We start from the raw sequence: 115,343 nt of genomic DNA, 5'->3' as shown, positions 1-115,343 counted from the left end.
AATTCAACTTCGATAGCTCTGTTCGCCACTCGAATAACTATCAGAATGGTGCCCCCTTGTTATCCCTGTCGGCCGGAAACAATATTACAATTAACCAAAGAATTTTCGATGCATCGGACGCTCAGGGCGGTCAGTCTTACTACGACACGTTGAATATTGAGCTGACAGCAGGGACTGCTGATGGAAGCCAAGGACTTATTGATATTAATGCCGATATATATACTGCGGGTGGAAATTTTGAAGCCGAAGGAAAAATCTTTAATAGCGCTGATGGGCTAATTAATACCGATTACGGTAAAGAAACTGTTAATAGTAGCAGTACAACAGGCGGACACATCATTCTGAATATGTCTGACAGTGTCACCTTAGGTGGATTGATTACGGAATCCGGGGAGAGTTGTGGAGGTAGCTATTGTGGTAATCTCGATATCACTAGTGGGGGAACAATTCAAGGCTCTGCGCAATTAACGATTAATGGAAGCACCACTCTGAATTCTGGTGTTGCCAACATTACGTTGAACAACGCGAATAATCAATTTGGTGAAGCTGTTAGCATAGAGTCAGCAGGTACCGTCACGCTGAGAGATGGTAGCGGAGAAGTTTTTGAGCTTGATGATTCGAATATTACGGGCGCATTGACATTGACTGCCTCAAGCGGTATCAGAAGTGTGGGAGATATTATTGTTGGAGGCGAGGCAAGATTCAATGCAGGCTCCCAAAATGTAGAGTTAAACTCAAACGGTAATGATTTTTCGAGCGTGGTATTCTCCACAACCGGGGCTGTCAGTGTAAGAGATGTAAATGATATTGCATTGGAATCCAGCGGAACACTTGGCTCTTTGATCGTCAATGCGGCGGGTGCCATTACGAATCCGACTGCTTTGCAATCTCTCCGTGTAAGTGGGTTAACTGAATTATCCGCTGGTGCGGCGAGTGACATTACACTGGATAGTGCAAGTAATAACTTCAATAACGTATTGGTTACGCGTGCACGAAATGTATCTTTGAGAGATTCTAATGCCATCACACTGGGACAGGATGGACGGAACTTCAGCTTTAGTAATAACCTGACAGTGAACGCAGGCGGCAATATAACGCAGGCAGGTAATGCATTGGAAGTCTCGGGTCTAACATCCTTGCAGGGAGCTGTTATCACGCTTAATAATCAACAGAATGATTTCAATACGCTGACAATTTCGTCAGCCCAATCCGCAAATATTGAAGATCGTAATAATATAAATCTTGGCAATATCACATTAACTGGTACTGGCAACAATAGCTTATATATTAATGCTGACAACATCGTGCAATTAGCCGGCACAGTATTGGAAAATCAAAACGGTGGTGGTGTCGAGCTTTATGCTGATGGATACATTACCGTAGAAAATATAGATACTAGTGGTCGAGCAGGAACCGATTCTGCTGGAGGTGCCGGCGGGCGAGTTCTGTTAAACGCGACAAGACTGAATGTAGGAACAATTGATACGTCAGGTGGGGACGCCCAATCCGCTCTACCTGATACCGTTTTTGATGGTGGTCTTGCTGGCACCATCGAACTGTTATCACAAGGCTCCGGTTCAAGAGAAATCGTTCTTTCCGGAGATTTAATTGCCGAAGGTGGCGCTGGTGTAAACGGCGGCACATCGCAAGCACAAGCTACAATTAACGTGAGGCTTCAGGACAGCGGCAACATTCGACTTCAACATGCTTCTTTTTTCACTTCCGATATCAATATTAGCGGTAACGGTGGCAGCGACACCCTGTACGGCTTTAACTTGCCCGGCACGTGGACTATCACTGAGCAAAACGCAGGCAATATTACAGGCACTTCTGGTGGAACGTTAAGGTTTAGCGGAATTGAACAAATCCGTGGCGGCAATGAAGCAGACACATTCAACATTAATCACAACATTGCTAATGGTATCTATGGTGGTGGCGGCAATGATATTTTTAATCTCAATGCTATCCAATTAACGGGCAATTTATTCGGCGAGGCGGGCGATGATGAATTCATTGTGACTACCATGCCTTCAGGGAATGTTCAAATAAATGGCGGGGATGTTGATACGGAGAATGACACGCTTGCCGGCCCCAATGCCAGTAACCAGTGGCGCTTTACTGGCGCGGCTAGCGGCACCTTGAATGAGCGCGTTTCATTTTCTTCTATTGAGGATATTGTTGGCGGTGATCTGGATGACACGTTCAGTGATGTCGATAATTATTCAACTGATCATTCAATTAATGCCGGTGATGGTAATGACACAGTCTTAGTTGATAATGAAGTTACGCTTAATTTTTCTGCCGATATTGGCGGAATTTTCAATGGTGTTATTAATGCGGAAATTATTCGAAGTGAGAGTGCCGACGGCGGTACCTTAACCGTAAACTCTACAGCCAATATGGTTATAGATTGGTTTATCCAAAACATTGCCGGCACAACTGATACAGATAATGAAGGTCGTATCAGGTATGTGAATAACGGAACGACTCGTAGTATTGATTTCACCAACTTCGCCCACCTCATCGGCGGCGATGGCAACGATATTTTTAACTTCTCAGGCAACAGCACCATCACCGGCTCAATCAATGGTGGAGATGGTTCTAACCGTGTAGACATCAGCGGTGCAGCCCGTGCGCATCAAGTCGGTTTCGGTAGCAGTGGCGGCGATGCCAGTATTCATCTCACCAACATTCAGCGCGTAGTGGGAAATGATTATGAAGGTACGCGATTAATCATCGCCTCAGGCAACAACACCTGGAACATAACTGACTTTGATGCAGGCGGCACGGTAGCCAACGGCGTCAACGACGGTCTAATCATCAACGCGAATCTTAATGTGGAGTTTGTTAATTTTCACAGCTTGGTGGGCGGTTCTGGCGAGGATCATTTCAATTTCGCATCGGAAAATCCAGGTAGTATAACGGGCAGCGTCAATGGTGGCGGTGGAACGAATAATTCCATCACCGGGCGCAACGCAAGCAATGTTTGGACAATAGATGCTGTTAATGGGGTGAGTATCGAGGCGGGCCTTGATGAGTATTTGACAGCTTCTTCAAATATTCAGCACCTCCAGGGTGGCTCAGGGCAGGATATATTTGAGATCAATGCCGAACTTTCCTCTATCCGGGGCGGAGAGGGTAATGATCGATTTGAATTAGGTACAGCTGGTCGTGTTGCTATCCTTGATGGTCAACTTGGCGAGGATACCCTCGTCGGGCGCAACGCGAATAACCTATGGAATATCAATGATCGCGACCTTGCTATAAATGGCGGTGCTAATTATGTTAATGAATTCCTGGGTATGGAGATTCTGCAAGGCGGTACGGCGGCAGATGAATTTATTATTAACACCAATTTTGCCGGCACGCTAATTGGCGGTGCTGGTGATGATACCTTCCGCTTTTATAATAATGGTTCCGTTGCCTTGCTTGACGGAGGAACTCACGTTGCCGGCGATATTATTGATTTAACCAATGCCAGTAATAATCTCAGTGTCGCACTTGATGCGACGACAGAGGCTGACATTAACGCGGTTAATATCGAACAAGCAGATGCTAACAGCAATGCCAGCCATACATTGATTGCGCTCAGTTCTCGCGCGAATAACTGGAGCATTGAGGGTCAAAACCAGGGGATCCTGAACAACGCTTTTCGTTTTTCAGGCTTCGCCAATTTAATGGGCGGCGCCTTGACTGATGTTTTTGTATTCGCTAACAACAATGCGAGTATCACAGGCGTGATTAATGGTGGTAACGGCACGGGTGTTGATGTACTGGATTTGGTCGCTCGGACCGATGATAGCGTCGTACAGGTGTTGGAAAGCGGAGATTCCGCAATAACTGGCCGTACTAATATTGTTGGTATCGAAGAGGTTGCGGCCAATCAAAACGCTACCAATACGCTATTTGCCAGCAACCGGGAGAATCTCTGGCAAATATCCGGACCCAATACGGGCACACTGAATCGCACCGATACCGAAGTGGGTCTTGAGTTCACTAACTTCCACAATGTGGTAGGCGGCGCCCTGGATGACAGGTTCAGTTTTATCGGTAGCGGTAGTCTGGATGGCACTGTTGATGGAGGCGCGCATATTAATGGCGATTCCGTCGATAAAAGCCAGGCAGTAGATGCGGATGTACGGCTTGCTGACGTCAGTGGCGCTGGTTCGGGCTTTATCCGCATTGAAGAATATATAGGCAATGACACTACCAGTACCTTGTATGGTGGCGATGTCGCCAATATCTGGAATCTGCGTGCGGGCGTCAATCAAATTACCATCGGCGATCCGGATGCGCCAGGCATTGTGTTTATCGGTTTTGCCAATCTGCAAGGTGGGTCAAGGCGCGATACTTTTAATATCAACGAAGGCACATTAACCGGTTCAATTCGTGGTGGTGGGGATAACGATATTTTCTCCGTCGGTGGTGGCACGGTACAGGGTGGAATCTTCGGTGATGCCGGGGAAGATACACTGACAGCAACCATCGGTGCTGGGGCTGTGGGCGGCATTAACTTTAATGGTGGCGACGGCGTTGATCAGTTAATTGTTACCGGCGGTAATGAAAATTACAACGCTCTACACAATACCACCGATGTAGGTGGTGAACTCATTTATACCGATGCGGCGGGCAACAATTACACGGTTTCTTTCGAGCAGGTAGGGCAGATTAACGATAACCTTCGGGCAGCGTTGCTGATGGTAAACGGAACATCAGCGGATGATATCTTCACGTTGACAAATAACCGCTACCGGCTGAATGGCCTGACGGAGATTAATTACACCAATAAAAATAATCTGACCATCGCCGCATCCAGCGCGGATCAAATTAATCTTGAAGGTACCGTCAACGTTGCTAATACCTTGACGTTACGAAATGCCAGGGTGACGGCCAATGCGTCGGGTTTGATTAATGCCAATAGCTTGCGGCTTGATGGCACGGCGCAAGTCGGTAGTGCAGACAATCGTTTAATTACCAATGTAAATAGTTTATTCGTTACTGCGGCCACTGGTGGTGTTTATTTGCAGGAGCAGAATGCACTTGATGTGGCAGAGTTGAGCTCCAGCAGCCTGGTTGACCTGCGCTTGGGCGGAAACCTCACGAGCAGTACACCACTGATTTTCTCGCGCGATTTTATTGTTAACACCACCGGCGGTGATATTTTATTGTCAGGTAATAATCAACTGACCGGCAATCTTTCCTTTGCTTCTAATGGGTTGGTTGAATTGCGTAATGCATCGGCAACCAACCTGGCTAACATACAAGCGCAAAATTTAACTGTCGATTCTAACGGTACAATTACTGGTACAGGCGCTCTGGTGGTGAGCAGTCTCGCGCAATTCACCACAGCTAATAATTTGACGCTAACCAATGTGAACAATAATTTTAATTCTGTGCGAATAAATGCAGCAAGCTCAGCAGATGTCCGTGATAGCAGTGGATTGTCCATAGAGGGCGCTAATGCTACTGGCACTGTTAATTTGACTGCGCAGGGCATCTCGTTAAATAACGTTAATGTGAATACATTAAATATTAATGCCGCAGAAGAAGTTTTGTTAGGCACAGCGATTACAACGACAGCGAACATGTCGATCAACAGCGAGGGCCTGGTGACTCAGCAAAGTAATTTGCTGAGCGAAACGGGCAATATCACTATCAACGCCAGGCAATTCACCATGAACAATGGTGCGCAACTTACAACCACCGTAGGTGATATTAATGTGAACACCGGCGGTGATTTTATCGCACGTACGATCAATGCTGCTGGCGATGTGAATCTTGATGTGGGTGGTAATACGCAATTCAATGATGTAATTCGTTCCAGTGGAGCCGTCAATTTAATTGGTGAGGGTAGTATTAATCTTGCAAACACTGTCACGGGAGCAACCGGCGTCTCGCTTCAGTCGCGTAACGGCGGCATTCAACAGCAGGGTCAGCTGGTCGTGCAAGAAGGTGATTTGTCCTTGATCGCGGCAGGCGATATCACTATGAACTCTAATGCGGTTGCGACGGCCAATCGTGGCAATATTAGCTATACGGGTTCATCCATTGTGGCAACCTCATTTATCGCTGAAACCGGTACGGTTACGCTCGCGGCAACCCGTGGTGCTATCACTGACAACAACGGTAACAATACCAATGTAACTGCTAATCGATTGGTTGCCGACGCTATAACGGGCATCGGTGCAGATAACCGTTTAGAGACTATGGTCAGCGAATTGTCACTAAGTAATAACACCGGGTTAGTTGATCTGGAAAATGGCAAATCCGTGACAATCAATCGCCTGCATTCCAATGGTGACGTCGTGCTGAATAACCTGGCCGGTGATATCACTTTGGATAACACCTCCGGTACCTTGTACGACCGTAGCCAAACCGATGCCCGCCTGGCGGGAGGCACAGCAAATGCCAATTACGAAATCGGAACGCTCACAATCAACGTAGCCAACGGCAATTTGCTGGGCAGTATTGATCCCGGTCCGAATATCCAAAACCCGGACATTGTCGCCCGCACGGCTGTGCTCACCACTCCAGCTGGCAGTATCGGCAGCCCGGATCGTATGCTGGTTCTCTATGTGAAGGACTATTTATTTATCGGTGGTGCGCGAAGCTGGGGACCACTGTGGGGCTTCGATACCCGTCCGACCACCGTAGATAACCAGGCCACTATTCAAGGTAGCTTGTCTGACCTGCTTGCCTCGGGCAACGAACAGTTAGTGGAAGTAGAAACCTTGGATGAAGTTGACCCAGCGGTATTTACCAATGTGCGTAATTATTTCTACGACGATATTGCTATTCTGCTGCCGCGCGATCAGCAGTATTTTGATGATGAGGAGGAGTAAGGCTTTCTTTGTTACCATCGGATTAAGCTATCATAACCGTTGTAACTAACTGAACCCGAATTTTTTTGCCAGCGCCAGATGGCGCTGGTTTTTATAAATCATAGAAGGACACTATCTGTCATGACAAAACTATCTCCCACTTTTGGCAGTCTCACTCACCTCCCTAGTCCTTCCAAGACCTTGCTTAATAAGCAAGCCATGAAAGATTACGTTTACTTTTCCGATAATACGAAAGGTCAAACGGGAAAGGCCGTAAAAATAAAAATTGACTTGTTTCCTCGTTTTGCAGCTTTGGTTGATCCTAAGACTCACAAGGGTCAGACGATTATTCGTCAAATCGAAAACCTGCGTATGATAAATGGAGCAAGCGCTGGTGTTTACTCCAATGCGAACTGTGCTTTTCGGTACATGCTTCAGGTTCCCGGCCTTAAAGTTTTTTACACCGTTTTGGACGGTATGGGGCAGAGTGGAAAAGAGATTTTTATTGGAGACCTCAAACTGGATTACAAAGAAGGTAATGATAAAGCGGGTCTTTATGTCTATAACGCATTTTCCAATCAATACAAAAAGTGCCAGCAGACAGATCTGAATGGTAAGTCGGTCTACTTAAACGGCCAGTGTAAAGATTTCCAGGCCGCTTTAGAAAATGCCAGATCCAGAGTGGCTTTAGCTAAGGATAAGTTAGCTTTGTTTTATTCGCCGGGACACTGCATTAATGAGTTAGGTGTGTGGGAGTCTCGGGAGACTGCACAAAAAACTCGTGACGCTGCTTGCAAACTGTATGACGTGATCAAGTTTAACTATGATAAAAAGGTTGAGTGGATCGCCGAAGAAGGTGGGGCTGAGATTTTATCAAGAGCACTTGATAGCTTCAGTGGAAACTTGTCGGGACATAAATTCCGCTTGATTGACCCACTCACGAACACGCCAGCGTTATTGCAAAAGTTAACGTCTAAAAATTCAAAGCCGACAATTGATGAGATTGCTCCGGTGGCATACACCGGAGCTAACCGTGCAACTAATATATACATGGAGTCACAGAAGCAATCGATTATCAGTGCTTTAAAGGCACTCCGAGTAAAAGGGTATGCCGAAGATCCGCACCAGTCTACGATAGCTAGCCTAACGGAAAATTCCGATATTCTTCCAGTGAGGAAAAATCAACAAGCAATGAACAACGCTGCGGCTTTGAATAACAAAGTTAGTCATTCAAAGAGCGTTAGAGTTACACCCGATAAAGCCGCATTAACTTTCATTGCAGCATTGAAAAGAGTGTGATATGAAATTTCAACACAATGTTGTAGGTCCTGATTTTAGCAAGGCGGATATCGTTAATTTCTTTTTTAGCGAAGCTGAAGTCTCACTTGTGATTCCACAAGATCCAGCCTCTACAGGCCTCGGATACCTGGCTTCACAAGATCAAACAGTTCTCCCTGACAAGCCTGATAATCACTGGGTCACACATCCTTTTGGTTTTCGTATCTTCGACTTGGTTAGTAAATCCTGGTCGTATATAGATCAGGATATAGAAGACGATGTGGCGATTACGCACTTCCAGCTTAATTTAATCGAAGTGCCTGAAACCATGCGCGAAGAAATAAATCCTCTCAGCAAGCGGGGGTTTGTCGAGTGGTTATTCAAATTCTTTCGCATGATTGCTGTTGAGGGAGACACTTCATTGCTTGGCACAGATGTTGAGCTGGAAAATATGAAGGCCAATATGATGCCTCTGTCCATTGGGGAAATAGAGCTGTACCCTGCTGGCATTTTGAATTGGCCAATGCTAACGATCAAATCGCCCTATGATGACGATGATGAAGCAAATGCGGCTCGGGACCCGGGTTATTTTATTTATATTCCGTTAACTGAAAGTTTGTTTCTCTACATTGATCATTCAGTTTCAATTTTGTCCAGCGAGAGCAGCCCTATTACTTTGTCGAAATCTGAAATGCTCAAATTAAAGCGCGATATTTTAATGGAAATACTCGCTAGTATAAGGGTGACATATTCGCCTAAGATTCTATCGTTGATCGAAGAGTGTAATTCTTAAATAGCAAAGTCAGAGAATTTTAAACTTTCCCGCGCACCAATAAAAAAGCCGCTATCAAAAAATGATAGCGGCCTTTTCATACATCAACTAAACCAAACTAACGTTTCGCATATGCCGGTGCTTTCCCACGATGCTCTGAGTGAGCACGCTTGGGTGTGTCTGTGCCTTGTTTCTTGGGAGCAGAAGAACCTGGGTTCGTTGCCCGTTTTTGTTGAGAGTTGGCTGATCCTGGTTTACGTGGCCCATGAGAGCTCTTCGCTCCGCTTCCGCCGTTACGATTGCTATTACCTCTGCCGCCACCGTTTCCACCACCGCTATTGCCACGACCAATTGTCATGTTGCGGCCCAGCTTGATCGGTTCTGCTTTGATACTTGGATCAGGCTCGAAGCCCGACAGGACCACTTTCTCAATATCCCGTTTGATTAGCTTTTCAATATCGCGCAGGAATTTTTGTTCGTCCACACACACCAGTGAAATGGCTTCGCCTTCACATTCAGCGCGGCCGGTGCGGCCGATGCGGTGTACGTAGTCTTCCGGTACGTTGGGTAATTCATAGTTAACGACATGCGGCAACTGATCAATATCGATACCGCGGGCGGCGATGTCAGTGGCTACTAAAACGCGAATAGCGTTGCGTTTAAAATCTTCGAGTGCTTTGGTGCGCGCACCCTGGCTTTTATTGCCGTGGATCGCGGCGGCGCTGATGCCGTCTTCAATTAATTGTTCGGTCAGTCGGTTGGCGCCGTGTTTGGTGCGGGTAAATACCAATACCTGTTGCCACTGACCGGAGCCGATGAGGAACGACAGCAGCTCGCGCTTGCGGTGGCGATCCACCGGATGCACGCGCTGGGTAACACGTTCAGAAGCGGTATTGCGACGCGCCACTTCGATCAGGGTTGGGTGGTTCAACAGCTTGTCGGCCAGTGCTTTGATCTCGTCAGAGAAGGTGGCAGAGAACAACAGGTTCTGGCGTTTTTGCGGCAGGAGCGCGAGCACTTTTTTGATGTCGTGAATAAAGCCCATGTCCAGCATGCGGTCCGCTTCATCGAGCACCAGTACTTCCAGCTCATTTAATTTCACCGCGTTTTGCTGGACCAGGTCCAGTAAACGTCCGGGTGTGGCCACCAGAATGTCCACGCCGCCGCGCAATTTCATCATCTGCGGATTGATAGAGACACCACCAAATACAACCGTGGAGCGCAAGGGCACGTATTTGCCGTAGGTGCGCACACTTTCAAATACTTGCGCCGCCAATTCACGGGTGGGCGTGAGGATCAGCGCGCGTACCGGGCGGCGGCCATTAACGGGTTTGGTAGTTTGGCTGAGTTTTTCCAGCAGCGGCAAGGTGAAGCCGGCGGTTTTGCCGGTGCCAGTTTGCGCCGCTGCGAGAATGTCCCCACCGTTTAATACGGCAGGAATGGCTTGTAATTGAATGGGTGTCGGGGTGCTGTAGCCTTCATCAGCAATAGCACGCAGCAGTTCGGCCCGTAAGCCGAGGGATTCGAAAGACATAAGGTTTATTCCTGTCGCTCTGCCCACCAAACAGCATTTGGCACGGTCCGGGAGAGCTGGAAGTGTCGCGGCAGATGATCTGAAAGATGGCAAGCTGCAGCGAAAAGGGAGGCGACGCCGACCGAAGTGCGTCGAGCCGCGCATACTACGCACAATCTGACACAAACGCCAGCACTATATTGCGGGCGAGGCGGTGACGCTCCCTGTCGCCTATCCCTTATTCCACCGCTGGTTCCGGGTCCGCTGGCTTACGCGATTTGGCCAGGTGCAGGATAAACAGGCAGATCGTACTCAGGATCAAAAAGCCACTGGTCACCGGCACCAGGGTGCCGTTGTACATCTGGCCGATGGCGGTGCCGATGATCATGGACATGATCGAAGAACTGGCGCCGATGATGGCTGATGCGATACCGGCAACATGGCCCATAGGCTCCATTGCCATGGCATTAATGTTGCCGAATACCAGCCCGAAACAGAAAAACACTACTGCCGCGTAAATTAAAAACATCCACAAATTAACGGGTATCAGCATTTGTACTGCCAGGAAGATCGCGGAGCTGATAATCAATCCGCGTACGGCGCGACTGCACAAGTAATCCATTCCCCATTTTTCCACAAAGCGCGCATTCACCAGCGAAGCCACGCCAAACAAGAGTGCAAGCACACCGAAGTACACTGTGAATAATTTGCCGGTGTTAAACAACTCCTGGAAAATTTGTTGGGAAGAGTTGAGGTAACCAATAAAACTGCCGAAGAACAGGCCCATGCACAAGGTGTAACACATGGTGTGATAGTTGCTGACGACCTCTTTAAACCCGTCTAAAAAGCCGGTGGTGGAGAAGGCAATGCGGTGTTCTTTGGGTAAGGTTTCTTCGAGACGGAAAAAAATCCATAAACCGATAATCGTCGCATACACAATATACAGGACGAAAATATAACGCCATGAGCTAACCAGCAACACGGCTTGCCCAAGGCTGGGCGCAAGTGCGGGGACCATAATAAAAATCAACATCACCAGCGACATGATGCGAGCCATTTCATTGCCGGTATATTTATCGCGCACAATGGAAATTGCCGAAACGTAGGGTCCGGCAACGCCGAGGCCCTGAATAAAACGCCCGAGCAACAGGGTGTTGATATCCTGCGCAAAGAAGCAGACCAGGCTACCCACCAGAAACAAACAGATGCCGGCGTACAGGATCCTTTTGCGTCCGGTAGCGTCAGACAGCGGGCCACACACTAACTGGCCTAACGCCATTCCCAAAAATAATGCGCTGATGACGTACTGCGCCTGGTTAGGGTGAGCGAGAGAAATATCCCGGCTGATGAATCCAAGGGCGGGTAATAACGCGTCTATAGAGATAGCCACAATCGACATCAACAACGCGATCAACAATGTAAATTCCCGTGCGGAAATACGGGACGAGGTAGGGTGAGTGGAGTAATCAGACATATAAAACTTCCGTTATAAAAGAATCTACCTGACAGGCCGCAGCCTGGCCGACATCATACCCAAACTGACCGTCAGTGGCTGTCAGTAAGTGTTAACCCTTAGTCGATTGATAAGCACTGAAATCGACGATCTGATGAAAAAATGTTGGGTCATTGAGTTTACGTAAGCGAGGGACCTTCCCAAATATGGGATAAAACTGATGTTGGTTCTCCCATAAACGGGATTCCATCAAACCTTAAAAAGCATTTTCCAGAGATATCAAGATGTTACGAATTGACAATAACGCTGCTGTGGGGAAAACCTGCCAGTCTCTTATATTCACTGATTCACCGCTTACCATACACATTCAAGGTTGAATAACATGCAATTACACGACACCAACAAGATAGACCAACAAAGCCAACAGGTGAACACCTATCTGCCGGCGCTAACCGGTATTCGATTCTTCGCGATCCTGCATATTTTTTGCTTCCACCTGTGGACGCTTTATGACATGGATAAAGAACCCGGTGTTGAGAATCTTCTGCGGGGTATGGGGAATCTCCCGAAGGGATTCTTGACGTATCTGTCAAACGGTTGGATGTCCACCAGTTTCTTCTTTCTACTATCCGGTTTTATTCTGGCTTATTTGTATTGGGGTAAAGATGGTCAGTTAACCGTTCCGCGAAAAACCTTTTGGGTGATGCGTGCTACAAGAATTTATCCGATCCATGTGGTGTTGATTTTATTGTCATTGGGTGCGGCGGGTTATCACCTTGCTAACGGCGTTAGTCCTCTCATGCTAGTAGCCAGTGCGGTGGCAACACTGACCTTGGTGCAAGCGTGGTATCCGGAGTTTGTACCCATGTGGTCATGGCCGACATGGACAATTTCGGCATTGGTTTTTCTCTATGCCGTCATGCCGTTTCTTTTACCGCCGCTGGCGAAGTTGTCACACCGCAAAGCTGTCTTGTGGTTGTGCGCGCTTCCGGTTATTTCTCTGCTGCCTACGGTTATTTATGCGTTCTACTTTCCGCCTGGCGCTGAGCCACAACAATTCTGGCAAATCTTTATTGGCTCCACACCGCTCTTTTGGCTGGCGCACTTTGTTGCTGGCATATTGCTCACCAAGGTATTTTCATTGTCTCGCTTTAATCCCGTGAATACTAACGGAAGTTCTCCCTGGTTTGCCTGGGGCGATGTGGCATTGGTTGCTGTAATCGCTATCGCTTGTATACCCGATATTCAGGAGCCGTTTAAATTTTTCTTACGTCACGGTCTGATGATGCCGCTGTATATGGTCATTATTGTTGACCTCGCCCGAGGCAAGGGGCTGGCGGCACGGCTATTTTCCGGTCGTATTATGAGCTTCCTGGGTGAGACAGGCTTTTCCATCTTTATCTGGCAAAACCTGGTGATGATGGTGTGTTGGGGCATCGTGATGATGAATCCGGATGCGGGGGATAATCAATTTTGGGGTGCGCTTATCAGCATTATTGTGCTTGGTATCTTTAGCACCTACGTATTGGAGAAGCCTGTCGCTACATGGTTGCGTCGGAAAATAATAAAAACTAACGAATGAACGTGTATGAAGCAGCCGCAATTATCCGTCGCAGACTTTGCAACATCCGGTTCTTAAAGGAACCACGGTTTCAACTGACACTGTGCGATGAAGGATGCGGCATCAGCAACATCGATAATATGTTTGTCCCGTTTTACAGCACCAAAAAACACGGCACCGGTATTGGGCTTGTGCTATGCAGACAAATTATCGAAGCGCATGACGGCCGCATTACTATCACGAATCAAACAAACGCGCCGGGTTGTTGCGTGCGCGTTGAATTGCCTTGTTGTTGACTACATTACCCCACGCACATGCTGTTTGACCTTGTTGAAATAAAATTGCTTAAGCGCTTCATGCAGCGCGGATGAAAGCGGTGATAGCGCGCTGACCGTCACATTTTCTTTCACCTGTTCCGGCCTGCTCGCACCGGTAATCACCGTGCTCACAGCGGGGTGATCGAGAATCCAACGCATCGCCAGTTGCACTAGCGTCATATCCTGCGGCGCCATTGTTTTTAACTCATCCGCTAAATCAACCGCTGTGGTAAATGGAATACCGGAAAAGGTTTCCCCCACACTGAACGCCGCGCCGTCTTTGTTGTAGTTGCGATGATCGGTTTCGGCGAAGGTCTGGCTTTTTTTCATCTTGCCGGACAAGACGCCACTGGCCAGTGGCAAACGCACGATGATGCCCACATTATTTTCTTGCGCTATGGGAAAAAGTTCGGTTGCCTGATCCTGGCGAAATAAATTGAAGATAGTTTGAATCGACGTGAGCTTTGGATGCTTAACGGCAAACAACGCTTCGTCCATGGTTTCCACACTGACGCCGAAATGCTTGATCAACCCTTCCTGCTGAAAATCCTCCATCCATGCCAGTAAATCACCGGCTTTCAAAACGTCGGTAGGCACACAATGCAACTGCGCCAGATCCAGCGCTTCAACACCGAGCCGCTTAACCGAACCCGCGAGGTTCGCTTTTACTTTGGCTTTGGTGTAGTCATTGGGAAATAGCTGGCCATCGCGGCCGACTTTGGTGGCGATAAAACGCGCGGCGGGATTTTCACGGGTGTAGTTGCCGATGCGTTGCTCACTTAAACCGGCGCCGTAGACGTCGGCGGTGTCCCAGAAGTTGATCTGGTTTTCATCGGCGGCGCGCAGAATCTGGTTTGCGCGATTGTCATCCACCGGACCAAAGTCGCCGCCGAGTTGCCAGCAGCCGATGCCGATTTCGGATACGTCGTAGCCACTTTTGCCGAGTTTTCTGTAGTTCATTGTTTGTCTCCTCTTGTTAGCGCTCGGGTGGGGAGTCTACAGGTTTGGGTGGTTAATGAGTGTTAAGTTGGTGTTTTGGTTGGGGGGGGCGGAATCAGGTAAAGGGGTGCGAGACACGCCGTGAACCCGTCCGTGGGGGCTCATCACCGACATCCCTGTCGGTGATGGTCTCGCACCCCTTTACCTGATTCCTCACGTCACCATTGTGCTGCTATTCAACTTTTTTTGAGGAAAAAGCGCGCCTTTAGGACGTCCCTTCATGGCTTCAAGTATCGGCAGGTATGTTGTTTGATCAAATTCTACCGGGGCGCTTAAGTTTGTACTCTTTCAGTCTTTCCAACATCTAAGGCGATTTTCCTGAAAGCCGATTTAGAGAATTTCCCTGTTTTCGTTTTTAAAAAGAACACAAATGCTGAATATGGCACAGCGGGGATTGGGCAGAAGCCCTTGAGACCATCACCGACATGGATGTCGGTGATGAGCCCCCACGGATGGGTTCACGGCGAGTCTCAAGGGCTTCTGCCCAATCCCCGCCCCCTTATTACCTCCCAAAAACCTCGCCAAAGTTTTGACTACAAATTCCGCACAACATCATAACTCATTGTAAAAAAAGAACTTTTTATCTTGGCACCACCTTTGCAAACACCCTCTATAACCCAACCCACCCGCGCATTTTTTGACGCGACATCCAAAACAGAGGAGTGGCCCATGGTCCCGGGCGTGCAATCTGCAACCAAGGTCGTATCCCTGCTGCCAGAAAATAAAGGCGAACAAGGGCAAGACCTCAAAAAAGCCTTCGAGCTATTCAACCAGATGTCCCAGGAACTGGTTGACTCCTACCAATTGCTCGAAAACCGCGTTGCCGAACTCAACCAGGAACTCAACAGCGTCGCCGACCAGCGCCTGCAAGAACTCGCCGAAAAAGAACAAATCGCCAATCGCCTCGAAAACCTGCTCAATTTCCTCCCTGGCGGCGTCGTTGTACTCGACTCCACCGGCAGGGTATCCGAATGCAATCCCGCCGCCATCGACCTCCTGGGTGAACCCCTGCAAGGTGAACTGTGGCGTGAAGTCATCGCACGCAGCTTTGCGCCGCGCCAGGACGATGGGCATGAAGTCTCTACGCGCGACGGCCGCCGCATCAGCATCTCCACGCGCAACCTGGGCGTCGACGGCCAGATTATTCTGCTGACCGACCAAACCGAAACCCGTCGCTTGCAAGGTGAATTAAGTCGCCACGAACGTTTATCCGCGCTGGGCAAGATGATGTCCGCGTTGGCGCATCAGATTCGCACGCCCTTGTCGGCGGCCATGTTGTACGCCGGGCATTTGTGTAACGGCAAACTGGATGAAGAGCGGCGCCAGCAATTTTCAGAAAAGATTTTTAATCGCCTCAACAACATCGAGCGTCAGGTGCAGGACATGCTGTTGTTCGTGAAAGGCGAATTGCCGCTGAACGATGTGATCAGTGTGTCGGAATTACATCTGGCGCTGGCGGAGGCGATGGAGGTGCCCTTGATGACGTCTGAATCGCACTGCGAGTGGATCAATAACTGCCGCGAGCAATACATTCAATGTAACCGCGAAGCGCTGATTGGTGCCTTGTTAAATCTGGTGAATAACGCGATTCAGGCGGTGGATCAAAAAGCGCAGTTGCGTATTGAATTCAGTTTATACAACACGCAAACCGACGCGCCGCCGCAATTATTGATTCGCGTACTGGATACCGGGCCGGGCATTCCGCAACATTTGTTGAGTTCTGTCGGCGATTTATTTGTGACCACCAAAGCCCAGGGAACGGGTTTGGGGTTGGCGGTGGTGAATGCGGTGGCGCGTGCGCATCGCGGAAAATTTTATTTGCAATCCAAAGTCGGGCAGGGCACTTGCGCGTCTTTGGTTATGCCTTTGGCTGAATTACATTAATCGGAGATCTCCCCATGGCACTGGCCGCACAACAACAGACTTTTGCTGACGCCATCAAAGTCCTGGTGGTTGAAGACGATAACAACCTGCGCGAGGCGTTATGCGATACCTTGCAACTGGCGGATTACGATGTGTTACTCGCCAGCAGCGGCGAAGAAGCGCTGCAACAATTGGCGCGTGTGGACGACGTGCGCATGATCGTCTCCGACGTCAACATGGGTGGCATGAGTGGCCATGAATTATTGCGCGAAGTAAAACAGCACCATCCGCAAATTCCGATGATGTTGATCACCGCTTACGCCAGCATCAGTGAATCTGTTGAAGCGATGAAACAAGGCGCGGTGGATTACCTGGTCAAGCCATTCGCACCGCAAATCCTGGTAGAAACCGTAGCGCGCCACGTGGGTGTTGCGCAGTTTGCCGGTGATGAGCCGGTGGCCCAGGCCGCGTCCAGTAAACAATTATTGCTGCTCGCGCAACGCGTCGCACAATCAGATTCCACCGTATTGATCGTGGGCGAATCCGGCACCGGTAAAGAAGTTCTGGCCCGTTATATCCACAATCATTCACCGCGCAGCAAACAACCCTTTATTGCCATTAACTGTGCAGCCATTCCGGAAAATATGCTCGAAGCCATGTTGTTCGGTCACGAGAAAGGCGCCTACACCGGCGCGCACAGCAGTGCGCCGGGTAAATTTGAACAAGCCAATGGCGGCACATTGTTGCTTGATGAAATTTCCGAGATGGATATCGGCTTGCAGGCAAAATTATTACGCGTGTTGCAGGAGCGTGAAGTGGAGCGCTTGGGCGGGCGTAAAACCATCAAACTGGATGTGCGCGTTATTGCCACCTCCAACCGCGATATGCGCAGCGAAGTCGCCGCTGGAAAATTCCGCGAGGACTTGTATTACCGTTTAAGTGTTCTGCCGTTGCAGTGGGCACCGCTGCGGAATCGGGTGGAAGATATTATTCCGCTGGCAGAAAAAATCCTGCACAAACACGCACAAAAACAAAATCGCGGGCGCGTTAGTTTAGCGGCATCGGCACAACAGGCGCTATTGGGTTACCGGTGGCCGGGTAATGTGCGCGAGTTGGATAACGTCATGCAGCGCGCATTGATTTTACAAATCGGCACCGCGATTCAGGCCGAGGACCTGGGATTGGAAAGTACCGGTTTGTATAACACGACCATGAACAGCCCAGTCGCTGATACCTTCAGCAGACCTGCACAATCACACTCCCAGGATAGCTATAACCAGGACACCTCATCGTTAAACCCCTTTGCCCGCCAAGCGGAACCTGTGGGGCAGCCGAGCATGTCAGGTGGTATGTCAGCCATGAATCATCTTCACGTGAATAATGTTGATCCACAGCATTTGATGTTGATTGATCCCAACCCGCACAAAAGCCCGGCGTTGGGTAATGACCTGAAACGCCACGAGTTTGAAATCATCATGAACGCGTTACGTATGGAGCGCGGCAGCCGAAAAAATACCGCCGAACGTCTCGGCATCAGCGCGCGTACCCTGCGTTACAAAATTGCGCGGCTGCGGGAAGAAGGCTTTGAAATAACGGAATAGAGGGAAAGGGGGAAGAGGAAAGAAAGGCAGTGGGCGGTAATGAGTTTAATATTGATAATCATTATTGTTGCTGGTAACCTTCTGTCGCATTAATTTTCCTCAGTTCTGCTGCCTGGTTAAGGATTTTCCCCCATGTCTTATTCCAAATCTTCTGGTGTGTGCCTGTTGCTCTGTGGCGCGGCTTTGGCTGTGCCGAGCCTGGCTGATCTTCCGACCGAAGTGATGATTGTTACCTCCAGCCGCGTTGAAAAGCCCTTGAGTACCATCCCGAATACCGTGACGGTTATCGGTCAGGTGGAACTGGAGCAACAACTGTCGGTACAACATGATTTGTCGACGGTGCTGGGCAATTTGATTCCGGGCTTTTCGCCGAGTCGCCAGAAGATGACCAGCGCCGGGGAGACGCTGCGCGGACGCAAGCCGCTGTACATGATCGACGGCGTACCGCAATCCAATCCCTTGCGCGACGGTGGCCGCGATGGCCATACCATTGACCCGGCAGTGCTGGAGCGGGTTGAAGTCTTGCACGGCGCCAATGCGATTCACGGGCTCGGCGCCTCCGGCGGCATCATCAACCTGATTACCAAAAAGCCGGGCAGCGGGCTGGATCAAAGCATCCGGCTGAGCACCGGGTTCCAGACAGAAGATCTGGGAGACAGTGCCGATTACGGCGTGACTTACAGTGTCTCCAACAGCTTTGGGCAATCCGACATACTGGCCAGCCTGAGCTATCGCAGCAACGGCCTGGCCTATGACGCCAACGGCGACATCATCGGCGCCGACAACACCCAGGGCGATACCATGGATTCTGATTCCCTGAACGGCTTTATCAAAGCCGGTTACAACTGGGATGATCAGCGTATCGAATTGATGGTGAATACCTTCGATATCGAAAGTAATAACGAGTGGATTTCCGTCCCGGGTGATGTGTCTGAAGGCATCCCCAGCAGCGCTGTCAAAGGCGATATTGAAGGCGAGGGCGCGCGCAATAACGTGACGGCTATCAGCCTTAATTACACCAATGATGATTTCCTCGGCCACAGCTTGCGCATTCAAGGTTTTCGTCAGGATTTTGAAGCAACCTACGGCGCGGAAGCGGTCCCGTTGGCCACCTTTCAGGACCCGGCTTATGGCCCTGACCTGATTGACCAGTCGCAAAATAATTCTGAAAAACTGGGTATGAAAATTACCCTCGCCAAAGATGATGTCGCCGGCCTGCCGGTGAGTCTGGTTTACGGTATGGATTTGCTGGAGGATAAAACCTGGCAAGCCCTGATTCAGACCAATCGTGCCTGGGTGCCGGAGACAAGCTACCTCAACTACGCCCCATACGCGCAGGCAGAATTCACCGGCATTGAAAACCTGGTGATCACCACCGGCGTGCGCTATGAAAAATCCAAACTGGAAGTGGACGACTTTACCACGCTCGCTTCTTACGGCAGTCAATTTGTTGAAGGCGGCAAACCGGAATTTTCCGAAACCTTATTCAACCTCGGCAGCACCTATCAATTAACCAATGAATGGCGGGTATTCGGCAACTACGCCGAAGCTTTTTCCATGCCGGATGTGGGCCGTGTATTGCGCGGCATCAATCAACCCAACCAGAGCGTCGACAGCTTTCTGGATTTAACGCCGATCCTCACCGAGAGCAATGAGTTCGGGATTGAATATTCCAGTGCCGATGTGAAAGCGCAATTGAGTTATTACACATCGGAATCCGATTTCGGTGAACGTTTGCAACGCGGCGCGGACGGTGTTTACACCGTGAATCGTGAGAAAACTGAGATTGAGGGCTGGGAATTGAGCACCCAATGGGCCGTCACTGATCTCGATTTGTTGGGACTGCGCTACGCCCAGGCCGAAGGCCGTTATGATTCGGATGACGACGGTCGCGTGGATTCCGATCTGGACGGTACCAACATTGCACCGGATCGTTTGAATATCAGCTGGGATCGCGCCTGGTCCGACGCATTCAACTCACGCCTGCAAGTCAATTATTTGTTTGATCGCTCCGTAAAAAACAGCAGCGGTACAACCATCAATGAGTTCGAAGGTTACACCACGGTTGACCTGAGTACCGACCTTGCCGCGTGGGGCGGCACGATCAGCTTTGCGGTGCAGAATCTTACCAATGAAGATTATTTCACCTACTACTCCCAAAGCAGCCCCAACGACATCCGTAACTTCAAAGGGCTGGGGCGCAGTTTTAATCTCGGTTACCAAAAAAGTTTTTAACAACCTATCCGGTTCCGAATAATGCCCAGCAGCCGTTCCCGCCGTTCCCAAGGTGCCAGCACGCTCGAGCGCTGGCACCTGTGGTGCGGATTAGTCGTAATGGTATTTCTGCTACTGGCCGCCGCGAGTGGCATCATCCTGGTGTATAAAAAACCGCTGATTCACCTCGTGATGGTGCCACAGGCTGAACTACCCGCAGACTACGACATAACGCAAATGGCGGTACAACTGGATGTCATTGCCACACGTATCGCACCAGCACAACGGGATTTAATCAAGGCGCCCAATCCGGAAGAACCCTACTGGACGCTAACCGGCATCGACAAACAGCAAATCCAATTGCTCGCGATAGACACCCTCGAACCCTATCAACACAATCTCTGGTTGCTTGATATTTTTGCGTTCATGCGCATCCTGCACACAGAATTATTTACCGGCGTTATCGGGGAGGGAATCTTGTTGGTCAGCGGGGTCGCGGGTTTATTTTTGTGTATCAGCGGAATTATCTTGTGGTGGCGCACCAAACGCAGCTTTCGCTGGCGCTGGGTATTTCCCAGACACATCAGCGCGCGGTATTTGATGCATTACCACCGCCACAGCGGAGCCTTGGCATCGATCATACTCGTGGTGATATTGCTCACAGGCTCGATCATGTTATGGCAAAAACTGGTCAGTCCATTACTATCCCCGGCGCCGTCCACCCTACTGCCGAATCACCTGGAACAGGTCATACCTTCAAACTCAGCAGACGCGGCTCCGTCACAATTTTTACTGGCCGCCCATGAATTTATTCCCGACGGCTGGCCCACCTACATACGCCTACCCGCCGTCAATGCCCCGGATGCCAGCATCCGTTTTCGCCTGCCGAACGAATGGCACCCCAACGGCCGGACCTCAGTAAAAATTAATTCCGCTAACGGCGACATCACCCTCAGCGCCCGCTCCGACGAAGTCAGCCCCGCGCGGCGGTTAGTCAATCAACTCTACCCGCTGCACTCGGCCTATGGCATGAACGCTGTTTATGTATTTTTGGTGTTTTTAGGTGGGATAACGCTGATTTGGCTCAGTCTGACTGGCGGCATCAGCTACTTCAAAAAGAGATCAACACGCTGATTTATTTTTAATCTTTTTTCCATCTAAGAAGGGTAGACCTTGGCACGATACAAGTTTGCCGTTTAATGTGCTTCGTAGTTCGTTTGTCATTAGGCCCTTTGTTTCGAAAACGCATGAATACATCCCTGTAGCTCCCCCAAGTCGTCCCTGACTTGAGGGTTTCGAAACAAAGGGCCTAACGCCAAACTCGCATAGTGCCAGCATCATTTTTCCAGCGTCTGTCCTTTTTCTACTTCTTAACTTCAAACTCAAACTCACAAGTCTCCCGCCGCAACCGCAACTCCTCCATCCGTAACTCCAACTTGCGGCGGTACTCCATATTCTGGCGAATTTTCTGCGCCTTCTTGTTCGCCGCCGCCGCGCTATGGATAAATTCAGTCAGGGCGTTTTCAATCAAAAAGCTATCGTTGGCAATCAGGTTTTGTTCCATGGTGGAGTCCTATGAAAGCTGTGATGCCTGAATCCTAAAGCGCTTTAATGACAAACCTGTGAAAGAAAACCGGGCCACAATAAATCCCACAGCGGCAAGGCATTGCCGGGGCGGCAAAGATTGGCCTGCTTTGTGCAATAACCCACCCAGAAACCGGTAACGCCAATTTCTTGTCGCTACCCCGTGTTAACGACTCAAAGAGACTCTCGCCATGACTGATCGTGTCGATATCAACCGTCTACTGGTGGAAATGCGTGCGATGAAATCGCAGACCCAGGCGTTTCAGCGCCCGGCAGGTCTGGCCCCGCGCGATGTGGGTGAAGTGCACAATACCGGTCCCCTGACTGTCGATGGCGGCAACAAGATACCCAGCTTTGGCGAAGTCATGTCCCAGGCGGTCAACAAGGTTAACGATGTACAGAAAGCCGCCAGCGCCATGGCCACTGCCTATGAGCGCGGCGTGGAAGGGGTGGATATCACTGACGTCATGATCGCCTCGCAAAAAGCCTCGGTGTCGTTCCAGGCGATGGTGCAGGTACGCAACAAGTTGGTGGATGCCTACCGCGACATCATGAATATGCCTATCTAACAATAACCACGATTATTTATCCGTATTTCCAAACCTGTTTTGTATCCAACACGACCTCAGGATTAACGCATTATGGCCTCTACAACCGATAACGCAGACGCGAATAATATGCCGGCGCGTAGCGAGAAGCCGCGCTTGGGCGGTGACTTTGCCGAGGGTTTCAGCAACCTGAGTTTGCTGCGCCAGGCGGGTTTGATGGTGGGGCTTGCGGCTAGCGTGGCTATTGGTTTTGCGGTGGTGTTGTGGAGCCAGGGGGAAGAGTATCGCCCGTTATACGGTAGCCTCAATAACCTGGATGCGGCGAACGTGGTTCAGGTGCTGGACCAAAACCAGATCAAATACAAACTGGATATCAATACCGGCGCCGTACTGGTCGCTGCCGATGATATTCATATGGCCCGCCTGAAGCTGGCGGAGCTGGGCATTCCCGGCAAAGACAATACCGGTTTTGAATTGCTGGATCAGGAACAGCCCCTGGGTACCAGCCAGTTTATGGAAAACACCCGCTATCATCGCGGCCTTGAAGGCGAACTGGCCCGCACCATCACCAGTATTACCAGCATCCGCAAGGCGCGGGTGCATCTTGCCATTCCCAAGCGCTCGGTATTTGTCCGCGACGTGCGTAAACCCACGGCCTCAGTATTTGTGGAAATCTTTGCCGGACGTACCGTCGAGCCGGCCCAGGTCAGGGCAATTACCAATCTGGTAGCTTCCAGTATTCCGGAACTCAACAAAGCAGACGTCACCGTGGTGGATCAACACGGTAACCTGCTGTCGACCGGGGATGAGAACGATGAACTCCTGCTGGCCGGCAAGCAGCACACCTATACCCAATCCGTTGAACAGAGCCTGATCAAGCGCGTCAACAGCATCCTGCTGCCGGTCGTCGGCAGCGGTAACTTCCGTGCGGAGGTCAGCGCAGATATTGACTTTACCGCCGTCGAGCAGGCCGCCGAGACATTTAACCCCGACCTGCCCGCGGTGCGCAGCGAACAAACGATGAACGAACAACGGATAGGGGGCGATATCGCTGGCGGTATCCCCGGCGCCCTTACCAACCAGCCGCCGGGTACAACTACCCAGGTACCAGAGCAACTGGACCCGGTCACCGGTCAACCGATTCAGCCTGAGCCGCCGCGCAACAGTCGTGAGCAGGCCACGCGCAATTACGAGCTGGATCGCACCATCAGTTATACCCGCCATCAGATGGGCACGGTCAAACGCCTTACCGTAGCCGTGGTGGTGGACGATAAAATTGTTAAGGACGCCGAGGGCAATGAGACTCGTGTACCCTGGACAGATAACGAACTCGAACGACTGTCTATACTGGTACGTGACGCCGTCGGTTTTTCGGCGGTGCGGGGGGACAGCGTCAATGTCTTGAACTCACCCTTTATGGGGGCAGATAGTAATCTGCTGTTTGATGGCGCGGCTGACGAGGCACCCTGGTGGGAAACCTGGATTCTGCCCAACATCAAATACTTGAGTGGCGTGCTGATTGTGCTGCTGTTGGTCTTCGGCTTGCTGTTGCCGGTATTTCGCAGCCTGACCCGTTCAGGTCAGCAACTCACCGAGCAGGAAGAGGCGCGCCAATTGGCCGCGCTGGAAGCTGCCGGCCTGGGTTACGATGGCATGTCTGACGAAACCGTGACACTGACCGGTGGCAGCGCCTTGATGTTGCCCGGCCCGGAACAAGGTTATGAGCAGCAGCTCAACGCGATCAAAGGTTTGATTGCCGATGATCCGGGGCGTGTTGCCCAAGTGGTCAAGAAGTGGATTAACAAAGACGAGTAATGAGCGATGAGCACACCGCCGGCATCGGACAATAAACTACCCGAAAGAGCCAAACCCAAACTGCGTTCGGTGGATCAGGCTGCCATCCTGTTGATGTCACTGGGCGAAGCCGACGCCGCCGAAGTGCTCAAACACCTGGGGCCGAAAGAAGTGCAACGCATCGGCGCGGCCATGACACAATTGTCCAACGTGCAACAGCAGGATGTGCAGGGCGTGATGTCGGAATTTCTCGACGAAGTGCGCACGCTCACCGGTCTGGGTGTGGGTGCCGACAGTTACATCCGCAATATGCTGGTAACCGCGCTGGGCGAAGACAAGGCCAATGGTTTGATCGACCGCATTCTCCTCGGCGGCAACACCACCGGACTCGATACGCTCAAGTGGATGGATGCTCGCTCGGTGGCAGACATTATCCGCAACGAACACCCACAGATTCAGGCCATTGTTATTGCTTACCTCGATGCCGATCAATCTGCCGAAATCCTCAGCTTCCTGCCGGAAAAGGTGCGCATCGACATCATGATGCGCGTGGCGTCCCTGGATACGGTTCAGCCCAGCGCCTTGCAGGAACTCAATGATATCCTCGAAAAACAATTCTCCGGCAACGCCAGCTCGCAAACCAAAGCCATGGGCGGTTATAAGGTGGCGGCGGAAATCATGAACAATCTGGACGGCTCCATCGAAGCCGACCTTATGGATTCCATCCGCGAAATCGACGAGGACATGGGCAACCAGATCCAGGATCTGATGTTTGTGTTCGACAATCTCAAAGATGTGGATGATCGCGGTATCCAGGCGCTGTTGCGCGAGGTTTCATCCGATGTGCTGATCGTGGCCTTGAAAGGTGCCGACACCGACCTGCAGGAAAAAATCTTCAAGAACATGTCCAAGCGCGCCGCCGAACTGCTGCGCGACGATCTGGAAGCCAAGCCACCGGTACGCCTCACTGAAGTGGAGTCGGCACAAAAAGAAATCCTCACTATTGCGCGGCGCATGGCTGACTCCGGCGAAATTGTCCTGGGTGGCAGTGGCGAGCAAATGATTTAACGCGGGCGGATTGACCTGAATGGAAAAAAAACTGCCTAACCGCATTGCTGCCGAAGATGTGGATGAATATCGCACCTGGCGCGTCCCCCTGATTAATGACAACGGCTCGGTGTTGCCTTCAGCGGAAAAAGAAGCGCGGGAACGCAAGGCGCAGGAGATGAAGCGCAAGGGCGAATCCATTGAAGATGTGGACATGCCCGCGGCCAAGCCCAAACAGGGTATGACCGCGCAAGAAATGCAGGAGATTATCGAGGCGGCCGAAAAAGACGGCTTTGCCCAAGGGCACAAAGAAGGCTTTGATAAAGGCATGGCCGAAGGCTACGAAGCCGGCCAGCAAAAAGGGCTGATGGAGATGCGCCAGCAATTGGTGGCGGAGCAGCAGCGCTTTCAAAAGCTGGCGCAGGCGCTCCTGGACCCTGTCGCTGAACAGGACAACGACCTGGAAAAATTATTGCTCGACGTTATCTGTACCCTGAGCGAAAGCGTTGTGCAGCGAGAATTGATGACCGACTCCAGCCACATCGTCAGCCTCGTCAAGACAGCGGTGGATGCATTACCGGTGGGCAGCAAAAACCTGCGGGTTTGCCTTAACCCGGATGACCTTGCTGCGGTGGAAACCTACGCCGAGGAACAACAACTCAATTGGCAATTTATTGGTGATCAACAGCTCGCCCCCGGCGGTTGCCGTATCGAAACCAGCGAAAGCCGCGTGGACTTCTCGGTTGAAAAACGTCTGAAAACCCTGCTCACCCAATTTGTGAACAAACAGCTGACCGACGGCAGTGGCGAGTCCGAGGACGATTTCTCCCTCGCCGATGATGTCGATGGCAACAGCCTGGCCAGCGGCGCTGATGGTCTGAATCATGGCTGACTCCCGTTTATCCATTGTTGAGCGTTTACGCGGCTATGCGCCGGGCAAGGCCTGCGTGATAGAGCCGGAGGCCGAAGGCCGCATTACCCGCTCGGTCGGCCTTACCCTGGAAGCCGTAGGCCTTAATGTCTCGGTGGGCCGCCAGTGCGAAGTGATCGCGGCGGATAACCGCCGGATCGAAGCGGAGGTGGTCGGCTTCGCGGGCGACAAGGTTTTTCTGATGCCGATCAAGCGGGTCGAAGGCCTGCAACCGGGCGCGCGGGTGATCCCTATCGCGACCCGGCAGGGCATGCGTATCGGCCCGCAACTCCTGGGCCGCGTCCTCAACGGGATCGGCCAGCCGCTGGACGGCAAGGGTCCGCTTATCGGCGACGAATACCTCGACTTTACCCCCCATGAAATCAACCCCCTCAAACGCCATCCCATCAGCGAACCGCTGGACGTTGGCATTCGCGCAATCAATGCGCTGATTACCGTAGGGCGCGGGCAGCGTCTGGGCTTGTTTGCCGGTAGCGGCGTGGGCAAGAGTGTGCTGATGGGGATGATGACCAAATTCACGACGGCCGACGTGGTGGTGGTAGGGCTGGTGGGCGAGCGGGGTCGCGAAGTTAAGGAATTTATCGATCACATTCTGGGCGAAGAAGGTTTGCGTCGCGCGGTGGTGGTGGCGTCCCCGGCGGACGATGCACCGCTGATGCGTTTGCGGGCCTCACAGTTATCCAGCCGTATCGCTGAGTATTACCGCGACCAGGGCAAGAATGTCTTGCTGCTGATGGATTCACTGACGCGCTTTGCCCAGGCGCAGCGCGAAATCGCCCTGGCAATTGGCGAACCGCCCGCGACCAAGGGTTATCCGCCGTCGGTCTTCGCGAAGATTCCGCAACTGGTCGAGCGCGCCGGTAATGCGGCGGAAGGTGAGGGCTCGATCACCGCGTTTTACACGGTGTTAACCGAGGGTGACGATTTGCAGGATCCCATCGCCGATGCCGCACGGGCCATTCTCGATGGCCACGTGGTCCTGTCGCGCAAGCTGGCGGAAGAGGGGACTTATCCGGCGATTGATGTGGAGTCTTCCATCAGTCGCGCCATGCAAAACATCGTGAGCGAAGAACACCTGAAGATGATGCAGCGCTTCAAGCAATTGTCGGCGCGCTATCAACAAAACCGCGACCTGATTGCCATCGGCGCCTACACGCCCGGCGCCGATCCGGAGACGGATCAGGCGATTGAACGTTTCCCCCATCTGCGGGCCTTTATTCAACAGGGGCTCAAACAACCGGTGCACATGGCGGAATGTGTTGCCAACCTCAAAGCCCTGTTAAAACCCGGCGGTACCGGTAAACCGACCAGTCCACTGGCGGCCCAGCATCGCGTGCAGGGCTGATGCGCGGCGTAAATTAATAGGAAGCCAAACGTGGCGGAATCCCGTTCAAAACGTATGCAGGTGGTATTGATGTTGGCGGAACGTCATGAACAGGCGGCGGCGCAGCGTCTGGGCAGTTTTCGCGAACAGGTCAATGCCGAGCAGGAACAATTGCAGCAGTTGGAAGAGTACGCTGCGCATTACCTGGACACCTACGGCTCACTCAAAACCGGTCTGCATGCGCAAGACTTAATCAGCTACAGCAGTTTTATCCAGCGCTTGGGTGATGCAAAAAAAGAACAGCAGGCCAAGGTTGCACGCATGATGCAAACCCTTGATCAACTGCAACAGGAGTGGCGGACTAAACATCGGCGCCGGGAATCCATCCAGGATTTGATTGCGCGCCTGCGCTATGAGGAGAATGACGTACTGGAAAAGCGTTTGCAAAAAGAACTGGATGATTTATCCGCACAACAGTTTCAACAGCAATCCTGATTTTACGTGGGTAAAATGCCGTGTAATACGTTGTTATTCCTCTGTGGGGCTTTTTACGGTAAACCTTGCATAATTAAATGATTAATCCGCCGAACTTTTTTATTGCTTTGCGCACTATACAGTCGTCGTTTATAGGCTATCCTTAGGATCGTGTAGTGCGACGTCGGGATGTCGTCAATACCTATAAATCGTATATTTCCCCGTCGTAACACGTTTTAGCAGTACGCCAGCGCAGAGGCGCTGATGCGCAATAATGATTATTGAAATAATGATGTACTGATAAAGAGGTAGAAAATGGCGATCACTTCCACAGTGTCAGCGGATGGTAATCAAGTCACTATTTATATCCAGGGGCGCTTCGATTTCAGCTCGCATCAGGAATTTCGTGCGGCTTATGAAAAATTACCCAAAACTCCCACCCATTTCCGTGTTGATTTACAAGGCACGTCTTATCTGGACAGCTCTGCTCTGGGCATGTTGTTGTTGCTGCGCGACTTTGCCGGGGGCGATAAAGCCAATATCGAAATCATCAACTGCTCGGCCGATGTGAAAAAAATCCTTACCATCTCCAACTTCGAGCAATTATTCACGATTCATTGATGAAATAATTTTCCGCCGTTACCGGTCCCTCGAATGGAAGCCTGTCTATGAGCGAAAGCCGCAGCTTAATGATTCTTGTGGCGGATGATACCGAAACAGACCGGTTGATTCTGGAGACGATTGTACGCAAGGAAGGCCATCGCGTGATCAGTGCAAAAGATGGCCTCGAAGCCGTGGCTGCCTACGCGCAGGAGCGGCCGGATATTGTGTTGCTCGATGCATTGATGCCTGGACTGGATGGCTTCGGTGCAGCGCGTCAGATCAAGGAATTGGCTGGCGAATCCCTGGTGCCGATTATCTTCCTGACCTCGCTTACAGACACTGAATCCCTGGTGAAATGCCTGGACGCCGGTGGCGATGATTTTCTTTCCAAACCCTACAACCGCGTTATCCTCAAAGCCAAGATCAAATCCTTTAACCGCATGCGTGAAATGCACGCAACCATGCTCGCCCAGCGCGACCAGATTGCGCGCCACAACGATCAGTTTTTACAGGAACAGGCGGTCGCCAAGCAGGTATTCGACAATGTGGCCCACAGCGGCTGTCTCAATGCCAGCAACGTGCGCTATTACCTGTCTTCGCTGGCGATCTTTAACGGCGATGTAATGGTGGCAGCCATGCGTCCTTCCGGCAGCATGATGGTATTGCTCGGGGATTTCACCGGTCACGGTTTACCCGCTGCTATCGGCGCTATGCCTTTGGCCTCGACCTTTTATGGCATGGTCCATAAAGGTTTTTCCATGACCGATATCCTGCGCGAGATCAACGGCAAATTAAAATCGATTTTGCCGGTGGGCTTTTTTTGTTGCGCCACCATGATCGACATGAATTTTGAAAAGCGACGCATGAAGGTATGGAACGGCGGGCTTCCGGAATGTTTTATTTACCGCAAGGATGATCTGGGTATTGTGCCGGTGCGCTCGACCCATTTGCCGCTGGGTGTATTGCCCAATAAAAGTTTCAAAGACGACTGCGAGCATTACGAACTGGCAGTGGGCGACCGCTTTTTTATGTGGTCCGATGGGATTCACGAAGCGCGTAATGCAGACGGTGAAATGTTTGGTGAAGAGCGCCTGCAAGCGGTATTTGCCCGCAACCGTGCACCGGAAAAAGCCTTTGATGAAATCCTGTCAAGCGTGCAGGAATTTATTGGTGGCGGTGAAAAAAATGATGATCTGTCGCTGTTGGAAATCATCATGGAAGAACCGCATAAAGTGGACAGTGCTGCGCGCGAAACTATCTTCCGCCGTTATTCCAGCCTCGCTGAGTGGGACATGTCGTTCGAGATCAAACCCACCAGTTTTCATTCTTTCGATCCTTTGCCCCTGTTGTTGAACGTGTTGATGGAAGTTCCCGGCTTGCGCAACTACAGCGGCACTTTGTACACCATTATGGCCGAGTTATATTCCAATGCGCTGGAACACGGTGTACTGCAGCTGGATTCAGCCATGAAAGATACGCCGGAAGGTTTCGCACGTTACTATCAACTGCGTGAAGAGCGGCTGCACAGTGTGACCTCGGGTTACATTCGTATATTCCTGCAGCATTCAACATCGCCGGAGGGCGGTCGTCTGACCTTGCGCGTGGAAGACAGTGGCGAAGGTTTTGATATGAGCAACTGTTTGCCGGAGGGTTTGTCCAATACCCAATACAGTGGCCGGGGGCTCGCGCTGGTAGAAAAAATGTGTGACTCTGTGCGTTACTTGGGGAAAGGCAACCAGGTTGAGGCCGTATTTTCCTGGGTGAATGACGATTAAGTTGAGGCGCAGCCTTTCGGCGTTTAGATTTGAGCGCGTTTTATTAACCTGTGCTTTGTTGACCCGTATATGCTTTGACCAGTATGTGTGTTGACTAGTATGTGTTTTTAATAGGAGCTTCCATGAGCACAACCCCGCATCTCGACCGCGAGATCCTGACGACGCTGAAAGATGTCATGGAAGGCGACTTTATGTTGCTGGTGGAAACCTTCATCAACGATTCCAGTGAACGGATTCGCAACCTCCACCAGTTGGTTCCCCAGGGCGATCCCGAAACGATTCGGCGTGCGGCCCACAGTTTTAAGGGCAGCAGCAGTAACATTGGTGCATCCCGTCTGGCGGAGCTATGCAGCCAGTTGGAGACCCAGGCGCTGGCTGGCAATCTTGAGGTTGCCCCGCAACAATTAACCGACATAGAAGTCGAATTTACCCGCGTTACCACCTTGCTTCAGGAGTTTAATTCGGTCGGCTAACGTCGACCGATAGCTTGCCCCTTCCGATCTTTCTGCGTTTGGCACCCCTCTTGCAATACTTCTCCCGACCAAGGTGATTTACCGCTAAAGCGGCAAGCTATTGCCGGTTGGTAAAGTGCGTGTATTTATTTGCGGAGCGTCTAATCAAGAGCGGCAAGTTAAGCCGGTAGAAGTCAGCCCGTTAGTAGGAGCGGTGTATCCATGAATTCTTTTTCCAGTGGCAATGCGTCGGTATTAGGCAGCGTATTGATGACTAGCAATAAAACCAGTGCCGGTCAGAAGCCGAACGAAACGCGTGATAGCGGAGCCGAGTTTCACGCCGCGATGCAGGACGTCGCGCGGACCAAACCTGCCGCCCGGCCCGAACCAGCCGCGCGGCAGCGTCAAGCGGATCGAGCCGAACCACGTCCGGCACCGGCCAGCCACGTTAAGACAGCCCCGACTCGCGGTGAGGAGCATAAGCCGGTAGATAAAACCGCAAAGCCGGATGTAAAGCAACCGGCTGATGAAGTGACTCAAACCACTGCTGGATTGGCTGGCGATGCGGCAGACGGCGCGTCTCGGGAAACCGGCGAAGAGGCAAGCGCGCTTTTGGCTGAAGCGGGCCTGATGGGGCTCAGTGAAACCACAAAAGCAGCACCAGACAATTCCATACCGCTGACACCGGAGCTGACTCCAGAGAACGCTGAGTTGGCCCCCGATTTATTGGTGACCCCCCTGGCGCCGGAAATGTCCGGCGCTACGGTGGAGGACGCTGCCGTCGGCGGCATAACCTTGCCGCCCCTGAACGGCACCCCTGCCGCTACAACTGACGCGAGCGCGCGTTTGCGTAATCTGGTGGGCGAGGGCAGTAAAACGGCCAATCTGGCTGTGGGGGAATCTATCGACGGATTAAAAACCGCTGTGGCAGAGACCTCAGACGGTGAAGGCGGCTTGCTGGAACTGGATGGTGAAACCTCGCTGGAGGATTTCAAACTGCCCTTTAGCCGCTTATTGGCGGCGCAGGGTGTGGCGGGCAAAGAAGCCCAGACGGTAGAACAAAACCTGGCCAAGCTGTTAAACCCTTCAGCAGCGCCGGCGATTGATGCTGCTACCCGCCCCGCTGAGGCTCAGGCGCAAGCCCCGAGTCAGCGGGGTTTCATCGTCCAGACCGGCGTACCCATGGCGCTGGGACAACCGCGTTGGGGGCAGGCGGTCGGCGAGCGAGTCCTGTGGCTGGCTGCGCAGAATGTCAGCTCCGCAGAGTTGCGTCTTGATCCGCCGGAACTGGGGCCGATGCAGGTGCGGGTCAGCATCCACCAGGACCAGGCCAGCGTCAGTTTTTCCAGCCCTCATCCACTGGTGCGTGAAGCGCTGGATCAAAGTGCTACGCGCTTGCGTGAGATGTTCAATGAACAGGGCTTAAACCTGACCCAGATGGACGTTTCGGATCAGTCTTTCGCGCGCCAGAACGCGCGGGATGAAACCGCATCCAGCGGTTCTGGTCATGGCACAGACGCTGAGATGGAAGAAGAGGAAAATCTGGTGGGAATAACCACAAATGCCGCCCGCGTGCGCCTGGTTGATCACTACGCCTGATAACACCTTCATCACGCCGGCCCTGCGTTTGGCGGGGCCATTTTCCCGCCTGCAATAACACCTGTATCGTCCTCACAATCTTTGGCTCAGCTGCTAAGCTTCATAGGCAAAACTCTGGCATGGGTATTGCTCAACCTCCTTTAGCAGTAAAAGTGACGGGCTTTTGACATGGCAAAAGATACAAAAAACGCGCAGCAACCAGCTGCCGCCGATGCGGCAGATCCCCAGGTTGTGGCGAAACAAAAACGCAAAAAACTTATCCTTATTATTGGTGCGGTGTTGTTGCTGGTGGGTATTTCGGTCGGTGTTACCCTGACGTTATTGAGCGTCTTTTCCGATGCGCCAGCGGCAGACGCTGAAGCGGCGAGTGAAGCAGAGCCCACCAAGCAGCCGGCGATTTATTATCCCCTGAGTCCGGCATTTGTCGTTAACTTTGAAGACCGCGGTCGCAGCCGCTTTTTGCAAGCTGAATTGACACTTTTGTTGCGTGATCCCGACGTACCCAAAGCATTGGATATGCACATGCCCGCCATTCGTAACGCGCTGGTGATGTTGCTCAGCGGTCAGAGTTTTGAAACCTTGCAAACGGCCGAAGGTAAAGAGGCCTTGCGCGAACAGGCACTGGTAAAAATCCAGGAAGTCTTGCAGCAGGAAATAGGTAAACCGGGTATCGAACAGGTGTTGTTCGTCAACTTTGTGATGCAATAAAAACGTCAGAGGCAAGAGATCGTGCAGGATTTATTATCACAAGACGAAATCGACGCGCTGCTCCACGGCGTTGACGACGGCGATATCAATACCGATTCCGATGACGAGCCGGGGTCGGTACGCGCCTATGACCTGACCAGTCAGGACCGTATCGTGCGTGGGCGCATGCCTACGCTGGAGATGATCAACGAACGTTTTGCGCGTTATACCCGCATCAGCATGTTCAATATGTTACGCCGCACCGCCGACGTCTCCGTGGGCGGTATTCAGATTCAGAAATTCGGCGAGTATGTGCACACACTGTATGTGCCCACCAGCCTGAACATGATCAAGTTTCGCCCGTTGCGCGGCACCGCGCTGGTTATTCTCGATGCGCGCCTGGTCTTCAAACTGGTGGATAATTTTTTTGGTGGCGATGGTCGCCACGCCAAGATCGAAGGCCGTGAATTTACCCCCACAGAATTACGTGTTGTACAGATGGTACTCAACCAGGCATTTGTCGATCTGGCCGAAGCCTGGAAAGCGGTGATGCCGATTAATTTCGAGTACATCAATTCCGAGGTTAATCCATCACTGGCCAATATTGTCAGCCCCAGCGAAGTCGTGGTGGTCAGCACCTTTCATGTCGAATTGGATGGTGGCGGTGGTGAAATTCACATCACCATGCCGTATTCCATGATCGAACCCATCCGCGAAGTACTGGATGCCGGTTTGCAGAGCGACAGCGACGAGCAGGATGAGCGCTGGATTAAAGCTTTAAAAGAAGACGTGCTGACCGCCAAGGTTGATCTGGAGTGCGATATCGTTCGGCGTGAGATCACCCTGCGCGATATTGTTAACTTAAAGGCCGGCGACATCATTCCCATCGAATTCCCCGATCATCATGTGGTTACCGCGAATGGTGTGCCGATATTCCGCACTCAACTCGGTCAGCATCGCGGTAACCTCGCGTTGAAAATTTTTGAATTTATTGATCGCAGCAGCGCACAAAATATTTCTGGTACTGAAGGAGCCTCCCGTGGCAAAAGATGATATTGATCAAGACGCAATGGCCGATGATTGGGCCGCTGCCATGCAAGAACAGGCAGATGCCGAAGCGGCTGTCAGCGCCGTGGAGCTTGACGAATTTGACACGGAAGCGAAAAACGGCCCCAGTCCGGAATTGGAATTGATTCTGGATATTCCGGTGTCCATTTCTATGGAAGTTGGCCGCACCTCCATTACCATTCGCAATTTATTGCAACTGAACCAGGGCTCGGTGATTGAGCTGGATCGTCTGGCCGGCGAACCGCTGGACGTGCTGGTTAACGGCACATTGATTGCGCACGGTGAAGTGGTGGTGGTTAATGAAAAATTTGGTATCCGCATGACCGATGTGATCAGTCCATCTGAACGTATCAAAAAATTGCGCTGACACAGAGCGACCCAGGGTGATAATGAATCCGATTGCTGGAAAAAATTTACGCGCCCGCCGGGGTGCTTTGCTCGTAGCCGGTTTGTTGGTGTGCACTGTACCGGCGTTTGCTGACAGCGAACCGACAGCACCTGACGTTAATCAAACCACACCGCAGGAAGCGGCTGCGCCTGTTGTGCTGCCTTCAACAGAAACGTCCTCTGCAGCACCGTCTTCAACAGCATTGTCTTCTACAACAGCGCCTTCAACACAAACGGCTCCGGTCGTGGAAAAAAAAGCGGGGCAGGGTGCTACGCGCATCAGTAGCAGCACGCACCTCGCCAATGTAGCCATGGGCCTGGTGTTTATTGTTGCGCTTATCCTGGTACTCGGCTGGTTTTTACGTCGTTTCAACCAGGGCGGCCTGTTCAACAATTCTTCCATCAAAATTATCGCGAGCTTGCCGCTGGGTACGCGCGAGCGTTTGGCCGTGGTTGATGTCGGGGGGCAACAATTATTGTTAGGTATTACCGCCACGCAAATTAATACGCTGCATGTTTTCAATGAGCCGATCCTTGCACCGGGCGACACCTCACCGGCTGCGTCGGATTTCGGTAAAAAACTGATGACGCTGTTGCAACAAAAGAATGACAAAACCTCAGCGGATTCCGCGGATAAAACCGCCTTGTAAGCGGCTGTGCTGCCTTTAACACTCTCGTTCCGGGAACGACACCATGCTGTATAAATTCATCATGCCTTGCCTGCGTTTACTGTTTATTGCCTGTGTATTGTTGGCAGTCAATGTGCACGCGCAAACCGCTGCGCCGCTGGAGCCGGCACCACCGTCCGACAGCCAGGTAGGTGGCGCATTGCCGGCAATTCCCGGTTTGCCTGCGTTAACGGTCACAACCAACGCTGACGGTACCCAGGAATATACAGTGACCTTGCAGATCCTGGCGATCATGACAATGCTGACTTTCCTGCCGGCATTGTTGATGATGATGACGTCATTCACGCGCATCATTATTGTATTTTCGATCCTGCGCCAGGCGCTGGGTTTGCAGCAGTCGCCATCGAACCAAGTATTGATAGGGCTGGCATTGTTCCTGACGTTTTTTATCATGCAGCCAGTGTTTAACCAGGTTAACGAAACCGCTTTGCAGCCCTACATCAATCAACAAATCAATGCGCAACAAGCCCTGGCGAATACCGCTGCGCCTTTTCATGCGTTTATGATGGGGCAAACCCGCGAATCCGATATTGCGCTCTTTGTCGGTATTGCCGGCAATCCGCCCATCGCTACGCCGGAGGAAACTCCTTTCAGCATTCTGGTGCCGGCGTTTATTGTCAGTGAATTAAAAACCGCGTTCCAGATCGGTTTTATTATTTTTATTCCCTTTCTGGTGATTGATATCGTGGTATCCAGCGTCTTAATGGCCATGGGGATGATGATGTTGTCGCCACTGATTATCTCCTTGCCGTTCAAGATTATGTTGTTCGTATTGGTGGACGGTTGGGCCATGATTGTCGGCACACTCGCCGCCAGTTTCGGTGTATAGAGGGCGCCCTGATGACTCCCGAAGTGGTCATGGATTTATTTGCCGATGCGTTTTATCTCACCATGCTGATGGTTGTTGTGATCGTCGGCCCCAGCCTGATTGTCGGTTTGGTGGTTAGTATGTTCCAGGCCGCCACGCAAATTAACGAACAAACCCTGAGTTTTCTGCCGCGTTTGATCATGACCATTGCGACCATCATGATGGTCGGTCCCTGGTTGTTAACAGAATTTATGGATTTATTTGATCGGTTGTTTACCAACATTCCTTTTCTGATTGGTTAACACCATCATGAATGAACTTGTCGTCAGCGAAACCCAATTGATGCAATTTATCGGTCAGTATCTCTGGCCGATGATTCGCATCAGCGGTTTTTATTTTATGGTACCGGTGATCGGCGCACGTACAGTGCCGGCCCGGGTGCGCATAATACTGACGTTATTCACAACGCTGCTGATTGTGCCCTTGTTACCACCTGCGCCTGTTGTGCCGTTAATATCGGTCGAAGCCATGGTGATGCTGGTGAAGGAACTGCTCGTGGGTGTTGCCCTGGGGTTTATGTTGCAAGTGGTGATGCACGTTTTCGTGCTGGCCGGTCAATATATTGCCTTGAAGATGGGTTTGGGGTTTGCGGCGATGAATGACCCCTCCAGCGGTGTCAGCGTCACGGTGTTATCGCAGTTTTATTTATTGTTATCGACGCTATTGTTTTTAAGCATCAATGGCCACGCTATTGTTATTCAATTACTGGTGGACAGTTTTACGACCATGCCCATGAGTGGTTCCGGTCTAACCGCTGACAGTTTTGTCCTGATTGTGAGTATGGGTTCCTGGATGTTCAGCGCTGCGCTGGTGATTGCCTTACCATTATTTACCTCGCTGTTGATTGTAAATATTTCCTTTGGCGTGATGAGCCGCTCGGCGCCGCAAATGAATATCTTTGCAGTGGGTTTCCCCATTACCTTGTTGTTTGGTCTGTTGTTGATCTGGTTCAGTCTTGCCAATTTCTTGCCGGTGTTTGAGTCACTGATAGAAGAGGGCATAGCGATGGTACAAACCCTGGTGGGAGTACCTTAATGGCTGAAGAAGACGACAATGGCCAGGAAAAAACGGAAGAGGCCTCCTCGCGAAAACTTGAAAAGGCGCGCGAAGAAGGCCAGATTCCCCGATCCCGCGACCTCACTACCACGGCAATTTTATTGCTGGGCACCATTGGCTTGATGGTGTTCGGCCAATACATGGGCGGCAAGCTCATGGAGGTTACACGCTACAACTTTACCATTCCCCGCGAGGCGATCTTTGATCCACAGACGATGATCGCCTATCTGTCAGCATCCATGTTCGATGGCTTGCTGAGTCTCTTGCCATTGTTTGGCATGCTATTAGTCGCATCGATAGTCGGCCCCATTGCATTGGGCGGCTGGTTATTCAGCGGCAAAGCCATGGCTCCGAAGTTCAGTCGTATGGACCCGATTGCCGGGACCAAGCGCATGTTTTCCATGAAAGCGTTGGTTGAATTAGCCAAGGCGTTGGGGAAAGTTACGGTTATTCTCGGTGCGACAATTTTGATACTGTTGGCGTTTGAGCAAGCCATGTTTCGCCTCGCTGACGAAACCGTCAATAACGCCATTATTCACTCGCTCAAAATCAGTGGTTATGCGGCGATTATTTTATCGGCATCGACCATTTTAATTGCCGCTGTTGATGTGCCGTTCCAGATCTGGGATCACAGTAAAAAATTAAAGATGTCGCGGCAGGAATTAAAAGATGAAGTAAAAGATACGGAAGGAAAACCGGAAGTAAAAGGCCGTATTCGTCAACTGCAACGGGAGATGGCCCAGCGCCGAATGATGTCCAATGTGCCCGATGCGGACGTGATCATCACCAACCCGACCCACTACGCCGTTGCACTGAAATACGACCCGGAAAAAATGGCTACACCCATCATGCTCGCCAAAGGCGGCGATCATGTTGCCTTGAAAATTCGTGAAATTGCCAAAGCCCACAAAATAGAAATTATCGAATCCCCCGTACTCGCCCGCGCGATTTATCACACCACCGACATCGACCAGGAAATTCCCGCCGCGTTATACATGGCCGTGGCCCAGGTGCTCGCCTACGTCTTCCAGCTACGCAACTTCCGCCGCGGAAAAGGCGAGAAACCCACATACCCGCGTAATATCAAAATTCCCAAGAATATGCAGTTTGATTAACCCATTCGAACTATTCTCGTAGGTCGGATTAGCACAGCGTAATCCGACACCCATCCCCGAAACATTATCCTCAATACATTTCCCTGAAATCATCCCTTAAATCATTTGCTTACCTTCATCCTCAATCCCTATCAGTACCAGTCCATCCACCAAATGCCAACCAGTTGACATTTTTAAAATCTTGGCGCGTTTTCTCGCTTATTATCACGCCGTCGCCGCTATAAGCCACTAAGGTTGTAATCACCTTCCGCGATTTTCACAATCATCAGGAAATGTCTCCACGCGACTCGGTGCACTTGGCATCAGCAAGCGTGGAGTCTCACCAGTTCGGCTTGCCGACACTGTTCATGTATCAGCAATACAAGGTAATTGTCCGATGGATGGCATACTTTCGGGTTTTCCCTTTTCCCGTAAGAAGGATATCGCCGCACCCGACAGCAAAAAAAATTCTGACATTGACAGGAGTGATTCAATGCGTCTCACCAAGAACGAACCTTCCCCTGCGTTTAACAATGATCTCGATAACAATGATCCGGTTCCTGCGTATAACGGCATAGGCTCGCCGGATACCGGAAGTCGTGTAACAGAATTGTCACGCGCGAAGGCTGCGCCGACGGCAGTGATTGGCCCGAAGATTATGTTCAAGGGCGAACTGACCGGCGAGGAAGATTTACTGATCCAGGGTAAGGTAGAAGGCAGTATTGATCTTAAAGGTAATCACTTGACCATCGGCAGCCAGGGCGTGATTAAAGCGAACGTGGCGGCCAGAACCATTACCGTTGAGGGCAGTGTGGAAGGCGATATCGTCGCGGCAGAGCACATCGCTATCAAGAGCGCCAGCCGGGTTAAAGGCAACCTTAAAGCGGAGCGCGTCACCTTGGAAGACGGTGCGAAATTCCGTGGTTCTATCGACATGGATATGGATGGGGATAGCAAAGTGGAAACCAGGCCGGAATCCAAAAGTAGCTATGGTTCCTCTATATTGCCGAAAGATGACAAAGTCGACGATATTGGCTAGATAAATTTGCTGTAATGCATTGCCGAGGCCGTGTTGGTTTTCCAGCACGGCTGTTTCGTTTTTATGGGCTTTATAAAAAGGTATACGCTGACGGTGGCACAGGGTTTTATCGATAACGCAGCACACGACCAAGCGGTGGAGATCATCCACCGTTCACCGGGTATCACCGCTATCTATAATGAACTTAAAGCCTCAACCCACAATAGCGTGCTTGATCTCGGCTCAGCTTCCGCTGCCAGTTTCCAGTTTTTTTCCCGCCTGAGTTGCCATATCCATTTTGAAAGCCTGGATAATTTTTTTGCGGAATGCGGCGAAGCCTGGGTATCCGGTGAAGCCTTGCGCGCTGGATTGGATGACTATCTCTCGGCATTTACCGACACCAAGCAGTTTGACGTGATCCTTGCCTGGGATATTTTTAACTACCTTGATCGCGACACCCTGCAATGGCTGATCGCGCGCCTTAATCGTCACTGTCGCCCCAACACCCTGCTGCACAGCATTAAATATGTCGGTCGCAACCTGCCGGCGGTACCGCGTCAGTTTCAAATACTTGATCAGTACCAGACACGCATGCAATGCGCCGGTGTGCTGTGCTCCCGACCTTTTGCGGGGATGGATACTGCCACGGTACTGAAAAGCATGCGCAACTACACCATGGAATATACCTACATGCAGCAGGAAGGTATGGCGCAGGACATTACCGAGCAAGTGCTGCGCTATCAACCGGAAGGGAAAAATACGAATCGCCAGGTGGCCTCCGCCGAATTGCACAGTCTGCCGCATGCGACGCTGGCACACCGCTCCTATGTTCTTGAGCTGGTGTGCGAACACCTACAAAAAACGCCAGCGGCGACCGTGTTGGACCTGGGCGGCAAAGCGACGCGCAACGGGGATTTTTTCTTGCGTTATGCGGAAAATTTTTATGTCGAAGACCTTCTGCCATCCTTGCATAAATCGCCCACCGAAACAGAACCGCCGTTGATTCGCCAGCATGCCCTGCGGTTTGATCCGGCGATTAAGTTTGATGTGATTCTGGCGTGGGATGTCTTTAACTTTTGTAATGCCGAGCAGTTATCAGCCGTGTATGAGAAATTGCGTGCGCATATGCATGACAACACGCTGGTATTTGCTTTTTTTTACACCGGTGCGGAAGTGCCAGAGCGATCTCAAAAATGTTACGTGCAGGATGATAAGACCATCGCGTTATTACCGACCCCCAAAAAGCCCGCCGCTGAGAATGAGTTTACCGCTGTCAGTTTACTGAGGATCTTCCGCGACTTTTCCCTGGCTAACACCTGCATCATGAAGCCAGGCATGCAGCGCGGAATTTATGAGTACCTTTTTCAGTCGCGCATCCACCGCCCGTAATCTGTCATAGGTTATTTATCAGGTCTGGGCGGGCAGTGGTATTCCGCCTGAATCTGATTATTGTCCATGGAGTAGAGGTGCACATCAAAACCCCATAGACGGTGCAAGTGACGCAGCACTTCATTCACTGAATCTGCCAGGGGTTTGCGTTCGTGCATGGTGTGATGCAGTGTCAATGAGCGGTCGCCGCGCACGTTCACGTTGTAAATCTGGATGTTGGGTTCGCGGTTGCCAAGATTGTATTGCCCCGCCAACATCTCACGCAGCTTACGAAAGCCGCTTTCATCATGAATCGCAGCGACCTCAATATTTTCTTCATGATCATCATCAATGATGCTGAATAATTTTAAATCGCGCATGACCTTGGGTGACAGGAATTGCAGGATAAAACTCTCGTCTTTAAAGTTGCGCATGGCAAAGTGCAAGGTTTCATTCCAGTCTTTGCCCGCGATATCCGGAAACCAGTCGCGGTCTTCAGCGGTAGGGTTTTCACAGATGCGACGAATATCCATCATCATGCTGAAGCCGAGCGTGTAAGGGTTAATCCCGCTGAAGTAGGGGTGGTCGTAGGGCAGCTGGGCAATCACACTGGTGTGGGATTGCAAAAATTCCAGCATAAAACCATCGGTCACCATACCGCGTGCGTAGAGTTCGTTCAGCAGCGTGTAGTGCCAAAAACAGGCCCAGCCTTCGTTCATCACCTGGGTCTGGCGTTGCGGGTAAAAATACTGGGCGATCTTACGCACAATACGAATGATTTCGCGTTGCCAGGATTCCAGTAGTGGTGAATTCTTTTCCAGGAAATAAAGAATATTCTCCTGGGGCTCCGGCGGAAAACGGCGTGCGGTTTTTGGATCTTCGGCGTGTTCCGTTTTAGGGATAGTCCGCCATAAGTCATTCACTTGTTTCTGTAAATATTCTTCCCGCTCCGCCTGACGTTGCTCTTCTTCCTGGGCAGAGATGGGGTAGGGGCGTTTGTAACGATCCACACCGTAATTCATCAGGGCGTGGCAGGAATCAATAATTTCTTCTACCTGGTCAATGCCATAGCGCTCCTCGCATTTACTGATGTAGTTTTTGGCAAACACCAGATAATCAATAATCGAATCGGCATCGGTCCAGGTTTTAAATAAATAGTTACCTTTAAAGAACGAGTTGTGGCCGTAGCAGGCGTGCGCAATGACCAAAGCCTGCATAGCCATGGTGTTTTCTTCCATCAAGTAGGCAATGCAGGGGTTGGAGTTAATAACGATCTCATACGCCAGCCCCATTTGCCCGCGCTTATAAGAATGTTCGGTGCTGAGAAATTGCTTGCCATAGGACCAATGGTGGTAGCCAATCGGCATACCCACAGCGGCGTAGGCATCCATCATCTGTTCGGAGCTGATGACTTCAATCTGATTGGGATAGGTATCGAGCCGGAATTCTTTAGCCAGTTCGCCCAAGGCCCGATCACAATCACGTATCAGGTCAAAGTTCCATTCCGAGCTAGTAAACAGCGGTTGAGTCATGCGACCCTCTTATGGAAGAGTTCACGGAATACCGGATAAATATCAGCGGCGCTGACAATATGTTGCATGGCGAATTGTTCCGGGCAAGCGGCCTGTACTTCTTCGTAGGTGTGCCACAAGGATTGATGATTGCGCGGCGTAATTTCAATATAGGAATAATACTGGCAATGCGGTAACACACTGTTGATCATCAATTCCTTGCAATTGGCCGAATCATCTTCCCAGTTATCTCCATCGGACGCCTGGGCACCGTATATATTCCACTCCGAAGGCGAGTAACGCGCTTCGATAATACTGTGCATCAAGCGCAGTGAACTGGACACTACGGTACCGCCGGTTTCGCGGGAGTGGAAGAATTCATCTTCATCCACTTCCTTGGCAATGGTGTGGTGACGAATAAAAACCACTTCCGTTTTTTCGTAGTTGCGCTGCAAAAATAAATACAACAGGATAAAAAACCGTTTGGCGATATCCTTTGTGGCTTGGTCCATAGAACCGGACACATCCATGATGCAAAACATCACCGCTTTGGAGCGCGGAATCGGTTGCTTGATATGCAGGTTGTATTTCAGATCAAAGGTGTCGAGCCAGGGCGTGGCCGCAATCGCTTTGCGTAACTTGGCCATTTCATCCAGCAAGGCTTCGTAACCGGGGCCGGTGCGTTCTCCGGGGTGTAAAGCCTCCAGCACAGCTTCCAGTTCTTCCAGGCGTTTACGTTTTTTTCCGGTCAAGGCGATACGACGCATATTGGCGGAGCGCAATGAGCGAACGATATTGATCTTGCCGGGACTGCCTTCGTTAGCAATACCTGCGCGAACCTGTTTGAACTCTTCCACGCCGGTCAGTTGCCGTTTGATCAAGTTGGGTAGTTCCAGACCGTCAAACATAAAATTCAGGAACTCTTCCTGGGAAATGGTGAATGAAAAATCATCTTCACCTTCGCCGGAGTCGCTGGCTTTGCTACCGCCTTCACCGCCGCCGCCTTCAGGGCGCGGAATACGATCACCTTCAGAAAAGTGCTTATTACCGGGCAGTACGCGGGTATTGCGACCGCCGTTACCATGGTAGATAACCGGTTCACCGATGTCTTTGGTAGGAATGCTGATCTTGCCGCCGCGATCAATGTCGGTGATGGAACGCTCGCCAACGGCATCGGAAACGGCTTTGTGAATCTGGGCGCGGTAGCGCCGCAAAAAGCGTTGGCGATTTACGGCACTTTTGTTTTTGGTGTTCAGGCGACGATCAATAATATAGCTCATAGCTTACCTGTCAGGCTGTCGCAAAACGGTCTGGCAGATGCGTCACATCTGCCAAGATTTTAACAATAACGTGGGTAGGATTTCTGCCTCTCCTCCTGAGTTGATTGTTCGCTATTGTGATTTCCTGACCCGCAAATACCACTCGGACAACAGCCGTACTTGTTTTTCGGTATAACCCCGCTCAATCATCCGTTGCACGAAATCCTGATGCTTTTTCTTGTCCTGGGCAGATGCCTTGGCATTGAAAGAAATAACCGGCAACAGATCTTCGGTGTTGGAGAACATCTTCTTCTCAATGACCGTGCGCAGTTTTTCGTAGCTGCGCCAATCCGGGTTCCGTCCGGCATTATTGGCTTTGGCCCGTAACACAAAGTTGACAATTTCGTTACGGAAATCTTTGGGATTGCTTATGCCTGCCGGCTTTTCAATCTTCTCGAGCTCTTCATTCAAGGCAGCGCGATTTAATATCTCGCCGGTTTCGTGATCACGGTATTCCTGATCCTGAATCCAGAAGTCGGCATAAGTCACATAGCGGTCAAATATATTCTGGCCGTACTCGGCATAGGATTCGAGATACGCCGTCTGGATTTCCTTGCCGATGAAGTCCACATATTTGGGTGCAATGTATTCTTTGAGGACGTTGAGATATTTTTCCTGCACTTCTTTAGGAAATTGTTCCTGTTCAATCTGTTGTTCCAGCACGTACATCAGGTGCACCGGATTGGCTGCAATTTCAGTGGGATCAAAGTTAAAAACGCGTGACAAAATCTTGAAAGCGAAGCGAGTCGATAAGCCGTTCATACCCTCGTCCACACCGGCAGCATCTTTATATTCCTGCAAGGATTTGGCTTTTGGGTCGGTATCTTTCAGATTCTCGCCATCATAGACGCGCATCTTGGAGAAGATGTTGGAGTTTTCCGGCTCTTTCAAGCGGGACAGGACTGAGAACTGTGCCAGCATGCGCAAGGTATCCGGTGCACAAGGTGCTCTGGACAGTGAACTGTTTTGGAGCAATTTTTCGTAAATCTGCATCTCTTCAGTAACGCGCAGGCAATAAGGCACCTTGACGATATAAACCCGGTCAATGAAGGCTTCGTTGTTTTTGTTGTTGCGGAAATTCTGCCATTCCGATTCGTTGGAGTGCGCCAGGATGATGCCATCGAAGGGGATGGCACCTAAACCTTCGGTACTATTGAAATTACCTTCCTGGGTCGCGGTCAGCAAGGGGTGGAGTACCTTGATCGGCGCCTTGAACATCTCCACGAATTCCATCAGGCCCTGGTTGGCGCGACATAAACCACCGGAGAAGCTATAAGCATCCGGGTCGTTTTGGGGAAATTCTTCCAATTTGCGAATATCGACCTTACCCACCAGCGAGGAAATATCTTGGTTGTTTTCATCACCCGGTTCGGTCTTGGTGATAGCGATCTGATTGAGGGTAGAGGGGTAAAGTTTGACGACCCGGAACTGGGTAATATCGCCGTGGAATTCCTGCAAGCGCTTGGCCGCCCAAGGCGACATGATCGTTTTGATATAGCGGCGCGGAATACCGTAGTCTTCCTCAAGGATATGGCCATCCTCTTCCGGGCTGAACAAGCCTAACGGTGACTCAAAAACCGGTGAACCTTTGATGCAGTAGATCGGCATCTTTTCCATCAGGGTTTTAAGCATTTCGGCCAATGAAGACTTACCGCCGCCAACCGGGCCGAGCAAGTAGAGAATCTGTTTCTTTTCTTCCAGGCCTTGCGCCGCGTGACGGAAGAAGGAGACTATCTGCTGGATGCATTCCTCCATGCCGTAAAATTCACCGAAGGCCTTGTATCGCTTGATAATTTTATTGGAAAAGATGCGGCTCAGGCGTGGGTCTTGCGCGGTGTCAACGAACTCAGGTTCGCCAATCGCCATCAGCATGCGCTCGGCGGCACTGGCATAAACGCTCGGGTCCGTTTTACAAAGTTCGAGGTACTCCTTGATCGATAATTCTTCCTGCTGGGTGCTGTCATAGCGCTCGCGGTAATGATTAAACAGGCTCATAACATACCTCTGGTTAGCGATGGGGTTCGCAACTGCTCAGGGTAGATCCCTCCAGCGGACGGCAATCGCAGCTCTTGAGACAACAACTCAAAGCTCTGGTTTAAGCATAGTCGTAAAAATCCTGCCGGGATGTAAATATAAAAAAAATTGCCGGCTCAATGTCAATCTTTCTCCTTAGTACCAAGAGCGTCAAGTTTTCTTTTCATAAAAACTACTTTCAAAAACTGCGCCAATTCTGCGTGCCGGTAATGTGCTGCCTACCAGACTGAAGGCCATGCGGGTTGATGTCAGATTGGACCTGTCGATCTATGGCCGGCATCAGCTTTACTGATATGACCTTTGATCCACAATATCGCGACGTTCATCCGCTGAGGTTGGTCGGGTGCGGGTAAAACAGTAAACCTGGTCGACATTTTCCGGCAAAATCCCGGAGCGGCCTGGCACGGCGTCGGAATTGCTATGATAGTATGCCGAGGGCTTGCCGGAAGCCGGTGCCCAGGTTATTACGTGGTTCAGCTGGAGCCGTAGTAGCACAACAACAATGTATAAAAATCTCTTACTTTTCTTTGCACTATGCCGTCATGAAAGGAAGTTTTTTCAGTCTTCACGATCTTATCCTCACCCTGACTATTGTCGAATGTCTGTGTATGGCGGTACTGGTGCGCGTATTGCCTGACAAACACGGGCAATCGCGAATGATCATCGGATGTTTTTTCCTAGCCGTTGCGCTGGTACTGGCATCAACCATGATCGTCTGGAATAACGCTTTTGCAGACCTCGCTGTCAATAAAACACCTGTGATGATTGTGATCTACGTCGCCTGCTTATTGTTACAGGGGCCCTTACTGTATTTCTATATCAAGTCGTTGCGCAGCAAAGGACACCACTGGAGCCGCCCGGATTTTTTGCACCTTCTGCCTGTGATAGGCGGCAGTATTATTGCCATTTTCTACGGCATCGACACAGCGGACTGGCGTGGCCTTACTACCCCCGATGAAGGTAAGCAGTACGCCGTTTCTTTTTTGTGGGCACTGGTAAAATTCTCTCCCTTCGTTTACGTCATCGCCAGCGCGCGTTTACGCTATCGCATCCATCAACATCTGCGGCGGGGTTTTTCTTCCGTCTCCGAAGTTGAACTGCGCTTGGGCGATATTATTTTATTGGGCTTTCTAGTGCATTGGGTCTGGACGCTGGGCACTTATTATGTGGCGGATTGGGTGCATTGGAGCGTGAGCAATGTGCTCGGCATCATCAATAACTATCTGGTGATCATTTTAATTAATGGCCTGTTTATCAGCGGCTTGCTCAACGCCGAAAAACTATTACACCCCGAACCCATCGTGGCCGAAAAACCCTCGCGCATTAAGAACCGCGAACACAAAATTGCCATCATCGAAAAAGCGATTCACGTAGATCGCATTTACCTGGAATCGAATTTAAATATCGATCGCTTTGCGGCACGGCTCGGACTGCGGGTACGCGACGTATCGGCTATTATCAAGACCCATTACGGCACGAATTTTTTTGAATTTATCAATAGCTATCGTATTGAGGAAGTGAAGCGGTTGTTATTGATGGACGAGCATAAGACGGAAAACATTCTGGATATTATCCACCTCGCCGGCTTTAACAGCCTCTCAACCTTCCACCGCTTTTTCAAGCGCCTGGTCGGTGTTACACCAACAGAATATCGCCGCCAGGGCGGAGTAATTCACACCGAATTGGAAACTGCGCCGAAGGTGTAGCGTATAGCCTTTTCGTTTTACACGACCACATTGAAATTCGCACGATGCGAGTTTGGCGTTAGGGCGTTTGGTTTCGAAACCCTCAAGTCAGGGACGACTTGAGGGAGCTACAAGGATGTATTTATGCGTTTTCGAAACCAAACGCCCTAACGACAAACGAATTTAGAACCAATATCCAGCTTAATTACAGTTATACGACCCACCCAAACCATTCACCGCTTCATACATGGCCGTCAACAAAGAATTCGCGCCATTCGTATCCTGCGACAACTCCCACGTCATGATGCCGCCAGCCTGTGAGCGAGCCAGCTGTGCTTTTTGACGAATTGTCGGAATGCCATTCCAATAATCCGAACCATTGCTGTCACGGCAGGCATTGGCAGCGTTGGCACCAACCAGCGTGTTGTAAGCCGACCAACTGGGGCGGGCGTAGTAAGGAACGCCCAGTACGGCTTTTTCTTTTGGCAAGCCACGGCCCAACCAATAATTCAGTGAGCTGACCGCATAAGAATAGGGCGAGTGGGTTGAACCATTGCCGCCGTCGTAAGCCATCAGGTTAAGGAAGTCGATGTAATTAAAGACTTCAGCCTTCACGCCGCCGCCGGTATACCCGGAAGCCACCACTGCTGCGGTCAACAATTTGCCGCGTGCACGCAGGGCGTTGCTCAGTTGTCCCATCAACAGCGCGTAATTATCGGCGGAGGCACCCGGGTCCGGGTATTCCCAATCCATATCCACACCGTCGAGGTTGTATTGTTCAACCAGGTTGATCAGGTTGTTGACAAAGGCGGTGCGCGTTGAGGCATTGGCGGCAAGCGCTTCAAATGCGCTGTCATTGCCGTCGTTCCAACCGCCGACAGCAATCAACACTTTTACGCCATTGGCATGGCCGAGGGTAACGATGCTTTGCAGCTTGGATGGATTGGGCACGCCTTGCAAACTGCCGTTGGCGTTGGGCAGCACAAAGGAGTAATTAATGTGCGTCAATTTGTTGTACTGGATTGCTGTCGCATTGCCAGCCCAGGAAGGCATATAACCGACGACCTTCATGCCGCCTGCCTGATTGCTGATGGTGTAAGACGCGAGCAGGTTATCAAAACCGATGCTGGCAAGATTCGCCGTATCGCCCGTCAGTGTCACGCTGCTGCCGCCTTGATTGGCTTGTGAGCGCAGCACCGCAGAATAACCATTGATCACTCGCACGGAGGACACGCGATTACTCCAACCGCTCGGTACATTTTGCGCCCCCGCGCCGCGGCAAAAACTCGCGCCGCCGAAGTTGGTGTTCTCATAGAAACACACCGCACCGGCCTGCACAGTAACCTGATCAAACTGGGCATTACCTAGCGTACCGGCGGCGTGGCTGGTGTGCGCAAGCCCCGCATAGGCATTGCTGTTCATGCTGACCGTGGCTGTGCCGACCTGCGTCCAGTTATTGCCGTCGAAAGAGCTGAATCCGGTAAGTGTATTGCCGTTACGTGTGAGCTTGACCCAGTAAGGCGTAAACACGCCGCCCTGGGAATTGCTGGTGCTGGTACCGCTCGCGGCGGTGCGACGCTGGAAGATAGCCCCGTTGCTGCTGGTCATCGCCATCATCGCGTTCTTCGAACCGCCGGTTAAATTCTCACGAAACATCACACCGGCCTTGGCCCATTCATGGGTGGCGCTGAGCGAGGTAACCTGCGCGATAATCGCGCCGTCGCCATTGAAGGGTTGATACACAAAATGGAAATTATCCGTGTTATTCCAGATGTCATTGCCGTTCGCGGTCGTGTTGAACACGCCGTTGCTAAAACTGACCGAACCTGGCAAAGGTGAGCCCACATCGCCGTTATTCCAGGGCGCGGGCAGGTTACTGTTGGATGAGCCGTAAACGGCCATCTCCCAGATCGAATAACCCCAATCATTACCCACACTGCGCGCCGTGCCGTTCATACGCACATAGCGGTAATTACCGGAGATAGCCACCGTATCAGTGCGGTCCCCAAAACTCCCGCCCGTGCGCGTCGCCAGGGTTGTCCAACTGCTGTTGTTATTCGAGCCCTGGATCGTGTAGTTCGCCGCGTTAGCCGCCTCCCAATCAATCACCACCTGCGACAGGTTATAAGCCTGCCCCAAATCAATGGTCAAAAACGCCGGGTCTACCGCGTGGTTCGATTCCCAACGCGTCGCCGGATCACCGTCCACCGCAAAAGACGCCGCCTGAAACTGCGAACTGGCAAAGGTCGCCGCGCCATCGGACAACTTAATCGCAGTTTGTGCAGAAAGTGAAACTGACCACAGCATGCCTGCTAAGCAGACTAAAAAAGCAAAAGGCGTCAATCGCACCTGGCCTCGCCAGGAATTCTGGCGTAAATATTTTATCAATGTCATGACAAGCTCCGAATGGTTTGACCGTTGTTATGAAAAGCATCGACTATTGAAAATAATGTCGCTGAACCGGCGGCACAACGCCATAAAAACTCAACAATCCATACATGCGGGAAATCCCGACGTACATTAAAAAAACACCTGTTAACGCAGATGGTTTTCAGCAGTGCCCGCACACCTGAATGTTCCCGTCCACAGCATGAAAAAATCCTGCGCGGAATTCCTACCGTTTGGTGTAAAAGGTATCAATTGGGAAGGTTTCACCTTTGGCGTTTGGTGGGAGTCGAGAGAGTTGGCGGATTTCGGCACCTCGATCACAGGCGGTTATACTGATACGTGCTATGGTAAGAACGGCTGATCCATCGCGTGTATCGAGGAAAAATAATAATGAAAGTGAGCTACCTGAATCTTCATGACTTACTGTGGGCGATTACCTGTGTCGAATGTCTGCTGTTGGTTGCCATCCTGAAGGTACTCCCGACGCAGCGTGCACAATCGCGCAATTTGTTGGCGTTATTTCTGATTCAGGTGGCAAGTATCCTGGGGACCAGCATTTTTATCTGGAACCTGAATTTCCATGCGGCCGGTATAAACGACTCCATCATCCCTCCGTCGATCTTATCTGTTTGCATACTGTTGCAAGGCCCAACGCTGTATTTTTACCTGCGTTCGTTAACCGAAGAGGTCCAGTTGGTACAGATGAGACATCTCGTTCATCTGATTCCCGCGGTGATTGTGTTGTTGGTGATTATGGCGTTCGATGTTGACAGTGAAGCCTGGCTTCCCTGGATTGAATTACCCCCGGCCAAAGCGGCGGCCGTGGGTTTTGTGTGGGCTGTGGTGAGATGCTTTCCCTTCTTCTATGTGTTGGCTTGTTTTGTGACGGAGTACCGGGTTCGCCGCTGCATCAGACAACGCTATTCGACCTTTTCACCTCTGGATCTGAATTTGTCCTATTTGATTCTGGGGGGTTATTTTATCCATTGGTTCTGGTCGTTCGTCGGCTACTTTATTGGTGATTACATCAGTGGTAACGCGAACGACATGATGGGCATTATTAACAATTACTTGTCGGTCTTGCTGGTCAACGCGTTGTTTATCTTTGGGTTGCTGAATTCGCGCCAGGTGATGGCTCCGAATGCACCGGAAGGGTCAGCCGAAGGTGAACGCCTGGCGGACATCGCGCAGCTGGAGGAAAAAATCCAAGCCGTGGAGCAGGGCATCCAGAAACACAAACTGTATCTTGACAGCCATATTAATCTTGATCGTTTTGCGGAGCAGATTGGTGTGCGTTCCCGTGAGGTATCAGAAATTCTGAATACCCACTATCAGCAGAATTTTTTTGAATTTATTAACTATTACCGCGTGGAAGAGGCCAAGCGTTTGCTGCGCAGGCCTGAGGCACAAGAGTCTATTCTGGATATTGTTTTTCAATCCGGCTTCAACAGCCAGTCGGCATTTCATCGATTTTTCAAGCGTCTGGAAGGCATAACACCCTCGCAGTATCGTAAACAGGTCACGCTGCAACAACGCGCACACGCGCAAGAACAAACAGTCAGACCAGCATGACATAAAAAACGGCTGCTCCGTAAAGAGCAGCCAACGCCATAAGGCTAACAAGAATTAATTCAGTGGGGTAATGCGCAACCAATTCAGGTTCCAGCCACCGTTATTTACATAAATACCGAAGCGGTGGGTGCCGGCATTGAGGGTCACCTGATGCGAGATAGTGGTCCAGTTCTGCCAGCCCCCGGTAGACGGAATAGTGAGGCTGCCATAAGACGGTGAGCCGCCCGCTTCTTCAAAGATTAATTGACCTCCACCGGACGGACTGGCTACCCGATACTCAATGCGATACAGACCGGTTTGCGCAACATTGATGGGGTGATTGGTGTAAGACAGCCAATCTCCCGCATCAAGCCAGCCGACATTGGCACCGCCGCCAGTATCGCTGGTCGCTTCGGTCTGCACACCGCTCATGACCGCAAAGTCTTCGGCCTGGATGGTGATTGCGCCGGCGCTACTGCTGGACGAGGAAGAAGAACTGCTGCCGGCGCTTTCAATGCGAAGCCAATTGACGTTGAAGCCGCCGCTTCTGGCACTCAGCGCAATGCGTTGCGTTCCTGCCGACAGTTGCACCACATGTGAAATGGTTTGCCAGTTTTGCCAGCCACCGGTCGAGGGAACTGCAATGTCACCAAATGTTGGTGTGCCGCCTGCTTGTTCCAGTCCTATCACACCACCCCCATTCAAACTGGCAACACGATAGCTCACCCGATAACTGCCGTTGGCCGGTACAGTAATGGCGTAAGTCATCCAGTCACCGTTGTCGATGTAGCCCACATTCTGCCCACCATTGGTATCACTGGTGTTTTCCAGCTGAATGCCCGACATCTCACAGAAATTTTCAGCCTGGATGGTCGCGGGCACTGCCTGACTGTTACAGGTGGGCGGTGTGGGGCTCTGCCAGTTTTGAATAATCGATTTGCTCAGGGCGCCGGAAGCGGTGAGTTGTGAGCTGACCCATCCACCGGTACCGCTGGCGCCCGGCACCAAGGCAGATGCGCCCTCTGCCTTACCGTTGATGGCCCAGTTGGCGTGGCTGATATGGTTATTACGCAGGAACTCCATCCAGGCGTTGGTTTCGCTTAAAGCCACACCGCCGTCGCCATTGGCGTTGACGGAGCCCCATTCGGTCACGAACAACGCAATGCCGCTATTCAGGGCGGACTGCGCTTTGTCGCGCAGGTATTGCCCATGAGTACCGGCGTAAAAATGCAAGGTATAGGCGATGTTACTGGCATTGATACGGTCGTTGGCCGCCTGATCTACATCCTGCGACCAGGTGGGTGTGCCGACGATAATCAGGTTGTCGGGGTCCACGGCGCGAATGGCATTGATCACGGCCGTGGCGTAAGGCTTGATCACACCACTCCAGGAAACCTGCAACGGCTCGTTATAGACTTCATAGATCACGTGATTGTGATGGCCATAGGTTTGCGCCATCTCACGAAAAAAGGCGACGGCCTGATTGCGATACTGCTCCGCATGATGGGAATGCCAGTCGATGATGACGTACATATCATTGGCAATGGCCGCGTCTACCACTGCGCGAACCTTGGCTTTGTTGCCCACCGGATCTTCCAGATAACCACCGGGATCTTCCACACCCATGGCGGCCCGGACAAGTCGCGAATTCCAGTCATTCTTCAGCCAACTGACAGTACTGGCGTTGTAATACTTTTCGCCGCCCCAGCCGTTGTTACTCCAGAAGAGGCTATTACCAGCGAGACTGCCCGGCTGGCCGCCGATCAGGACGCGATTGCCCTCGACTGATAAAGGCGGCACATCGGCATACGTGGGCGCTGCGATAAACAGCAGAGCAGCGGTGAAGAGGGCAGTAACGAGCGTCAACGTACGGCCAAAAAGAGTCGGAACGCTGGCCGATACGTTTGCGATAACGTTGTTATTCATATTGTGATTACCTGTTGTGATGACCTGAAAGGCCTGGGGATAACACTCACACCGCCTTTGAATTATCAGAGGTTAGCGGCGTGGACCTGCACAGCCATCCTTCGGTTTTTTATAACTGCATTCGATTGGGCATGGCTGCCGGAACCAGTATTCCGACCTCGCCAATTACCGCCACCTACTTTCAGCACAAACAGAAAATGGGAAGGTATTAATTCGTGCATGACTGCATTTGGTCTTTTGCGAGCCTATATCGCCAATAACGAAGCGCGTCGTTGACATGGGTAGAATGATCGTTCTACCATGCGGCCCATGAATACAGCTTCTGCTAATCCGACTATTGAACACTTGCTGGCAGTGACTGAATCACTCGTCTATAGCGGCGGTATCTGTGCCACCGGCATGGATTTAATTGTCACTGCGTCAGGCGTATCACGAAAAACCATCTACAAACACTTCGGTAGCAAAGACGGGTTGATCGCCGAGGCCCTGCGGCGCCGGGATGAGCGATGGATGAAGTGGTTCAGTGAAAACACGCAGCAGGTTTCCGAACCCAAAGAGCGGTTGCTGCACATGTTCACAGTACTGAGCCAATGGTTCCAGACGCCGGGCTTTCGCGGCTGTGCTTTTATCAATGCAGCGGGGGAAATTGGCGACCCAGGTGATCCCATTCGTCAGGTTGCCCGTGAACACAAGTTGAAACTGTTGCAGTTTGTCGAGCAACTGGTGCAGGGCTACACCCACAAAAATGTCAGTGAGCTGGCGGAACAATTACTGATATTAATTGACGGCGCCATCACCCTGGCGCTGGTCGTGGGCGATACCCAGTCGGCGGTGCGTGCAGGTCAAATAGCCCGCACACTGCTTGAGAAATAATGGTTTTATAAATGCGTTGAGGAGAATGCTATGTCGGTTACCGAAACTCGCCCACCTTTGCCTCCCTTTACTCGCGAGAGTGCTATTGAAAAAATCCGTTTGGCGGAAGATGGTTGGAATAGTCGCGATGCAGAGCGAGTGGCCAAGGCCTACAGCCTGGATACCCGCTGGCGCAATCGCGCGGAGTTTGTCAGCAACCGCGAAGAAGCGCGTCAATTTCTGGAGCGTAAGTGGCGCAAGGAGTTGGAGTATCGCTTGATCAAAGAATTGTGGGCATTTACTGATAATCGGATTGCGGTGCGTTATGCCTATGAATGGCATGATGATTCCGGCAATTGGTTTCGTTCCTATGGAAATGAAAATTGGGAGTTTAACGCTGAGGGATTAATGACGAATCGTTTTTCGTCGATCAATGATCTGCCGATTGCGGCGTCGGAGCGCAAGTTTCATTGGCCGCTGGGAAGGCGTCCTGATGCGCATCCGGGGCTTTCTGAATTGGGGTTGTAGCTGTAGCGGAATGTTTTCGTATTACGTTTTTACATATAATTTTCGCGGATCATAACAACTATTTTGGTTGGTGCGATGCTTTTAATGTGGATGTTATACCAAAAAACGATTTGGAGTTCTTATTAAATAATGAAGTGGATCATCTGGTTAATTATTTGGTTAAAAATAAGCTGAGCTTGTGTTTGGCTATCTAATCTAATATCAGTGCTCATTTATATACGCAATTTATAGAATTTTGGTTACCGTAAGTTAAATCAAGCCAGCTATCAACGCTCACACTTGGGGTTTAATGCTTCGATTTGATACTTTCGAACTGATGGCTGAAGCCCCGCTATCAAATGGGCACGCCTAACCAATATTAACTGCTCGGCCTAGGCAGTGGATGTCGTCCAACCAAGAAGCCAAAGCAACCCTTGCTGAGAAGCTAAATCAGGTTGAACAATTAAGAAGACCTATTGGAAGACCTGATAAGCCTCATTTGGAAAATAAAAAAACCGCCCGGAGGCGGTTATTAATATTGGGAAAGCATGTTGAAATTTAGCACCAACACTCGATACTGTGTTGAACCTTCGATCTTTCCACGAAATGAGTATTCTAAAGATAATTCGCGACAAATTGTTCTCGCAATTCAGGATTCGATTTCAACGGCCATGCATAATTAATCGCTGTCTCTGCATTCAATATATCTGACCCGTAAGCCTTTCTAAACGAGTTACGCAAATGCGGCGTCGAAAAGTAACAAAATGCTAAGTCACTGTCTCGATCGCCGAGGATGCACCAGTCATACTTCATTGTTGAAACGAATATTCGATTCGAATCATCCATGATGCAATCAGGTCTACCCCCTCCCGCGTACTCATTTAATGCGTTAAGAAAATCCTCCTCCGTGTCGCTCAATGTCGACTTCAGAGCTTTAAATTTTTCGATTCTTTCGACACCGTATTCATCTGGCGAGGGATCTAAAACTACATAGATAAAATCAGAAACATCTATGGCACGAAGAAAATTCTGAAGATGATTAAAGAAAAGACTCATTCTGAGCTCGTCAAAAGTCAAAAAAATCTCCTTATCCGAACCCGGACGCAAAAGCGCGTCCGGGAAACTTGTAGATATGTTAACAAGTTTTTCTGCTTCTGAAACGATGCTTTCGAATTCCGCTTCTGATGTGATGAATTGCATTACCCCTCCTTTTTAAACCGAATTTTTACCACTTTTTTAGAATCTCGAAATATCTCTCCTGTAGGACCATCAGTGCTATCAGAGAATCCCCTTGTGGTATATTGCTTTTTTCCACCTCTAGAGAATATATAAACTGGTCCTTTTTTGGTGTTGCGTGTCTCCACGTCGAAGCCGTTATCCAATAGATGCCTATTAAACTGGTCCATGGTCCAGTCTACGTCATAATTTTGTTCCTTGGCGCCTGGGTTTGTAGCGTCTCGCACCCTCATTCTTGGCTTTTCAGGCAAGCTAATTTTGTCACTTAGCTTGTCGGTTTGCTTTGCGATTCTTGCTACAGTGCTGCTCCCCGGCGGTGCAGCAGACGCAGCCAATGCAGCGATGTTGTCTGCTCGAAGCTCGTTTAACCCATCTTGCCCCGCGTAGTACAACGCCCAATTGTCCGTATATCGACCTACGATAATCGCACCCCAGGCCCCAAGTGACTTTCCGAACGCTGGAACACCTTCAGTAAATACTTCTAAAGGCGACTCTCCGTCTGGGTCCTCATACCTAAAGGGATTATTATTCCCATAGGCATAAAGGTTAAAGCTTTGAATATTTCCTTCGTGGAAGCTGACAGGGTCCATAGCCAGCATGCGCCCAAGCTCTGGGCTGTACCACCGGGCTTGCAAGTCAGATAATCCAGTATCTAAATCACGCGATGCTCCGGTAAAGCCTCTTGGATCACCGGATGGGCTGGGAATGGGTGATCCCCAGGCATCATAAGCTTGATTCCATAATAAATTTCCAGAGTCATCTGTGGCGGCAATCGGTGAGCCTGCGGCATCGCTATGATAATAAATGATCTGTTCAACAGCATTCGCTGACGTTGCAAACATCAGCAGACATGTCATTACAATGAAGTGTAAAGTTTTCATCTTTTATCCTCCGTGAGATTCAGGGTACGCCAACGATGGCAGTATCTTCATTGATCTTCGCAGCAGGTTTGGTACCTACATACACATACTCATCAAACCCACCAGCGGGATTATATTCACCCACGAGCAAGCCGGTTTTGGTGTAAAGATAGTGGGTTGTTGAGGTGGCATCCGACCGTAACGTTCTCATACCGGCACCATCATATTGATAATTAATGGTGGCTGTACCAACATAGGCCGTGGTTAAACGTCCGTTACCGCTGTAATCAAAATAATTAATCCCATCACTGGTGACATTCCCTCGATCATCGTGCGTTACACTCAAGAAATACGTAGGGAATACTCGGTGTGTCAACAGCATGTTGTTGTAGTAGTACTCTTGGTAGATACCATTGCGATCCCGAATTTCAATGTTGCCCAAGGCGTCGTAAGTGAGTGTTTCGTTACCCCATAGTCCTGCTGCGGTCGATAATCGGTTAATGTCGTCATAGGTCAACGTTCGGTCATGAAGAGTGCCTATCCCATCTGTTATCGATGTCACGTTAAAGCCATCGTCGTAGCTGTAGGTGAGATCTACGATAGCCCCGCTAATATTGCCGGTGTTGATATTACTGAGCCGCTGGCGCACGTCCTGTGAATAGCTCGTAGAAAGACCGTTTGCCAAGCTCATCAGTGCCGGCATACCGTTAGGGTGATGGGTTATCTGAGTGATATAAGGCGCTGCTGTCGTTGCATGCCCTAACGCATTGGTGTTATACGTCACGACGCGTGAACTGGGGTAGGTAACGGTGTTAACAAAATCAAGCGAATCAATGCCGTAAGCTATTTCATATTCACGGCCGCCCACGAGTAATGATTCCCCTGTCAGATTGCCATTTTGATCGTAGGTATAGACCCGCTCTGCAAGAGCGTTATCGATATTAATAACATTGGATGCATCGTCGTATTGATAGGTCACGCCAGGCGTTAAATCAGAATAGCTAACGGTATCCAGGCGATTTAAATCATCATATGTAAAGGTTTCTGTAATGCCGCTGCTACCTATCTCTTTCGTGAGCATGTTACCCATAGCATCGTAGGTATACACGGTAATTCCCGTTTCCGGATTTTCTTCTTCTACCAAGAAGCCTTTACTGTTGTGACGGTAATAACGCGCCAGGCCTAAAGTGCCACCACCGGACTGCGCGGCTCCTTGAAACACTCGCCAAATTTGTCCAATACCATTTCTCGCGATCAATGTATTAATGGTCTCAGGCGAATAAATCGCAGCTAGCTCCTCTGAGCCCGACATCGTCCCTATGTGATCATACCGCCGGCTTGTCACGTGACCATTTTCGTCTGTAACGATTACGTCACTTGCATTAGGATAAGCGTAGGTTTTATCAGCGCCATCAGCGTGAACTTCCCGAACAACGCGGTTATATTCGTCGTACTCCGTGGTCGTGCCGTTCGTGCTGTTTGGATAGCTTTGGAAAACCACCCTTCCCAAGCTGTCGCGCGTTTTGGTGACTTCAATCGAGTCAAGCGTCACAACGTCTTCTCGCTTCACATTCAGTTCGCGACCAAATCCATCCATCGTGATCGTTTCTTTAAAGTTCCCGCGAGTGAGCTCCTTTCGGTCAGCAAAATAGTCAACATTGACATCTGCATTGATCGGATAGTCAATCCCGATAATTCGATTCAACGAATCCCATGTGTAACTGTAAACATAACCTCTGGGATCAGTGACGCTGGCTAAGGTACCGCTACCATTTACGGTGCGGCTAATAGAAACACCCTCCGGCAACAACTCAGAACGAGCAATGCCACGATAATAATTGCTATACGTTGTGGTGTTATTGTTTGCGTCAGTGACTGTACTGACGTCCCCTTCCGACGTGTAGGTATAGGTCGTCACGATACCCAGCTTGCTCTCGGTCAACATATTGCCATTAACATCGTAGGTGTATTCATTCAACCAGGTATCGACGGGCGCATCAGTAACTCGCGTTATTTCCTCCTCTAACACTAACCCTAAGATCCAACGAGACGGATCATTGCTGTATACATAGGATTTTTCCCGGTTTGATGCGCCTGTCGTCGTGGAGGTTTCAATGACCGTTTGTGGGTCACCATAACTGGTGAAGTTGGAATAGGTTGTCGTTGTGCCCCGTGACTCACGGTAGTGAATGCGTTCAGATAAAAGCGGAATATAAGTTGCGGAATCAACGCGTAAGTTATCACGCCCGTGCCAGAAGTTTTCGGTGGAAACTTGTAACGCCGTGTAGTTGTATTGAATCTGCTCAATAACGCTACCAGTATTAGTGTATAAGCGTTCTGCCGCTTTTAATCCTGTCGCCCAGACGTTACCGCTACCTACGGAGGTGTAACCATAATGATAGTGTTGCTGAATACCATCAGGTGTATAAATAGTAGTCTCATCATACCCTGTTCCGCTTGAATGCCCTGGTACATAATTGTAGGTCCATACGCCTGGGTCGATGCCAGGGCCGCTGGTTTCTTTTGTAGTAACTACTGTCGTTGTTGAGTTCCACAATGCAGTGCCATAAAACACATAGTCGTAGGTGTATTCAATCTCCCCACCGAAAGGTGAAGTAATTTTTTGTATTGCAAGCTCACCTGGATTAGCGCTTATATAGGTGGGTTTATAATGAAATACCCAATCAAGATTGTCTGGTCGGGTGACGCGAGACAATTGCGGTGGAGGATTCAGGACATTACCAGGGAACACGTAATCAAATTCCCATACTTGTCCGTTAGCCTGAATTTCCGACAAACGAATATCGCCCGTAGTGATGTCATCATAAGAAAACGCTACAGAGCGCCCATCACTCGTTGTAATGTTATCAATGTAGATAAAACCAGCGGAGTTGGTCACATAATCTATCGTCATTGAGTTGCCGTTGGCATCTTCGATATAGGTAGCATAAATGCTGTGCACATCGCCTACGACATGAACGTAATCCATGTGATATTGAGTTCCATCAGGTGCTTTTACTATCACATCTCCTGCCACGCAGTCTGCTGACCACCATTCTTTGGTGATTAGATAGGGGCTATGACTGTTAGCTAGAACGAGGAGCTGACGGCTGCCATCAGGCAATTCTAATGAGGGGTTATCCGCTGTCGTAACGGCCCAAAGATTTTGAGTACAAATTTTGGTGGCGTCACTTGCATTAACGACGATCCTGCCAAAATGTACATTCCAACCATAACCATAAGCTGTGCGTTCAACACCAACGGTGGGCGTTGCATATGAATGGAGGACACTAAGATCAAAGCCACCGTTGCCGGGAATATGAATTGACGTTAGACCTACTTGCAACATTCCTGAAAAAGTATCGACGTTCTCAATAAAATCTTGATTAGAAAGGTTTTTAAAAGGATTGATCCCAGGTTCTTCATAGTAATCACGGATCGTGTTAGCGAGTACCTGATTAGCACTCACAAGCAAAACCGAAAGCAATAGATAGCCGAGAGTCTTCATATGAAACTCCTTGAAGGAAAAGAATTTATTTAAAAATTAATGTGCGTGACGGCTTTTTCGTTCAAGCGCCTTTTGCTCTATTGGATCTAGCGGTCGGAGTGCGAGCTCGTCCGGCTTTCGAAGCGCTGGTGGGGCGGAGATATGATTAAATTGCAAACTTTCAGCGTGCGTTACACTGTTTTGTTTTTTGAGATTTTTGGGCGGGACCCCTAAAGATTTCGCCTCTTCAGGATGAAATCCATAAGCGATATGTTTTCCTGCATAGGACAGTCCACCAACAGTGGATAAAACTCCTATCAAAATAACAGCGCGTTTTATTTTCGACATACCTTCTCTCCTTTATTCCATGTATGTAAATACCAAATAAGGAAGCCAAGTACTGCTGGTAAAATGGCTACAGCGAAGGAAAGCTAGCACATAAAAAATAGTAATAAATGTTAAATTTTGTTTTCCTATTTATAACCCCCTACCTTCGGCCGTGATTCGCAAAGCCAGGTGCCAAATCATTTGTTTTAAAAACTCGATTGGAAAAATATCTGTTATGAGTGATAAATTTATTCTAAGACACGAGGAGAAATTAGACGACGAATCAGCCGTAGGTACAGCGAATGTCATTGTTGAATGGAGATGCAATGGGTATCTTTGAATTGATCTAATGAACGAAAGATAGTAGACAGACTAATTGCCTTGCGACACAGCGAATCCGTCTAACATTCGCTAAAGCCTTTCTCTGCTTCACACAGCGGCGAAGCATGATGAGCAAGGGGATGAGATAGGGGAACTAAGGGTTTTCTTGTCATACAGGGTGACCCTTTAATTTCTGAAAGAACGAAACCATGTCTTTGATACCAATTAATGAGCTTCTCTTGGGGTATAGAGCTTTCGGATGGTTTTTGCGGTACAGCATCAAGTGTAATTTCCAACTGCAATTCGTCAGCTAATTCACAAAGACGCCGTAAAATCACACTTCCTAGCCCCTGTCCGGATTTATAGATGTATAAATAGGCAAGTTGGACAAAACCGGGTACACAGTCGGTCGGCCATTCTGCGGCCATACACCCGATTTGCTCGCCATTCCAGATTATGATATTCGGATGTGCTGTTCCTTTAGAGGCATCATATTGGTGAGCCTTGTCGGGCTCACCTGTAAAAAACTCAGTTGCTAGGATTTTTATAAATTTGTCTTCGTTCATACATCCCTCGCAGCAGTTAGTGAAGAGCGCTTTGCTGCTGTTTCTATAACTCCTCAAGCATGGCTTCCCAAATAGGCTCATATCCTGCATCACACACAAATGAGCCAGCTTCGTAATGTAAATCGGAAATTATCGCGCTACCATTTCCAAGTGGGGCTATTTTTCCCGACTCTTCATCGGCAAGGCGCTGATCCAGAACAACAGGAATAAAGTCACAAAACACTTTGGCGTCTTGCTCCGTGGCAATCCCATTATCCAGAATCCGGATGACATCGGTATAACCCAGCGACGAAGCATAGTAGCGAAGAAAGTCGTCTATATAAGCGTAGTGATAGGGCTTAAATGTCACAGTGCTTTCCCTCCAGATTCAATCTTTTGCATCCGGTCAGCGACCCAAAGCAGAGAGATAGTCCCGGCATCGCACGCCATGAGTATTAGCATTAAGTACATCAGCCTCACGGTAGAGCGTTGGGTGTTCGCCTTTGCGAATGGGCCTTGCCCGAAACCCGTCGAATTGCTTTATATAGTCACGCAGCTCTACCAAGCTTTTAAATTGAATAAGTTCGGTTCTCATCGTTTGTCCTTGCTTCATAGCGCGTTGGCGAAAAAGACGGATTGAAGATCTTTCCTCAACATCGGTACGCTTTTTGCGATAGAGCCCCCAAAGGCCCTTAACCGTCAAGAATCCGTACACTATGGCATTTCCTTCTCTCACTCAACTGCGCAATACCGACCGGAAAGCGGCATGGGGTCAATTGCGTGGGTTGGGGCGCGGCAGCTTGGGTGTTCCTATCCTGTTGCTGATGTTGCTGGCCATGATCATCCTGCCCATGCCGGCATTTCTGCTGGATTCTTTCTTCACTTTCAACATCGCGTTGTCCATTGTCGTGTTGATGGTGACCATCTATGCCTTGCGTCCCCTGGATTTTGCGGCGTTTCCCACGATTTTGCTGGTGGCGACCTTGTTGCGTCTGTCATTGAACGTGGCATCTACGCGCGTGATTCTGTTGAAGGGGCAGGAGGGTGGTGATGCGGCGGGGAAGGTGATTCAGGCGTTTGGCGAGGTGGTGATCGGCGGTAATTACGCGGTGGGTATTGTGGTGTTCCTGATCCTGATGATCATCAATTTTGTGGTGGTGACCAAGGGCGCCGGGCGGATTTCCGAGGTGAGCGCGCGTTTTACCCTGGATGCAATGCCCGGTAAGCAAATGGCCATTGATGCAGACCTCAACGCGGGCCTGATCGATCAGGACGAAGCGCGCACGCGCCGCAAGGAAGTTGCGTCAGAGGCAGATTTTTATGGCGCGATGGACGGTGCGAGCAAGTTTGTGCGCGGTGATGCCATCGCGGGTATTTTGATCATGGTGATCACCATCATCGGCGGCTTGAGTATTGGCATGCTGCAGCATGATCTGGAATTCAGCCGGGCCATGGAGATCTACGTGCTGCTGACCATCGGCGATGGTCTGGTCGCCCAGATTCCATCACTTTTATTGTCAGTTGCGGCGGCCATTCTGGTTACCCGGGTTAACACCGCCGAGGACATGGGCGCGCAGATTACCGGCCAGATGTTTGCGTCACCCAAGGCCCTGGCAATTGCCGCCGCGATCTTGTTTTTGATGGGTTCCATCCCCGGCATGCCGCATGTTGCGTTTATGGGGTTAGGTTTACTGGCCGGGGGGCTGGCTTACTTCATCCATTGGAAGCGTCAGCAGCCGACCCCCGTAGAAGACAACAGCTTTATTCCCTCTGGCAGTCGTTCCGGCAGCACCAGTAAGACGCCGGCAACGGGGGGCGCTGCGCCAGAGACGCCGCGCCCGGTGGCGTCCTTACCGCCCTCGGCAGAACCTGCCGAAGTGGGTTGGGATGATGTCCAGCCGGTGGATGTGATCGGCCTGGAAGTAGGCTATCGCCTGATTCCCATGGTCGATAAAAACCAGGGCGGCGAGTTGTTGGGCCGTATTAAAGGTGTCCGCAAAAAGCTCTCCCAGGAGATGGGTTTCCTGATTCCTACCGTCCATATCCGCGACAACCTCGACCTCTTGCCCAATGGCTACCGCATCAGTTTGATGGGCGTGGCGGTGGCGGAATCCGAGGTCTATCCCGACCGCGATCTGGCGATCAATCCCGGCCAGGTATTCGGCACACTCGATGGTATCAAGACCAAAGATCCGGCTTTTGGCCTGGAAGCGGTATGGATCAGTGCCGGTCAGAAAGAACAGGCGCAGACCCTGGGCTATACCGTGGTGGATGCCAGCACTGTAGTGGCCACCCACCTCAACCAGATCCTGCAACAACATACCCACGAATTGCTCGGCCATGAAGACGTTCAGAAACTGCTCGACATGCTCGCCAAATCCTCGCCCAAGTTGGTGGAAGAGCTGGTGCCCAACACCATCAGCTTGAATGTGCTGCTCAAGGTGCTGCAAAACCTGCTGCGCGAACGGGTGCCGATTCGCGATATTCGCTCCATCGCCGAAGCCTTGGCGGCGGGGGCGGGCAAGAGTCAAGATCCCGCCGCTTTGACTGCCCTGGCGCGGGTGGCGCTGTCCCGCCAGATTGTGCAAAACATCGTGGGAGCCGAGCAAAACATACCGGTTGTCACGCTTGAGCCGGCGTTGGAACAGTTATTGCTGAGTACCGTTCAGCAGGCACAAAAAGCCGGCGCCGATGACAGTGCGTTTATCGAGCCGGGGCTGGCAGATCGCTTACAACAGTCGCTGGTAAAAGCGGCGCAGAAGCAGGAAATGGCAGGCAAACCGCTGGTGTTACTGGTTGCTGCGCCCTTGCGGATGATGTTGTCGCGCTTTGTGCGCCACAGCGTGCCGGATATGCGGGTTCTGGCTTACACCGAGATTCCCGACAACAAACAAATCACCATCGATGCCACTGTCGGTGCTGATAAAAGGTAAGTGTTAACCGCTCAAACCACGGGCGAGGAGAAGAGTTATGCAAGTCAAACGTTTCGTTGCTGCTGATATGCGTCGTGCGTTGGAGCTGGTCCGCCAGGCGCTGGGGCCGGATGCGATCATTCTCTCCAGCAACCGCACGGCAGAAGGCGTGGAGATACTGACCACGCTGGCCAGCGATACCGAATTGCAACACTTGCAGCAGCCGGCAGCGCCAACGCGTCCGCTGGTTCAGGAGCCCGCGCCAGCACCGGCAGAGGATATCCTCGGCGCATTTAAAAGCCTGGGTAGCACCGCGCGCGGCCCAGCCTCCGGCAAAACCGGTAAAGAACTGGCTGATGAGATCGAGCGTGCGCGCCTGCGCATGCTGGCCAGCCGTAACGCCGAAGCCTCCGCCAAAGAATTCCTGGTGGCCAAACAGCCCAAGGTCAATGCCGCCATTCCCCGGCAAGCACCGGGCGTAGCTGCAATAAACAGCGACACGGCGACGCTGAACAAGCCGCGTCTCACCGCCGCCGAACGTTACCCACTAATTGATGACGAGCCAGCGCCGGTCAGCACATCCAAACCGCAAGCCAGCGACTTGTTTTCCAGGCCCGAACCCATGATCAACCAGGAGCAGATCCAGCTCTCTGAACTGCAGGCTGAATTGGCCGATATGCGGTTTTTGCTGGAACAACAATTGGACCGCATCACCGGCGGAACCCCGGCACCCCAGGGCTCGCCGGTATTGTCCAGTGTGGGTCGTCGACTGGAGCGTATCGGTTTACCCGCCGAGGCGGTTGCCAAGGTGCTGCACAGCTGCAAACCAACCCGCAAGCTGGCGGATGCCTGGTCCGACGCCTTGGCCAAGCTGGCCCATCAGATGCCGGTCATGGGTAAAGATATCGTAGAGCAGGGTGGTGTTTTCGCGTTTGTCGGCCCGACCGGGGTTGGCAAAACCACCACTATCGGCAAACTCGCGGCCCGCTATGTATTGCAACACGGCGCCGATAAAGTCGCGCTGGTGACCACCGATACCTACCGCGTTGCGGCCCACGACCAGTTACGTTCGTTTGGTCGCATCTTGCGGGTACCGGTAAAGGTGGTGGATGAAAACAATACCCTTGAGGAGGTGCTGCACAGCCTGCGTCACTATTCATTGGTGCTGATTGATACGGCGGGCTTCCGCCATGGCGATCCGCATCTGAAGGCACAACTCAAAGCCCTGGCAGAACAACCCCAGGTAAAAAGTTATCTGGTGTTGTCTACCAACAGCCAGCAGCAAATGCTTAAAGCCTCGATTCACGCCTATGGCGCGGTGGGTTTGAAAGGCTGTGTGCTAACCAAACTGGATGAAACCGCCAGTATGGGAGAGGCGCTGGGCGTAATTATGCAGAGCCGCTTACCCGTGGCCTATACTACCGATGGTCAGGATATTCCCCGGGACATCCAGGTCGCCCGTGGCCACCAACTGGTATCAAAAGCGGCTGCCATGCTGCGTCAGCAGGCCGGGCAAAGAGCGATCCGTCATTAAAAGCGGGTCGCTTTGTGAAAATAAGTAATTAATGCGCCACCTTGAATATTAGTAACTATACTGATGGTCACCCGTCGGAACCCTGAGCAACCCTTACGTGAATACAACGAGAAGCTGGAGTTAGTCGATCCATGAGTCAAATGCGACCCGTACAAGTCATCGCGGTATCCGGCGGAAAGGGTGGGGTGGGCAAGAGCAACATCTCCGTCAATCTGGGTATTGCCCTGGCTGAGTTGCGCCGTCGGGTGGTGTTATTGGATGCGGATCTGGGGCTTGCCAATGTCGATGTGCTGCTCGGTCTGAAAGCCACCCACACGCTGGCCGATGTGCTGGCGGGTACCCACAGTCTGCGCGATGTGCTGGTGAACGGGCCCCAGGGGCTCAAAATTGTGCCCGCTTCATCGGGCGTGCAGCACATGGCCTCACTCAGCTCCCGTGAACATGCCGGGTTAATCAATGCCTTTAATGAATTAAGTGATCAGGTCGATGTGTTAGTGATTGATACCGCCGCCGGCATCTCTGACACCGTGGTCAGTTTTGTGCGGGCCGCCAATGAAGTGCTGATTGTGGTGTGCGACGAGCCTTCCTCTATTACCGACGCCTACGCATTGATCAAGCTGCTCAATAAAGAATATGACATGCAACGCTTCCGGGTTGTCGCCAATATGACACGCACGCCCCAGGAAGGCAGCCATATGTTTACTAAACTCAATACCGTGTGTGAAAAATTTCTGGATGTGACCCTGCAATATCTGGGGCACGTTCCTTTTGATGAAAATGTACGCAAAGCGGTACAGAAACAAAAAGCCCTGCTGGAATTTGCCCCGACCAGCAAAGCCGCACTTGCGATTCGCAGTTTGGCCAAGGCGGTGGACCAATGGCCGTTGCCCAGTGCACCCACCGGGCGCCTGGAATTTTTTGTTGAACGTTTGCTGCTTGCCGCCAACGCTCGCAGTGCGTAATGCGGGCTGGTAGTCACCGAAGGTAATCAGTATGGCCGCAGTCGATGGATTAGCCATGTACGATAAAACGAAGCAACACGCTAATCAGATTTGTGTTGAAGATTATGCGCCCCTGGTCAAACGAATTGCTTATCACATGATGGTGCGCATGCCGGCCTGTGTGCAAGTCGACGATCTGATCCAGGCCGGCATGATCGGTCTACTGGAAGCGGCACAAAAATATGATGCTTCACGCGGTGCAAGTTTTGAAACCTATGCGGGTATTCGTATTCGCGGCGCGATTGTCGATGAGATGCGCCGGGGCGATTGGGCGCCGCGTTCGGTACACCGTAATTCCCGTCTTATTGCCCAGGCGATACGCACGGTTGAAGCGCGCACCGGTCGCGATGCGCGCGATACTGAAGTGGCGGATGAACTGGGTATTCCTGTCGAAGAGTATTTCGCCATGCTGCAAGACTCCAGTTGCAGCCGCCTGTTCAGTTACGAAGAAACCTTTGGTGAAGAAGACAGCAATATCGATGCGAGCGAATCCAGCAGCGCGTTCGCCAGTCCCCTTGAAGGTATCCAGCGCGACGCGTTAAAGCGTTCGCTGGCCCAGGCGATAACCCAACTGCCTGAGCGCGAGCGTCTGGTGCTGGCGTTGTACTACGATGAAGAATTGAATTTAAAAGAAATCGGGCAGGTGCTCGGTGTGAGCGAATCGCGCATCAGCCAGATCCACAGCCAGGCAGCCCTGCGCTTGCGTGCACGCATGGCCGAGTGGCGCAGCAATGATTGACCGGCCGATATTTTGCCGGTACTTTGGCGCGCCGCAGCAGAAAACCGGAGAAAAACTGGCTACTGCAATAACAGCGACTAGACTAAAAGTAAATGAAATTCCCGCCATGGGTAGACGGAGGTTGCATTGGATAAGAACATGAAAATCCTGATAGTCGATGATTTTTCGACCATGCGACGGATTATCAAAAATCTGCTCAGAGATCTGGGGTTTTCCAACACCCATGAAGCTGATGATGGGGTTACCGCACTGCCGATGTTGAGGAGTGGCGATTTCGATTTTCTGGTTACCGACTGGAATATGCCGGGTATGACCGGCATCGATTTGCTGCGCGCCGTGCGGGCGGATGAAAAACTGTCGGCCCTGCCGGTACTGATGGTGACAGCCGAGGCCAAGCGTGATCAGATCATTGAGGCGGCCCAGGCTGGCGTCAATGGTTATGTGGTCAAACCGTTTACGGCCCAGGCCCTGAAAGAAAAAATCGAAAAAATCTTCGAGCGTGTCGGCTAATTGACACAACGCAACAGGATTCGAATGACAATGCGAAATAGACAATAAGGCGTTGTGATGGCTTCAGAGATTCAGCTGCACCAAAATGAAGAATTCATTTCTGAGTTGAAAGAGTGCGCGAAATTATTGACCGAAAAATTGCAAGGTAATCAGTTTGAAGATGCCTCGCAATTAATTCACGCCATGCTTGAGTCCCGTGATCGACACATCTTCCAATCCGTCGGTCACCTAACCCGCGCACTGCACAACGCCATCGTGAATTTTCATGTGGATGCGGACCTGACCAAAGAGCCACCCAAGGTGGAGTCTTCGGAGATTCGCGACGCGTCCAACCGGTTGAATTACGTTATTGAACTGACCCAAAAAGCCGCTGAAAAAACTATGGACATGGTGGACGAAGCGGCTCCGATTGCGATGAACCTCGGTCAGGAAGCCAGCGTGTTGCGCGATCAGTGGGCGCGCTTGAAACGCCGCGAGATGACACCGGACGAATTCCGAGTTCTCTATGGGCGAATGGATGATTTCCTTGCCCAGATGGCTACCGGTACTGAACAACTGGGGCGTAATTTACAGGAAATTATTCTTGAACAAGGCTTTCAGGATTTAACCGGGCAAGTATTAAAACGCGTAATCGGTTTGATTAATGAAGTAGAACAGGATTTGGTTAGCCTGGTGCGTATTGCAGGGCAAGTGGAAGAAATTACCGGCTTGGCTACCGGTGCCGATAAGTCCGAGCAGGAAGCCTTGATCCAAAAACGCAAAGTAGAAGCAGAAGGCCCGCAGATTAATCCCACCGGGCGGGCGGATGTGGTTTCCGGACAAGATGAAGTCGATGATTTACTGTCGAGTCTGGGTTTTTAACTTGGGGTGTGCAACTCAAGTTGCAGAGGGTTGATGAATGAGTTTTGGTGACGACGAGGACATTCTTCAGGACTTCCTGGTGGAAGCCGGCGAGATTTTGGAGCGCCTCTCGCAACAATTGGTCGACCTGGAACAACGTCCGGACGATAACAATTTATTGAACGCGATCTTCCGCGGTTTCCATACCGTTAAGGGCGGTGCGGGCTTTTTGCAATTAACCCCTATGGTGGATTGCTGCCACGTCACCGAAAACCTGTTCGACATCCTGCGCAATGGCAAACGCACCGTCACGCCGGAACTGATGGACGTGGTCTTGCAAGCCCTGGATGCGGTAAATCAGCAATTTGAACTGGTGTCCCAACGCGAAGAATTGCCCCCGGTCGATCCCGCCTTGATCTCTGCCTTGGAGCGTCTGGTTTCCTGCGAGGATCTTGCCGAAGCAGAGGCGTCCGCCGACCCATCAACGGCCGAGCCGACAGAAGTCGATACCGCCGCGCAAGGTGATATTACCGACGAAGAATTTGAAGAACTGCTGAATGCCATCGCAGACGATAATCCGGCCGCTAAAAGTACACCGGCTGCGTCGGCATCAGATGACATCACCGAAGATGAATTTGAAGCTTTACTCGATCAACTGCACGGCAAAGGTAAAAGTCCGGCGGGTAATAGTTTGCCCACAGCGGCGGCTGCCGCTAAACCCGCCGCGACAACCACGAGCGGCGACGATATTACTGACGATGAGTTCGAAGCCTTGCTCGACCAGCTGCATGGTAAAGGCAAAGGTCCGGCGGGTGCCCAAGTAAGCGCCAAGCCCGATAACGCGGCGCTGGCAAAACCGGCTACATCCGAAAAAAACAACGCAGCAACAGTCTCCCCGGCGCCTGCATCGGCCTCAGGTAATGCTGACCTGATTACTGAAGACGAATTTGAAGCTCTGCTTGATCAACTGCATGGCAAAGGGAAAGCGCCTACCAAGGCTGCGCCCGCTGCGAGCCCAGCCGGGAAAACGCCGGCAGCCGCCAATGCGCCCACGCCAGCCGCACCAAAATCAACGCCGGCCACTGGCGCCGCCAAACCGGCAACGCCAAAATCCGAACCGGCCAAAACTGCTGCCGTTGCGCCGGTGTTAGACAAAGATCCCGCCGGTACGCCGCCAGCTGTTGAAACCACCGTGCGTGTGGATACCCAACGCCTGGACGACATCATGAATATGGTAGGCGAACTGGTATTGGTGCGGAATCGCCTGGTGCGCTTGGGCAGTGGTTCCCAGGATGAAGCCCTCGCCAAAGCGGTGGCCAACCTTGATGTGGTAACCGCTGATTTACAAACCTCGGTAATGAAAACCCGTATGCAGCCGATCAAAAAAGTGTTCGGCCGCTTTCCGCGTGTGGTGCGCGATCTGGCGCGCAGCCTTAAAAAAGAAATCAATCTGGATCTGGTCGGTGAAGAGACCGATCTCGATAAAAACCTGGTTGAAGCGCTTGCTGATCCATTGGTGCATCTGGTACGCAACTCGGTGGACCACGGTATTGAATTGCCGGATATTCGCGAAGCCAATGGTAAACCGCGGGTGGGGCAAATTATTTTGTCGGCAGAGCAAGAGGGCGACCATATCCTCCTGTCGATCGCCGATGACGGCGCTGGTATCGACCCGGTCAAGTTGCGCAAGATTGCTGTCGAGCGCGGCATGTTTGACGAAGACACAGCCAATCGTTTGTCGGATACCGAAGCCTATAACCTGATCTTTGCGCCGGGTTTTTCCACCAAAAAAGAAATTTCAGATGTGTCCGGTCGCGGCGTGGGCATGGACGTGGTGAAAACCAAGATTTCGCAACTGAATGGCTCCATCGAAATTCAATCGACTGTGGGCAAGGGCACTCGTCTGGTCATCAAGGTACCGCTGACCCTCGCGATTATGCCGACCCTGATGATTATGCTGGGCCAACAGACCTTCGCGTTACCGCTGGCGAGTGTGAATGAAATCTTCCATATGGACTTGCGTAAAAGCCATGTGGTGGACGGGCAGGAATGTATCGCCATCCGCGACCAGGCGATTCCCTTGTTTCATTTGAAACAATGGCTGGTAAAAGGCACAGAAAATATTCGCTTGCAAACGGAGGCCCATGTCGTCATCGTCAGCGTCGGTACACGTCGCGTTGGTTTCGTGGTTGACCAACTCATCGGTCAGGAAGAGGTCGTGATCAAACCGCTGGGTAAAATGTTGCAAGGGACTCCCGGTATGGCTGGTGCAACCATCACCGGTGACGGCACCATTGCCCTGATTCTCGATGTGCCCGGTTTGTTGCGCCGCTACGCGCGGGGCACCAACTCCTGGGGACACAACTAAGTCAACTATCCATCACATTTATTGAATGCAACGGATGCTGTTACACAGTATGACGTTGCGGAGTATTGTTCATGCCATTGAGGGTGCTGATTGTCGATGATTCCAATTTCTTTCAGCTTCGGCTGAAGGAAATTATTGGTCAGCATCCGGATTTGCAGGTCATCGGCATTGCCAGCAACGGGCGCGAAGCCGTCGAAAAAGCGGCGGAGTTGCGCCCCGATATCATCACCATGGATTTTGAAATGCCGGTGATGGACGGTGTCACTGCTGTCAAGCACATCATGGCCAATCGCCCCGTTCCTATCCTGATGTTTTCTTCGCTGACCTATGAGGGCGCGCGCATTACACTCGATGCTCTGGCGGCGGGTGCAATGGATTTTATTCCCAAAGATTTTGCGGAAGTCTCACGTAATTCCAGTGCGTTAAAAGAAAAATTGCACGAACGTTTGCTGACGCTGGGGCGCCATGGGTATCGCTCTGGTGTCAGCGCGCCGACGCGTCCATCCTCGATTGGCAGCGTCGCCCCGGTTACGCCCGTATCCGCGCCTAAAGCGGTAGCGCCGGTTCCGAAAGTCGCCAGTGCCACAGCGGATAATTACCGCTTGAAAAAAGCTCCCAAACTACTGGTGATCGGTGCGTCTACCGGTGGTCCGGTTGCATTAAGTGAAGTGTTGACGGGCTTACCGCAGAATTTTCCTTTACCCATTGTACTGGTTCAACATATGCCGGAAAACTTCACCAAGGCATTTGCCGAGCGGTTAAATCGTCAGTGCAAAATTCGCGTGCGCGAAGCGGTTGATGGAGATGTATTGCAACCCGGCCTTGCGTTGTTGGCGCCGGGCGGCAAGCAAATGATGCTGGATAAACGCAACGGTGGCTGCGTCAAGATTCTACCTGACGATAATCGCGTAAATTACAAACCGTCGCTGGACATCACCTTCGGTTCGGCGGCCAATACCTTTGGCGATAAAGTCCTGGGAATTGTGTTAACGGGTATGGGTTCCGATGGTTGCAATGGAGCGCGGTTATTAAAGCAAGCGGGTTCGTCCATCTGGTCACAGGACGAAGCCAGTTGTGTTATTTACGGGATGCCCATGGCAGTGGCCAAGGCACAGTTAACGGATAAGGTGTTGAGTCTGAAAGACATCGGTCCACGATTGGTACGCGAGGTGATGTAGCGTGGACGTGCTCAGTATTCTTGGTGTCATTATCGGATTTGCTGCGTTGATCGGCGGCAATTTTATTGAAGGTGGTTCAATACAATCACTGATCAACGGGCCGGCAGCTTTTATCGTCATCGGTGGTACTTTTGGCGCTGCCATGTTGCAAACGCCGAAGAACAGTTTGAAGCGCGCCTGGAAGGTATTACCCTGGGTATTTCGTCCGCCGAACAATCCTTTCAAGGAAGGTATCAGCAAGCTGGTGCGCTGGGCTCACGCTGCACGTAAGGAAGGTCTGCTGGGGTTGGAGCATATTGCTGATTCGGAAAAAGATCGTTTCGCGCGCAAAGGTTTGCAGTTGCTGGTTGATGGCAGTGAGCCGGAAGTTATTCGGCGCATTATGGAAGCCGAACTGATTATCGACGAGCAGCGCGATCTGGACGCAATCAAGTTTTTCGAAAGCATGGGCGGCTACGCGCCTACTATCGGTATTATCGGCGCCGTGATGGGACTGATTCATGTGATGCGCAACCTCGCCGATCCCGAACAGTTGGGGCCGGGTATTGCCGTTGCGTTCGTCGCTACCATTTATGGTGTGGCACTGGCGAATTTGTTGTTTATTCCTATCGCTAATAAATTGCGCATGTGTATCAATGAGCGTTCGCAATACCGCGAATTAATGATTGAGGGCATCATCGCTATTGCTGATGGTGAAAACCCGCGTTCCATTGAACTGAAACTAAACGGTTATTTACATTAATGGTCCGCCGCAGACACGCCGAGGTACATGTTAATCAGGAGCGTTGGCTGGTTTCCTATGCCGACTTTATCACGCTGTTGTTTGCGTTTTTTGTAGTGATGTATTCCATCTCCCAGGTCAACCAGAGTAAATACCGCGTATTATCCGAAACCTTTGAGCACGCCTTTAACTCTCGCCAGATCACGACTGATACCACCTCCAGCAATCCTGTTGAAAAAATCATTAACCCGATCCAGGTAGGTGAGCCGGCGCTCAGTCCCGATCCGAGTGCCATTGATATTAAAGAGGGGCGTGGTGACGCCGCATCAACGTCTAACGAGCAGCTCCAGGAAATTTCCTCGTTGGTTAATGAGCGCTTTGCCGATCTGATTAATGATGAGTTGGTATCGGTGTCGAGTAACGAATTGTGGTTGCAGATTGAACTTAAGGACAGCATCTTGTTTGCGTCCGGGGGCGCTGAACTCAGTCTGCAGGCCCAGGCCATATTCGATGAAATCGCCAGTATTCTCAAAGATTATCCAAACCAGATTCAGGTGGAAGGCTACACCGATAACATTCCCATCAGCAGCACACGCTATCCAAGCAATTGGGAGTTATCTTCCGCCCGTGCCAGCGCCATTGTGAAGTTGTTGGCGGCGCGCGGTGTAGCTCCCCAACGGCTTTCAGCTGTCGGTTACGGTGAATTTCAACCGGTGGCGAGCAACGAACATCCGGCTGGGCGCGCACAAAACCGTCGCGTTGCCTTGATGATTGCCCGGCGGAAGATGGAGCGCCCCGGTGCGCCTGTAGATCAACAACTTGAACGCGCGCGGGAGATACCTCCAGCAGCACTTGCCGAGCCTCTTGGTAATGCGGTGGGCAATGCGGTTGGACAAGTAAATCCGCTGGCGGATGCCGTAAATCAAGCGGCCCAATTGAAAGCAGATTAGCGACAGTAATACCCCGGAATTTGCGCTGATGACTGCGTCAGAAGTGCAACGGCATAGTCTTTGCTTTGCTGTATGATGAGACGGAAAACGAACAACGATTGACGTTGACGAGGATCATTCAGCTTGCGCGTGTTAACCATAGCCAATCAAAAAGGTGGTGTCGGCAAGACCACGACCACAGTGGCGCTCGGCGGTTTGGCCGCAGAGCAGGGCCAACGTGTGCTATTGCTGGATTTGGATCCTCACGGTTCGTTGAGCAGCTATTTTCGTCAAGATCCCGACACACTCGAGCGCAGTACCTTCACACTCTTTCAGGAGCGCAGCAATTTATCTCCCGCGCTGGTGAAATCCCTGATTCAGTCCACGGCTTTTTCCCATATCGATATCCTGCCTTCTGCCACCGCCCTGGCAACCCTGGAGCGTCAAGCCATCGGGCAAGACGGCATGGGGCTGGTGCTTTCCCGTTCGTTGGCGCAGGTCTACGACGACTACGATCTCGCGGTTATTGATACGCCGCCTTTGTTGGGCGTGTTGATGGTAAATGCGCTGGCCGCCTGCCAGCACCTGGTGATTCCGGTGCAAACCGAATTCCTCGCGCTCAAAGGCCTTGAACGCATGGTAAATACGCTGAACATGATGGGGCGATCACGTAAAAAAGCCCTGGAATATTCCATCGTGCCGGTGATGTATGATCGCCGTACCCAAGCCTCCATCACCAGTCTGCGTACCATTCGCAACACCTATCCCGATCAGGTATGGGCGGGCCACATCCCGGTTGATACGAAATTTCGCGATGCCAGCAAAGCCGGCGTACCGCCACATTTATTCGATCCCTCGACCCGTGGTGTTGATGCTTATCGCTCACTCTATAAATGGTTGCAGCAAACGTGGCTTACTCAAGTGACCTCTTCAGGACCTGAACTTGTCCAGCCTGAGCTCGGGCGATCCAGCATTGGGCGGCCCGGCCTTGGACCGAGAGGTGCCGGATGAGCAATAAATATTCGCCGCAAGAAGCGCTGCAACATTATTTTGATGAATTACTGGCAGGTGAAGACAAGCCTCCGGTTCGCTACGCTGAACCCGATCTGGCGCAACATCTGGCGCAACAACAGAAACTGGAGAAACTGCTGCAGGCTGCCCGTCCGCAAACTGTCCTGGCTTCCCGGCCTGTTCCCGAGCCCGTTATCGCTCCGCCAGTAACGGAAATTCAGGAGTGGGAAATCGCTTCTCCGGCATTAGAGTCCGAGCCAGACAGTGTTGCCATTCCGGATGTGGTAGCGGAAATCACCCCGTCCGCCGTTGATCCCGGCACGCCGGAAGAAAGCCACTATACTGTAGAAGGATTGGCTTGGGCGGCTAACGGCCGGCCCCAGTGGGCGCAGAAAGATTTTGATGTGCTGTTGTTCCAGGTGTCCGGTTTGACCTTGGCTGTGCCATTGATTGCCCTGGGGCAAATTCAACCGCTGACCGATGAGCTGACGCCCTTATTCGGGCAGGCCGACTGGTTTATGGGATTACTCCCGACGCCGACAGGTAAAGTGCGCACCGTTAATACGGCCAAATTTGTCATGCCCGAGCGCTATGACGAGAACTTTGTCAAAACCGCAAAGTACGTCATTTCGATTGATGGTGTGCCTTGGGGCTTGGCGGTCGACTCGGTCAACCAACCGATCACCTTGAAGCCTACCGATGTGAAATGGCGGACGGAGCGCACCAAGCGACCCTGGTTAGCGGGAACGGTGAAAGATCATATGTGTGCGTTGCTGGATATTCCGATGATCGGGCAGATGCTAATCGATGCCGACCGAAATTCACCCCGACACAAACAACCAATCCGGACGCACTGATAAAGCGGCACGGAATGAAAGATGGCATAAAATTCATCATTGGCTATAGTCTATGAACATGAAGCGCGCCGGCGGGCCGCATTGAGAGGATAACGAGATGGCAACCAATACCGTAATCAATAAAAGTGCCGATGATCCCGTGTTGCAGTGGGTCACCTTTCGGCTAGACGGTGAAACTTACGGCATCAACGTGATGCAGGTGCAGGAAGTGCTGCGCTACTCCGAAATTGCCCCGGTACCCGGAGCACCTTCTTATGTATTGGGCATTATCAATTTACGCGGGAATGTCGTGACGGTTATCGACACCCGCCATCGATTTAACCTGCAAAGCGGGGAGATTACCGATAACACACGCATCGTGATCATCGAGACCGATAAGCATGTGATTGGCATTCTGGTGGATAGCGTGGCGGAAGTGGTATACCTGCGCCAGTCAGAGATTGAAATGGCACCGAACGTCGGCAACGAAGAAAGCGCCAAGTTTATCCAGGGTGTGTGCCATAAAAACAACGAACTCCTGATCCTGATTGACCTGAACAAACTGCTCAGCAGCGAAGAATGGTCCGAACTGGACGATCTTTAATGACGAGGCGAGGGCAGGTTGAATGGTGATATCGATACTGGAAGCGGGACTTATCCTGTGTCTGACGTTGAGCCTTATTGCACTCGCTGTCGCGTTTTACAGTCTCACACGCATCCGTAAACAGGCTGAGGCTAACGAAAAACTCTACCAACGTATGTTGCGCGACATCGCCATTGCCAATACCGGCTCGGTGGGTATGGGCCAGCGGTTGCTGGCGATGGAGAAGCGCTTGCAAAGCGAAGCACAAAAGCCGCGCATCGCGGATGATACCCCGGATGACGAGTTCCAGCCCTACACCCAGGCGGCGCAGCTTTTCAAGATGGGGCTCGGCAGCGAAGAAGTGGCCCGCCGCTGCGGCCTGTCCCGCGCCGAAGCCTCGCTTATGGAAATGATGCAAAAAGCTTCTCGCTAATCTTGTCCCCATTCCTGTAGGTGTCGGATTACGCTTTGCTAATCCAACCTACGGGGTGGACTCATGTAGGTCGGGTTAGCGAAGCGTAACCCGACAAAGCTTTCCCGAAACCCACCAAACCATCCGTCCCGCACCCCCTGCCAAACCCGCGAGAAACGGCCTTAAGCGCTTGATCTGCCAGGGTGGATCTGCTAGCCTGCGCCGCTTGCTGGAACATGTGTAAATCGTCAAACATTCACCCATTCCTGGCAGTGACATTGAGCGGCTGGCGCCAGCTCTCAGGTCCTCAATGTCGATCATCAACTGGCCCGTATATCTGGCAGTACGGTAATCGCAGGGTTTGGCCGTTTATAGCCATATAAATAGCGGACTCTGGGTCATTTAATAGGTACATCCATGAGCATGAGCGAAAGTTTTGCTGAGTTATTTGAAGAGAGTTTAAAGACCGTCGATATGGTGCCGGGCACCATCGTAACCGGTGTAGTGATTGACATCGACAAGGACTGGGTGACTGTTCACGCCGGCCTCAAGTCAGAAGGCGTTATCCCCGCCGAGCAGTTCCGCAACGAATTAGGCGAGCTTAACCTGCAAATTGGTGACGAAGTTCAGGTTGCTCTGGAAAGTGTAGAAGACGGTTTCGGTGAAACCCGTCTGTCCCGCGAAAAAGCCAAGCGCGCTGAAGCCTGGAAAATCCTCGAAGCTGCGCACAGTGCTGATGAAGTTATCAAAGGTGTTATCAATGGTAAGGTCAAAGGTGGTTTCACCGTTGACGTGGCCAGCATCCGCGCCTTCCTTCCCGGTTCTCTGGTAGACGTTCGCCCGGTTCGCGAAACGACTCACCTCGAAGGTAAAGAACTGGAATTCAAAGTTATCAAGCTGGACCAAAAGCGTAACAACGTTGTTGTTTCCCGCCGTGCTGTATTGGAACAAGCTAACTCTGCCGAGCGCGATGAGTTGCTGTCCACGCTGCAAGAAGGTCAAGCGGTTAAAGGTATCGTTAAAAATCTTACCGACTACGGTGCATTCGTGGATCTGGGCGGTGTAGACGGCCTGTTGCACATCACCGACATGGCGTGGAAGCGTATCAAGCATCCAGGCGAGATCGTGAATGTTGGCGACGAGATCGACGTTAAAGTATTGAAGTTCGACCGCGAACGTAACCGTGTATCTCTGGGCCTCAAGCAATTGGGCGAAGATCCATGGATTCAAATCACCAAGCGTTACCCCGAAGGTGCACGCGTTAAAGCCAAGGTTACTAACCTGACCGATTACGGCTGTTTCGCTGAGCTGGAAGAGGGCGTTGAAGGTCTGATCCACGTTTCAGAAATGGATTGGACCAACAAGAACATCCACCCATCCAAAGTGGTTCAATTGGGTGATGAGATCGAAGTGATGGTTTTGGATATCGACGAAGAACGTCGTCGTATCTCCCTGGGCCTGAAGCAATGTCAGGAAAACCCATGGGATGCATTTGCCCGTACTTGCGCCAAAGGCGACAAAATCACCGGCAAAATCAAGTCCATCACTGACTTTGGTATCTTCATCGGTCTGGACGGCGGCATCGACGGTCTGGTTCACTTGTCTGACATCTCCTGGCACGAAGCCGGCGAAGAAGCTGTACGCAAGTACAAGAAAGGCGACGAACTGGAAACCGTTGTATTGGCTATCGACCCTGAGCGCGAGCGTATCTCCCTCGGTATCAAACAACTGGAAGCTGATCCGTTCTCTGAGTACGTGACTGAGAACGACAAAGGCGCCATCGTTAAAGGTACCGTTAAGGAAGTAGAAGCCAAGGCTGCCGTTATTACCCTGGCGCCGGACGTTGAAGCTGTACTGAAAGCCTCAGAACTGAGCCGCGAGAAAGTTGAAGACGCGCGCAACGCCCTGAAAGTTGGCGACGAAGTTGAAGCCAAGATTATTGCAGTCGACCGCAAGAATCGCAGCATCAACCTGTCTATCAAAGCGAAAGACGTTGATGACGAGAAGTCAGCTATCAAAGAGCACAGCAACAAGCAATCTGACCAAGCTTCACCGACTACCCTGGGTGACTTGATCAAGGCTCAAATGCAAAGCAAAGAGTAATCTTTGATGACACAATGGCTGCCCTTAGGCAGCCATTGTTGTTATATCCCCCGCTTATGTAACACCCTATTAATAAAAAGCCTTTAATTTTTATAGAGTTAGCGGGATTTTTACGCTATAAAGTAGGTGATGACCACGCAGTAAGTTTTGCCTGATTTTATCTTCCATAGAGCACAGGCCATGACCAAATCTGAACTTATAGAATATATCACTGAAAAACAGAACCAACTGCCGATGCGCGATGTTGAGCTGGCGGTTAAATTGTTACTGGAATATATGTCAGACATCCTGGCGTCTGGTGAACGAATTGAAATCCGGGGTTTTGGCAGCTTCTCGCTCCACTACCGCGCGCCGCGGATGGGGCGTAACCCCAAGACGGGCGAATCCGTAATGCTTGAAGGCAAGTATGTTCCGCACTTCAAGCCAGGAAAAGAAATGCGTGATCGTGTTAATGAAAGTATTCAACACTAGGCTTGGATCGAATTTTCAAGAAACGGCATGCTCCAGGAGTATGCCGTTTTTTTATTTTATGGCTATTTGTTAATAACCTCTCTGGCTGTGACGGTTGTGAATTCCACGGAGTAAGATGATGACGCAAGGGCTTGGTTTATCGCTCATATTGCTTCTCGCCGTGGTAGCCGGTTTTTTACTTGGCTGGCGGCTTAACCAAAAACGCAGTAACGCCTTTAAACAAACCTTTGCCCATAGCTATTACCGCGGTATGAGTTATTTGCTCAACGAGCAAATGGACAATTCCGTTGATAAGTTTATTGACTCTCTTGAAGTTACCGGAGAAACACTGGAGATCCACCTGGCGCTCGGCAACATGATGCGCAGAAAAGGTGAGGCAGCCAAGGCAATCAAGATCCATCAAAATGTATTGGAATGTCGTGGGCTTACCAGTAAACAGCACCACGAAGCACAACTGGAACTTGCCCGCGATTATGTCAGTGCAGGGCTGCTTGATAGGGCGGAGAGTTTATTCCAGGAATTGATTGAGCTGGATTCATTTTACACGCCGCAAGCGCTGGAACAACTCATCGAGATTTATCAGGATGAGAAAGAGTGGGACAAGGCCATCCAGTCGGCCAATATGTTATCCAGCTTAAAAGGTGACAAAGAACCACGGGAGCTGATGGTAGCCAAGGCACACTTTTGCTGTGAGCTGGCACTTCAGGATATAGAGAAAAAGGATTTTGACTCGGCCAGACAAAACCTGCAACAGGCGGTTGCTTTCGATAAACATTCAGTGCGTGCAAGTTTGATTACTGCTGAATTGGCTTATCGCAACAGTGATTATGAAGCAGCGCTTGCCGCGCTAAAAATGGTTCCCCAGCAAGATCCGGAGCGCATTAATATTACACTTTCATTATTGTGCGATGTGTACGAACAGTTGGGTGATAGTGACGGACTGCAAGAAACCTTAAAAGAGTGGTTGGAACGTTACCCAACCAACCAACTGGTGATACAGCTTGCCGATAGGATACGCGCGGCCCAAGATGATTATGCAGCAGCGGATTTTATTGCCGAGCAATTAAAAAGAAAGCCCTCAATCAAGGCGTTGAACCGTTTGGTGGAGTTGCACTTGCTGCATTCCGAAGGTAAAGCGAAAGAAAATTTACAGCTACTGAAACAGTTGGTTGATAAGGTCATCGCCGAAAAACCGGCTTACCACTGTATCAAGTGCGGTTTTTCCGGAGCGCACCTGCATTGGCTTTGCCCCGGCTGTAAAACCTGGGGTAGCGTCAAAATCATCAAGGGCGTCGCTGGCGAATAACAAACGGCATCCGCTTCGGATTTTGGCCCGTTTCTTGTTTGCCCAATGATTGGCAATCTTTTTTTAGGCAGCGAAGGAGTTTACCCGCATGAAAGTAACAGTATTTGGTATTGGCTACGTAGGGCTTGTACAGGGGGCCGTGCTGGCGGAAGTAGGGCATCAGGTCATGTGTATTGATGTCGATCCCGCCAAGGTGGAACGCCTCAAATTGGGTCAAATTCCTATCTATGAACCCGGTCTGGAATCGTTGGTTAAAGAAAACCATGCCGCCGGTCGTTTAAACTTCACCACAGATGCAGCCGAAGGCGTCAAACACGGTGAAGTCCAATTTATTGCGGTAGGCACCCCCCCGGATGAAGACGGCTCTGCCGATCTTAAATATGTATTGGCGGTTGCTTCAACCATTGCCGAGCATATGGAATCCCATCAAATTGTTATCGACAAGTCCACCGTGCCGGTCGGCACAGCAGACAAAGTCAAAGCCAGAATCACCGAAGTACTCGCCCAACGTGGCCGCAGTGACCTGACTTTCGATGTTGTATCCAACCCGGAATTTTTGAAAGAAGGCTCAGCGGTTGCAGACTGCATGCGCCCCGAGCGCATCATCATCGGTACCAGCAGCGACCATGCGGAAGAAGTCATGCGTGAACTCTACGCGCCTTTCAGCCGTAATCACGACAAGGTTATTGTGATGGACGTGCGCAGCGCCGAGCTGACCAAATACGCCGCCAACTGTATGCTGGCCACCAAGATCAGCTTTATGAACGAAATGGCCAACCTCGCAGAAATACTCGGTGCGGATATTGAAGCGGTTCGCCAGGGCATCGGCAGTGATTCGCGCATCGGTTACCACTTTATCTACCCGGGCGTTGGTTACGGTGGCTCCTGCTTCCCCAAAGATGTTCAGGCGTTAATTAAAACCGCCGAGCAAATTGATTTTGATGCGAAGGTTTTAAAAGCCGTTGAATCAAGAAACAACGAACAAAAAACCACGCTCTTCAAAAAAATCGACAAACACTTCAGCGGCGACCTCAAAGGTAAAACCTTTGCGATCTGGGGCCTTTCTTTTAAACCTAATACCGACGATATGCGTGAAGCACCCTCCCGCGTACTGATGGAAGCACTCTGGAATGCCGGTGCAAAAGTACAGGCGTATGACCCGGAGGCCATGGAAGAGACTCAGCGCATTTATGGGAATCGGGATGATATAATCCTGTGCGGTACTAAAGAGGGGGCTTTGAAAGGTGCTGATGCACTGGTCATTGTGACTGAATGGCAGACATTCCGGGCGCCTGATTTTGATTTAATCAAGCAAATGCTCGTTCAGCCGACTATATTTGATGGTCGGAATATGTATGATCCGAAGCGAATGCATAAAAAAGGCTTTACTTATTATTCTGTGGGACGTAATTAATGAAAATAATTGTTACAGGTGGAGCCGGATTTATCGGCTCCGCCGTTATTCGTCATATAATTAATAATACTCAGGATGAGGTTGTTAATCTCGACAAGTTAACTTATGCGGGCAATCTGGAGTCGCTGACGAGCGTTTCTGACAATAGTCGCTACTCTTTCGAGCAAGTCGATATCTGTAATAAAGCAGAGCTGGAACGAGTATTCCATCAATATCAGCCGGATGCAGTCATGCATCTGGCTGCTGAAAGTCATGTAGACCGCTCCATCGACGGGCCTGCGGCTTTTATTGAAACAAATATTGTTGGCACATACACCTTGCTGGAGGTTGCCAAACAATACTGGCGGAACCTGGCCGGTACTGCAAAAAAGGCTAACTTTCGATTTCATCATATCTCCACTGACGAGGTGTATGGAGATTTGGAAGAGCCTGAGGATCTTTTCAAAGAAACAACTCCCTACGCACCCAGCTCCCCTTATTCCGCGAGCAAAGCCAGTTCAGATCATTTGGTCCGTGCCTGGAGCAGGACGTATGGATTACCCACAGTTATTACCAACTGCTCAAACAACTACGGCCCGTTTCACTTTCCCGAAAAATTGATTCCGCTGGTAATACTTAATGCTTTGGAAGGAAAACCTTTACCTGTCTATGGCAAAGGAAATCAAATTCGTGACTGGCTCTTTGTCGAAGATCACGCTCGCGCATTATATAAAGTAGTGACCGAGGGGCGTATAGGTGAAACTTATAACATCGGTGGTCATAACGAGAAACAAAATATTGATGTCGTAAACACAATCTGCGATCTGCTTGATGAATTCAGGCCCCTGCCAACAGCGGATTTAAACATTTCATCTCATAAAGAATTAATTACATTTGTGCAAGATAGGCCCGGTCACGATCTGCGTTATGCCATTGACGCTAGCAAAATAAAAAAAGATCTTGGGTGGGAACCCATCGAAACATTCGAATCCGGTATCCGTAAAACGGTGCTTTGGTATCTCGAAAATCTCAATTGGGCACAGAGAGTGCAAGACGGTAGCTACAGGCGCGAACGTCTGGGTGTTAATCAATAAAATAAAGAAGTGGTGGGAGTTTTATGAAAGGCATTATTCTTGCGGGCGGCAGCGGTACCCGCTTACACCCTATTACAAAAGGCGTATCCAAGCAGCTACTGCCTATCTACGACAAACCGATGATTTATTATCCGTTATCGGTGCTGATGCTTGCGGGCATCCAGGACATTCTGATTATTACGACCCCCGAAGACTCCGCAAGTTTCATGCGTTTGCTCGGTGATGGTTCTCAATTTGGTCTTCGTCTCAATTACGCTGTTCAACCCAGTCCGGATGGCCTTGCTCAGGCATTTATTATCGGCGAAGGGTTTATTGGCTCTGATAACGTCTGTTTGGTGTTGGGCGATAATATTTATCATGGTCACGGTCTTACCCAGCATCTGCAGCATGCAGTGGGCAGGAAAAAAGGCGCAACAGTATTTGGTTATCACGTTACTGACCCTGAACGATTCGGCGTCGTCGAATTCGATGAAAATATGCGGGCAATTTCGATTGAGGAAAAACCCAAATCGCCCAAATCAGATTATGCGGTAACAGGGTTATATTTTTACGACAACGACGTAATAGATATTGCGAAAACGATCAAGCCGTCCTCGCGAGGTGAGCTCGAAATTACCAGCGTAAATAATATTTATCTCGAGCGAGGAGACCTCAATGTGGAGCTGTTAGGTCGTGGATATGCCTGGTTGGATACTGGCACTCACGATAGCTTGCTTGAAGCGGGTCACTTTGTGCAAACCATCGAGCATCGCCAAGGCTTGAAAGTTGCGTGCCTGGAGGAAATTGCCTTCCATAATGGTTGGATAACCAAAGAGCAACTGGTAGCAGAAGCAAAAGCACTGGCGAAAACAGGCTATGGTCAGTACTTGATGAAAATAGTTGAGCAAGGGAAAGCATGAAAATTCTAGTCACAGGGTCCAATGGGCAAGTTGGGCATTGTCTATTGCAGCAGTTGTCAGCGAAGGAATGGACCGTTAAAGCGCTCGCGCGTGAACAATTAGACATTTCTGATTCTACTGCGGTGGATAAGATAGTGAAAGAGTTTGCTCCTGATATTATCATTAACGCAGCAGCCTACACGGCGGTAGATAAAGCAGAAACCGATGCAGAGGCAGCGTTCCGTATCAATCGCGATGGGCCACAAAATCTGGCGAAAGCGGCTCACGCCATCAATGCAGTCATTCTGCATATATCCACTGATTATGTTTTTGCTGGTGACGCGTCAGAAGCTTATCAGGAGTCTGCAGAAACCGCTCCCCAAGGCGTTTATGGTAAAAGTAAGCTGGAAGGCGAGGTCGCGGTCGCTCAAGCTAACCCCAAACATATTATCCTGCGTACTGCCTGGGTGTTTTGCGAGCATGGCAATAATTTTGTAAAAACCATGATCAGACTAGGCGCCCAACGCGATGCTTTGGGTATCGTTGCGGATCAAGTAGGTGGCCCGACTTACGCTCAAGATATTGCCGCTGCACTGATTAAGATTGCTGAGCAATATAACCAACAAAAAGACATACCCTGGGGAATTTACCATTTTTCCGGAGCCCCGCATGTTTCCTGGTATGAATTTGCCAGGTACATTTTCAATGAGGTTAAACGCGCTGACCTTTATGAAAAGCCCATCCCCGATATAAAACCAATCGCTACTGCTGATTATCCGACACCGGCTAAGCGCCCAGCTAATTCGCGCCTGGATTGCAAAAAAATACAAGATGCGTTTGGTATTAACCCAAGTGATTGGCGAGTGGCATTAAAGAATATCCAAGATTATGCGAGTTAAATCATGAACGTGATAGACACCGAAATTCCTGACGTAAAAATATTTGAGCCGAAAATTTTTGGCGACGACAGAGGCTTTTTCTTTGAGAGCTACAGCCAAAAAATATTCGAGGAAGCAATGGGCTTACAAGCAAAATTTGTGCAAGATAATCATTCAAAATCCGTTCGCGGCGTATTGCGCGGACTTCACTATCAGTTACCGCCCATGGCTCAAGGCAAGTTGGTTAGAGTTGTTGAAGGTGAAGTATTCGATGTGGCCGTAGATATTCGCAAATCGTCCCCGACGTTTGGCAAGTGGGTGGGTGTGCTGTTGTCAGCAGAAAATAAACGCCAGCTATGGATTCCTGAAGGTTTTGCTCACGGCTTTTTAACCTTAAGCGAGACAGCCGAGTTTCTCTATAAAACCACCAATTACTACTCGCCGACCCACGAGGGGTCAATTATATGGAATGATGATGCTCTCGCTGTTGCTTGGCCGAAAGTGGGTGATGTTCTCGTTTCCGGCAAGGATCAGGCGGCACCAAATTTTAAAAATGCCATTTATTTTGATTAAGTTCATGTCGGTATACGCAATTGAAAATTCTTGATTTTATAGTTCTGGTCGATACCAAAGCGAAAATGAGTTTAAAAGCGGAAACGTCAAAACTCTATTTGAGCTTTTTATGGTGGATACTAGAGCCGATACTATTTGTACTTGCTTTCTATTTTGTATTTAGCGTCTTGCTGGGTAACAGGCAGGAAAACTTTATACTATTTTTGATGTGTGCGAAAATTCCATACATGTGGTTTTCAAAAGCTGTGACCAGTGCGTCTGGTAGTATAGTTGCTAATACAGGGATTATCAGCCAAATTGATATTCCCAAAGCTATCTTCCCTTATGCGTCTATCCAGATTTCTTTATATAAGGAAATTCCCGTCTTTTTTCTGCTATTTGCGATGTGTGTTTACTATGGCTATATGCCTTCGCTGGAGTGGTTATGGTTAATACCATTATTTATTGTGATGTATTTAATGATAGTAACATTTGGCCTGCTGACCGCTGTTTTGGTGTGTTATGCAGATGATGTGCGTATGCTCATTAATATGGCAATGCTTTTTTTAATGTTTACCAGTGGTATCTTCTTTGAAATTGAAACCATTCGTGAACCGTTACAAAGTTATTTATTAATCTTTAATCCCCTCGCGTTTGTGTGTGATGGTTTTAGAAAAATATTAATGAATAAAGGTTCTTATGATCTTGAGCATATGTTGGTGCTTTTGGGAGTTTTCTCAGTTGCCACTGTTGCGATGAATGTATTTTACCGTAGCATGAGCCGAACTATTGCGGCGAGAGTGGTGAACGCATGACCTCTCCAATTTTACAAGCCCAGCAAGTTTCTCTCACCTATAAGAGCAGCAAAAGAGGTTTTTTCTCTCAATTCAAGCATGAAGCATTAAAGGATATTTCATTTGATCTTATGCGGGGAGAAACACTCGGCATCCTCGGCAGAAACGGTGGTGGCAAAAGTACTCTGTTGCGTATCCTTGCGGGTATCGTTAACCCCACGTCCGGTAAAGTAAATTGTGCTCCCAACACTACCCGTGCTTTACTTACGCTTGGTTTAGGGTTTATGCCAAACATCAGTGGGCGTGAAAATGCTCTTTATTCAGCTATGTTGCAAGGTGCCACACGCAGAAAAGCCAAATCTCTTTTGAAAGATATAGAGGAGTTTTCTGAGCTAGGTGAGTTTTTCGATCAGCCCGTGGATACGTATTCATCGGGTATGAGAGCTAGACTCGGATTTGCCACGGCTATGTATACTCACGTAGATATTCTATTTATTGACGAAGTGTTAAGCGTAGGCGATGCGCACTTTCGGAAAAAGGCTGAAGCTGCCATGGCTGAAAAATTGCATAGTGATCAAACCTGTGTGTTTGTTTCGCATAATTCGGATCAAATTAACAAAATTTGCTCTCGTGTCATTTGGATCGAAGGTGGCGTTATTAGAGAGCAGGGTGACACTGCAACTGTGGCCCACCATTATAATTTATCCATGATGTCAGAAAACTGATACGAAAATTGGGCTCCGCTTCCAATAGATAATTTCAAGTCACAATGTGGCGCTACCCTAAAGGTATTCTCTATGAGTTTAATGCTGACGGTTTATAGTTCGCCGGCTTGGGACTCTCTGGCCAACGTTTGTGGTCTGCCCGTAATTACTGATGCTGCTCTTGCAACAGAGAAGTACTTGGCAGTGTTGCGAACTGTGCAACCATTATCCGCTGTGTCAAGTTTGGTTTTGCAATCACAAGGTAATGGTGATTTTTTGTTGGCGGTGGTGCAGGCGGAACACTTTCTTGCAAATGCCATCAGGGAAGGAGAAAAGTTAGAGGAAGCTTCGGCTCAGTGGGAGCTGCAAGTGAATGCATTGCTGGCGCTACAAGCCCAGCACAGGCGACGGTTGAAACTATTTAATTTGCACCAGGCGCTGACAGATCCAGCCGCTTTTCGGAGTGCGTTGGGTTCGGCGGCCGCAGTTAGAGAGTACCCATCGCAATCTATCGATAATAGTTTGGAGCTGCTAGCTGCTTCCCAATATGTTTCTCAGCGGCAGCGCTTAAAACAGCTAAATGCTCGCTTACAAGCCTCGTCTTTACCTTTATGCGACAGTGAAATCCTTACATTGGACGTTGATAACGTTCTTGAGCATAGTTCTGCACAGTTGGTTGCTGCTAAGGAAGAGCGGTTTTTTTTGCTCGAACAACAGCGTGGCTTGCAGCAACAATTAGACAAGCAAACTACAGAATATAATCTGCTACGTAAAGCGCTGCAGCGAACTGAAATGTCGCTTCTTTCTACAAAAGAGGAGCGCGATCTAATTCTATCGCAACTACAGCAAGTTCAAGAGCAGCTAGAACAATACCATTATGCAGTTCAACTAGAGCAACAAAAAAATGAGCAGGCAGCGCTACTCTTGCAAGAAGAGCAGCAAAAAAACAAACATGCTGCGTTGGCTCATGATAAGCAGCACGCTAAAGAGATAGCGAAGTTGGAGAGTGAGCTCAATAAAACCAAAGCCAGAGCAGCCAGTGCCGAATATGCCGGCCGATTATTGCAAGAAGAGCTGGAAAAGCTGAAAAGTTCTACATTGTGGAAAGCAACTGGGCCTGTGCGTGCTCTTGGTAGTTTGGTAAAAAAAGCTGACAAAAGTCATGAAAAACTGCAACAGGATTGCGCTCTTTTGCTCACCTCAGAATATTTTGATATCGACTGGTACTTGCAAGCTTATCCAGACGTAGCCGATAGTAAGATGAATCCAGCGGAGCACTATTTGCTCTACGGTGCGGCTGAAGGACGGTTACCTGGCCCACGTTTTGACGGCAACTGGTATGTTCAACATTATCCTGATGTGGCGTCTGCTGGCACAAACCCTTTGTTGCACTTCATCATGTTCGGTCAGCAGGAGGGTCGCAGTAGTTCGCCTAAGTTGTTGACCAATAACAGCCAGCATGGAGAGGAGTAATCGTGAATAAATACTTCTCGCATTTAGTTTGGTTAGGGGCAGGCACGGCTTCGGAACCAACGTCGTTACTGGAAATAGCAGAGCGAGTAACGCTAGTTGATGCTCGTGAATCCGCTTGCTTGTTACTGCGGAAGCAGCACTCGCAAGAAAAAGTTGATGTACAACAGCGATTGCTTGCTGTTGATAGTGCCAGATTAGAGTTTACTGAATACAACCTAATTGAATGCTCTGCTGTTAGTCCCGTTACCGGGTTAAAAACGATATATCCAGGATTGAAAACCACTAACAAAGAAAGAATAACTAGTACACCGGTAACCGACTTTATTGCGAGTCTGATGTTGTCTGGCAATAATAACCTTTTAATTATGGATATATTGGACAGCAATTTGGCCTTATTGGAATCCTTGGGGCAGGGCGGACAACTTCATCTTTTCAGTGATATCTATGTTCAAGCTGGCGTTGAGCCCCTGTATGAAAGTGCGCCGACAAATAATGAATTAATGTTGTTCTTACAGCAAAATGGTTATTTATTACAGCAAACATCAGGTGACGATCCAGATTTGCCTTGGCTGAATTTTAGTTTAAATCCTTTATGGCAAACGCTTGAGCAATCACAGCAGACGAACGAAATTCTAACAAGGGAGCTGAATTCCCTTTCTGAATTGCTTTTATCGAAAGAAGCAGAACTTTCCAATCTGCTGCAAGAGCGGGATGATGCTCTTGCGCAACTCTTAGTTTTTCAGAGCAAGAAGTCACAAGCAGTTGATAACGCCGAGCCTTTAATAGACAACACTGCACAACAAGAAGCGAAGGCTGGAAGAAACGCGGAGTTGATAGATAAGCTGCATGCTGAATTAGCCATTGCTAAGAAACATGCGACAGAGCGATTAAAAAAAATCGATCAGTTAGAAAAAAGCAATCGCAAGCTAGATGAAGCCAATACAGTGTTGATCAATCATCAGAAAGCTCTTAAGCAAGAAATGCTAAAAGCTGAAGCTCAAATTAACATTATTAAAGACTTATTTCTGACGCCATAGCGCGAATTATTAAATTGCTAGATGAGTAACCTTCTGTTATCTCACTATGCGTATTGTATTTATTGAAAATCGGACTTTGATTATTAATCATGCTGACAAAGTCTAAAAACCCAATGATAATCTATTATAACAATAAATTCTGACTATATGTAACTAAGGCTTAATTAATGAATTACGAAAGCGACAAAACATTTTTACAACAAGCAAATGAGGCATTCAAAGACGGACTTTATCGTGAGTCGTTGGGGCTTTATATTGCCGCAATCGATAATAATCCATTATTAAGAGATGTTATTAAAGTTAATGTTGGTCTTGCTTTGAGGCGGTTAGGTCAAAAAATCGATATGACATCTATTGATAGTTATATCGACAACTACAATTCATACGTTCATAACGAAGGTGATGCAGCCTCCAATCCTCAATTGCTAATAACTCCTGAATGCTTCATGGCCTATAAAGAGGCATTTGATGTAGATTTTTATTATCAAAGATATCCAGATATTAAAGAAGCCGGTGTTGATCCCTTTGCTCACTACTCAACTTGGGGATGGCGAGAAGGGCGGTTGCCGAACTCATGGTTTGATCCGGCTTTTTATTTGGAGCAATATCAGGATGCTAGAGACAGCGATAGGGATCCGTTGCTGCATTATATTGAAATTGGTCGGGCAGAGAAAAGAAAAACAAAAGTTTTCTCCATTTCATCCGTTCCTGACTCGGTTAAAGCGAAGATTCCGAGAATTAAATTTGATGATGTATCAGAAGGTTTTGTTGAATTCACTGAACATCAGGCCATTGAAAGCTCAGTAAAGTTGCTAGCGTTTTACCTTCCTCAATTTCATCCTTTTCCTGAGAATGACGCCTGGTGGGGCAAGGGGTTTACTGAATGGACAAATGTGTCAAAAGCGAAGCCTAATTTCAAAGAGCATTATCAGCCTCATTTACCTATACACAATGGATTTTACGACTTGCGGGTTCCTGAGGTAATGGCGGAACAGGCAAGACTGGCAAAGAACTACGGCATATATGGCTTTAACTTCTACTACTACTGGTTCGACGGCAAAGTCCTAATGCATAGGCCCTTTGAGATATTACTTGAACATAAAGAGATTGATATTAATTACTGTATTACTTGGGCGAATGAAAACTGGACCCGTCGATGGGATGGTGCGGAGCACGACATTCTGATTGGCCAGAACCATTGTGAGGAAGACTCAACACGATTTATTGAACATTTATATCAATATTTCCGTGACGAACGCTATATTAGAATTGATAACAAACCTGTTTTGATTATCTATCGTGCGAATATCATTCCTGAAATGGTGGAAACTATCAATCTTTGGCGTAGAAAAGTCCATGAAGCTGGTTTTGATGGTATTTATTTGATTGCCGCAGAAACATTTGGTTTCAAAAATCCGCAAGAATATGGATTTGATGCTGGAATGGAGTTTCCTCCGCATGCGGTAAAAAGCAGCAAAATTAATGATTCTCTCGAGATAACTAATGAAGCTTTTGAAGGCACCATATATAGCTATGATGAGGTGGTGCGCAATATTTTTCTGGAAAGAGAGCCTGAGCATAAGCGTTTTAGAGCGGCGATGTTGTCTTGGGATAATACAGCAAGAAAGCAAAATCACAGCCATATATTTGCGAACTTCTCAATGGTGAAATACAAGCAGTGGCTTTCGCACATTGCTACGCAAGTTTATAACAATCCGAAATATCCCAAGGGTGAAAAATTTGTATTTATTAACGCCTGGAATGAGTGGGCTGAAGGCACACATCTGGAGCCTGACCGCGAGAGAGGCTATGCATATCTACAGACCACACATGATGTATTGAAAGAGTTTGATGAGTGCAATTTTGATGTGCTCGCTCCCAAGCCTTTGTTGCGTAAATATAAATACGCTGTGGTTCTGCATATTCACTACACTGATGTTTGGAATGATATAGCAGCTTATTTGAAAAATTTAAGAGACTTTGGCTTCGATTTGTACATAACGATCACCAATACCTCAAATAACATTATTAACGCCATAAGCCAGGATTATCCTGACGCGCAGATCAGGATTGTGGAAAACCGGGGTAGGGACATAAGACCGTTCATCAATCTATATAAAGAACTTAAGAATCTGGGGCATACCGCTATATGTAAAGTGCATTCCAAGAAGAGCGCTTACCGAGATGATGGGGATAAGATTCGGGATGAGATTTTCGATGCATTGCTCGGTAGTAAGGAAGCTATTGGTGACATTCTTCATCAGCTCAGTGATTCAGAAGCTGGCATTGGCTTGGCCACGCTTGGTAAATACCTGATTCCTCACACCGATAAGAATATGACTTACGACAGAGAGATAGTGCATGCCCTGGCTGAGCTATTGGAGATGGAGTTTTCCTATTTAGTATTCCCCGCAGGAACCATGTTCTGGTTTAAACCTGCAGCATTAAAAGGGCTGGAAAAGATAGAAGATCATTTGTTTGAGCCAGAAGAAGGGTTGGCGGATGGAACATTGGCTCATGGTGTCGAGAGAATCTTATGTAAATTGATTCAAGAAAATGGGTTTAAGAGCGTTTCATTATGAGATACGAAGTCTCTTTTGATGCATTAGAATTTTCGGCTTTACAGAAGAGGGTAAAGGGGAATTTCGACAATCCAAAATTCGATTCAAAAGAGGCTTATGGCAAGGTATTATTCTCCGGGTGGTTTTTGGTAGATGATCCAGATTTCTGTCTAAAGGTTAATTTTGCAGGCTCTAAAACAGAAATACATTACCTAAATGTTAATAGGCCAGATGTGGCAAAGCATTTTGGTATGTCAAGTGATTTACAATTCTGTGGTTTTCAATTTCAGTTGAATCTTAATGGCCCATATATAGACGTTGCGGTTTCATATCAAGGCATTGACTATACTATCTGGCGTATCAAAGAATCTGAGTATCATTGTGCTGAGATAAATAAAGTAAAACGATTGTGGGAGTCTTTCCATAAAATATCTGATTTAGAATACCTGTCTAATGAAACTTTGACAGATAAAGATACGAAGATACTTTTTTCTTTGTTCTCGCTATCTGACATTGATGGTGTTTTTTTAAGCTTTAGATTAAATAATATCTTTGATTTCAGAGATGTAGCAGAATTTTCTCAGTTTATATCGCTTTTTAGAGATCCTTATTGGGCGATGGATGCAATTAAGCAGTCGTCAGAATTGGGCTTTCTGAAGATCCAATCTCCATCGGAAGGTCCTGTATGCTATTGCGTCGGAAGCTATTCTATAGAGGATTTTAATTTTCTTCTATTTGAAGGGCTGAGTATACAATTTTATATTGTCCAACATTGTGCCAATGTGGTTATTATTTTTCCAACCTTATATCAGTGCATTCAGCTAAATATAACTCAATGGGCTCTACATGCTATAAATAAAATTCCTGCATTATTTGCGGAGTTAAAAAAACTTTGTAGTGCAGGTATTAGTTTTCCAAAAAAGAGTCCGGCTAAATTTTCTGGTGTTAATGTTAGTCAGTCAAGGCCTTATCACTTTTTGTATGATTATCTCCATGGGTTGGATTATCTATCTAGTCATGGTGTTCTGTTGAACTCAATTTCCATTTCGGGCTTTGATTTTATAGAAGTTTCTTCATATTTTGATAATGTATTAGATTTTTTTTCCATTGATCAAGGTGTTCTAAATCATAGATTGTGCTGGTTAAACACTTTTTATTTAATGCCCTGTCTGCAATATGTAAATGGTAATTATGACAGAGGGTTCGTCAAGCTGTCGCAAAGATTGCGAGAGAATAATGTTATAGGTTTTGGTGGTGAAGATAATTTAAAAAATGAGAAGTACGATCTGGTTTTTTGGGTCGGGGTTTCAACGGAAAAAAGATCCTGGATTGAGCAGACTATGGGGATTGTTTCTGTCATATCCTCTCTCCAAGAGAGTTATGAAAGTATGTTGGTGTTAATAGATGGAAGAACATCTACCTTAACGGGCACGGAGACAACCAATCCAATAATAAGCCGAGAAAATGAAATATTTAATGAAATTAGTCGGCTATCGTCACGAGTGAATTTCGTGAATCTTGTGGGCCGGACTATGTCCGAAAAAATTTTTTTTGCTTCTTTTGTGGATATTTTTTTTACATCTTTTGCGACCGATTCCATGTATGTCTCTTGTGTGCATGGCAAGAAAGGTGTTGTTTATGTGGCTCCTTCAATAGGCGATCAACGAAAAATTCATATTCATAAAAATGCTTTTGAAATTCCTCAGCAGAAAATTCGTGAGGTAAATGCAAAGGGTAAAGCATGGCATGAGACGAGTGTAAGTATAGATTGGCGTGACGTTTTTTATTGCTTAACGGACGTGCTAAAAGAGAGGAATTAAAATGATAGTTTTAGATTGCACGCTTCGCGATGGTGGCTACTACAACGGCTGGAATTTCCCGTTGGAGGTGACTAATAAATATCTTGAGGCCATGCATGCTGCTGGTGTTGATATTGTTGAGTTGGGTTTACGCTCTTTGATCAATAATGGATTTAAAGGAGCCAGTGCTTACACTACGGACAATTACCTCCGAACCTTGAAGATACCTGCTGGTTTAAAAGTAGCGGTCATGATTAATGCTACCGAGCTTGCCGGTGAACGGCCGCTTCAAACGGTCTTGGAAACATTGTTTCCAGTTATAGCAGAAAATACACCCGTGGATGTGGTTCGCATTGCGTGCCATGTGCATGAATTTGTTAAGGCTCTGCCTGCTTGTAATTGGTTGAAGGCGCGGGGATATACCGTTGGGTTTAACCTAATGCAGGTGGCGGATCGCTCACAGGCGGAGATTGAGGCTCTATCGCTTGAGGCTAGTAAGTTTCCAATTGATGCGCTGTATTTTGCAGACAGCATGGGCAGTATGGATCCAAAACAAACATCACAGATTATTGGTTGGCTGCGTAAGCACTGGCAGGGCGCCATGGGGATACATACTCACGATAACATGGGCCTTGCACTAGCAAATACTTTACAGGCCTTAACAGACGGTGTGACTTGGTTGGATGCAACTGTCACCGGCATGGGGCGCGGCCCAGGCAATGCGAAAACAGAAGAGCTGGTAATAGAGATTGCAGACAAACGCGAGCGAAATATTAATATGGTGCCGTTAATGGGCGTCATTAAGAATTATTTTCAACCACTGAAAAATAAATGTGGATGGGGCTCAAACCCGTATTATTATCTCTCGGGTAAATACGGGATTCATCCTACTTATATTCAGGAAATGCTAGGTGACTCACGCTATAGCGAAGAAGATATTTTAGCGGCTATTAATCATCTAAGAACAGAGGGTGGAAAGAAATTCAGTTTCAACGCACTGGATGCAACGCGTCACTTTTACCAAGGTAATCCACAGGGTAGCTGGTTTCCAAAAAGCCTGTTGTCAGGGCGGGATGTATTAATTCTTGGTGCGGGGCCCGGTGTTGCTGAACATAAAACAGCGATAGAAATTTTTATCACGGCAAAGGATCCAATTGTTATTGCATTAAACACCCAATCATCCGTTGCACAGCATTTAATTGATGTGCGTGTTGCTTGCCATCCGGTGCGATTGCTGGCTGATTGCGAAGCTCATACTGGTCTACCACAACCGCTTATCACTCCTGCGTCAATGTTGCCGCCTGATGTGACCAAGTCACTTGCTGGTAAAACATTATATGACTTTGGCCTCACTGTTCATCCTAATACCTTCAGTTTTTCTGATACGAATGCGGTACTACCTAACGCGTTGGTTATTAGCTATGCGTTGGCCGTTGCCAGTAGTGGCCAGGCAAATCAGATTTTACTAGCGGGATTCGACGGCTATGGTGCTGATGATCCAAGAACCAGTGAAATGCAGCAGGTTTTTGCTTGTTATCAAGCCTCTGTATCTGCTGTACCACTCGTATCCATTACCCCCACTACCTACAATATTCCCACCCTTTCCGTTTATGCACTTTGAGGAGCCTTAATATGCGTGCAGTTGTATTAATTCCTGCTCGTTATTCGTCAAGCCGTTATCCAGGCAAGCCGCTGGTGTCCTTGCTGGGGAAGCCTATGGTGCTATGGGTTGCTGAATTATCGGCAAGGGCTGTTGGTGCGAGTAATGTGTATGTGGCAACAGAAGACCAGCGCATTGCTGATGTAGTATCTAAGGCGGGATTTAATGCGGTTATGACAACTGATAGGTGTCTTACTGGCACGGATCGTCTTGCTGAAGCGGCTTTACAGATAGAGGCCGATATTTATATTAATGTACAAGGTGATGAGCCTTTGGTTAATCCTGAGGATATACGTAAGGCGATAGAGGCAAAACAACAGAATATGGAGGCCGTCATTAATGGTTTCTCTTGGATATCAGAGCATGAAGACCCTGATAGTGTGAACATTCCCAAAGTTATAACGACCGAGAAGAATACTTTGGTATATATGTCTCGCAAGGTATTACCGGGTTTTAAAGATGCCAAATGCGCGCCTAAAAGATTTAAAAAGCAGGTTTGTATATACGCATTTACCGCAGAAGAGCTAGCAGTATTTAAAGCATTTGGTCGTAAGAGTGAGCTGGAGTTTAGCGAAGATATTGAAATACTACGTTTTTTAGAGCTAAACAAAACAATTAGAATGTATGAGACTCGACCAGGTAGTTTGGCAGTGGATGTACCCGATGATGTTGCGCCGGTTGAGGCGGCGCTGAAGAGGCTCCACGGTTTATGAACCTGAAGAAATATCAAACTTTGGTGTTTGACTGCGATGGTGTGGTGCTTAACTCCAACAAAGTTAAAACCGAGGCTTTTTACAAAGCCGCTTTACCTTACGGTGAATTTGCCGCACAGCAGCTTGTCGACTATCACGTTGCACGTGGTGGTATCTCGCGGTACAAAAAATTCGAATGGTTTTTATCAGAGACTGTGGTAGGACGTCAGGGTCCCAGTATTGAAGTGTTGCTGGAAAGCTATGCAACTGAAGTTCGTCAAGGCCTTTCAGAGTGTGAAGTTGCGGATGGTTTGTTTGAGCTGCGTGGGAAAACAGAGCATGCTAATTGGCTTATCGTATCAGGTGGTGATCAGCAGGAGCTGCGAGAGGTGTTCACCGCGCGTGGGATGGCCACTTTGTTTGATGGCGGTATTTTCGGTAGTCCGGATAGCAAAGATATGATTCTAGAGCGCGAAAAAGCGAAAGGTAATATCAAGATACCTGCTTTATTTCTAGGTGACAGTCGTTATGATCATTTGGTTGCCTCGGCAGCCAAATTAGATTTTGTATTTTTAGCGAAATGGTCAGAGTTTTGCCTGTGGCCACAGTATTGCCGTACCCATAAAATTGAAATTTTTGAATCTCTCGCATGTATAACATAATATGCCATTGATCAATTTGGATTAACTGCATTAACACACGGTAACGCTATGCCAGTTGGCTCTGACGAAAATGAACAATCACCTTACGCTCCGCACTCAAGTGTGGTTTCAGTTTTGGAGCAGCGCTCCGAATTGGTTGAAACAGAGTCGCCATTTCTACAAAAGATTCGGTTTTATTGGCAGCTCGGAGAATGGGCTGCGATTGAAGCCTTGTCCGAACAAAGCATAGAAACAATGGGGGCTAGAGCGGAATGTGCTCTCTATATTGCTGCTGCTTGTTTCCAGCTTGGCCAGCTTGAAAAAGGCCGGATGTTTCGAACTTTGGCATCGCAGTGGGGAGCAACCAATCAAGACATTGGACGAGTGTTGATAAGTGGCGTCTATAATAATCTGGCTACGGTCTCCGTACTTGCTGAGGGGCAAGTGTCTTCTACTGCCATGCAACACTTTGTGACCTCTGCTGAGATTGCATTACCAAGTATGGCAGTGACCTCCGTGGTAAAGGTTCGCACACAGAATCAATTGGAACGTCTTAGTGGCTCGGCAGGTAGCGTCATTCCTGAGGCACTGCAATCAATACTACCTGAAGTTAATCAAGGCTACAGAAGTGGTCAGGCTGATACAGTCAGTTCAATTCTTGAAGAGTTTTACCTATTTGATCAGCAGTTAAAAATCTGGCGCCGCCTCACGCAACATGAATTTGCGTATACAGATGGTAGTGAAGCTGAGCAACGTATTTTAGCGGCCGTAAAATCTTGTGATGATGTGAGTGTGTTCTCGCCGGATTTGTTAAAGCATCAAACGGATTGGGCGAGCGAATATCATTTTTCTGCAGATAGGGCAAATTTATTGCGGCCTTTCGCTAATCAATTAAGAAATGCTTCCGTACTGGAGCTTGGCTGTGGCTGTGGGGCTATTACACGGTTTCTTGGCGAATGCGGCGCATTTGTGACTGCAGTAGAAGGAAGTCAACAACGTGCATCAATTGCGGCCGAGCGTTGCCGTGATTTGGACAATGTTTCTATTGTTTTGGATAAGCTGCAGGATGTTCCGTTTAACCAGCAGTTTGATGTAGTTACACTTATCGGTGTGCTCGAATATTCAAGAATCTATGTTGAAGCTGATGACCCAGTGCAGTTCGTACTGGAGAAAGCTCGTTCATACCTGAAGCCGAACGGCGTATTACTTGTAGCAATAGAAAACCAACTCGGTCTCAAATATTTTGCTGGTGCGCCTGAGGATCATGGTGTTGGCATAATGGCTGGTATCAATGATCTTTACGGCAATAATACAGCCGTCACATTTGGCAAGAAAGAATTGGAGAGGCGTTTTATTGCGGCTGGATTCTCAAAATCAGATACATTTCTTCCATTCCCTGATTACAAGCTACCTTGTTTGATTGTTCATCCGGCTGGATATAAGAACCAAGAGCGATTTGATTTAAGCAGTTTACTCGCAGGCACAGTTTTTTATGATCGGCAAGGCATTGCCAATCCTATTTTTTCTCTTGAAAGCAGTTGGCCATTAATAAGCCGCAATGGTTTAACGGCGGATCTGGCTAACTCTCATCTCTTTGTTGTACATAACTCGAATTCAGCCTGGAAGTCATCTGAGCAGACGTTGGCGTCATATTATTCTCCCAAACGCAGTGCTGCTACTAGCCAGGAAGTGGTGTTCCATCTGGATGGGACAGATATACATGTGAGTAGAAACCGGCTTGATGTTCTCGAAGAGTCTAAGTTGATAGCAACGGAGCCTTACGTAGTAGGTGTACTACACAGCCAATTGCTGAATAAAATACTACAGCGTTCGGGTTGGACATTGGACGAAGTAGAAAGGTGGATCCAGCAATGGCTGGACTCCTTGGAACAGGTAGTTCTTGAAAACACAGTCTTTATTGAGGGGTGGCCGGAATACGACAAATGGTTGCCTGCTAATTATATCGATGCGATACCACGTAATCTTATTATCAATGAGCATGGCTTTAGTCAGTTCATTGATTTGGAATGGACATTACCACATGAACTGCCATTGCCTTTGGTGTTATATCGAGGTTTAGTGGTAACGTTAGGCACAATTACTTCAATAGCGGCCCCCGCCGATACTTCATTAATTCAGCGCGAAGCGCTGTTAGAGGCGCTAATGCGTTATTGTGGTTATTCTTTATCCGATTCAGATTATCAAGTATTCGTGCCGCTGATGGATGCATTGTCCAGAAAAGCACAAGGTGTAGCGCCTGAAGCTAAGGCCTCTACAACAGCAATAACCCTTAAGCCTTTCATAGTAAGACAGCCAGTAGGTGTGTTTCGTGACGGCAGGAGCCGGATGACTCTCTATTGGCGTCGAGCTGACACAGTATTTTGTGAGGAGCATACTGTTAAGAATCTTTATTCAACTAATGGAGAGCTGCAGTTTGTTAAATTGCCGCTTCCCGCACAACCATCGGTTTATACAAGATTTAGATTAGATATCGCTGAGAAGCAAGGTTGCTTCAATATGAAAGGATTGAAATTGTGCAACAGCATTGGCGAAACTGTATGGCAATGGAATTTTGATATTCAGCAATTAAACAACGTTGGTCAGCTAGAGTTTTATCAGTCTTTACCGGAAGGCGAGGGTATATGCTTATTGAGCAAAGGTAGTGATCCCCAGTTTGAGCTGGATTTGCCATTGAATGTATTGGAAGACGTATCTGATGGCGGTGCTTTAATAATCGATTTATTTGCTTATGCTTAGAAAAAAGGATATAAAATAGTCGATTGGACTTTAGTTATAGTGCCGTTGTACCAAATCTAGTATTAGTTGCATTTGGCTTCCCGCTGGGTCAAACGTTTAAATGGCGGCCTCCTTCTTTCCTCTTTACGCGGCGTCGTTGATAATAAGCATGTGTTTACCTAGCTGGTTAGGCGGCTGTTAAAATCATATCGAATGACTACCATTAATGTTATTGAAGAATAGCGCATATTATTCAGCTATGGTTTAGCTGTAACAGGAATGTTATTAGATGTTTGAAAAAAAAGTTGATGAACAATGGTACTTCAAAAGGTATCCAGATGTAGCTAGATCTGGAATGTCTGCGGAAGAACATTTCGAAAAATTTGGTAGAGCAGCAGGCCGCTTTCCATGCCCTCCGACATTAATTGACTATGTGATTATTCTTTTTCGAAGATTAACTAACCTTATTGGAAATACATTTAAAAAAATCATTAAATTGCTCCTGATGCTTGATCGGGTCAATCCAGAATGGTATCTACAAAATAATCCTGATGTAGCTGCTAGTGGTATTCCTGCAAAGAAACATTACAAATACTTCGGAAAATCAGAAGGCCGTCGCCCATGTCCCCCAACTACAATAGAACGTCTTTACATGCGCTGCAGAGTTATAATCGCAGTTGGGTGTAAGGTCGCGCGAAGAGAAGGGGGGGGGTGGAAGCTGCTGACTTTGTCGTTTGAGATATTCAAGCAAGAGGGACTAAAAGGGCTCAAACAACGAATTTTACTTATCCACAATTCTGATAAAGCACGAGAATCTAATAATGACTATCTTGCCTGGTTGCGTTTAAATGATACAGATCAGTGCGGCACAGATTTTCCCTCATCCGTGAAGATCAGCATTGTAATGGCTACATACAATACGCCGCAGCTCTTTCTTCAAAAAGCTATTGAGTCTGTTTTGCATCAAACCTACTCTCGCTGGGAACTTTGTATTGCAGATGATGCTTCTACAGATACAAATACGATCAATTTTTTAAAACAATGTGAGAGCAAAGATTCACGCATAAAAATAGCTTATCGTGATACCAATGGCCATATCAGTGCGGCAACTAACACTGCTTTAGAAATTGTTCGTGGCGATTATATTGCTTTTATGGACCATGACGATGAGCTGCACCCGGCTGCACTGGCGTACATTGCTCGAGCAATTAATTCGAATCCATCCGCTGAACTCATTTATTCTGATGAAGACAAGATTGATGAGTTAGGCAATCGTTCATCACCCTACTTTAAATCGAATTATAACTATGAGCTTCTGCTCAGCCAGAACATGATCTGTCACTTGGCTGTTCTCAAGCATAGTTTGCTTCAAAAGATTGGTGGCCTGCGCTCCGAGTACAATGGTGCGCAGGATCACGATTTGGTGCTTCGCGCGAGTGAGCACTTGAAGCCTGAAAAAATAGTACATATCCCTAAGGTGCTGTATCACTGGCGCATTCACGCTGCCAGTACAGCGGCCTCGACTACAGCAAAACCCTATGCTATAGCGGCAGGGCGCAATGCGATTCAGCATCATCTGGACAGGGTTGGTCTTGCCGCAGAGGTCTGTGCGCATCCGGATGTCTCGTTTTGGCATCGCGTGAAATTCGCGCTTCCTGATACGAAGCCATCAATCGAAATCATCATTCCCACAAGAGACCGCATAGATCTTATGCGGATGTGTATCAATTCTATTCTTGATCGAACCTCATACGTAAATTACGGCATTACGATTGTAGACAATGGTTCAGTTGAGCCTGAATCACTTCAGCAGTTTGCCGAGTGGCAGAATATTTCAAAAGTAAAAGTTATCCGTGATGACTCGCCATTTAATTATTCTCGGCTGAATAACCAGGCTGTTCAACAAAGTGCGGCGGACTATATCTGTTTGTTGAATAATGATATTGAAATTCTGTCGCCAGATTGGCTGGAAGAAATGGTTTCTCATGCTTCTCGTCCAGGTGTTGGTTGTGTCGGTGCGCGCTTGTGGTATCCGGACGACAGATTACAACATGGCGGGATTATCCTGGGTATTGGTGGTGTAGCGGGGCATTCCCATAAGTATCTTGCAAAAGGTCAGGCGGGGTATTTTGGCCGAGCCGTTTCATTACAGGCGGTTTCCGCTGTTACAGGCGCCTGCTTGGTGATTAAGCGGAGTACTTATGATGAAGTAGGTGGGCTTGATGAACAGATGAAGGTCGCCTTTAACGATGTAGATTTTTGCCTTCGTGTACGGGAGGCGGGTTACCGCAATGTCTGGACGCCGTTCGCAGAAATGTATCATCACGAATCTGCCAGCCGTGGGCAAGAAGACAGCCCGGAGAAAGTTGCGCGCTTTAGAGCTGAAGTGAAGTTCATGCAAGACCGTTGGGGCGACAAGTTAAAGCAGGATCCCTATTATTCGCCTAACTTGACGTTGCAGCATGAAGATTTTTCCTTGGCTGAAACATCTCGATTCACGTTGAATTAATCAATGCGCAAAATCATCGCAGTGATAGTGACCTACCATCCTGACGCGGCTCAGTTGTTGCGTTTGATCGAGCGGGCAGCGGGGCAGGCGGATCAGGTCTTGGTTATTGATAATGCCACGCCGGGGTTTACCTCATCGGCTTTTGCTTTGCCTAATGTTCAGGTTCAGGTAAATCATCAGAATCTTGGCTTGGCAGCGGCCTACAATCAGGGGGTTGAGTTCGGTCGCACGCAGGGGGCTTCTCATATTCTTTTATTTGATCAGGATAGCTGCCCTTCGCCAACCATGGTTAAAGAGCTAGTGGATGCATGGGAGCAGACAGAACAACGCGGCCTTCGTGTCGCTGCTGCGGGCCCCAATTACACAGACGCGAAGGGCCGTTACCAGTCGCCTTTTGTGAAGATTCAAGGGCTTAAGTTGGTCAGAGTTCCCTGCGGACAGGGTGAGACTGTCGAGGTGGATCATTTGATTTCCTCAGGCTGCCTCATCAGCATGGAAGCGATCGATGATGTAGGGGCTTTTGAAGACCAGCTATTTATCGATTATGTAGATACCGAGTGGTGCTTGCGCGCCAGGCAGCATGGTTATGCTTTATTGGGAGTTGGGGCTGCCGATATGGAGCACGACTTGGGAGAAAGCTATCTCACAGTATTTAACCGCCGCGTCCCATCTCACTCACCTTTGCGTCATTATTATCTTATTCGCAACGGTTGCTGGCTGATTAGCCGCCCCTGGGTTGGTTGGCGCTGGCGGGTTATCGATTCCGTGCGTTTATTTAAAATCCTAGTGGTATTTTCCTTGTTTTCTGTTAACCGGTACCAACATTGCCGCATGATGGTTGTGGGGCTGTTCCATGCTGTCAGGAAAAAAATGGGCAAGCTGCCTACATAGCTTGCCTTGAAGCCTATCCCCTATGAGGCTTAGCTTCAGTTTGCTAAACTTCGCCACTTTCCTCGCCTTACCCGCACTAACATTTTTAACATTGTGTAACGTCCACGTCTGATAAAATCGATGGGATTTTTATAATAGGATTGTTGCTTTGAATAATATACCGCTTGTTGTTGATCTTGACGGAACATTAATTTGGTCAGACCTCTTGGTCGAGTCAGGTTTTACGCATCTTAGGCAAAACCCTCTGCGTCTGTTCGAGATGGTGGGATGGCTCATGAAGGGGAAGGCCGAACTCAAATTGCGACTGGCGGAGCGAGTGGAATTAGACGCCTCTACCTTGCCCTACGTGCCGGAAATAGTTGATTTCATTACCAAAGAGCGAGAAACCGGCCGGAAAATTGTTTTGGCAACTGCCAGCCATAAAACCTACGCTGACCAAATTGCTGAACACCTCGGGCTTTTTGATGAGGTGTTGGCCACCGAAGCGGAGGTAAATCTTACTGCGCTGAACAAAGCTGATCGATTGGTTGCGCTATATGGAAAGGGTGGTTTTGATTACATGGGTAATTCCATGGACGATCTTTCTGTTTGGCCGACCTGCCGCAAAGCTATTGTGGTTAATCCAGAGGTAGGCGTGCTTACCCAGGCTAAGGATATCGGCAATGTGGATACCGTCATCCAGGCAAAGCCCTCAGTGTTTAAATCACTGATCAGAGCACTTCGTCCGCATCAGTGGGCCAAAAATGCGCTGATATTTGTTCCACTATTAGCGAGCCATCAAATCACTGATGTAACGAAGCTCCTTGATGGCTTGATTGCATTTATTCTATTTGGACTGTGCGCATCAAGTGTGTATTTATTGAACGATCTGCTTGATGTGCAGGATGATCGACACCATCCAACCAAACGTTTTCGTCCTCTTGCCTCTGGTGCACTCTCTATTAAGACAGGTGTAATTCTCTTTCCCCTCTTATTGGCATTATCTTTCATCGGCGCTTATTTTTTATTGCCTTTGAACTTTGTTTGGGCATTAGCCGCATATTATGTGTTAACGGTCCTTTATTCGTTTTCATTAAAACGAGTTGTCGTGGTGGATGTCATCGTATTGGCTGTGTTGTATACGATGCGAATGATTGCAGGTACCTTTGCCTTTGAGGTTTCGCTCACCTTCTGGATGCTGGCTTTTTCGATGTTTATCTTTCTCAGCCTGGCGTTGGTTAAACGTTACACGGAGTTGGCAGAAGCACGCAGTATCGGCAGGCTTGAAAAGGCCCGTGGGCGAGGGTATTACCCCGACGATCTTGAAATGATTTCCTCTTTAGGGGCGGCGGCGGGTTATTTATCTGTCATGGTGCTCGCGCTATACATTCAGGATAACGCCACGGTTTCTCTTTATTCTTATCCGCAGATCATATGGTTGGCATGTCCTATTCTGCTGTTCTGGATCAGTCGGGTATGGCTACTCGCTCATAGAGGGCAGATGCACGATGACCCTGTTGTCTTTGCCATTAAAGACAGGGTCAGTATTGGCATAGGTCTTCTCTTTGGTCTGATATTTTGGTTGGCGGTATGACAACTCCTACTGTTCAATCCTGGGGGCGTTACCCTAATCTCCCACAAGCTGCACATGTCGTTGAATGGAGAGATCGATTATCCTCTCTATTCAATCAACTGATAACACAGCATGAGATCACATTGCCCTATGGTAACGGTAGAAGTTATGGAGATAGTTGCCTCTCATTGTCAGATCACGTAATAAATGTACGTGGCTTAAATCGGTTTATTGCTACAGATTGGGAGAATGGGGTAATAGTCGCCGAAGCGGGTGTGACTCTGGAGGAAATACTCAAAGTGAGTATTCCTCGCGGTTGGTTTTTGCCCGTTACGCCAGGCACCAAGTTTGTCACCCTGGGGGGCGCAATCGCCAACGATGTTCACGGCAAAAATCATCACGTGAGAGGAACCTTCGGTAGCCATGTAAAACGCTTTGGCTTGCTAAGATCGGATGCGCCCGCATGCACATGTTCCAGCCTGGAGAATCAAGCGCTATATAAAGCCACGATAGGTGGACTTGGCCTCACCGGGATTATTGACTGGGTAGAACTCCAATTAATCCCTATTGAGTCCAGTCAGATCGCAACAACAACAATCCGCTTTGACTCACTTGAGGAGTTCATTCAGTTATCGAATGAATTGGATCATCAACATGAATATTCGGTAGCCTGGATCGACTGTGCGGCCAAGGGTAAGGCGATTGGACGCGGTGTATTTATGGTTGGCGATCATTGCCCATCAGGTGAATTGATTGTTCATTCGCCCAAAAAGTGGAATGTTCCGCTTACGCCGCCAATCTCTGCTATCAATCAAATAACACTGAATATATTTAATTATTTGTACTTCCATAAACACTCCGCTGATCGTGTTTTTTCGCTCTCGGATTATGATCCTTTTTTTTATCCGCTCGATAGTATCTCAAACTGGAACCGCATCTATGGCCCACGAGGGTTTCAACAGTATCAGTGTGTTATACCCGGAGATAATGCGCAGTCGTCAATTCACGAGATCCTGAAAACTATTTCTTCTACAGGCTGCGGCTCATTTCTTGCGGTTCTTAAGCGATGTGGTGATGTTCCATCGCCCGGATTAATGTCTTTTCCTATGCCGGGTATCTCTCTTGCACTGGATTTTGCACAATCTTCGTTTGTTATTGAGAAATTGTTTCCTGCGCTGGACCTTATTGTAAGAGAAGGAGGTGGGCGTATTTATCCCGCCAAAGATGCTCATATGTCAGCTAAAGATTTCCAGTCTTATTATCCGCAATGGGAAGCGTTGAACAGTTTACGGGACCCACATATCTGCTCACATTTTTGGAAGAGAGTGACCTCTGTATGAAAAAAATTCTTATCGTCGGTGCCACTTCTGCTATGGCAAGAGCATATGCTCGAATCTGGGCAGAAAAGCAAGCGAGCTTTTTTTTAGTGGCGCGAGATGAGGTTAAGCTGCAGCAAACAGCAGATGATTTGACTGCTCGTGGTGCTTCTTCTGTATTTACTCATGTTCTGGATATGACGAGCGTTAGCGAGCATGGGGCAATGGTAGATCGCGCTTTTGAAAAACTGTCGGCCATAGAAATCGCCTTGGTTGCCCATGGTACTTTGCCCGACCAAGCGGCATGTCAGGCCAGTACATCAGAAGCGTTGAATGAATTTGCTGTCAATGGCACAAGTACCATTGCGCTACTGACTGAATTGGCGAACAAATTTGAACAACAACATTTCGGCACTATAGCTGTAATTACTTCTGTTGCTGGTGATAGGGGGCGACCCTCAAACTACCTATATGGCGCAGCGAAAGCGGCAGTCTCAACATTTTGTGAGGGTTTGCGGGCGAGATTGTTTAAGGCTGGCGTTCATGTGGTGGATATCAAGCCAGGTTTTGTTGATACACCAATGACCCATGGGCTTGACTTACCAAAAGCCTTAGTGGTCCCACCGGAAACTATTGCCGGTTATATTGATAACGCGATCAATAAAAAGAAGAATGTTGTCTATGCACCTTGGTTTTGGTTTTGGATAATGCTGATTATTCGCTCTGTTCCGCAGTTTATTTTCAAAAAGTTGAGCATTTAAAATGATTCGCATACTGAAGGTATCAATACTGATATTCTTTGTTCTCTATATTTTTCTTGCGATTGTAGGTGGAATTCTATCTTATTCTCCTGTGCCTTTTTGGGATATGTGGGACGGGTACCTTGATTTCTATGTAAAGGCGAGCCTAGGGGATTGGTCAGTGTGGTGGGGACAGCACAATGAGCATCGAATTGTGCTGTCCCGAATTTTATTTTGGATCGACAATTACTTTTTTAATGGGCGATTGGTTTTTTTGATTATTTTTAACTATTTATTAATTGTTGGTGCCTGTCTAATATATAGGAAGATAATACTAATTAAGTTTGATGAACAGCCTGCTGATCTCGGCTTCTTATTGAGTCTCGTGACTTTTTGCCTATTATTTTCCTGGACACAAAAAGAAAACATAACATGGGGTTTTCAATCCCAGTTTTTCTTGGCTCAGATATTACCATTGTTGGCTTTTTTTCTTCTGTTTCATGCAGAAAGAAAAAAATCTACAGGCTTTTTCATTTTGGCTTGCTTTATAGGCTTTTTAGCTAGCGTCTCAATGGCCAATGGGGTGATTGCACTGCCACTGATGCTGTTTCTGGCATTGCTAATGCATATTAATCTAATGAAAATTTTTATTCTGGCAATTTTGTCAGTATCATCTATTACGCTCTATTTTCATGGCTATGGATCGCCTCCGGGACATGGCTCACTTAGTTCTGCGCTATCTTCTGAACCCTTGTTGGTCGTTCAATATGTTGTGCTTTATCTTGGGGCTCCTTTCTATTATCTGACAGGAAAAGGAGCTTTTTCTCAATCGGTTGCGCAGTTAAGCGGACTGCTTCTTATAATTGGTAGTGCTTATTTTTTGATTAAGTCGATTAAGTCTAACCAAAATGTGAATATCAACTATGTATTATTAATATTCATATTATATGTCGGTGGGACGGCCGTAGGGACTGCGGGGGGGCGTGCAATATTTGGGCTTGACCAAGCCTTAGCAGGTCGATATATGACACCGGTACTGATGGCATGGATTGCTTTAACACTACTCTCTATTGAATATTTGAAGCGTTTATACGCTAAAAGACCAACAGCCGTTTTAGTTGTTATATTGCTCATTCAAATAGCCTTGTTCCCCTCGCAGCTTCATGCATTAGATGATCACACAGATACTCATTTTCAAAAAATGGTAGGTGGTTTGTCTTTAGAATTGGGGGCGCGGGATGGAAATAAAGTTGGGACTATTTTCCCATCTGTGGAATGGGCGCTTCAGATCTCTCATGCCGGATCAAAGAATAATGTTTCTATTTTTTCGCACCCTCTGATAAGAGATGTTGGTGAAAGGTTGGGGACGAAATTAAATGAAGTTCCCTCAGGTATTTGTCAAGGCGCTTTAGATGAGGTGAGATCGTTACCAAGTGATAATTATTTTATAGCAGTGAGAGGTTGGTTGTTCGACCCTCTCTCATATGAGCCATTGGGCTCTGCATATTTAATAGATTCACAACAAGATATTGTTGGTTATGCTCTACTTGGCGGGCCAAGGCCCGACGTTAAAATAGCAGTTCACGAAAAGGCTGAGCATTCGGGCTTCGAGGGTTATGCTATTTCAGATCGTACTTCTGGAAAGTTAAAGCTAGTTTCTAGCACTTGCTATCTCCCGGTTACTTTTCCAGACTTGCCTTATGTAGTTCGTGATGAATCTTTCGGAAATGATCTAAACGTGATCAAGTCAGATTCAGTTGCCGATGTTGGTGGTTGGATAGGATCTGATTATTATCGTTCTCATCATCCTGAATTAAATGTTTATGGCACATTTGTAAGCAGCGACAGTGACGTTGGTAAGATAAAGCTGGTGATAAAGAATGGTGATTCAATTTATTATCGATCAGGGCCATCATCCATAGGTCAACGTATAACAATAGATAATTCTACTTATAATCTTCCGCTCGCTAATGAGTGGGTGTTGCTTACTTTAAAAATCAAAACAGAAGGTGCTCAAGAGGTGATTTTGGAAGATTCAGGGAGCGAATGGGGGCAGTGGTCCGCAATTGCAGTTAGGAGGTTGGACAATGCGGTTAATTAATTTTTCTGAATGGAATGTCAATAATTTGAGATTTAAGCTAGCTTTTGTGCTGCTTTGTTTTCTGTTGTTGTTTTTGCGTCGACCCATGGAATTTCTTGCACCGTATGTATGGGCGGAAGACGGAACCTGGAATATTCCTCATTACCTGGATTATGGCTTTTGGTCGCTATTTCAGCCAGTTCAAGGCTATTTAATATTACCATCAAAAATAATTACGGCCATTTCTTTAAAAATAAGTTTCATTCACTACCCGGCGATAAGCATATATCTTTCTGCTCTTTTTTCTGTGCTATGTCTTTATCTCATTGCTTATGCGCCTACTTTGCTGCGCTACAAAGTTCTATGTGCGCTAGCTACTATTCTCATTCCTTCGAATCCAGAGGTTTTTGTTTTGCCCCTCTATAGCTTTTGGTGGGGAACTTTGTTAATTTTTTTAGCGTTGCTGTGGAACACTGAGCAGCGAAGCAGCTATCTACGATATTTTTGCATTGGTATCGCCGGCCTCTCTTCACCTGTTGTTATTCTTTGTGCCCCGCTTTTTATTCTAAGGACATATTTCTATAGATATCGTACTGAAGTATTTAGTACGGTGTTGGTTATAGTTCTCTCGGCTATCCAAGCATATTTTGTTTTTACAAAAGCCAACATGACCAGTGTGGGTCTTTTGGATATTCTCAGAGACCTGATCTCTATTCTTTCGAAATTTGTCGGACAATTTTTCTTCAGAAAAATAAGCGCTCCTGCGGATACAATCTTGATGTTTGTAGTGGTTTCGTTTTTGTTGTGGTCTTGGTATCGAAAAGGAAAAGAACTGGGCTTTCCTTTTTTTCTGATTGTTTGTTTGTACGCAGTGGCAATTTTTGCAACTGTGAAGCGTGTTCCTATTGAGTTGATCGATCCACACACGGCGGGACCAAGGTACTTTTTTTATCCTTTTGTTATCTTTTCTTGGGTATTGATTTGGCTCTATTCTGTGTCGAAAGATAGTCGTGCCGCTAGATATATCTTTTGGTTTCTGTGTTCCTGTGCTTTGCTGAATTCTACAACGAAATTTTATCGATTAAGTGAGTCACCTAATTGGCTCACTGAGATTACATACTGTATTAGTAACAGCGCTTATCATTTCCCTATTAATCTGGATGGGCAAATGCACAATCTTTGGCACCTACAGCTAAGCAAAGATCAATGTGCCTATTTGATTGATCAAAGCTTCCTTGATAGTGAACGAGATTTAAAAAAGTTTCCTTCTGAATATGTAAATTTTAATTTCTCCGATTTTAATCCATTATTGATTTCATCCCTAGATAAGTTTGAGATAGTTAATGGCAGTTGGGGTATGAATACGTTGCCTGCGGAGGTCACTAATACATTTGGTGCGCAAATGTTAAGTTCCTGGGTGGGTAGTGATGCATTTACTGGTCAGCACAAAGTAGTCATTAATGCTCTCGGGAAGGTAGTGCGGATCGCCTATCTGACTGGTCCAGTTTCAAATAACCAAAAGATTCTTGTTGCTGAGGCCGATAGCCAACAAGTTGTGCTATCAGTTTATCTAAAGAAATCGGATTCTCTTGCCATTCTAGATTTTGAAGCCGAAGAAGGTAAGCGTTATGAAATAGTGCTTATGGATTTAGGGCGAGGCTGGGGTGAATGGTCCGCTATTTTTATTCCTGAATAATCTAAAATATGGTTGAAGATATGAAAGAAAATAGAAAGATAGTCATTCCAGGTGGCGCTGGTTTGGTAGGACAAAACTTAGTAGCTCATTTGAAAAGAGAGGGCTATAAAAATCTGGTTGTTTTAGATAAACATAGAAAAAATCTGGATATCCTGAAGAAATTTCATCCAGATATTGTTGCTGAGCAAGTTGATCTTGCTGAAGCTGGCGCTTGGGAAGAGCATTTTAAGAATGCGGATGTTGTGGTAATGCTTCAGGCTCAGATAGGAGACCTAAGCCCGGAACCTTTTGTTCGAAACAATATAATTTCCACAAAGATTGTTTTGGAGTTTATAAAAAAATACAACGTTCCATATACTGTTCATATCAGTTCTTCTGTAGTGAAGTCTGTGGCGAAAGACCATTACACGACGTCCAAAACAGAACAAGAGAAAATAGTATTAGAAAGCGGGATTAATTGTGTAGTCTTGCGTCCTACATTGATGTTTGGTTGGTTTGATAGAAAACATCTGGGCTGGCTCAAACGTTTTATGCACAGAGTTCCTGTATTTCCAATTCCTGGAAACGGGAAGTATATGCGCCAGCCATTATATGCAGGTGATTTTTCGAGCATTATTGTCAGCTGTATTGAAAAACAAATTTCTGGGAAAATATTCAATATCTCTGGGCTTGAACGGATTGATTATATCGATATTATTCGGGAAATAAAGAAAGCTACTGGTGCAAAAGCACTGATAGTGAAGATCCCTTATTCATTATTCTATATCTTATTAAAGGCTTGGTCTCTTTTTGACAGAGAACCGCCATTCACAGCAGATCAATTAAAAGCACTGGTTGCGCATGATGAGTTCGAAGAGATTGATTGGCCATCAATTTTTGAAGTTGAGCGAACTCCATTTCACGAGGCTATTAATAAAACTTTTAATGACCCTGAGTATGGAAAAGTTGTTCTGGAATTTTAGTCTTGATTTATTATTCTAATAATTTATTTCGTTGTAGATACCGCTTATGAGATACATGAGAATTCCTTCCTCTTCGGGCTTGGATATGCGCGCTGACATTCTGGCGTTACTTGCACTGTTTTTTTTTATTGCTTTGGTGGCTATAAGTAATAGGGCTGAATACTTCAAAAGCAAAATCTCTGAAAGTAATCGTAGCGATATTATAATATCTGGGGGATGCGAAAAAGAATCATCCCCTCATTTAGCAAACAAAATAGAGTTAAACGCCAGAATAACTTACTGTTTCTCTGGGGATGCCGATATCCAGACTCTGGAAACCAGTGAATTTCAATCGAACGGCGAATTTGTCATTTTTACTGCGGGTTACTTTGGTGAGAATGTGCAATTGATATTTGACGTGGGAGGCAAAGTTGTTGCCCCTCTTGAAAGGATTAATCCTGCTCCAGGAGAAACCTGGACAGCCCAGAAAATCCTTCTTCCTATTGATGAAAATGAAAAGGTCAAAATTACTTTAATTGATAAAGGTGGTTCTTTTAAGGAATGGGGTGGTCTGTCTATTCCAACAAGAGATTATAAACTTCATCACTTAATTGATCAGATTCAAGTTATATTCTTTATAATTGTATTTTTTATTACATCAATAGCGATCACAGGCCTCAGTTATTTTTATATAAAAAAGTTCACGCAGCTGGAATTTATTATAGCACCATTAATATTCATTTTATTATGTTGTTTATACTATTTAAGTTTTTGGGTATATTATTTGTCCCATAATATGGGATTGCTTTTATCATATTTAATTATTCTTATTAGCGTATATTATTTATTTAGATCGGTTTTTAATGGTACTTTCTTCAGTACTTTTAGATCATCCTATGTTTTGAAAATCTATTTAATCCCTGTTCTGTACGTTATTGTTCTATTTTCTTTCGCGATAGCCTATGGTGATTTGACATCTATTCAAAAAACTGCGGCTACTATTTTTACACACGAACTTCCTATTGATAATTTTCTGCCCAAGATTTTCGCTGACCAAGTGTATCATGAGCGTCTTTCTAGTCCTATGATTGGTGATTGGTTGTCAAGTGACCGACCGCCCTTGCAAACTGGGCAGTTTTTATTCTATTACAAGCTTTTTTCGGGGACTGACATTGGTTATCAGCTGACGTCCATGTTGCTTCAAGCCTATTGTCTAGTTCCTCTAATGTTGTTTTTGAGCTTATTTTTTAAAGAGTATGGAGTAGAAAAATTTCTTGTTTTCACTTCACTTGCCTTTTCAAGTGTTATGTTGGTAAATACTATATTTGTATGGCCCAAGCTAGTTGCAGGGGCATCTCTTCTTTTCATTGCTTACGTGTTATTAAACATAGAATCGTTTGGATCTAAGACTACGCCGATTATTCTTTCTACCGTACTAGCAATGATTTCAATGTTGGCACACTCTGGAAGTATTTTTTCTTTAATTCCTATTGCAATAGTTTCATTTTTTATATTTAAGCCCCGGTTGCGTGATGTTGTCATCGCCATAGCTATCGCTATTTTGATGTTCGGTCCATGGATTTTTTATCAAAAGAAGATTGATCCGCCAGGCGATAGATTGACTAAGTGGCATTTGGCCGGACAGGTGGCTGTTAGTGATAAGCCCTTTTTCAATACGCTAACAGATGCTTATACGATGATGTCCATTGAGGAAATTTTTTCTGCAAAAGTAGCTAATTTCAAGAAAGTAGTTGAAGGTGTATATGATTACGACTACATTTCTGCTCCAGTTAAGATGTTTCTTTTGGATGAAGATAGTCTAAGAGCCATTCAACATGTAAAAGGAAAATCTTTTTTTAACTTCTTTTATAGTATGGGAATAATTTTTGTAATTGGTTTTATAGCCTCTTGCGTCCTCCTTTTCTCTTACAGAAAAAAGTTCTTCAACCTGCCGGTAGTCGTGTTTGGTGCAACATCATTTGCTTCTCTGATTTTATGGTGTTTATTGATGTTTGAGGCAGGCGCTACAGTAATACACCAAGGTGCTTACTTTCCTTGGCTTTCTTTTATGTTTATTTTTTCCGTATTTATCTATTTGGTTCTCAGAAAATTCTCTGCCCTTGTTTTTACTATTCATTTATCTAGTAGCTTTTCAATTTACTTTCTGTCTGTTATGGCATATCAAGATATTTCCAATGCTGTAATTTTTCTTTTGTTTTTGATTTCTCTTGTTTTATTTTTTGTCTTTTCCTTTAAATTTATCGGATGTGATTTCGTCCGTACTCCCGATAGGAAATTTTATGCACAGTAAGAAAATCGCCGTACTAGGTGCCGGTCCGATGGGGATGGCTGTTGCTTACCAGTTAGTGAAGGATGGTCACACGCCTGTTGTTTTTGAGGCAGATGATCGAGTGGGAGGTATGACAGCGACTTTCGATTTCAATGGTTTGAGTATAGAACGGTACTATCATTTTCATTGCATATCAGACAAAGATTTTCTTGCTGTGCTTGATGAGCTTAATCTGTCTGAAAAAATGAAATGGACAGAGACTAAAATGGGCTACTTTTATCAAAATAAAGTATCTCCATGGGGCAACCCAGTTGCTCTATTAAAGTTCCCCGGATTAAGCCTGATAGCAAAGTTCCGTTATGGCTTACACGCTTTCTTGTCTACGAAACGCGACGACTGGAAGCCTTTAGATGATGTAGAGGCATCGGGCTGGATAAGGCGTTGGGTTGGTGGCGAGGCTTATAGCGTTCTATGGCAAAAGTTGTTTGATTACAAATTTTATCATTTTTCTGGCAACCTCTCTGCTGCCTGGATATGGAGTCGTATAAGAAGAATAGGGCGGTCTCGCTATAATTTATTTCGTGAGAAATTAGGTTATCTAGAAGGGGGATCCGACACTTTGTTAAACGGAATGAAGAACTATATCGAAAACAATGGTGGAGTATTCCATTTAAGCTCTGCGGTAGAAAAAGTTGTTTTGAAAGATGGCAGAGTTTCTGGTGTTGTAACTAAGGGTAAAGAGGAAGCTTTTGATACTGTAATTAGCACCGTTCCGCTGCCATACGTTCCAAATATAATCCCAGATCTTGCACCCGAAATTTTATCGAAATATCAAGCTATTCAAAATATTGCCGTGGTCTGTGTTATTGCAAAGCTCAAAAAGCGACTTACCGAGAACTTCTGGTTGAACGTAAATGATCCTGATATGGATATTCCAGGGTTGGTAGAGTACTCAAATTTACGCCCGCTAAATGACCATATTGTATATGTACCATTTTATATGCCGGCTGAATTGGATAAATATAAAGAACCTAATGAGGCATTTGCAAAGAAAGTACAAAATTACTTAAAACGTATTAATCCAGGTTTGAACGATGACGATTTTCTGGATATTCGGGTGAGTCGTTATCGATACGCACAGCCTATTTGTCCACCTGGTTTTTTAAAGTCTCTCCCTTCATTTGATTTGCCTGTAAAAGGCCTTTTTGTTGCTGATACATCTTTTTATTATCCAGAGGACAGAGGGATATCGGAGAGTATTGGGTTCGGCAGAATGATGGCTCGTAAGGCGACAACATGATTCGTTTTTTTGCAAAGCGACAGTTTGTCGTATTCATAGTAACTGGGGGCGTTGCCGCACTAGTAAATTTTTTAAGCAGAATTTTGTTTAATCAATGGTTAAGCTTTTCCAGTTCTGTGATATTGGCCTATTTATGCGGTATGGTAACAGCCTATGTATTAGCAAAAATTTTTGTCTTCACAGAAAGTGAACAGAAATTGGGGCAATCGATTCTTTACTTTTGTCTTGTTAATGCGGTGGCCGTCTTGCAAACCTGGTTATTAAGCATGTTATTTGCTTATTATATTCTACCATTTCTTGGAGTAACGAGATTTGTTCATGAAATAGCGCATATTGTAGGGATAATTTTTCCGGTCTTTACCAGTTATTATGGCC

At 48.5% G+C, this 115,343-nt stretch carries 91 protein-coding genes (2 of these 91 cut by a window edge); 76 read left to right on the top strand and 15 right to left on the bottom strand.

Translation table 11 applies throughout. From position 1 onward, the window contains the following. From ACSV5M_RS13150 to ACSV5M_RS13140, 3 genes are all read left to right on the top strand, one after another. Nucleotides 1–6,842, top strand: partial view of a filamentous hemagglutinin N-terminal domain-containing protein gene (locus tag ACSV5M_RS13150; RefSeq protein WP_439176693.1) — the 3' portion only. It extends 2,200 nt beyond the left edge of the window; 6,842 of the gene's 9,042 nt are visible here — the last part of the coding sequence; its start codon lies off the left edge, out of view; its stop codon occupies nt 6,840–6,842. 120 nt (nt 6,843–6,962) lie between these two features. Next, nucleotides 6,963–8,120 carry a hypothetical protein gene (locus ACSV5M_RS13145; protein WP_439176692.1) on the top strand — a complete coding sequence of 386 codons (1,158 nt, stop codon included), beginning with the start codon at nt 6,963–6,965 and terminating at the stop codon, nt 8,118–8,120. Between the two features lies 1 nt (nt 8,121). Beyond that, nucleotides 8,122–8,892, top strand: a complete 771-nt coding sequence (locus tag ACSV5M_RS13140; RefSeq protein WP_439176691.1) for a hypothetical protein — start codon at nt 8,122–8,124, stop codon at nt 8,890–8,892. A 97-nt stretch (nt 8,893–8,989) separates the two neighbouring features. Here ACSV5M_RS13140 and rhlE read toward each other — a convergent pair whose 3' ends face one another. Both rhlE and ACSV5M_RS13130 read right to left on the bottom strand, forming a co-directional pair. Continuing rightward, nucleotides 8,990–10,405 carry an ATP-dependent RNA helicase RhlE gene (gene rhlE, locus ACSV5M_RS13135; protein ID WP_439176690.1) on the bottom strand — a complete coding sequence of 472 codons (1,416 nt, stop codon included), beginning with the start codon at nt 10,403–10,405 and terminating at the stop codon, nt 8,990–8,992. 217 nt (nt 10,406–10,622) lie between these two features. Then, a complete protein-coding gene (locus ACSV5M_RS13130; RefSeq protein WP_439176689.1) occupies nt 10,623–11,858 on the bottom strand; it encodes a multidrug effflux MFS transporter in 1,236 nt (411 codons plus the stop codon). A gap of 361 nt (nt 11,859–12,219) precedes the next feature. Here ACSV5M_RS13130 and ACSV5M_RS13125 point away from each other — a divergent pair, with 361 nt between their 5' ends. Then, nucleotides 12,220–13,419, top strand: coding sequence for an acyltransferase family protein (locus tag ACSV5M_RS13125; protein ID WP_439176688.1), 1,200 nt, complete (start codon nt 12,220–12,222; stop codon nt 13,417–13,419). Further along, entirely contained in the window at nt 13,416–13,694 is a 279-nt protein-coding gene (locus tag ACSV5M_RS13120; protein ID WP_439176687.1) for an ATP-binding protein, read from the top strand. The genes ACSV5M_RS13125 and ACSV5M_RS13120 overlap by 4 nt, the downstream gene beginning before the upstream one ends. On the opposite strand, the gene ACSV5M_RS13115 is transcribed toward ACSV5M_RS13120, so the two are convergent. Continuing rightward, a complete protein-coding gene (locus tag ACSV5M_RS13115; RefSeq protein WP_439176686.1) occupies nt 13,695–14,675 on the bottom strand; it encodes an aldo/keto reductase in 981 nt (326 codons plus the stop codon). A gap of 708 nt (nt 14,676–15,383) precedes the next feature. Between ACSV5M_RS13115 and ACSV5M_RS13110 the strand changes: the two genes are divergently transcribed. From ACSV5M_RS13110 to ACSV5M_RS13095, 4 genes are all read left to right on the top strand, one after another. Beyond that, nucleotides 15,384–16,598 (top strand): sensor histidine kinase, encoded by a 1,215-nt coding sequence (locus tag ACSV5M_RS13110; RefSeq protein WP_439176685.1) that lies wholly within the window; start codon nt 15,384–15,386, stop codon nt 16,596–16,598. Between the two features lie 14 nt (nt 16,599–16,612). Next, entirely contained in the window at nt 16,613–18,178 is a 1,566-nt protein-coding gene (locus tag ACSV5M_RS13105) for a sigma-54-dependent transcriptional regulator (protein ID WP_439176684.1), read from the top strand. A 132-nt stretch (nt 18,179–18,310) separates the two neighbouring features. Beyond that, nucleotides 18,311–20,413, top strand: a complete 2,103-nt coding sequence (locus ACSV5M_RS13100) for a TonB-dependent receptor (protein WP_439176683.1) — start codon at nt 18,311–18,313, stop codon at nt 20,411–20,413. Between the two features lie 21 nt (nt 20,414–20,434). Continuing rightward, nucleotides 20,435–21,526 (top strand): PepSY-associated TM helix domain-containing protein, encoded by a 1,092-nt coding sequence (locus ACSV5M_RS13095; RefSeq protein ID WP_439176682.1) that lies wholly within the window; start codon nt 20,435–20,437, stop codon nt 21,524–21,526. A gap of 229 nt (nt 21,527–21,755) precedes the next feature. Here ACSV5M_RS13095 and ACSV5M_RS13090 read toward each other — a convergent pair whose 3' ends face one another. Further along, nucleotides 21,756–21,956: a PA3496 family putative envelope integrity protein gene (locus ACSV5M_RS13090; protein ID WP_439176681.1), complete on the bottom strand. Its 201-nt coding sequence runs from the start codon at nt 21,954–21,956 to the stop codon at nt 21,756–21,758. Between the two features lie 211 nt (nt 21,957–22,167). On the opposite strand from ACSV5M_RS13090, the gene fliE reads away from it, so the two are divergent. The 20 genes from fliE to ACSV5M_RS12990 all read left to right on the top strand — a co-directional run bounded on the left by fliE (nt 22,168) and on the right by ACSV5M_RS12990 (nt 40,779). Next, the gene (fliE, locus tag ACSV5M_RS13085; protein ID WP_439176680.1) at nt 22,168–22,545 is read left to right on the top strand and encodes a flagellar hook-basal body complex protein FliE; all 378 of its coding nucleotides are present in this window, start codon (nt 22,168–22,170) and stop codon (nt 22,543–22,545) included. 72 nt (nt 22,546–22,617) lie between these two features. After that, nucleotides 22,618–24,339, top strand: coding sequence for a flagellar basal-body MS-ring/collar protein FliF (gene fliF, locus ACSV5M_RS13080; protein WP_439176679.1), 1,722 nt, complete (start codon nt 22,618–22,620; stop codon nt 24,337–24,339). Between the two features lie 6 nt (nt 24,340–24,345). Then, on the top strand, nt 24,346–25,386 hold the full coding sequence (gene fliG / locus ACSV5M_RS13075) for a flagellar motor switch protein FliG (RefSeq protein ID WP_439176678.1): 1,041 nt from the start codon (nt 24,346–24,348) through the stop codon (nt 25,384–25,386). A 19-nt stretch (nt 25,387–25,405) separates the two neighbouring features. Then, on the top strand, nt 25,406–26,257 hold the full coding sequence (locus ACSV5M_RS13070; protein WP_439176677.1) for a flagellar assembly protein FliH: 852 nt from the start codon (nt 25,406–25,408) through the stop codon (nt 26,255–26,257). After that, the gene (gene fliI / locus ACSV5M_RS13065) at nt 26,250–27,641 is read left to right on the top strand and encodes a flagellar protein export ATPase FliI (RefSeq protein WP_439176676.1); all 1,392 of its coding nucleotides are present in this window, start codon (nt 26,250–26,252) and stop codon (nt 27,639–27,641) included. Before ACSV5M_RS13070 ends, fliI begins: the two co-directional genes overlap by 8 nt. Before the next feature lie 30 nt (nt 27,642–27,671). Beyond that, nucleotides 27,672–28,115: a flagellar export protein FliJ gene (fliJ, locus tag ACSV5M_RS13060; RefSeq protein WP_439176675.1), complete on the top strand. Its 444-nt coding sequence runs from the start codon at nt 27,672–27,674 to the stop codon at nt 28,113–28,115. A gap of 294 nt (nt 28,116–28,409) precedes the next feature. After that, nucleotides 28,410–28,715 carry an STAS domain-containing protein gene (locus tag ACSV5M_RS13055; RefSeq protein WP_439176674.1) on the top strand — a complete coding sequence of 102 codons (306 nt, stop codon included), beginning with the start codon at nt 28,410–28,412 and terminating at the stop codon, nt 28,713–28,715. Between the two features lie 47 nt (nt 28,716–28,762). Then, complete coding sequence (locus ACSV5M_RS13050; protein WP_439176673.1) at nt 28,763–30,472, top strand: ATP-binding SpoIIE family protein phosphatase; 1,710 nt, start codon at nt 28,763–28,765, stop codon at nt 30,470–30,472. Between the two features lie 122 nt (nt 30,473–30,594). Then, nucleotides 30,595–30,945 carry an Hpt domain-containing protein gene (locus tag ACSV5M_RS13045; RefSeq protein ID WP_439176672.1) on the top strand — a complete coding sequence of 117 codons (351 nt, stop codon included), beginning with the start codon at nt 30,595–30,597 and terminating at the stop codon, nt 30,943–30,945. 201 nt (nt 30,946–31,146) lie between these two features. Next, entirely contained in the window at nt 31,147–32,523 is a 1,377-nt protein-coding gene (locus ACSV5M_RS13040; protein ID WP_439176671.1) for a flagellar hook-length control protein FliK, read from the top strand. Between the two features lie 168 nt (nt 32,524–32,691). Continuing rightward, nucleotides 32,692–33,231 carry a flagellar basal body-associated FliL family protein gene (locus ACSV5M_RS13035; RefSeq protein WP_439176670.1) on the top strand — a complete coding sequence of 180 codons (540 nt, stop codon included), beginning with the start codon at nt 32,692–32,694 and terminating at the stop codon, nt 33,229–33,231. A 21-nt stretch (nt 33,232–33,252) separates the two neighbouring features. Beyond that, nucleotides 33,253–34,263, top strand: a complete 1,011-nt coding sequence (gene fliM, locus ACSV5M_RS13030; RefSeq protein ID WP_439176669.1) for a flagellar motor switch protein FliM — start codon at nt 33,253–33,255, stop codon at nt 34,261–34,263. Between the two features lie 16 nt (nt 34,264–34,279). Further along, nucleotides 34,280–34,645 carry a flagellar motor switch protein FliN gene (fliN, locus tag ACSV5M_RS13025; protein ID WP_439176716.1) on the top strand — a complete coding sequence of 122 codons (366 nt, stop codon included), beginning with the start codon at nt 34,280–34,282 and terminating at the stop codon, nt 34,643–34,645. 22 nt (nt 34,646–34,667) lie between these two features. Beyond that, nucleotides 34,668–35,315 (top strand): flagellar biosynthetic protein FliO, encoded by a 648-nt coding sequence (gene fliO / locus ACSV5M_RS13020; protein WP_439176668.1) that lies wholly within the window; start codon nt 34,668–34,670, stop codon nt 35,313–35,315. 43 nt (nt 35,316–35,358) lie between these two features. After that, the gene (fliP, locus tag ACSV5M_RS13015) at nt 35,359–36,183 is read left to right on the top strand and encodes a flagellar type III secretion system pore protein FliP (protein ID WP_439176667.1); all 825 of its coding nucleotides are present in this window, start codon (nt 35,359–35,361) and stop codon (nt 36,181–36,183) included. Nucleotides 36,184–36,194: 11 nt separating this feature from the next. Beyond that, nucleotides 36,195–36,464, top strand: coding sequence for a flagellar biosynthesis protein FliQ (fliQ, locus tag ACSV5M_RS13010; RefSeq protein ID WP_439176666.1), 270 nt, complete (start codon nt 36,195–36,197; stop codon nt 36,462–36,464). 7 nt (nt 36,465–36,471) lie between these two features. Further along, nucleotides 36,472–37,257, top strand: a complete 786-nt coding sequence (gene fliR / locus ACSV5M_RS13005; protein ID WP_439176665.1) for a flagellar biosynthetic protein FliR — start codon at nt 36,472–36,474, stop codon at nt 37,255–37,257. Continuing rightward, nucleotides 37,257–38,393, top strand: coding sequence for a flagellar biosynthesis protein FlhB (flhB, locus tag ACSV5M_RS13000; protein WP_439176664.1), 1,137 nt, complete (start codon nt 37,257–37,259; stop codon nt 38,391–38,393). Before fliR ends, flhB begins: the two co-directional genes overlap by 1 nt. A gap of 472 nt (nt 38,394–38,865) precedes the next feature. After that, entirely contained in the window at nt 38,866–39,411 is a 546-nt protein-coding gene (locus tag ACSV5M_RS12995) for a bactofilin family protein (protein WP_439176663.1), read from the top strand. Between the two features lie 93 nt (nt 39,412–39,504). Next, nucleotides 39,505–40,779, top strand: coding sequence for a hypothetical protein (locus ACSV5M_RS12990; protein ID WP_439176662.1), 1,275 nt, complete (start codon nt 39,505–39,507; stop codon nt 40,777–40,779). An 11-nt stretch (nt 40,780–40,790) separates the two neighbouring features. Here the strand turns inward: ACSV5M_RS12990 and ACSV5M_RS12985 are convergent, their stop codons facing one another. The 3 genes from ACSV5M_RS12985 to ACSV5M_RS12975 form a co-directional block, all read right to left on the bottom strand. Continuing rightward, a complete protein-coding gene (locus ACSV5M_RS12985) occupies nt 40,791–42,290 on the bottom strand; it encodes a SpoVR family protein (RefSeq protein ID WP_439176661.1) in 1,500 nt (499 codons plus the stop codon). Next, entirely contained in the window at nt 42,287–43,549 is a 1,263-nt protein-coding gene (locus ACSV5M_RS12980; RefSeq protein WP_439176660.1) for a YeaH/YhbH family protein, read from the bottom strand. Before ACSV5M_RS12980 ends, ACSV5M_RS12985 begins: the two co-directional genes overlap by 4 nt. A 111-nt stretch (nt 43,550–43,660) precedes the next feature. Further along, nucleotides 43,661–45,583 carry a PrkA family serine protein kinase gene (locus tag ACSV5M_RS12975; protein ID WP_439176659.1) on the bottom strand — a complete coding sequence of 641 codons (1,923 nt, stop codon included), beginning with the start codon at nt 45,581–45,583 and terminating at the stop codon, nt 43,661–43,663. Nucleotides 45,584–46,164: 581 nt separating this feature from the next. On the opposite strand from ACSV5M_RS12975, the gene ACSV5M_RS12970 reads away from it, so the two are divergent. Continuing rightward, on the top strand, nt 46,165–47,328 hold the full coding sequence (locus tag ACSV5M_RS12970; RefSeq protein WP_439176658.1) for a helix-turn-helix domain-containing protein: 1,164 nt from the start codon (nt 46,165–46,167) through the stop codon (nt 47,326–47,328). Nucleotides 47,329–47,508: 180 nt separating this feature from the next. Here the strand turns inward: ACSV5M_RS12970 and ACSV5M_RS12965 are convergent, their stop codons facing one another. After that, complete coding sequence (locus ACSV5M_RS12965) at nt 47,509–49,701, bottom strand: glycosyl hydrolase family 18 protein (RefSeq protein ID WP_439176657.1); 2,193 nt, start codon at nt 49,699–49,701, stop codon at nt 47,509–47,511. A 384-nt stretch (nt 49,702–50,085) separates the two neighbouring features. Here ACSV5M_RS12965 and ACSV5M_RS12960 point away from each other — a divergent pair, with 384 nt between their 5' ends. Beyond that, nucleotides 50,086–51,267, top strand: a complete 1,182-nt coding sequence (locus ACSV5M_RS12960) for a helix-turn-helix domain-containing protein (protein WP_439176656.1) — start codon at nt 50,086–50,088, stop codon at nt 51,265–51,267. 54 nt (nt 51,268–51,321) lie between these two features. Here the strand turns inward: ACSV5M_RS12960 and ACSV5M_RS12955 are convergent, their stop codons facing one another. Then, on the bottom strand, nt 51,322–53,172 hold the full coding sequence (locus tag ACSV5M_RS12955; RefSeq protein WP_439176655.1) for a carbohydrate-binding protein: 1,851 nt from the start codon (nt 53,170–53,172) through the stop codon (nt 51,322–51,324). A gap of 309 nt (nt 53,173–53,481) precedes the next feature. Between ACSV5M_RS12955 and ACSV5M_RS12950 the strand changes: the two genes are divergently transcribed. Continuing rightward, nucleotides 53,482–54,045: a TetR/AcrR family transcriptional regulator gene (locus ACSV5M_RS12950; RefSeq protein ID WP_439176654.1), complete on the top strand. Its 564-nt coding sequence runs from the start codon at nt 53,482–53,484 to the stop codon at nt 54,043–54,045. Nucleotides 54,046–54,075: 30 nt separating this feature from the next. Continuing rightward, nucleotides 54,076–54,552: a DUF1348 family protein gene (locus ACSV5M_RS12945; RefSeq protein ID WP_439176653.1), complete on the top strand. Its 477-nt coding sequence runs from the start codon at nt 54,076–54,078 to the stop codon at nt 54,550–54,552. A gap of 594 nt (nt 54,553–55,146) precedes the next feature. Here ACSV5M_RS12945 and ACSV5M_RS12940 read toward each other — a convergent pair. The 6 genes from ACSV5M_RS12940 to ACSV5M_RS12915 form a co-directional block, all read right to left on the bottom strand. After that, entirely contained in the window at nt 55,147–55,731 is a 585-nt protein-coding gene (locus ACSV5M_RS12940) for a hypothetical protein (protein WP_439176652.1), read from the bottom strand. Then, nucleotides 55,731–56,648, bottom strand: coding sequence for an RHS repeat domain-containing protein (locus ACSV5M_RS12935; protein ID WP_439176651.1), 918 nt, complete (start codon nt 56,646–56,648; stop codon nt 55,731–55,733). Before ACSV5M_RS12935 ends, ACSV5M_RS12940 begins: the two co-directional genes overlap by 1 nt. A gap of 19 nt (nt 56,649–56,667) precedes the next feature. Next, complete coding sequence (locus tag ACSV5M_RS12930; RefSeq protein WP_439176650.1) at nt 56,668–60,135, bottom strand: hypothetical protein; 3,468 nt, start codon at nt 60,133–60,135, stop codon at nt 56,668–56,670. Nucleotides 60,136–60,171: 36 nt separating this feature from the next. Further along, the gene (locus ACSV5M_RS12925) at nt 60,172–60,462 is read right to left on the bottom strand and encodes a hypothetical protein (RefSeq protein WP_439176649.1); all 291 of its coding nucleotides are present in this window, start codon (nt 60,460–60,462) and stop codon (nt 60,172–60,174) included. Between the two features lie 380 nt (nt 60,463–60,842). Next, nucleotides 60,843–61,328 carry a GNAT family N-acetyltransferase gene (locus tag ACSV5M_RS12920; protein ID WP_439176648.1) on the bottom strand — a complete coding sequence of 162 codons (486 nt, stop codon included), beginning with the start codon at nt 61,326–61,328 and terminating at the stop codon, nt 60,843–60,845. A 43-nt stretch (nt 61,329–61,371) separates the two neighbouring features. Further along, nucleotides 61,372–61,677, bottom strand: a complete 306-nt coding sequence (locus ACSV5M_RS12915; protein WP_439176647.1) for a hypothetical protein — start codon at nt 61,675–61,677, stop codon at nt 61,372–61,374. Between the two features lie 346 nt (nt 61,678–62,023). Here ACSV5M_RS12915 and flhA point away from each other — a divergent pair, with 346 nt between their 5' ends. From flhA to ACSV5M_RS12700, 43 genes are all read left to right on the top strand, one after another. Next, nucleotides 62,024–64,240 (top strand): flagellar biosynthesis protein FlhA, encoded by a 2,217-nt coding sequence (gene flhA / locus ACSV5M_RS12910; RefSeq protein WP_439176646.1) that lies wholly within the window; start codon nt 62,024–62,026, stop codon nt 64,238–64,240. A gap of 37 nt (nt 64,241–64,277) precedes the next feature. Next, on the top strand, nt 64,278–65,753 hold the full coding sequence (flhF, locus tag ACSV5M_RS12905; RefSeq protein WP_439176645.1) for a flagellar biosynthesis protein FlhF: 1,476 nt from the start codon (nt 64,278–64,280) through the stop codon (nt 65,751–65,753). A gap of 131 nt (nt 65,754–65,884) precedes the next feature. Further along, nucleotides 65,885–66,715 (top strand): MinD/ParA family protein, encoded by an 831-nt coding sequence (locus ACSV5M_RS12900; protein WP_439176644.1) that lies wholly within the window; start codon nt 65,885–65,887, stop codon nt 66,713–66,715. A gap of 31 nt (nt 66,716–66,746) precedes the next feature. Next, nucleotides 66,747–67,493, top strand: a complete 747-nt coding sequence (locus ACSV5M_RS12895; RefSeq protein WP_439176643.1) for an RNA polymerase sigma factor FliA — start codon at nt 66,747–66,749, stop codon at nt 67,491–67,493. Nucleotides 67,494–67,619: 126 nt separating this feature from the next. After that, nucleotides 67,620–68,003 (top strand): chemotaxis response regulator CheY, encoded by a 384-nt coding sequence (gene cheY, locus ACSV5M_RS12890; RefSeq protein ID WP_087465826.1) that lies wholly within the window; start codon nt 67,620–67,622, stop codon nt 68,001–68,003. 57 nt (nt 68,004–68,060) lie between these two features. Continuing rightward, nucleotides 68,061–68,864, top strand: a complete 804-nt coding sequence (locus ACSV5M_RS12885; RefSeq protein WP_439176642.1) for a protein phosphatase CheZ — start codon at nt 68,061–68,063, stop codon at nt 68,862–68,864. A gap of 37 nt (nt 68,865–68,901) precedes the next feature. Further along, nucleotides 68,902–71,211, top strand: a complete 2,310-nt coding sequence (locus ACSV5M_RS12880) for a chemotaxis protein CheA (RefSeq protein ID WP_439176641.1) — start codon at nt 68,902–68,904, stop codon at nt 71,209–71,211. A gap of 71 nt (nt 71,212–71,282) precedes the next feature. After that, nucleotides 71,283–72,389 (top strand): protein-glutamate methylesterase/protein-glutamine glutaminase, encoded by a 1,107-nt coding sequence (locus ACSV5M_RS12875; protein WP_439176640.1) that lies wholly within the window; start codon nt 71,283–71,285, stop codon nt 72,387–72,389. Between the two features lies 1 nt (nt 72,390). Beyond that, nucleotides 72,391–73,131, top strand: a complete 741-nt coding sequence (locus ACSV5M_RS12870; RefSeq protein WP_439176639.1) for a flagellar motor protein — start codon at nt 72,391–72,393, stop codon at nt 73,129–73,131. Beyond that, on the top strand, nt 73,131–74,060 hold the full coding sequence (gene motD / locus ACSV5M_RS12865) for a flagellar motor protein MotD (RefSeq protein WP_439176638.1): 930 nt from the start codon (nt 73,131–73,133) through the stop codon (nt 74,058–74,060). The genes ACSV5M_RS12870 and motD overlap by 1 nt, the downstream gene beginning before the upstream one ends. Before the next feature lie 123 nt (nt 74,061–74,183). Then, the gene (locus ACSV5M_RS12860; RefSeq protein WP_439176637.1) at nt 74,184–75,050 is read left to right on the top strand and encodes a ParA family protein; all 867 of its coding nucleotides are present in this window, start codon (nt 74,184–74,186) and stop codon (nt 75,048–75,050) included. Further along, nucleotides 75,047–75,907 carry a chemotaxis protein CheW gene (locus ACSV5M_RS12855; protein WP_439176636.1) on the top strand — a complete coding sequence of 287 codons (861 nt, stop codon included), beginning with the start codon at nt 75,047–75,049 and terminating at the stop codon, nt 75,905–75,907. The genes ACSV5M_RS12860 and ACSV5M_RS12855 overlap by 4 nt, the downstream gene beginning before the upstream one ends. A gap of 97 nt (nt 75,908–76,004) precedes the next feature. Continuing rightward, complete coding sequence (locus ACSV5M_RS12850; protein WP_439176635.1) at nt 76,005–76,490, top strand: chemotaxis protein CheW; 486 nt, start codon at nt 76,005–76,007, stop codon at nt 76,488–76,490. A gap of 22 nt (nt 76,491–76,512) precedes the next feature. Then, nucleotides 76,513–76,902, top strand: coding sequence for a DUF2802 domain-containing protein (locus tag ACSV5M_RS12845; protein ID WP_439176634.1), 390 nt, complete (start codon nt 76,513–76,515; stop codon nt 76,900–76,902). Nucleotides 76,903–77,304: 402 nt separating this feature from the next. Further along, the gene (gene rpsA, locus ACSV5M_RS12840) at nt 77,305–78,984 is read left to right on the top strand and encodes a 30S ribosomal protein S1 (protein WP_439176715.1); all 1,680 of its coding nucleotides are present in this window, start codon (nt 77,305–77,307) and stop codon (nt 78,982–78,984) included. Between the two features lie 180 nt (nt 78,985–79,164). Continuing rightward, entirely contained in the window at nt 79,165–79,455 is a 291-nt protein-coding gene (gene ihfB / locus ACSV5M_RS12835) for an integration host factor subunit beta (RefSeq protein ID WP_087465817.1), read from the top strand. 118 nt (nt 79,456–79,573) lie between these two features. Continuing rightward, nucleotides 79,574–80,761: a lipopolysaccharide assembly protein LapB gene (lapB, locus tag ACSV5M_RS12830; RefSeq protein WP_439176633.1), complete on the top strand. Its 1,188-nt coding sequence runs from the start codon at nt 79,574–79,576 to the stop codon at nt 80,759–80,761. An 88-nt stretch (nt 80,762–80,849) separates the two neighbouring features. Next, the gene (locus ACSV5M_RS12825) at nt 80,850–82,175 is read left to right on the top strand and encodes a UDP-glucose dehydrogenase family protein (RefSeq protein WP_439176632.1); all 1,326 of its coding nucleotides are present in this window, start codon (nt 80,850–80,852) and stop codon (nt 82,173–82,175) included. Further along, nucleotides 82,175–83,248, top strand: coding sequence for a dTDP-glucose 4,6-dehydratase (rfbB, locus tag ACSV5M_RS12820; protein ID WP_439176631.1), 1,074 nt, complete (start codon nt 82,175–82,177; stop codon nt 83,246–83,248). The genes ACSV5M_RS12825 and rfbB overlap by 1 nt, the downstream gene beginning before the upstream one ends. Before the next feature lie 23 nt (nt 83,249–83,271). Beyond that, nucleotides 83,272–84,147: a glucose-1-phosphate thymidylyltransferase RfbA gene (gene rfbA, locus ACSV5M_RS12815; RefSeq protein WP_439176630.1), complete on the top strand. Its 876-nt coding sequence runs from the start codon at nt 83,272–83,274 to the stop codon at nt 84,145–84,147. Further along, nucleotides 84,144–85,025 carry a dTDP-4-dehydrorhamnose reductase gene (gene rfbD, locus ACSV5M_RS12810; protein WP_439176629.1) on the top strand — a complete coding sequence of 294 codons (882 nt, stop codon included), beginning with the start codon at nt 84,144–84,146 and terminating at the stop codon, nt 85,023–85,025. The genes rfbA and rfbD overlap by 4 nt, the downstream gene beginning before the upstream one ends. A 3-nt stretch (nt 85,026–85,028) precedes the next feature. After that, nucleotides 85,029–85,577 carry a dTDP-4-dehydrorhamnose 3,5-epimerase gene (gene rfbC / locus ACSV5M_RS12805; RefSeq protein ID WP_439176628.1) on the top strand — a complete coding sequence of 183 codons (549 nt, stop codon included), beginning with the start codon at nt 85,029–85,031 and terminating at the stop codon, nt 85,575–85,577. A 20-nt stretch (nt 85,578–85,597) separates the two neighbouring features. Continuing rightward, complete coding sequence (locus ACSV5M_RS12800) at nt 85,598–86,371, top strand: ABC transporter permease (protein WP_439176627.1); 774 nt, start codon at nt 85,598–85,600, stop codon at nt 86,369–86,371. After that, complete coding sequence (locus tag ACSV5M_RS12795) at nt 86,368–87,075, top strand: ABC transporter ATP-binding protein (RefSeq protein WP_439176626.1); 708 nt, start codon at nt 86,368–86,370, stop codon at nt 87,073–87,075. Before ACSV5M_RS12800 ends, ACSV5M_RS12795 begins: the two co-directional genes overlap by 4 nt. A gap of 72 nt (nt 87,076–87,147) precedes the next feature. Then, nucleotides 87,148–88,527: a hypothetical protein gene (locus ACSV5M_RS12790; protein ID WP_439176625.1), complete on the top strand. Its 1,380-nt coding sequence runs from the start codon at nt 87,148–87,150 to the stop codon at nt 88,525–88,527. Between the two features lie 2 nt (nt 88,528–88,529). After that, nucleotides 88,530–89,564, top strand: coding sequence for a hypothetical protein (locus tag ACSV5M_RS12785; RefSeq protein ID WP_439176624.1), 1,035 nt, complete (start codon nt 88,530–88,532; stop codon nt 89,562–89,564). 167 nt (nt 89,565–89,731) lie between these two features. Then, nucleotides 89,732–92,146, top strand: coding sequence for a glycoside hydrolase family 99-like domain-containing protein (locus tag ACSV5M_RS12780; RefSeq protein WP_439176623.1), 2,415 nt, complete (start codon nt 89,732–89,734; stop codon nt 92,144–92,146). Beyond that, nucleotides 92,143–93,945 (top strand): hypothetical protein, encoded by a 1,803-nt coding sequence (locus ACSV5M_RS12775; protein ID WP_439176622.1) that lies wholly within the window; start codon nt 92,143–92,145, stop codon nt 93,943–93,945. The genes ACSV5M_RS12780 and ACSV5M_RS12775 overlap by 4 nt, the downstream gene beginning before the upstream one ends. Nucleotide 93,946: 1 nt before the next feature. Further along, nucleotides 93,947–95,545 carry an aldolase catalytic domain-containing protein gene (locus ACSV5M_RS12770; protein WP_439176621.1) on the top strand — a complete coding sequence of 533 codons (1,599 nt, stop codon included), beginning with the start codon at nt 93,947–93,949 and terminating at the stop codon, nt 95,543–95,545. 11 nt (nt 95,546–95,556) lie between these two features. Beyond that, a complete protein-coding gene (locus ACSV5M_RS12765; protein WP_439176620.1) occupies nt 95,557–96,297 on the top strand; it encodes a 3-deoxy-manno-octulosonate cytidylyltransferase in 741 nt (246 codons plus the stop codon). Continuing rightward, nucleotides 96,294–96,938 carry an HAD family hydrolase gene (locus tag ACSV5M_RS12760; RefSeq protein WP_439176619.1) on the top strand — a complete coding sequence of 215 codons (645 nt, stop codon included), beginning with the start codon at nt 96,294–96,296 and terminating at the stop codon, nt 96,936–96,938. The genes ACSV5M_RS12765 and ACSV5M_RS12760 overlap by 4 nt, the downstream gene beginning before the upstream one ends. Nucleotides 96,939–96,986: 48 nt before the next feature. Continuing rightward, on the top strand, nt 96,987–99,674 hold the full coding sequence (locus tag ACSV5M_RS12755) for a class I SAM-dependent methyltransferase (RefSeq protein WP_439176618.1): 2,688 nt from the start codon (nt 96,987–96,989) through the stop codon (nt 99,672–99,674). A 268-nt stretch (nt 99,675–99,942) separates the two neighbouring features. Further along, the gene (locus ACSV5M_RS12750) at nt 99,943–102,162 is read left to right on the top strand and encodes a glycosyltransferase family 2 protein (protein ID WP_439176617.1); all 2,220 of its coding nucleotides are present in this window, start codon (nt 99,943–99,945) and stop codon (nt 102,160–102,162) included. A 3-nt stretch (nt 102,163–102,165) separates the two neighbouring features. Continuing rightward, a complete protein-coding gene (locus tag ACSV5M_RS12745; RefSeq protein WP_439176616.1) occupies nt 102,166–103,053 on the top strand; it encodes a glycosyltransferase family 2 protein in 888 nt (295 codons plus the stop codon). A 148-nt stretch (nt 103,054–103,201) separates the two neighbouring features. After that, the gene (locus ACSV5M_RS12740; RefSeq protein WP_439176615.1) at nt 103,202–104,626 is read left to right on the top strand and encodes a UbiA family prenyltransferase; all 1,425 of its coding nucleotides are present in this window, start codon (nt 103,202–103,204) and stop codon (nt 104,624–104,626) included. Beyond that, nucleotides 104,623–105,945 carry an FAD-binding oxidoreductase gene (locus tag ACSV5M_RS12735; protein ID WP_439176614.1) on the top strand — a complete coding sequence of 441 codons (1,323 nt, stop codon included), beginning with the start codon at nt 104,623–104,625 and terminating at the stop codon, nt 105,943–105,945. The genes ACSV5M_RS12740 and ACSV5M_RS12735 overlap by 4 nt, the downstream gene beginning before the upstream one ends. Then, a complete protein-coding gene (locus ACSV5M_RS12730) occupies nt 105,942–106,682 on the top strand; it encodes an SDR family oxidoreductase (protein ID WP_439176613.1) in 741 nt (246 codons plus the stop codon). Before ACSV5M_RS12735 ends, ACSV5M_RS12730 begins: the two co-directional genes overlap by 4 nt. A gap of 1 nt (nt 106,683) precedes the next feature. Continuing rightward, the gene (locus tag ACSV5M_RS12725; protein ID WP_439176612.1) at nt 106,684–108,762 is read left to right on the top strand and encodes a hypothetical protein; all 2,079 of its coding nucleotides are present in this window, start codon (nt 106,684–106,686) and stop codon (nt 108,760–108,762) included. Continuing rightward, nucleotides 108,749–110,437 (top strand): hypothetical protein, encoded by a 1,689-nt coding sequence (locus ACSV5M_RS12720; protein WP_439176611.1) that lies wholly within the window; start codon nt 108,749–108,751, stop codon nt 110,435–110,437. Before ACSV5M_RS12725 ends, ACSV5M_RS12720 begins: the two co-directional genes overlap by 14 nt. Nucleotides 110,438–110,457: 20 nt before the next feature. After that, complete coding sequence (locus ACSV5M_RS12715; RefSeq protein WP_439176610.1) at nt 110,458–111,399, top strand: NAD-dependent epimerase/dehydratase family protein; 942 nt, start codon at nt 110,458–110,460, stop codon at nt 111,397–111,399. A gap of 55 nt (nt 111,400–111,454) precedes the next feature. Then, complete coding sequence (locus ACSV5M_RS12710; protein WP_439176609.1) at nt 111,455–113,689, top strand: hypothetical protein; 2,235 nt, start codon at nt 111,455–111,457, stop codon at nt 113,687–113,689. Beyond that, nucleotides 113,679–114,968 carry an NAD(P)/FAD-dependent oxidoreductase gene (locus ACSV5M_RS12705; RefSeq protein ID WP_439176608.1) on the top strand — a complete coding sequence of 430 codons (1,290 nt, stop codon included), beginning with the start codon at nt 113,679–113,681 and terminating at the stop codon, nt 114,966–114,968. The genes ACSV5M_RS12710 and ACSV5M_RS12705 overlap by 11 nt, the downstream gene beginning before the upstream one ends. Further along, on the top strand, nt 114,965–115,343 hold the 5' portion of the coding sequence (locus ACSV5M_RS12700; RefSeq protein ID WP_439176607.1) for a GtrA family protein. The gene runs 35 nt beyond the window's last position; 379 of the gene's 414 nt are visible here — the first part of the coding sequence; the start codon lies at nt 114,965–114,967; the stop codon falls past the right edge of the window. Before ACSV5M_RS12705 ends, ACSV5M_RS12700 begins: the two co-directional genes overlap by 4 nt.

It is taken from the genome of Cellvibrio sp. ARAG 10.3, assembly GCF_051846955.1.
Lineage (GTDB): Bacteria > Pseudomonadota > Gammaproteobacteria > Pseudomonadales > Cellvibrionaceae > Cellvibrio.
Note: the sequence above shows the minus strand (reverse complement) of the source record. Positions and strands in the feature narration are given on the sequence as shown.

Coding starts and splice junctions, on each gene's coding strand:
- ACSV5M_RS12725 (WP_439176612.1), top strand. CDS start 106,684: ATGATTCGCATACTGAAGGTATCAATACTGATATTCTTTGTTCTCTAT.
- ACSV5M_RS12875 (WP_439176640.1), top strand. CDS start 71,283: ATGCCATTGAGGGTGCTGATTGTCGATGATTCCAATTTCTTTCAGCTT.
- ACSV5M_RS12885 (WP_439176642.1), top strand. CDS start 68,061: ATGGCTTCAGAGATTCAGCTGCACCAAAATGAAGAATTCATTTCTGAG.
- fliE (WP_439176680.1), top strand. CDS start 22,168: ATGACTGATCGTGTCGATATCAACCGTCTACTGGTGGAAATGCGTGCG.
- ACSV5M_RS13100 (WP_439176683.1), top strand. CDS start 18,311: ATGTCTTATTCCAAATCTTCTGGTGTGTGCCTGTTGCTCTGTGGCGCG.
- ACSV5M_RS12775 (WP_439176622.1), top strand. CDS start 92,143: ATGAGATACGAAGTCTCTTTTGATGCATTAGAATTTTCGGCTTTACAG.
- ACSV5M_RS12975 (WP_439176659.1), bottom strand. CDS start 45,583: ATGAGCCTGTTTAATCATTACCGCGAGCGCTATGACAGCACCCAGCAG.
- ACSV5M_RS12755 (WP_439176618.1), top strand. CDS start 96,987: ATGCCAGTTGGCTCTGACGAAAATGAACAATCACCTTACGCTCCGCAC.
- ACSV5M_RS13120 (WP_439176687.1), top strand. CDS start 13,416: ATGAACGTGTATGAAGCAGCCGCAATTATCCGTCGCAGACTTTGCAAC.
- ACSV5M_RS12940 (WP_439176652.1), bottom strand. CDS start 55,731: ATGCAATTCATCACATCAGAAGCGGAATTCGAAAGCATCGTTTCAGAA.
- motD (WP_439176638.1), top strand. CDS start 73,131: ATGGTCCGCCGCAGACACGCCGAGGTACATGTTAATCAGGAGCGTTGG.
- fliQ (WP_439176666.1), top strand. CDS start 36,195: ATGACTCCCGAAGTGGTCATGGATTTATTTGCCGATGCGTTTTATCTC.
- ACSV5M_RS12745 (WP_439176616.1), top strand. CDS start 102,166: ATGCGCAAAATCATCGCAGTGATAGTGACCTACCATCCTGACGCGGCT.
- ACSV5M_RS12965 (WP_439176657.1), bottom strand. CDS start 49,701: ATGACATTGATAAAATATTTACGCCAGAATTCCTGGCGAGGCCAGGTG.
- ACSV5M_RS12760 (WP_439176619.1), top strand. CDS start 96,294: ATGAACCTGAAGAAATATCAAACTTTGGTGTTTGACTGCGATGGTGTG.
- rfbC (WP_439176628.1), top strand. CDS start 85,029: ATGAACGTGATAGACACCGAAATTCCTGACGTAAAAATATTTGAGCCG.
- rhlE (WP_439176690.1), bottom strand. CDS start 10,405: ATGTCTTTCGAATCCCTCGGCTTACGGGCCGAACTGCTGCGTGCTATT.
- ACSV5M_RS12950 (WP_439176654.1), top strand. CDS start 53,482: ATGAATACAGCTTCTGCTAATCCGACTATTGAACACTTGCTGGCAGTG.
- ACSV5M_RS13095 (WP_439176682.1), top strand. CDS start 20,435: ATGCCCAGCAGCCGTTCCCGCCGTTCCCAAGGTGCCAGCACGCTCGAG.
- rfbA (WP_439176630.1), top strand. CDS start 83,272: ATGAAAGGCATTATTCTTGCGGGCGGCAGCGGTACCCGCTTACACCCT.
- ihfB (WP_087465817.1), top strand. CDS start 79,165: ATGACCAAATCTGAACTTATAGAATATATCACTGAAAAACAGAACCAA.
- ACSV5M_RS13055 (WP_439176674.1), top strand. CDS start 28,410: ATGGCGATCACTTCCACAGTGTCAGCGGATGGTAATCAAGTCACTATT.
- flhF (WP_439176645.1), top strand. CDS start 64,278: ATGCAAGTCAAACGTTTCGTTGCTGCTGATATGCGTCGTGCGTTGGAG.
- rfbD (WP_439176629.1), top strand. CDS start 84,144: ATGAAAATTCTAGTCACAGGGTCCAATGGGCAAGTTGGGCATTGTCTA.
- ACSV5M_RS12995 (WP_439176663.1), top strand. CDS start 38,866: ATGCGTCTCACCAAGAACGAACCTTCCCCTGCGTTTAACAATGATCTC.
- ACSV5M_RS13140 (WP_439176691.1), top strand. CDS start 8,122: ATGAAATTTCAACACAATGTTGTAGGTCCTGATTTTAGCAAGGCGGAT.
- ACSV5M_RS12920 (WP_439176648.1), bottom strand. CDS start 61,328: ATGAACGAAGACAAATTTATAAAAATCCTAGCAACTGAGTTTTTTACA.
- fliP (WP_439176667.1), top strand. CDS start 35,359: ATGCTGTATAAATTCATCATGCCTTGCCTGCGTTTACTGTTTATTGCC.
- ACSV5M_RS13090 (WP_439176681.1), bottom strand. CDS start 21,956: ATGGAACAAAACCTGATTGCCAACGATAGCTTTTTGATTGAAAACGCC.
- ACSV5M_RS12770 (WP_439176621.1), top strand. CDS start 93,947: ATGATAGTTTTAGATTGCACGCTTCGCGATGGTGGCTACTACAACGGC.
- ACSV5M_RS13115 (WP_439176686.1), bottom strand. CDS start 14,675: ATGAACTACAGAAAACTCGGCAAAAGTGGCTACGACGTATCCGAAATC.
- fliF (WP_439176679.1), top strand. CDS start 22,618: ATGGCCTCTACAACCGATAACGCAGACGCGAATAATATGCCGGCGCGT.
- ACSV5M_RS12900 (WP_439176644.1), top strand. CDS start 65,885: ATGAGTCAAATGCGACCCGTACAAGTCATCGCGGTATCCGGCGGAAAG.
- fliO (WP_439176668.1), top strand. CDS start 34,668: ATGAATCCGATTGCTGGAAAAAATTTACGCGCCCGCCGGGGTGCTTTG.
- fliI (WP_439176676.1), top strand. CDS start 26,250: ATGGCTGACTCCCGTTTATCCATTGTTGAGCGTTTACGCGGCTATGCG.
- ACSV5M_RS13035 (WP_439176670.1), top strand. CDS start 32,692: ATGGCAAAAGATACAAAAAACGCGCAGCAACCAGCTGCCGCCGATGCG.
- ACSV5M_RS12750 (WP_439176617.1), top strand. CDS start 99,943: ATGTTTGAAAAAAAAGTTGATGAACAATGGTACTTCAAAAGGTATCCA.
- ACSV5M_RS12790 (WP_439176625.1), top strand. CDS start 87,148: ATGAGTTTAATGCTGACGGTTTATAGTTCGCCGGCTTGGGACTCTCTG.
- flhA (WP_439176646.1), top strand. CDS start 62,024: ATGGCATTTCCTTCTCTCACTCAACTGCGCAATACCGACCGGAAAGCG.
- flhB (WP_439176664.1), top strand. CDS start 37,257: ATGGCTGAAGAAGACGACAATGGCCAGGAAAAAACGGAAGAGGCCTCC.
- ACSV5M_RS12895 (WP_439176643.1), top strand. CDS start 66,747: ATGGCCGCAGTCGATGGATTAGCCATGTACGATAAAACGAAGCAACAC.
- ACSV5M_RS13110 (WP_439176685.1), top strand. CDS start 15,384: ATGGTCCCGGGCGTGCAATCTGCAACCAAGGTCGTATCCCTGCTGCCA.
- ACSV5M_RS13045 (WP_439176672.1), top strand. CDS start 30,595: ATGAGCACAACCCCGCATCTCGACCGCGAGATCCTGACGACGCTGAAA.
- ACSV5M_RS13040 (WP_439176671.1), top strand. CDS start 31,147: ATGAATTCTTTTTCCAGTGGCAATGCGTCGGTATTAGGCAGCGTATTG.
- ACSV5M_RS12980 (WP_439176660.1), bottom strand. CDS start 43,549: ATGAGCTATATTATTGATCGTCGCCTGAACACCAAAAACAAAAGTGCC.
- ACSV5M_RS12985 (WP_439176661.1), bottom strand. CDS start 42,290: ATGACTCAACCGCTGTTTACTAGCTCGGAATGGAACTTTGACCTGATA.
- ACSV5M_RS12930 (WP_439176650.1), bottom strand. CDS start 60,135: ATGAAGACTCTCGGCTATCTATTGCTTTCGGTTTTGCTTGTGAGTGCT.
- ACSV5M_RS12945 (WP_439176653.1), top strand. CDS start 54,076: ATGTCGGTTACCGAAACTCGCCCACCTTTGCCTCCCTTTACTCGCGAG.
- ACSV5M_RS12735 (WP_439176614.1), top strand. CDS start 104,623: ATGACAACTCCTACTGTTCAATCCTGGGGGCGTTACCCTAATCTCCCA.
- ACSV5M_RS12765 (WP_439176620.1), top strand. CDS start 95,557: ATGCGTGCAGTTGTATTAATTCCTGCTCGTTATTCGTCAAGCCGTTAT.
- ACSV5M_RS12710 (WP_439176609.1), top strand. CDS start 111,455: ATGAGAATTCCTTCCTCTTCGGGCTTGGATATGCGCGCTGACATTCTG.
- ACSV5M_RS13050 (WP_439176673.1), top strand. CDS start 28,763: ATGAGCGAAAGCCGCAGCTTAATGATTCTTGTGGCGGATGATACCGAA.
- ACSV5M_RS12825 (WP_439176632.1), top strand. CDS start 80,850: ATGAAAGTAACAGTATTTGGTATTGGCTACGTAGGGCTTGTACAGGGG.
- ACSV5M_RS12715 (WP_439176610.1), top strand. CDS start 110,458: ATGAAAGAAAATAGAAAGATAGTCATTCCAGGTGGCGCTGGTTTGGTA.
- fliN (WP_439176716.1), top strand. CDS start 34,280: ATGGCCGATGATTGGGCCGCTGCCATGCAAGAACAGGCAGATGCCGAA.
- ACSV5M_RS12855 (WP_439176636.1), top strand. CDS start 75,047: ATGAGCAATAAATATTCGCCGCAAGAAGCGCTGCAACATTATTTTGAT.
- rpsA (WP_439176715.1), top strand. CDS start 77,305: ATGAGCGAAAGTTTTGCTGAGTTATTTGAAGAGAGTTTAAAGACCGTC.
- ACSV5M_RS12850 (WP_439176635.1), top strand. CDS start 76,005: ATGGCAACCAATACCGTAATCAATAAAAGTGCCGATGATCCCGTGTTG.
- ACSV5M_RS12845 (WP_439176634.1), top strand. CDS start 76,513: ATGGTGATATCGATACTGGAAGCGGGACTTATCCTGTGTCTGACGTTG.
- ACSV5M_RS12795 (WP_439176626.1), top strand. CDS start 86,368: ATGACCTCTCCAATTTTACAAGCCCAGCAAGTTTCTCTCACCTATAAG.
- ACSV5M_RS12720 (WP_439176611.1), top strand. CDS start 108,749: ATGCGGTTAATTAATTTTTCTGAATGGAATGTCAATAATTTGAGATTT.
- ACSV5M_RS12730 (WP_439176613.1), top strand. CDS start 105,942: ATGAAAAAAATTCTTATCGTCGGTGCCACTTCTGCTATGGCAAGAGCA.
- ACSV5M_RS12780 (WP_439176623.1), top strand. CDS start 89,732: ATGAATTACGAAAGCGACAAAACATTTTTACAACAAGCAAATGAGGCA.
- ACSV5M_RS12970 (WP_439176658.1), top strand. CDS start 46,165: ATGAAAGGAAGTTTTTTCAGTCTTCACGATCTTATCCTCACCCTGACT.
- ACSV5M_RS13130 (WP_439176689.1), bottom strand. CDS start 11,858: ATGTCTGATTACTCCACTCACCCTACCTCGTCCCGTATTTCCGCACGG.
- fliG (WP_439176678.1), top strand. CDS start 24,346: ATGAGCACACCGCCGGCATCGGACAATAAACTACCCGAAAGAGCCAAA.
- ACSV5M_RS13125 (WP_439176688.1), top strand. CDS start 12,220: ATGCAATTACACGACACCAACAAGATAGACCAACAAAGCCAACAGGTG.
- ACSV5M_RS13070 (WP_439176677.1), top strand. CDS start 25,406: ATGGAAAAAAAACTGCCTAACCGCATTGCTGCCGAAGATGTGGATGAA.
- ACSV5M_RS13145 (WP_439176692.1), top strand. CDS start 6,963: ATGACAAAACTATCTCCCACTTTTGGCAGTCTCACTCACCTCCCTAGT.
- ACSV5M_RS12705 (WP_439176608.1), top strand. CDS start 113,679: ATGCACAGTAAGAAAATCGCCGTACTAGGTGCCGGTCCGATGGGGATG.
- ACSV5M_RS12955 (WP_439176655.1), bottom strand. CDS start 53,172: ATGAATAACAACGTTATCGCAAACGTATCGGCCAGCGTTCCGACTCTT.
- ACSV5M_RS12935 (WP_439176651.1), bottom strand. CDS start 56,648: ATGAAAACTTTACACTTCATTGTAATGACATGTCTGCTGATGTTTGCA.
- ACSV5M_RS13105 (WP_439176684.1), top strand. CDS start 16,613: ATGGCACTGGCCGCACAACAACAGACTTTTGCTGACGCCATCAAAGTC.
- ACSV5M_RS12960 (WP_439176656.1), top strand. CDS start 50,086: ATGAAAGTGAGCTACCTGAATCTTCATGACTTACTGTGGGCGATTACC.
- ACSV5M_RS12925 (WP_439176649.1), bottom strand. CDS start 60,462: ATGTCGAAAATAAAACGCGCTGTTATTTTGATAGGAGTTTTATCCACT.
- lapB (WP_439176633.1), top strand. CDS start 79,574: ATGACGCAAGGGCTTGGTTTATCGCTCATATTGCTTCTCGCCGTGGTA.
- fliR (WP_439176665.1), top strand. CDS start 36,472: ATGAATGAACTTGTCGTCAGCGAAACCCAATTGATGCAATTTATCGGT.
- ACSV5M_RS12880 (WP_439176641.1), top strand. CDS start 68,902: ATGAGTTTTGGTGACGACGAGGACATTCTTCAGGACTTCCTGGTGGAA.
- rfbB (WP_439176631.1), top strand. CDS start 82,175: ATGAAAATAATTGTTACAGGTGGAGCCGGATTTATCGGCTCCGCCGTT.